General features: G+C 46.6%; 95 protein-coding genes, 3 tRNA genes and 3 rRNA genes (2 of these 101 only partly in view). 50 read left to right on the forward strand and 51 right to left on the reverse strand.

All coding sequences use genetic code 11. The features are described from left to right. The 4 genes in view from ACU37H_RS05115 to ACU37H_RS05130 are tightly spaced (at most 59 nt apart) and all read right to left on the reverse strand, a layout consistent with a single transcriptional unit that may run on beyond the window. A protein-coding gene (locus tag ACU37H_RS05115) for a toll/interleukin-1 receptor domain-containing protein (RefSeq protein WP_472703287.1) crosses the window boundary here: on the reverse strand, nucleotides 1–1,164 show its 5' portion. It extends 276 nt beyond the left edge of the window; only the first 1,164 of its 1,440 coding nucleotides appear in the window; its start codon is at nucleotides 1,162–1,164; the stop codon falls past the left edge of the window. A 59-nt stretch (nucleotides 1,165–1,223) separates the two neighbouring features. After that, nucleotides 1,224–1,820 carry an alpha-ketoglutarate-dependent dioxygenase AlkB family protein gene (locus ACU37H_RS05120; RefSeq protein WP_472703288.1) on the reverse strand — a complete coding sequence of 199 codons (597 nt, stop codon included), beginning with the start codon at nucleotides 1,818–1,820 and terminating at the stop codon, nucleotides 1,224–1,226. A gap of 6 nt (nucleotides 1,821–1,826) precedes the next feature. Beyond that, nucleotides 1,827–2,687: an OB-fold nucleic acid binding domain-containing protein gene (locus ACU37H_RS05125; protein WP_472703289.1), complete on the reverse strand. Its 861-nt coding sequence runs from the start codon at nucleotides 2,685–2,687 to the stop codon at nucleotides 1,827–1,829. Continuing rightward, nucleotides 2,672–3,079 carry a hypothetical protein gene (locus tag ACU37H_RS05130; protein ID WP_472703290.1) on the reverse strand — a complete coding sequence of 136 codons (408 nt, stop codon included), beginning with the start codon at nucleotides 3,077–3,079 and terminating at the stop codon, nucleotides 2,672–2,674. Before ACU37H_RS05130 ends, ACU37H_RS05125 begins: the two co-directional genes overlap by 16 nt. A 282-nt stretch (nucleotides 3,080–3,361) precedes the next feature. Here ACU37H_RS05130 and lexA point away from each other — a divergent pair, with 282 nt between their 5' ends. The 5 genes from lexA to ACU37H_RS05155 are packed head-to-tail and all read left to right on the forward strand — an operon-like array spanning nucleotide 3,362 to nucleotide 8,996. Next, nucleotides 3,362–3,994, forward strand: coding sequence for a transcriptional repressor LexA (gene lexA, locus ACU37H_RS05135; protein ID WP_472703291.1), 633 nt, complete (start codon nucleotides 3,362–3,364; stop codon nucleotides 3,992–3,994). A gap of 5 nt (nucleotides 3,995–3,999) precedes the next feature. Then, the gene (locus tag ACU37H_RS05140; protein WP_472703292.1) at nucleotides 4,000–5,571 is read left to right on the forward strand and encodes an SAVED domain-containing protein; all 1,572 of its coding nucleotides are present in this window, start codon (nucleotides 4,000–4,002) and stop codon (nucleotides 5,569–5,571) included. Beyond that, nucleotides 5,558–6,709: an SMODS domain-containing nucleotidyltransferase gene (locus ACU37H_RS05145; RefSeq protein WP_472703293.1), complete on the forward strand. Its 1,152-nt coding sequence runs from the start codon at nucleotides 5,558–5,560 to the stop codon at nucleotides 6,707–6,709. Before ACU37H_RS05140 ends, ACU37H_RS05145 begins: the two co-directional genes overlap by 14 nt. 8 nt (nucleotides 6,710–6,717) lie before the next feature. Further along, nucleotides 6,718–8,520, forward strand: coding sequence for a ThiF family adenylyltransferase (locus tag ACU37H_RS05150; RefSeq protein WP_472703294.1), 1,803 nt, complete (start codon nucleotides 6,718–6,720; stop codon nucleotides 8,518–8,520). Further along, nucleotides 8,517–8,996, forward strand: coding sequence for a Mov34/MPN/PAD-1 family protein (locus ACU37H_RS05155; RefSeq protein ID WP_472703295.1), 480 nt, complete (start codon nucleotides 8,517–8,519; stop codon nucleotides 8,994–8,996). Before ACU37H_RS05150 ends, ACU37H_RS05155 begins: the two co-directional genes overlap by 4 nt. Before the next feature lie 59 nt (nucleotides 8,997–9,055). Here the strand turns inward: ACU37H_RS05155 and ACU37H_RS05160 are convergent, their stop codons facing one another. Continuing rightward, complete coding sequence (locus ACU37H_RS05160; RefSeq protein WP_472703331.1) at nucleotides 9,056–9,724, reverse strand: site-specific integrase; 669 nt, start codon at nucleotides 9,722–9,724, stop codon at nucleotides 9,056–9,058. Here ACU37H_RS05160 and ACU37H_RS05165 point away from each other — a divergent pair. Further along, nucleotides 9,647–10,030 carry a hypothetical protein gene (locus tag ACU37H_RS05165; RefSeq protein ID WP_472703334.1) on the forward strand — a complete coding sequence of 128 codons (384 nt, stop codon included), beginning with the start codon at nucleotides 9,647–9,649 and terminating at the stop codon, nucleotides 10,028–10,030. The two genes, ACU37H_RS05160 and ACU37H_RS05165, sit on opposite strands and share 78 nt — an antisense overlap. A gap of 260 nt (nucleotides 10,031–10,290) precedes the next feature. On the opposite strand, the gene ACU37H_RS05170 is transcribed toward ACU37H_RS05165, so the two are convergent. From ACU37H_RS05170 to ACU37H_RS05180, 3 genes are all read right to left on the reverse strand, one after another. After that, nucleotides 10,291–10,572 (reverse strand): Arm DNA-binding domain-containing protein, encoded by a 282-nt coding sequence (locus ACU37H_RS05170; protein WP_472703296.1) that lies wholly within the window; start codon nucleotides 10,570–10,572, stop codon nucleotides 10,291–10,293. Between the two features lie 219 nt (nucleotides 10,573–10,791). Continuing rightward, nucleotides 10,792–10,864 (reverse strand) — tRNA-Lys (locus ACU37H_RS05175). Between the two features lie 83 nt (nucleotides 10,865–10,947). Next, the gene (locus tag ACU37H_RS05180; protein WP_472703297.1) at nucleotides 10,948–13,404 is read right to left on the reverse strand and encodes a bifunctional glycoside hydrolase family 9 protein/polysaccharide deacetylase; all 2,457 of its coding nucleotides are present in this window, start codon (nucleotides 13,402–13,404) and stop codon (nucleotides 10,948–10,950) included. A gap of 165 nt (nucleotides 13,405–13,569) precedes the next feature. On the opposite strand from ACU37H_RS05180, the gene ACU37H_RS05185 reads away from it, so the two are divergent. Together ACU37H_RS05185 and ACU37H_RS05190 are read left to right on the forward strand one after the other, a co-directional pair. After that, nucleotides 13,570–14,379 (forward strand): SDR family oxidoreductase, encoded by an 810-nt coding sequence (locus ACU37H_RS05185; protein WP_472703298.1) that lies wholly within the window; start codon nucleotides 13,570–13,572, stop codon nucleotides 14,377–14,379. A 77-nt stretch (nucleotides 14,380–14,456) separates the two neighbouring features. Next, nucleotides 14,457–15,284 carry an SAM hydrolase/SAM-dependent halogenase family protein gene (locus ACU37H_RS05190; protein WP_472703299.1) on the forward strand — a complete coding sequence of 276 codons (828 nt, stop codon included), beginning with the start codon at nucleotides 14,457–14,459 and terminating at the stop codon, nucleotides 15,282–15,284. Nucleotides 15,285–15,462: 178 nt separating this feature from the next. On the opposite strand, the gene argC is transcribed toward ACU37H_RS05190, so the two are convergent. From argC to ACU37H_RS05205, 3 genes are all read right to left on the reverse strand, one after another. Further along, entirely contained in the window at nucleotides 15,463–16,443 is a 981-nt protein-coding gene (argC, locus tag ACU37H_RS05195; protein WP_472703300.1) for an N-acetyl-gamma-glutamyl-phosphate reductase, read from the reverse strand. Nucleotides 16,444–16,590: 147 nt separating this feature from the next. After that, a complete protein-coding gene (gene argG / locus ACU37H_RS05200; RefSeq protein ID WP_472703301.1) occupies nucleotides 16,591–17,808 on the reverse strand; it encodes an argininosuccinate synthase in 1,218 nt (405 codons plus the stop codon). A 24-nt stretch (nucleotides 17,809–17,832) separates the two neighbouring features. Next, nucleotides 17,833–18,525: a GNAT family N-acetyltransferase gene (locus ACU37H_RS05205; RefSeq protein ID WP_472703302.1), complete on the reverse strand. Its 693-nt coding sequence runs from the start codon at nucleotides 18,523–18,525 to the stop codon at nucleotides 17,833–17,835. A gap of 315 nt (nucleotides 18,526–18,840) precedes the next feature. Between ACU37H_RS05205 and ACU37H_RS05210 the strand changes: the two genes are divergently transcribed. Then, nucleotides 18,841–19,287, forward strand: a complete 447-nt coding sequence (locus ACU37H_RS05210) for a hypothetical protein (protein ID WP_472703303.1) — start codon at nucleotides 18,841–18,843, stop codon at nucleotides 19,285–19,287. Nucleotides 19,288–19,341: 54 nt separating this feature from the next. Here ACU37H_RS05210 and ACU37H_RS05215 read toward each other — a convergent pair whose 3' ends face one another. Then, a complete protein-coding gene (locus ACU37H_RS05215) occupies nucleotides 19,342–20,043 on the reverse strand; it encodes an SAM-dependent methyltransferase (RefSeq protein WP_472703304.1) in 702 nt (233 codons plus the stop codon). A 357-nt stretch (nucleotides 20,044–20,400) separates the two neighbouring features. Here ACU37H_RS05215 and ACU37H_RS05220 point away from each other — a divergent pair, with 357 nt between their 5' ends. Next, nucleotides 20,401–22,176 (forward strand): DUF8202 domain-containing protein, encoded by a 1,776-nt coding sequence (locus ACU37H_RS05220; RefSeq protein WP_472703305.1) that lies wholly within the window; start codon nucleotides 20,401–20,403, stop codon nucleotides 22,174–22,176. 126 nt (nucleotides 22,177–22,302) lie between these two features. Here ACU37H_RS05220 and upp read toward each other — a convergent pair whose 3' ends face one another. After that, a complete protein-coding gene (gene upp, locus ACU37H_RS05225; RefSeq protein WP_472703306.1) occupies nucleotides 22,303–22,953 on the reverse strand; it encodes a uracil phosphoribosyltransferase in 651 nt (216 codons plus the stop codon). A 421-nt stretch (nucleotides 22,954–23,374) separates the two neighbouring features. On the opposite strand from upp, the gene ACU37H_RS05230 reads away from it, so the two are divergent. Next, on the forward strand, nucleotides 23,375–24,460 hold the full coding sequence (locus tag ACU37H_RS05230) for an anhydro-N-acetylmuramic acid kinase (RefSeq protein WP_472703307.1): 1,086 nt from the start codon (nucleotides 23,375–23,377) through the stop codon (nucleotides 24,458–24,460). Nucleotides 24,461–24,524: 64 nt separating this feature from the next. Here ACU37H_RS05230 and holA read toward each other — a convergent pair whose 3' ends face one another. Next, on the reverse strand, nucleotides 24,525–25,520 hold the full coding sequence (holA, locus tag ACU37H_RS05235; RefSeq protein WP_472703308.1) for a DNA polymerase III subunit delta: 996 nt from the start codon (nucleotides 25,518–25,520) through the stop codon (nucleotides 24,525–24,527). A 187-nt stretch (nucleotides 25,521–25,707) separates the two neighbouring features. Between holA and ACU37H_RS05240 the strand changes: the two genes are divergently transcribed. From ACU37H_RS05240 to ACU37H_RS05250, 3 genes are all read left to right on the forward strand, one after another. After that, nucleotides 25,708–26,703 (forward strand): DUF8428 domain-containing protein, encoded by a 996-nt coding sequence (locus ACU37H_RS05240; protein WP_472703309.1) that lies wholly within the window; start codon nucleotides 25,708–25,710, stop codon nucleotides 26,701–26,703. Nucleotides 26,704–27,054: 351 nt separating this feature from the next. Continuing rightward, nucleotides 27,055–27,786, forward strand: coding sequence for a heavy-metal-associated domain-containing protein (locus ACU37H_RS05245; protein WP_472703310.1), 732 nt, complete (start codon nucleotides 27,055–27,057; stop codon nucleotides 27,784–27,786). Between the two features lie 198 nt (nucleotides 27,787–27,984). Beyond that, nucleotides 27,985–29,361: a hypothetical protein gene (locus tag ACU37H_RS05250; RefSeq protein WP_472703311.1), complete on the forward strand. Its 1,377-nt coding sequence runs from the start codon at nucleotides 27,985–27,987 to the stop codon at nucleotides 29,359–29,361. Here ACU37H_RS05250 and ACU37H_RS05255 read toward each other — a convergent pair. Both ACU37H_RS05255 and ACU37H_RS05260 read right to left on the reverse strand, forming a co-directional pair. Beyond that, nucleotides 29,358–31,427 (reverse strand): putative porin, encoded by a 2,070-nt coding sequence (locus ACU37H_RS05255; RefSeq protein ID WP_472703312.1) that lies wholly within the window; start codon nucleotides 31,425–31,427, stop codon nucleotides 29,358–29,360. The two genes, ACU37H_RS05250 and ACU37H_RS05255, sit on opposite strands and share 4 nt — an antisense overlap. Before the next feature lie 9 nt (nucleotides 31,428–31,436). Continuing rightward, nucleotides 31,437–32,261, reverse strand: a complete 825-nt coding sequence (locus ACU37H_RS05260) for a purine-nucleoside phosphorylase (protein WP_472703313.1) — start codon at nucleotides 32,259–32,261, stop codon at nucleotides 31,437–31,439. A gap of 256 nt (nucleotides 32,262–32,517) precedes the next feature. Here ACU37H_RS05260 and sucC point away from each other — a divergent pair, with 256 nt between their 5' ends. The 7 genes from sucC to ACU37H_RS05295 all read left to right on the forward strand — a co-directional run bounded on the left by sucC (nucleotide 32,518) and on the right by ACU37H_RS05295 (nucleotide 45,814). Then, nucleotides 32,518–33,729, forward strand: coding sequence for an ADP-forming succinate--CoA ligase subunit beta (gene sucC, locus ACU37H_RS05265; RefSeq protein ID WP_472703314.1), 1,212 nt, complete (start codon nucleotides 32,518–32,520; stop codon nucleotides 33,727–33,729). A gap of 311 nt (nucleotides 33,730–34,040) precedes the next feature. Next, nucleotides 34,041–37,697: a SusC/RagA family TonB-linked outer membrane protein gene (locus ACU37H_RS05270; protein ID WP_472703315.1), complete on the forward strand. Its 3,657-nt coding sequence runs from the start codon at nucleotides 34,041–34,043 to the stop codon at nucleotides 37,695–37,697. Nucleotides 37,698–37,805: 108 nt separating this feature from the next. Continuing rightward, nucleotides 37,806–39,254 (forward strand): SusD/RagB family nutrient-binding outer membrane lipoprotein, encoded by a 1,449-nt coding sequence (locus ACU37H_RS05275; protein ID WP_472703316.1) that lies wholly within the window; start codon nucleotides 37,806–37,808, stop codon nucleotides 39,252–39,254. Nucleotides 39,255–39,522: 268 nt separating this feature from the next. Then, complete coding sequence (locus ACU37H_RS05280) at nucleotides 39,523–39,864, forward strand: hypothetical protein (RefSeq protein WP_472703317.1); 342 nt, start codon at nucleotides 39,523–39,525, stop codon at nucleotides 39,862–39,864. Nucleotides 39,865–40,008: 144 nt separating this feature from the next. Further along, complete coding sequence (locus ACU37H_RS05285; protein WP_472703318.1) at nucleotides 40,009–41,106, forward strand: efflux RND transporter periplasmic adaptor subunit; 1,098 nt, start codon at nucleotides 40,009–40,011, stop codon at nucleotides 41,104–41,106. Nucleotides 41,107–41,190: 84 nt separating this feature from the next. Then, the gene (locus ACU37H_RS05290; protein ID WP_472703319.1) at nucleotides 41,191–44,355 is read left to right on the forward strand and encodes an efflux RND transporter permease subunit; all 3,165 of its coding nucleotides are present in this window, start codon (nucleotides 41,191–41,193) and stop codon (nucleotides 44,353–44,355) included. After that, complete coding sequence (locus ACU37H_RS05295; RefSeq protein ID WP_472703320.1) at nucleotides 44,345–45,814, forward strand: TolC family protein; 1,470 nt, start codon at nucleotides 44,345–44,347, stop codon at nucleotides 45,812–45,814. Before ACU37H_RS05290 ends, ACU37H_RS05295 begins: the two co-directional genes overlap by 11 nt. Before the next feature lie 2 nt (nucleotides 45,815–45,816). Here the strand turns inward: ACU37H_RS05295 and ACU37H_RS05300 are convergent, their stop codons facing one another. The 6 genes from ACU37H_RS05300 to ACU37H_RS05325 form a co-directional block, all read right to left on the reverse strand. After that, the gene (locus tag ACU37H_RS05300) at nucleotides 45,817–48,699 is read right to left on the reverse strand and encodes a DUF5723 family protein (RefSeq protein ID WP_472703321.1); all 2,883 of its coding nucleotides are present in this window, start codon (nucleotides 48,697–48,699) and stop codon (nucleotides 45,817–45,819) included. Between the two features lie 375 nt (nucleotides 48,700–49,074). Further along, nucleotides 49,075–49,186 (reverse strand): 5S ribosomal RNA (gene rrf, locus ACU37H_RS05305). 142 nt (nucleotides 49,187–49,328) lie between these two features. Then, nucleotides 49,329–52,140, reverse strand: a 23S ribosomal RNA gene (locus ACU37H_RS05310). Between the two features lie 334 nt (nucleotides 52,141–52,474). After that, a tRNA-Ala gene (locus ACU37H_RS05315) sits at nucleotides 52,475–52,548 on the reverse strand. Between the two features lie 78 nt (nucleotides 52,549–52,626). Next, nucleotides 52,627–52,701: transfer RNA gene (locus ACU37H_RS05320), tRNA-Ile, on the reverse strand. 174 nt (nucleotides 52,702–52,875) lie between these two features. Next, nucleotides 52,876–54,401: ribosomal RNA gene (locus tag ACU37H_RS05325) — 16S ribosomal RNA — on the reverse strand. The 16S, 23S and 5S rRNA genes sit together here with 2 tRNA genes alongside, the layout of an rRNA operon. 896 nt (nucleotides 54,402–55,297) lie before the next feature. On the opposite strand from ACU37H_RS05325, the gene ACU37H_RS05330 reads away from it, so the two are divergent. Then, the gene (locus ACU37H_RS05330) at nucleotides 55,298–55,906 is read left to right on the forward strand and encodes a 5'-methylthioadenosine/S-adenosylhomocysteine nucleosidase family protein (protein WP_472705896.1); all 609 of its coding nucleotides are present in this window, start codon (nucleotides 55,298–55,300) and stop codon (nucleotides 55,904–55,906) included. 76 nt (nucleotides 55,907–55,982) lie between these two features. Here the strand turns inward: ACU37H_RS05330 and ACU37H_RS05335 are convergent, their stop codons facing one another. Further along, nucleotides 55,983–56,561 carry a 50S ribosomal protein L25 gene (locus ACU37H_RS05335; protein WP_472705894.1) on the reverse strand — a complete coding sequence of 193 codons (579 nt, stop codon included), beginning with the start codon at nucleotides 56,559–56,561 and terminating at the stop codon, nucleotides 55,983–55,985. 23 nt (nucleotides 56,562–56,584) lie between these two features. Next, nucleotides 56,585–57,553, reverse strand: coding sequence for a ribose-phosphate diphosphokinase (locus tag ACU37H_RS05340; protein WP_472705892.1), 969 nt, complete (start codon nucleotides 57,551–57,553; stop codon nucleotides 56,585–56,587). A gap of 133 nt (nucleotides 57,554–57,686) precedes the next feature. Here ACU37H_RS05340 and radC point away from each other — a divergent pair, with 133 nt between their 5' ends. Further along, a complete protein-coding gene (radC, locus tag ACU37H_RS05345) occupies nucleotides 57,687–58,376 on the forward strand; it encodes a RadC family protein (RefSeq protein ID WP_472705890.1) in 690 nt (229 codons plus the stop codon). Here radC and def read toward each other — a convergent pair whose 3' ends face one another. From def to ACU37H_RS05400, 11 genes are all read right to left on the reverse strand, one after another. Next, nucleotides 58,377–58,952, reverse strand: coding sequence for a peptide deformylase (def, locus tag ACU37H_RS05350; protein WP_472705889.1), 576 nt, complete (start codon nucleotides 58,950–58,952; stop codon nucleotides 58,377–58,379). It lies immediately after the preceding gene. Nucleotides 58,953–59,134: 182 nt separating this feature from the next. Then, the gene (gene ruvX / locus ACU37H_RS05355) at nucleotides 59,135–59,542 is read right to left on the reverse strand and encodes a Holliday junction resolvase RuvX (RefSeq protein WP_472705887.1); all 408 of its coding nucleotides are present in this window, start codon (nucleotides 59,540–59,542) and stop codon (nucleotides 59,135–59,137) included. A gap of 2 nt (nucleotides 59,543–59,544) precedes the next feature. Next, nucleotides 59,545–60,453: a UbiA-like polyprenyltransferase gene (locus ACU37H_RS05360; protein ID WP_472705885.1), complete on the reverse strand. Its 909-nt coding sequence runs from the start codon at nucleotides 60,451–60,453 to the stop codon at nucleotides 59,545–59,547. Nucleotides 60,454–60,773: 320 nt separating this feature from the next. Further along, entirely contained in the window at nucleotides 60,774–60,986 is a 213-nt protein-coding gene (locus ACU37H_RS05365) for a hypothetical protein (RefSeq protein WP_472705883.1), read from the reverse strand. A 9-nt stretch (nucleotides 60,987–60,995) separates the two neighbouring features. Beyond that, nucleotides 60,996–61,535, reverse strand: coding sequence for an RNA methyltransferase (locus ACU37H_RS05370; RefSeq protein WP_472705882.1), 540 nt, complete (start codon nucleotides 61,533–61,535; stop codon nucleotides 60,996–60,998). Between the two features lie 231 nt (nucleotides 61,536–61,766). Then, nucleotides 61,767–62,357 (reverse strand): hypothetical protein, encoded by a 591-nt coding sequence (locus ACU37H_RS05375; protein WP_472705880.1) that lies wholly within the window; start codon nucleotides 62,355–62,357, stop codon nucleotides 61,767–61,769. Between the two features lie 151 nt (nucleotides 62,358–62,508). Beyond that, nucleotides 62,509–63,765, reverse strand: a complete 1,257-nt coding sequence (locus ACU37H_RS05380; protein WP_472705878.1) for a DUF2851 family protein — start codon at nucleotides 63,763–63,765, stop codon at nucleotides 62,509–62,511. A gap of 250 nt (nucleotides 63,766–64,015) precedes the next feature. Continuing rightward, a complete protein-coding gene (locus ACU37H_RS05385; RefSeq protein WP_472705877.1) occupies nucleotides 64,016–64,576 on the reverse strand; it encodes a Maf family protein in 561 nt (186 codons plus the stop codon). Nucleotides 64,577–64,581: 5 nt separating this feature from the next. Then, nucleotides 64,582–65,514 carry a geranylgeranylglycerol-phosphate geranylgeranyltransferase gene (locus tag ACU37H_RS05390; protein WP_472705875.1) on the reverse strand — a complete coding sequence of 311 codons (933 nt, stop codon included), beginning with the start codon at nucleotides 65,512–65,514 and terminating at the stop codon, nucleotides 64,582–64,584. A gap of 27 nt (nucleotides 65,515–65,541) precedes the next feature. Continuing rightward, nucleotides 65,542–66,063 (reverse strand): KdsC family phosphatase, encoded by a 522-nt coding sequence (locus ACU37H_RS05395; RefSeq protein ID WP_472705873.1) that lies wholly within the window; start codon nucleotides 66,061–66,063, stop codon nucleotides 65,542–65,544. Nucleotides 66,064–66,169: 106 nt separating this feature from the next. Next, nucleotides 66,170–66,937 (reverse strand): Rossmann-like and DUF2520 domain-containing protein, encoded by a 768-nt coding sequence (locus ACU37H_RS05400; RefSeq protein WP_472705872.1) that lies wholly within the window; start codon nucleotides 66,935–66,937, stop codon nucleotides 66,170–66,172. Nucleotides 66,938–67,138: 201 nt separating this feature from the next. On the opposite strand from ACU37H_RS05400, the gene ACU37H_RS05405 reads away from it, so the two are divergent. From ACU37H_RS05405 to ACU37H_RS05430, 6 genes are all read left to right on the forward strand, one after another. Further along, the gene (locus tag ACU37H_RS05405) at nucleotides 67,139–67,636 is read left to right on the forward strand and encodes a hypothetical protein (RefSeq protein ID WP_472705871.1); all 498 of its coding nucleotides are present in this window, start codon (nucleotides 67,139–67,141) and stop codon (nucleotides 67,634–67,636) included. A gap of 107 nt (nucleotides 67,637–67,743) precedes the next feature. Then, nucleotides 67,744–69,132: a phosphatase PAP2 family protein gene (locus ACU37H_RS05410; protein ID WP_472705869.1), complete on the forward strand. Its 1,389-nt coding sequence runs from the start codon at nucleotides 67,744–67,746 to the stop codon at nucleotides 69,130–69,132. Nucleotides 69,133–69,824: 692 nt separating this feature from the next. Beyond that, the gene (locus ACU37H_RS05415; protein WP_472705867.1) at nucleotides 69,825–71,402 is read left to right on the forward strand and encodes a hypothetical protein; all 1,578 of its coding nucleotides are present in this window, start codon (nucleotides 69,825–69,827) and stop codon (nucleotides 71,400–71,402) included. 26 nt (nucleotides 71,403–71,428) lie between these two features. Beyond that, on the forward strand, nucleotides 71,429–71,893 hold the full coding sequence (locus ACU37H_RS05420) for a hypothetical protein (RefSeq protein WP_472705865.1): 465 nt from the start codon (nucleotides 71,429–71,431) through the stop codon (nucleotides 71,891–71,893). 2 nt (nucleotides 71,894–71,895) lie between these two features. Beyond that, the gene (locus tag ACU37H_RS05425) at nucleotides 71,896–72,354 is read left to right on the forward strand and encodes a hypothetical protein (RefSeq protein ID WP_472705863.1); all 459 of its coding nucleotides are present in this window, start codon (nucleotides 71,896–71,898) and stop codon (nucleotides 72,352–72,354) included. 2 nt (nucleotides 72,355–72,356) lie between these two features. Further along, on the forward strand, nucleotides 72,357–72,806 hold the full coding sequence (locus ACU37H_RS05430; protein WP_472705861.1) for a hypothetical protein: 450 nt from the start codon (nucleotides 72,357–72,359) through the stop codon (nucleotides 72,804–72,806). Nucleotides 72,807–72,963: 157 nt separating this feature from the next. Here ACU37H_RS05430 and ACU37H_RS05435 read toward each other — a convergent pair whose 3' ends face one another. Next, the gene (locus tag ACU37H_RS05435; protein WP_472705859.1) at nucleotides 72,964–73,560 is read right to left on the reverse strand and encodes a JAB domain-containing protein; all 597 of its coding nucleotides are present in this window, start codon (nucleotides 73,558–73,560) and stop codon (nucleotides 72,964–72,966) included. Nucleotides 73,561–73,769: 209 nt separating this feature from the next. Between ACU37H_RS05435 and ACU37H_RS05440 the strand changes: the two genes are divergently transcribed. From ACU37H_RS05440 to ACU37H_RS05450, 3 genes are all read left to right on the forward strand, one after another. Further along, nucleotides 73,770–74,609, forward strand: coding sequence for an alpha/beta hydrolase (locus ACU37H_RS05440; protein ID WP_472705857.1), 840 nt, complete (start codon nucleotides 73,770–73,772; stop codon nucleotides 74,607–74,609). A gap of 141 nt (nucleotides 74,610–74,750) precedes the next feature. After that, nucleotides 74,751–77,327, forward strand: a complete 2,577-nt coding sequence (gene topA / locus ACU37H_RS05445; RefSeq protein ID WP_472705855.1) for a type I DNA topoisomerase — start codon at nucleotides 74,751–74,753, stop codon at nucleotides 77,325–77,327. Between the two features lie 416 nt (nucleotides 77,328–77,743). Then, the gene (locus ACU37H_RS05450) at nucleotides 77,744–78,343 is read left to right on the forward strand and encodes a DinB family protein (protein ID WP_472705853.1); all 600 of its coding nucleotides are present in this window, start codon (nucleotides 77,744–77,746) and stop codon (nucleotides 78,341–78,343) included. Nucleotides 78,344–78,419: 76 nt separating this feature from the next. Here the strand turns inward: ACU37H_RS05450 and ACU37H_RS05455 are convergent, their stop codons facing one another. Both ACU37H_RS05455 and ACU37H_RS05460 read right to left on the reverse strand, forming a co-directional pair. Next, nucleotides 78,420–79,712: a fasciclin domain-containing protein gene (locus ACU37H_RS05455; protein WP_472705851.1), complete on the reverse strand. Its 1,293-nt coding sequence runs from the start codon at nucleotides 79,710–79,712 to the stop codon at nucleotides 78,420–78,422. Nucleotides 79,713–79,741: 29 nt separating this feature from the next. Continuing rightward, a complete protein-coding gene (locus ACU37H_RS05460; protein ID WP_472705849.1) occupies nucleotides 79,742–82,435 on the reverse strand; it encodes a TonB-dependent receptor in 2,694 nt (897 codons plus the stop codon). Between the two features lie 389 nt (nucleotides 82,436–82,824). Between ACU37H_RS05460 and ACU37H_RS05465 the strand changes: the two genes are divergently transcribed. Further along, nucleotides 82,825–83,763, forward strand: a complete 939-nt coding sequence (locus tag ACU37H_RS05465) for a phosphoribosylaminoimidazolesuccinocarboxamide synthase (protein ID WP_472705847.1) — start codon at nucleotides 82,825–82,827, stop codon at nucleotides 83,761–83,763. A gap of 96 nt (nucleotides 83,764–83,859) precedes the next feature. On the opposite strand, the gene ACU37H_RS05470 is transcribed toward ACU37H_RS05465, so the two are convergent. The 3 genes from ACU37H_RS05470 to ACU37H_RS05480 form a co-directional block, all read right to left on the reverse strand. Then, nucleotides 83,860–84,030 (reverse strand): type II toxin-antitoxin system YoeB family toxin, encoded by a 171-nt coding sequence (locus ACU37H_RS05470; RefSeq protein WP_472705845.1) that lies wholly within the window; start codon nucleotides 84,028–84,030, stop codon nucleotides 83,860–83,862. Further along, entirely contained in the window at nucleotides 84,021–84,284 is a 264-nt protein-coding gene (locus ACU37H_RS05475; RefSeq protein WP_472705843.1) for a type II toxin-antitoxin system prevent-host-death family antitoxin, read from the reverse strand. Before ACU37H_RS05475 ends, ACU37H_RS05470 begins: the two co-directional genes overlap by 10 nt. Before the next feature lie 130 nt (nucleotides 84,285–84,414). Beyond that, entirely contained in the window at nucleotides 84,415–84,879 is a 465-nt protein-coding gene (locus ACU37H_RS05480) for a hypothetical protein (protein ID WP_472705841.1), read from the reverse strand. Nucleotides 84,880–85,171: 292 nt separating this feature from the next. Between ACU37H_RS05480 and ACU37H_RS05485 the strand changes: the two genes are divergently transcribed. The 5 genes from ACU37H_RS05485 to ACU37H_RS05505 all read left to right on the forward strand — a co-directional run bounded on the left by ACU37H_RS05485 (nucleotide 85,172) and on the right by ACU37H_RS05505 (nucleotide 89,450). Then, nucleotides 85,172–86,275, forward strand: coding sequence for a lactonase family protein (locus tag ACU37H_RS05485; RefSeq protein ID WP_472705839.1), 1,104 nt, complete (start codon nucleotides 85,172–85,174; stop codon nucleotides 86,273–86,275). A 119-nt stretch (nucleotides 86,276–86,394) separates the two neighbouring features. Further along, the gene (queG, locus tag ACU37H_RS05490; protein ID WP_472705837.1) at nucleotides 86,395–87,324 is read left to right on the forward strand and encodes a tRNA epoxyqueuosine(34) reductase QueG; all 930 of its coding nucleotides are present in this window, start codon (nucleotides 86,395–86,397) and stop codon (nucleotides 87,322–87,324) included. Nucleotides 87,325–87,495: 171 nt separating this feature from the next. Continuing rightward, nucleotides 87,496–88,041: a dihydrofolate reductase family protein gene (locus tag ACU37H_RS05495; protein ID WP_472705835.1), complete on the forward strand. Its 546-nt coding sequence runs from the start codon at nucleotides 87,496–87,498 to the stop codon at nucleotides 88,039–88,041. 29 nt (nucleotides 88,042–88,070) lie between these two features. After that, nucleotides 88,071–88,568 carry an SRPBCC family protein gene (locus ACU37H_RS05500; protein WP_472705833.1) on the forward strand — a complete coding sequence of 166 codons (498 nt, stop codon included), beginning with the start codon at nucleotides 88,071–88,073 and terminating at the stop codon, nucleotides 88,566–88,568. 117 nt (nucleotides 88,569–88,685) lie between these two features. Next, nucleotides 88,686–89,450: an oxygenase MpaB family protein gene (locus ACU37H_RS05505; RefSeq protein ID WP_472705831.1), complete on the forward strand. Its 765-nt coding sequence runs from the start codon at nucleotides 88,686–88,688 to the stop codon at nucleotides 89,448–89,450. An 8-nt stretch (nucleotides 89,451–89,458) separates the two neighbouring features. On the opposite strand, the gene ACU37H_RS05510 is transcribed toward ACU37H_RS05505, so the two are convergent. The 4 genes from ACU37H_RS05510 to ACU37H_RS05525 form a co-directional block, all read right to left on the reverse strand. Continuing rightward, on the reverse strand, nucleotides 89,459–90,778 hold the full coding sequence (locus ACU37H_RS05510) for a gluconate:H+ symporter (protein WP_472705829.1): 1,320 nt from the start codon (nucleotides 90,776–90,778) through the stop codon (nucleotides 89,459–89,461). Between the two features lie 72 nt (nucleotides 90,779–90,850). Beyond that, nucleotides 90,851–91,351, reverse strand: coding sequence for a gluconokinase (locus tag ACU37H_RS05515; RefSeq protein ID WP_472705827.1), 501 nt, complete (start codon nucleotides 91,349–91,351; stop codon nucleotides 90,851–90,853). Between the two features lie 28 nt (nucleotides 91,352–91,379). Continuing rightward, nucleotides 91,380–92,084: a response regulator transcription factor gene (locus ACU37H_RS05520; RefSeq protein ID WP_472705825.1), complete on the reverse strand. Its 705-nt coding sequence runs from the start codon at nucleotides 92,082–92,084 to the stop codon at nucleotides 91,380–91,382. 126 nt (nucleotides 92,085–92,210) lie between these two features. Then, nucleotides 92,211–93,635: a sensor histidine kinase gene (locus tag ACU37H_RS05525; RefSeq protein ID WP_472705823.1), complete on the reverse strand. Its 1,425-nt coding sequence runs from the start codon at nucleotides 93,633–93,635 to the stop codon at nucleotides 92,211–92,213. Nucleotides 93,636–93,876: 241 nt separating this feature from the next. Here ACU37H_RS05525 and ACU37H_RS05530 point away from each other — a divergent pair, with 241 nt between their 5' ends. From ACU37H_RS05530 to ACU37H_RS05560, 7 genes are all read left to right on the forward strand, one after another. Continuing rightward, the gene (locus ACU37H_RS05530; RefSeq protein WP_472705821.1) at nucleotides 93,877–96,963 is read left to right on the forward strand and encodes a SusC/RagA family TonB-linked outer membrane protein; all 3,087 of its coding nucleotides are present in this window, start codon (nucleotides 93,877–93,879) and stop codon (nucleotides 96,961–96,963) included. A gap of 31 nt (nucleotides 96,964–96,994) precedes the next feature. Beyond that, a complete protein-coding gene (locus ACU37H_RS05535; RefSeq protein ID WP_472705819.1) occupies nucleotides 96,995–98,797 on the forward strand; it encodes a RagB/SusD family nutrient uptake outer membrane protein in 1,803 nt (600 codons plus the stop codon). Between the two features lie 29 nt (nucleotides 98,798–98,826). Continuing rightward, nucleotides 98,827–99,786 (forward strand): BT_3987 domain-containing protein, encoded by a 960-nt coding sequence (locus tag ACU37H_RS05540; protein ID WP_472705817.1) that lies wholly within the window; start codon nucleotides 98,827–98,829, stop codon nucleotides 99,784–99,786. A 149-nt stretch (nucleotides 99,787–99,935) separates the two neighbouring features. Next, on the forward strand, nucleotides 99,936–102,242 hold the full coding sequence (locus tag ACU37H_RS05545; protein ID WP_472705815.1) for a GH92 family glycosyl hydrolase: 2,307 nt from the start codon (nucleotides 99,936–99,938) through the stop codon (nucleotides 102,240–102,242). 265 nt (nucleotides 102,243–102,507) lie between these two features. Continuing rightward, nucleotides 102,508–103,224, forward strand: a complete 717-nt coding sequence (locus tag ACU37H_RS05550) for a basic secretory protein-like protein (protein WP_472705813.1) — start codon at nucleotides 102,508–102,510, stop codon at nucleotides 103,222–103,224. 50 nt (nucleotides 103,225–103,274) lie between these two features. Beyond that, the gene (locus tag ACU37H_RS05555; protein ID WP_472705811.1) at nucleotides 103,275–105,572 is read left to right on the forward strand and encodes a GH92 family glycosyl hydrolase; all 2,298 of its coding nucleotides are present in this window, start codon (nucleotides 103,275–103,277) and stop codon (nucleotides 105,570–105,572) included. 70 nt (nucleotides 105,573–105,642) lie between these two features. Further along, nucleotides 105,643–106,062 (forward strand): OsmC family protein, encoded by a 420-nt coding sequence (locus tag ACU37H_RS05560; RefSeq protein WP_472705809.1) that lies wholly within the window; start codon nucleotides 105,643–105,645, stop codon nucleotides 106,060–106,062. Nucleotides 106,063–106,284: 222 nt separating this feature from the next. On the opposite strand, the gene ACU37H_RS05565 is transcribed toward ACU37H_RS05560, so the two are convergent. The 4 genes from ACU37H_RS05565 to ACU37H_RS05580 all read right to left on the reverse strand — a co-directional run bounded on the left by ACU37H_RS05565 (nucleotide 106,285) and on the right by ACU37H_RS05580 (nucleotide 108,930). Next, complete coding sequence (locus ACU37H_RS05565) at nucleotides 106,285–106,830, reverse strand: DinB family protein (RefSeq protein ID WP_472705807.1); 546 nt, start codon at nucleotides 106,828–106,830, stop codon at nucleotides 106,285–106,287. 116 nt (nucleotides 106,831–106,946) lie between these two features. Continuing rightward, nucleotides 106,947–107,411 (reverse strand): SRPBCC family protein, encoded by a 465-nt coding sequence (locus tag ACU37H_RS05570; protein ID WP_472705805.1) that lies wholly within the window; start codon nucleotides 107,409–107,411, stop codon nucleotides 106,947–106,949. Between the two features lie 41 nt (nucleotides 107,412–107,452). Next, on the reverse strand, nucleotides 107,453–108,307 hold the full coding sequence (locus ACU37H_RS05575; RefSeq protein WP_472705803.1) for a VOC family protein: 855 nt from the start codon (nucleotides 108,305–108,307) through the stop codon (nucleotides 107,453–107,455). Between the two features lie 68 nt (nucleotides 108,308–108,375). After that, the gene (locus ACU37H_RS05580; protein WP_472705801.1) at nucleotides 108,376–108,930 is read right to left on the reverse strand and encodes a dihydrofolate reductase family protein; all 555 of its coding nucleotides are present in this window, start codon (nucleotides 108,928–108,930) and stop codon (nucleotides 108,376–108,378) included. A gap of 207 nt (nucleotides 108,931–109,137) precedes the next feature. Between ACU37H_RS05580 and ACU37H_RS05585 the strand changes: the two genes are divergently transcribed. Further along, on the forward strand, nucleotides 109,138–109,575 hold the full coding sequence (locus tag ACU37H_RS05585) for an acyl-CoA thioesterase (protein ID WP_472705799.1): 438 nt from the start codon (nucleotides 109,138–109,140) through the stop codon (nucleotides 109,573–109,575). 10 nt (nucleotides 109,576–109,585) lie between these two features. Here ACU37H_RS05585 and ACU37H_RS05590 read toward each other — a convergent pair whose 3' ends face one another. Both ACU37H_RS05590 and ACU37H_RS05595 read right to left on the reverse strand, forming a co-directional pair. Further along, nucleotides 109,586–111,841, reverse strand: a complete 2,256-nt coding sequence (locus ACU37H_RS05590) for a PAS domain S-box protein (protein WP_472705797.1) — start codon at nucleotides 111,839–111,841, stop codon at nucleotides 109,586–109,588. A 66-nt stretch (nucleotides 111,842–111,907) separates the two neighbouring features. Next, nucleotides 111,908–113,077, reverse strand: a complete 1,170-nt coding sequence (locus tag ACU37H_RS05595) for an AIR synthase related protein (protein WP_472705795.1) — start codon at nucleotides 113,075–113,077, stop codon at nucleotides 111,908–111,910. 210 nt (nucleotides 113,078–113,287) lie between these two features. Here ACU37H_RS05595 and ACU37H_RS05600 point away from each other — a divergent pair, with 210 nt between their 5' ends. From ACU37H_RS05600 to gatC, 4 genes are all read left to right on the forward strand, one after another. Continuing rightward, nucleotides 113,288–114,229: a bifunctional riboflavin kinase/FAD synthetase gene (locus ACU37H_RS05600; RefSeq protein ID WP_472705793.1), complete on the forward strand. Its 942-nt coding sequence runs from the start codon at nucleotides 113,288–113,290 to the stop codon at nucleotides 114,227–114,229. Nucleotides 114,230–114,300: 71 nt separating this feature from the next. Then, on the forward strand, nucleotides 114,301–114,546 hold the full coding sequence (locus tag ACU37H_RS05605; RefSeq protein WP_472705791.1) for a DUF6364 family protein: 246 nt from the start codon (nucleotides 114,301–114,303) through the stop codon (nucleotides 114,544–114,546). Nucleotides 114,547–114,578: 32 nt separating this feature from the next. Beyond that, nucleotides 114,579–114,956 carry a type II toxin-antitoxin system VapC family toxin gene (locus tag ACU37H_RS05610; RefSeq protein ID WP_494407588.1) on the forward strand — a complete coding sequence of 126 codons (378 nt, stop codon included), beginning with the start codon at nucleotides 114,579–114,581 and terminating at the stop codon, nucleotides 114,954–114,956. An 88-nt stretch (nucleotides 114,957–115,044) separates the two neighbouring features. Further along, a protein-coding gene (gene gatC / locus ACU37H_RS05615) for an Asp-tRNA(Asn)/Glu-tRNA(Gln) amidotransferase subunit GatC (protein ID WP_472705787.1) crosses the window boundary here: on the forward strand, nucleotides 115,045–115,343 show its 5' portion. It continues 1 nt past the right edge of the window; only the first 299 of its 300 coding nucleotides appear in the window; it begins with the start codon at nucleotides 115,045–115,047; its stop codon straddles the right edge of the window (only 2 of its three bases are visible, at nucleotides 115,342–115,343).

Here is a 115,343-nt window from a genome sequence, read left to right on the forward strand (position 1 = left end):
ATAGCAAAGAAGATCTGCTTCCAAAAAGAGCTGTATATCATAGAAGTCTGGACCCCTAGTAGCCATCAGGTCTGCATGTACGCTATAAAAATTCTTCCCCTTCTTTTCTTTGTAGAATCCGTCTATATCTTCATAATAAAAACTCAATGCATCAAAGGATTTGGGTTCATTGTCATAGCTATAGTAACGCTCTCTGACAATGTACTTACCATATAGCAAGGCTTCCAAGAAATCGTAACGATAATTCTTAAGTGCTACTGAAACAGTATATAGAAATAGCTCATGGGTTGTCAGACGGAAATGCTTGTAACGCCAGTGTTCTTGCATTTCCGACACCGTTTCCGACTTGGATGGACCGAATAATAGAGGCAATCTTTCAAAAAAGCGAAGAACTATGTCAAAATCAAAACGGGCATCACTTCTTAATAGTTTGTCCAAAAATTGAATATAGTCATTTCGTAGTGGCGCATATTGCGTTAATTTATCTAAAGCATTTTGCCCCATGGTGGACCTATCTGTGGTATCAAGCCGAAAGTCATGTAAGTTGTTGTAATATTCGTCCAAAAAGTCTCGTAAATAAGCGCTAGCCCTATTGGGATTTTTTTCAATTTGATTATCGAAAGCCCTGACAAGTGTGGTTGTTTTATACTGGAAAGGTGTATCCTCAAATAGATATTTCGGGGGAGTGCCAAGCTTTGGTTTCACTAAACTTGGTCTGTCGTATATTACTCTTAAAAGCTTTTCGTAGTTAGCTTCAAAATGTTCTGCGTTTGATAGATCTATGTATATCCTGCTACTTAAATACGCAGGAAGAAAAGGTTGTCCACTTTCGTCAAGCTCTGCTACTATAGGTATAAACTTCTCCTGTTGTACATTTTCATAGAGCTGTGGAGTTATAATTAATGTTTCCGTTCCTACTCCGCCTTTCCTTCCGTCAGCTTTAGAGCAATATTTTTTATCAAGTATGATAAGCACCTTATCTACCTCGGGAGAAGTAACCATTGACTCCATAAAAGCATACTTATCATGCCCCTCTTTTAAATCCCACTTGTCGTATTTCATATCGACGCCATCCTGTACAAGTCGGTTTACAAGATTTGTTACCCAGTCTTCGTGATCTGCCCCGCTCCAGCTATATGATATAAATCCTCTTTTTTGATTCATTGATTATAAAATTTTTACAGAAGCTTCTCAATTTCGGATTTTTTTAAAAATAAAAGCGATCAATTCATAATCCTCCTAAAAGTCATATTGATCCTTGCCTTCATGGGGATGGCCGATTTAGCAATACGATGCTCCCATGCTCGCTGCAAGTCCGCCTTCATCAGTAGCAGCGAACCATGCCCCAGCTTAATTGAATACTTCTTACGGTGATCATCCTTGCTGCGAAAATCAAAGTTTCGTTCCTGTCCTATGCTCAGTGAAGCAATATCCGTCTTCAGACCGGGTATAGTATCCTTATCTGCATGCCAGGCTACAGAGTTGTTGCCGTCGCGGTAGTAATTAAGTAATACGCCCTGAAAACTGACACCGGTATGGCGTTCTATGCGTTGTTTCAGGTCGTAGAGCTCCGGAAGCCAGGGAAGCGCCTGCCGCTTTCCCTCATCCCGTTTTCGAGCGTCGCCATACCAGGCAGATAGTCTTGGGGTAATTACTTCCTTATCATACATAATTTCCCGGTGCTGCTGCCAGGGCACTGTGGGCAACAGCAGATTCAGCAACTGGTTGCCCTCTTCAGGGCTGATAAAACCAGGCGTATAAGTCAGCAGGTCTTGCGGTAGGAGCAATTGCGCTGTATCATCAAATAGTTTCAATTCCATTTCTTTTTATTTAAAATTTCTTGCAGGGAACAATTCACCCTGTACTGGTTTTGCCAGCTTCCGGTTACCATCGGCCGGGAAGAGAGCACCATCCTTTTCGTCAGCCCGTGACCGGGGTTGCACAGCTGCCTCTTCTCGATTATGGGTCATTTCATTCAATAACCAAGACATATTGTAGCAAGTTTTTACTACAACGTGGATCACCTGACCTTCCTTCTGCAAATGCCCGGAAACCATTAATAGTTTGGACTGTAAAATTTCTTTGCGGTACTCCTCAAAAACTTTGGCAAACACCACCAGGTTTGCGGTTCCTGTCTCATCTTCCACGGTAATAAAGCAAATCCCACTGGCTGTCCCTGGGCGCTGCCTTACTAACACTATGCCTGCCACACATAAAAATGTACCGTCAGCCTGATCCGCCAGTGCAGCCGTAGAAAATATGTTGTTTCTAAATAGGTGATCGCGAACGAAGCTTACCGGGTGCGCCTTCAGCGAAAGTGAAGTACTGTTGTAGTCCTGTAGTACATGCTCAGCCTGGCTCATTAGGGGCAGCTGTACCGGCGTTTCCGAAGCACTTTCTGAGGGCTGACCTTTAAACATGCCATGGGGCTTATCCGCCAATGCTGATACTTCCCAAAGTGCCTGCCGCCGATCCAGGCCGATGGACCGGAACGCATCGGCATCAGCCAGCCGTTCCAATGTGGCCTGCGATACGCCAGCATCGTGCAAATGATGTAAGCTTATGTAACCTACCGAACGATTCTCCAGCAATACATTCATGTCGTCTTCCCTCAAGCCGCTTATTTGCCGGAATCCCAGGCGAATGGCACAGTACTTACCGGTCATTTCTTCTATGGTATTGTCCATTGGGATAAATTGATATCCGCCGGTCTTACCTCCACTCCATGCTTACGGGCATCGGAAACCAATTGTGCAGGCGCATAAAAACCCATCGGCTGGCTGTTCAGGATAGCAGTTGTAAATACATCAGGGTAATAATGCTTCAGCCAACAGGAGACATATACCAGCAATGCGAAGCTGGCGGCGTGGCTCTCCGGGAAACCGTAGCTTCCGAATCCCTCCAGCTGCTTAAAAACCCGTTCGGCAAATTCCTGCTTATAACCACGTGCGAGCATGCCATCGACCAGCTTTTTATGAAACTGGCTAACCAGGCCTTTGGCTTTAAAAGTAGCCATACTGCGGCCCAGCTCATCGGCTTCAGCCGGCGTAAAGCCGGCAGCAACAATCGCAATCTTCATCGCCTGCTCCTGGAATAGGGGTACCTTTGATAATAATGACGTGATCCCATGCCGATTTTGTTTCGGCTAAATTCACGTCAGTTAAGGGCGAAAACCCCCAACCAGGGGCACTGGTGGGGTTTAAGAAAATTATTCTTTAATAAAAAGCAACTACGCAAATAGATTGCGTAGGACCATATTTACTTTGCTATTAGACAACCTAGTAAAGAATGTAAACCACTAAAATAGTCTCACAAATGATACTTTTTCAGTAATTTTATACACGATTATACAGATAGTATTATGACCGAAGAGATATTAAGTAAGAAAGCAAGAGAAGCTATTAAACATATCAGAAACTGGTTGATGAAGTACAGCAAAGTGCCATCAGTGAGGGAATTGATGGCCGAGATGGATTACAAATCACCCCGTTCGGCGATGTTGCTCATGGAGGAATTAGAGATTGCAGGCTTTTTGAAGCGCAAAGCAGATGGAGGTTTCATAATGGTTAGGGACTTAGACTCGGAAGCTACGGCTAGGACAGTCGAAATCCCGTTAGTTGGAGCAGTGACATGTGGAACCCCGCTTCTTGCAAGCGAAAACGTAGATGCGTTGATACCTGTTTCGACTGCTTTGATAAAAAGTGGTTCAAAGTATTTTCTCTTAAAAGCCTCGGGTGACTCTATGAATTTGGTGGGCATTGAGTCGGGAGATCTGTTATTAATTAAGCAACAGTCCACAGCCGAAAATGGAGATAAAGTTGTCGCATTAATAGATGATGAAGCCACAGTTAAAGAATTTCAACAAAAGGCTGGGTTTGTTGCGCTCATACCGAGATCGTCCAACCCCAAATACCAGCCAATTATTTTAGAAAGCGATTTTCAAGTCCAGGGTGTGGTCGTAAATGTTATTCCTAGTATTAATTATAAATTTTAAGTGCAATGGCTGACGCAGTAGTAGCTAGACAAAAAGGCGACGATTACCAAGCAACATACTTTTGGTACAAGGCTTGCAATTTATATAGAATCGATAGTACGGCCGTAAAGGTAGCCTGGGAAGTGAGCGATGTGCCAGGATTTGACGACGTGGCTATTTTTTACGACCCTGCCAGAATTGATCGCGGAACCGGTGATCCTGTCCATAGTGACAAATACCAAGTCAAGTTTCATGTAGATCATAGTCGATCCTTTACTTGTGACGCACTGATGGACCCTAAATTTATTGGTAACAAAACCGAGTCAATACTTCAAAGATTATATAAGAATTTTTTGCTTGACCCTACGGCCTATGAGAGCACTCGGTTCCACATAATAAATACTTGGGGCTTAGATTATAAAGACGCGATAAAAGATCTGTTAGACAATAATGGGGCGGTTCATTTAAAAAGATTGTTTGATGGCAAGAAGAGATCTGACATGGCCATCATTCGGCAGAAGTGGAGTAAGCATCTTAACATCTCTGAAGAAGACCTAATGATTGTGCTAAAGTCGCTGAGAATTATTTACAACTCAGGTGGATCTGAGAAGCTAACAGAAGATCTAAGCTTCCGCTTGCAAAGCGCAGGTATACGACCGATATCAGATACCCGACGTGCATCGGTTTTCACAGATCTAATCCAAAAACTGCATGCGGAGAACAAGAAAGTGTTTACCAAAGATGAATTGCTTGAAATTCTTCGACAGGAACAACTTCTTATCGAAACCTCCAAAGTAGCAGACGAAAAGTTAACTGTTGGCGTTAGAAGCTTCAAAAGGGGAACGGATAGCATTGCATTTGAAACCGAACAATATCTTTGCCTGTTACACTGCTTTTCGGGGAGATTTGCCCTTGATGAGAGTTTGTGGCAATCTACTATTATGCCCATGTTGTCTGATTTTTCAGAAAAAGTTTCTGCGACGGGAAAGCCATTGTCTATTCATTTGGACACTCACCACTCAATCGCATTCGCTTTAGGATATTTATTGGATTCCAAGTGCGGTATCGAAACTCAGATAATCCAGAAAATAAAAACAGGCACACGCATTCCGTTTTCGTATAATCATGGATCGGAAACTTTTAAACAATACATAACTCAACCGAATTGGACATTTGAAGAACAAGCCGTACCCGCGTCTTCTGGGAATGATGTTGCGATAGCAATAAGCATTACTCATGATCTTTCTGATGACGTCCGTGACTTTGTTGTCGACAGTCCCGGCTTAATATCCAAGCTTATTTTTGCAAAAGTCACCCCAAACCCATCGCCAATCTCGATACAGAATGGCGATCATATCCTCGCCTTAGTAACCCAGCTTGTTGAAGAAATTAAGAAAAGGCGCAGTTCAGAAGAGCGTAAAGCTTGCTTGCACTTTTTTATAGCTGCTCCGAATGCCTTTGTATTTGCCATTGGACAGCATATTAGAGCTCTCGGAAAGATCAAACTATATGAGCATGATTTTGATTTTAGCCGCGATGTAAAGTATCATCAAACTTTTCAATTACCATTTAAACTCGATTCTAATGAAAACAATTGACTCCTATTTTAATGATTTCCTTTCCGAGATAAGACTAACACCATCACAAAAAGACGACTTAAAGAGAGGCCACACAACTTTGCGAGACCGGCTAAATTCTGACGAATCACTTAAATCTATTATAGTGACGACCTTTTTGCAGGGCAGCTACCGGCGGTCAACTGCAATACGACCACTTGGAAGTAAGAGGGCGGACGTAGATGTAATAGTCGTGACTAGCCTTGATAGAAGTAAAGTAACGCCGCAAGAAGCAATTGACAAATTTCTGCCCTTTGTAGAAAAACATTACAAAGGCAAGTATAAACTACAGGGCCGGTCAATTGGCATTGAGCTTTCCTACGTCGACCTCGATATTGTAATTACCTCAGCTCCGTCAGAGGTTGATAAAGAATTACTCAAATCAAGAAGCGTAACAACTGATCTGATGCTGGAAGACCTTACTGCGGGGAATAATGACTGGCGATTGATAAAAGGTTGGGGTGAGCCAGATTTATCCAAAGGTTATTTTACACAAAACCTCAGCGATGCTCAACGAAAAGAACCAGAATGGAAATTAAGTCCGCTACATATACCCGACAGAGAAGCCAACGTTTGGGAAGAAACCCATCCGCTGGAGCAGATTCGATGGACGCGTGACAAGAACAAAAACACTAACAAGCATTATGTGAATGTCGTTAAGGCTCTGAAATGGTGGCGAACATTGAGACTTGCTGATTTGAAATATCCTAAGGGATATCCCATAGAACATATGATTGGAGATTGCTGCCCCGATGGGATTACAAGCGTTGCCGAAGGAGTTTGCACCGCATTAGAAAATATTGTATCTAAGTATGAATACTATAGAACAACGAGACAAGTTCCAGTACTTCCAGATCGGGGCGTCCCAAGTCACAATGTTTGGAAAAGAATAACGCCAAGTGACTTTGCATCGTTTTATGACCATGCTAAAACATACGCCCAAATAGCCCGGGATGCGCTTAGCGCGACATCAATTAAGGTACAAGTGGAGAAGTGGCAACAGCTATTCGGCGATAAATTTCCAGATGCCCCTGAAGATGATGAGACTAAAAACAGCGTTGGTGGCGGATTTACAAAGAGAACCGAACCTTCAACGGTCAGCGGAGGAAGATTTGCGTAAACTGAGCTATGGAAATTAGTAATGAATTGAAGGTAGCTAGAAGAGAGCTGTTATCACTACCGGAGCTAGAAGTACTTGACGACTTTCACTGGGATTCGTCGACCGGTAAATGGTTCTTGAAAATTCGGCTGAAAGGTAAATACACACCGACTGAATTTGTTCCGTTGGTAACGGATTGGTATTGCCTTATTTCGCCATCATACCCTTACGGCGAACTAGATATTTATCCATCCGAAGACAACGGGATCTGCGTCACATTCCCGCATCAGAGTCACAACGCACAGATAGAAAATAGACCGTGGCGAACAGGAAAAATATGCGTAACAACCAGTGTTGGCATTTGGGGAGAAAAGTATTTTAACAAAGAACCTTTCACAGCAAAGGAGAGGCTGCACTGGCACTTTAAAAGATCCCTTGATTGGGTGGCCGCAGCAGCAACCCAAACTTTGATCCGCTTGGGTGATCCTTTTGAAATGCCTCCAGTACCTTCTGGGAATGACAATCTTATATCTTTTAATGAAAATGAACACACTTTTGAACGTTGGAGAAAAATATCAGATAGGTCTGGCTCTGTGGTTTTAAAAGAAATTTTTTCGTCAGTTGCAATAATGCCAATTATCTCTTTTAAAGCAAAAAGCACAACAATCACTTATGAATGGGGTAATCTTATTACAAGTTCAAAATCAGAGAGGGAAGTTTATGGGACATGGGTTATGTTTGAGAAGCTTCCAATAGTTGAGCCGTGGGACATCCCAACCACCTGGCAACAACTATTCGATGTTGCTAAAGATCAAGGTGTAGATCTCGAACAAACGCTTCTCGAAAATGTGATAAGGGCAAAAAGCAAATCACCCGAACTATTGTTAATAGGTTTCCCTGTACCAGAATTAGCCGGCGCTGCAGCCAAGAGAATTTATTGGCTGGCAATAAATCTTCCCCAAACCCCTCTTGTCAAAAATGGGGGCTTTCGAAGAGGATCTAAGGAACTGTATTCGTACCAGTTTAAGCTCTTGTTTCCTAAAGACAGGAAGATAAAGTGGACAAACTGCGAAAATTGGCATAAAGAAGAGATATCAACGCGAGGAAGACTTCCTTTAAAATTTACAGATTTAAAGTTTGCCATTATTGGAGTAGGAGCAGTCGGCTCTCACTTATCGGAGCTATTAGTACGAATGGGCTGCGATAACCTAATCCTTATAGACCAGGAACTCTTTTCCGTAGGTAATTTATCAAGGCATAACCTTACAATGGAGAATATTTACTCAGCCAAAGCCGAAAAATTAGCTGATAGATTCAATATTATAATGCCAAGCGCAAGAGTAGCTAGCCTCCGTGCTAATTTTGGTTATAGTTTGTCACCAAAGAATCTAAACTCGTTTCTAAAAGACGTAGATGTTTTTATTGACGCTACTGGCGACGACTCAACGCTATGCTTCGCTGATATTATTCTGAACGATGTCAATAAACGTTTTATCTCGATTTCGACAGGATTTGCGGCCAAAAGATTATTCCTTTTCATGAGGCAAACCGGTAATAGTGAATTCGAAAAAGAGTTTAGGCATTTGATCACACCTTGGCTGCAAAAAGAACAGTCTGAAAACCCCAATCCCGAATTTCCAAGGGAAGGAATTGGTTGTTGGCATCCAGTTTTTCCAGCAAGGCAAGACAATATCTCTTTGCTTGTGTCCGCAAGCTTAAGCCGAATTGAGAACTTCGTATGTAATGGAGTCGATTCAGAATTTCTTGTTATAGAAAGAGAAGTTGATAAGGATGGGGTATTTGAGGGACTAAAAATAATTGCCGATAGATGATATTCACGTCTTCTAATAAGAAATTTTCTATTGAATTAACTCAGTCAAATTTTGAGCAAATTATCGCCATAGTCGGCGAATCCGGATCTTATGAAACTGGCGGAATTCTAATAGGCAACTATACCCCTGATCTAACTACCGCGATAATTACGAAAATATCAGGCCCTCCTACAGATTCCCAAAGTGGCCGAACATGGTTTAACAGGGGAACAAAAGGGCTAAATAGCCTTATTAAAAGGTATTGGGAAAAATCGCAATACTACGTAGGAGAATGGCATTTTCATCCAAACTCAACCCCCGATCCAAGTAGACAAGATATCCAACAAATGAATGAGATCGCCCGGTCCAAAAAGTATAACTGCCCAGAGCCAATTTTAATAATTATAGGTGGATCGGTGGGAAAGTTCAGCATTGCAGCCTACATCGTTAAACCCGCCGGAAAATTGGTCGAGTTAGTGTACTCTCCGGTGATTTAAGGAATGACCGCAAATACGGTCATTCCTTTCACGAAAACTATTGGATCAAGACTCCGCCTTCAAATAACAAACCCTCTACTTTTTTGCATATTCTTGCTTATGTTTCTCTTTTTAACCTTCGCGTATCTTTCAGTAGTACGAATTGACTTGTGACCCAGCATCTTGCTCACGGTGTTAAGTGGCACATCATTCTCCAGGGTTATCGTCGTAGCGAACGTGTGCCGCGCATCGTGAGAGGAAAGCTCCGATGATATCCCGCAAATTCCAGCTATTATTTTTAGAGATTTGTTGTAGGCCTGATTAGTATATATAGGAAGCAGTCTCTGAGATACTGTGCGACAGGGATGATCGCTATACCGATCAATAATCTGCTCCGCTATCGGTAGCAAGGGAACGCGCTCCTGAAAACCTCCCGTGTTCACGGTTTTTGTACGATGCGTGCTAAGCCATCTTTTCCCATCCTGGCCGGCATATATATCTTGCTCAGTAAAACGTCGTAACTCATCATAACCATATCCCGTGAAACATGCGAACACAAAAGCATCACGCTTCTCATTTAGTGCAGGTCCAAAGTCTGTATTGACAAGCTTAAAAATATCTGCCATTTCAAGGGCTGCAGGCTCTGGCTCAATGTATGTGCATTGAAACCTATGAATTGGATTGACAAGCTGGTAGGCATTATCAACAGCGCGATCATACACCTGCTTTGTCAGCTTGATGTGCTTCATTGCAGCATTGTTGTCGCAGACATCAACGATGGTCAGGTATTCGTACATTTCTTTCGCGTACTTCAGCTTCACATCGGCCGCGGCCAAGTTGACATCAGCATACTGGTAATGATTGAAAGCCTGGATCTTTTCATGCGTGGCGCAATGCCTCCTGAACGTGGAAAAAGCGCATTTCTTGGAAACAGCGCGGCGCAGGTAATAAAGCAGGAGATCAAAAGAAAGGTCAAGGAGGGGAATCTTTGTGGTATCAGCCGCTTCAAAATAGGCCTTAGCTTCAAGAGCCGCAGCTTCAATATCCTTTTTTAGCTGTGATCGGTTCAGTTCATTTTGGCGTACCCGATGGGCAATAACATCTTCATGCTTTAGCTTCTCAATCCTGCGCTCTTCTAGGTCTATTTCCTTCGCCCGGTCTGATAGCTTCGGAAAGACGCTTCTAATATCAAATGCTGGTAAAGGAGTACTGTCTGGGGGGACAGGGTTAGTCTCGATATTATTGCTATTCGTTTTCTTCTTTTTTCTGCCGGGATTCCTGGCGTCTTGAAACGCAGTTTTGAGCGCTTCTGAAGTTACATTGGTGCTCTCTGTAGCTCCAGTACACTGTAAAGCCTGATAAGGTCGGCTTTGGCCTCCGCAAGGGCGTTGTTTATGTTGCGGACATCTGAAGACTTTCCTTCAACAATCTTTTGCTTGTAGTTCCATTGATCAGTACGGCATTTTTTTCCAGAGGGGAAATCCTTTCGATCTTCATTAATCGTAATCCGGATGTAGATGGGAGCAATGCCGGTTGTGGGATGAGCGCGCTTCGCGCTTAGGAAGAACAGGATTGAAAGCTTTTCATTGACTTTCATACGTGACAATTTTTAAGATTTAAAAAAATGTCCACTGAATCCAGTCTTCGGCCAAAAAGGGGACCTAAATTTAGGTGCAAAAAGGTCCCCTTTTTGGTCCCCTTTTTAGTCCCCCTTTTTCTAATGGGGATTAATGGGGGTTCACTCTTCTTTTTTTGTTAAAACGCAGTGCTGACGCGGGTTAAACGAAAAATGCACCCATATAATGAGTGCATTTTGTGATTCCGCTGGGACTCGAACCCAGGGCCCATACATTAAAAGTGTATTGCTCTACCAACTGAGCTACGAAATCAACCGTGTTCCCGTTTGGGAGTGCAAATATAGAAATATCAGATTATCGCACCAAACTTTTTATCGATAAAAATGGATTTTTTTTCATCCAGGTAATCTTTCGAATGAATACGACCACTGACGCAATCTTTCGATCATCGTGTCGAGGTGCTGATACAATTTATCTGTTCGTCTTGCATCAGTACCCAGATGGATAAGGATCAGATTGCCTTTCAACCGGTCTTTATTTTCAGGCTCGAACAGCCGCTCTATAATTTCCTTACTGCTTTTATAATTACCTAACCCCGGCCAGGTATAGTCTGCATTCGTTCCGGTTCCAGGAGTAAAGTTGATCGTCCTCAATCCCATTTCCTCGCACCAGCCCGTAACCTTCTTGTTGTACCACTCGTAAGGAGGCAGAAACCACCTGCCGGCGGGCGCGCGGACTGCTTTCAGTGCTTCTAAAGACTGAATCATGTCATGCTGAAAAGAATCTTTTGTTACCAATAAAGAATCCCGCCTGGACCAATCCGCGTAAAGCAAATGTTTGTCAGAATGCGATCCAAGATAATGCCCGTCATTTATAATATTCCTGACCATAGCCTGATTTGCGGGCTTTCGCAGACAATCACCGGTAAGGAAAAAGCTGGCTTTAACATCATGCTGCTTCAAAGTCTTGAGAATGGTCGCGGCGCCTTCCACCTGATCATGGCCGGAGAATAAAAGATAGATCCTACGTTGATCGCTGTTCAGTTGTACGGCGGCTCCTTCTGAATCGGCCCTGAGTGGCTCCCGCCGCCCCTGCCCTTGCATGGCCGATAAATAATAACTAAGGCTGGCCGTTCCGTCCATGGTCGGTTCATTAGTAGAATAATCTCCGAAATCATCATGATACACGGCGGTTTCGGACTGAAACTCACTGAACTCATCTTCCGCATACAGCCGGATACCAATAAGCTTGTTCCAGATGCTGCCATACACGGGTCCATCTACCAGGCCTCCGGAGATCTTATAATTAACCAAATAGGTGAAGGCTGAATGAGGGTCCTTTGGCGCCACGCCACGCTCAGGCAGGTCGCAGATCATACTCGTGCCCCAGGGATTGCAACCCAGCAGCCAGTCTCTTAACGCGGCTTCCAGTTCATCATACTGATCGTCTCCTGTCAGCTTTTGATACAGGTGCACCTGTGTCAGCATGGCCGTCACCAGGTTGTTGGAACACCAGATAAAGGGCACTCCCATCTGGAAGGGATTGTGGCGGCCCCGCACGTGCACGCGATCTATTCCTTGTTTGATAAATGACAGATATTCTGCGCGATGTGTCCGGTCCAGTTCAGCGCCGAGGCTATGGCCCAGGTTGACGAAGGGGTACCATTGGTAATGGCGCGCCGTGTCTGCACCCATCCAGGGCGTAACCGGCTCCATGCGGGCATACGCAAGTCCTTCATCAAGATACGCTTCTTTCTTCAACAGTTTATATAGCGTCAACGCGGCGAGCTCCATATCATCGGCGTCATTATCTTCGGCATAGATATATGGCGCTTTCACAGAAAGGGTCTGTGTGTTGCCCGGATATTTTTTACCGAACTCGTAAGCATCGACGGCGCGGGCGATGAGACTATCCGCAAAGGCTGGGTAGAATTCTTTCATCACGATTGCCCCCAGGGCAAAAGCGGAAGCAAATTTTCCCGCCGAAGAAGCCACACCTGTGGTTCTGTTTTTATATCGCTCCCCTTGCGGCTGGCCAGAAATAAAATAAACCGGCCGCGCGAAACCTTTGTCCTTACTGTAAACGACGCTATCCTTTGTGGGAAGCCGCAGCCCGGCATGATCCCGGTCATCTGCCAGTTGATTATAATATTCTTCTTTGCCTGGGTTCATCCTGATCAGCCAGTCGAGCCCCCATTTGGCCTCATCGATGATATCCGGTATCTGATTCGCACCGGCGTTGCCCCGCGCATCATAATGATCAACATATCGGTCGGGATAATGTAAATAAGCAAACATCATCTGGTAAGTAGCGTTGGCTGAAGTGGGCAGGTATTGAAGGTAATCGGATGCATCATGCCATCCGCCTGACACGTTGATATAAGTGGAGTCTTTGGTCTTATCCCGGTGATACACGATAAAACCGTCCTGGCGGTGACAACTATCCTTTAAGAAAGGATTGTACCCGCTGCGTTGCTGGCGCATATACCTGAGGATGAAATCGGCGCTGCCATTATAAATACCTTCTGATATCCGGAAGACAGGTGATCGCGTATCACCTGATTGCAGGTAATAGGAACCCGGTTGAATGAAAGCAGAAAAGTTCAATCGCCAGCTCCCGGTAAATGGTCCATAACGCCCGTAAGCCTTGCCCGCTCCTTTAAATACAACCTTATCTGTGCGTTCATCCACTAAAGCAAATGTGCCCTGTGTATCCTCTTCTTTTGAAACCAACACGGCCACCTTCTCCCCTTTGGGCAAGTAGCCGAGCTGGTTGATGCGGATCCAGGTCTTTTGCGCATCGGCCGTCAGGGTTAGCAACAGGAAACAAAGATGGTTGAGGACTCTTGCCATGACGTTTGAATTGTAGACCTTGAATGTACGAAAAATCCACAGGCCTGGCGGATGTGGCGGCAGCTGCGGCGCAGTACTGCAAATTTTGTCCGCAACCCATCCGCGCCCCTATTGAACTTTGCGGTTTTATAAGTAGGTTTGCTTAAATTAACTTATCCTGTTTAGATGAATGCCCATTTTAAAGATAAAATAGCTATTGTTACGGGCGGTACCGATGGCATCGGACGTGCGCTCGTGAACGCCCTGCTGGCCTATGGTGCGAAGGTGGCTACCTGTGGCCGGAGCCATGACAAGCTTTATGAGCTGCAGGCTCAACATGCTTCTTTGCCCTTACATACATTGGTAGCTGATGTCAGCAACGAATCGGATTGCAAGCGATTTATCGAGTCGACCATCGAAGTTTTTGGAGGTGTTGACCTGCTGATCAACAACGCAGGGATCAGTATGAGAGGCCTTTTTAAGGACCTCGAACTGGACGTGATCAAAAAAGTAATGGACATAAATTTCTTCGGAGCCGTTTATTGCACAAAATTTGCATTACCCGCATTGATCAAAAGTAAAGGGACCATCATGGGCATTTCTTCGATCGCGGGTTACCGGGGACTGCCGGGCAGAACGGGATACTCGGCCAGCAAGTTTGCGTTGCAGGGCTTTTTAGAGTCGTTGAAAACAGAGCTGAAAGATGACGGCGTACACGTCATGTGGGTAAGCCCTGGATTCACTTCATCCAAGATCAGGGATCATGCTTTGAACGACAAGGGCGAAACACAAAAAGAAAATCCGATGGATGAAGGAAAGATGATGAGCGCGGAAGATTGTGCGGAACACCTGCTGAATGCCGTTGTAAAGAAAAAAAGAACATTGGTACTTACGCTGACAGGGAAAGAAACGGTATTCCTCAACAAATTTTTCCCGTCGCTGGCAGATAAACTGGTGCATAAATTTTATTTTAAGGATAAGCAACTGATCAAATAATAAGCGGAATAACTACTTCATCACATTATAAAAACCGATAACTTGCACCGCCAAAAGAAAGCGGGGGCTTCAACTACATGAATTTTGTAACGCTTACATCAGATATTGGGCATAACGACTATCTTGTCGGGGCTATCAAAGCTCAGCTGCTGCAAGCGAATCCAGACCTGCAATTAATCGACATTTCTCACAATATTGCGCCGTTCAATTTCCCGCAGGCCTCTTATGTTTGTCGCGGCGCTTTCAAGAATTTCCCGGAGTTTACCTATCATATCATATTGGTAAATCTTTTTGACAGGAAGCCGAAAAACCTTCTGTTGGCTTTTCATAAGAATCAATATATCTTTTGTGCAGACAACGGATTGCTCAACATGATCCTGGAAGAGAAGCCGGACATGGTGATGGGGATCGAGCTGGAAAAGGATGCTAATAAAAATACCCTGTATTGCACAAAGGTGATTGCCGAAACGATCACACGGTTGGCAAATGGCGAATCTATCCAAAAAATCGGTACTCCTGATATCAACTTTGTTGAAAAGAACCCGCTGCTGCCGCTGGGAAGTAAGAATTTTATCGAAGGGCAGATCATCTTCATCGACAACTTTGAGAACGTCATTGTAAATATCACCAAAACACAATTTGAGGAGCAGCGCCAGGGACGGGCATTTAAGATCGTTTTCCTGCGGGATGAAGTGATCAATAAGATCAGCGAGTCGTATGCGGATGTTCCTGATGGAGAAAAGCTAGCGCTTTTTAACAGTGCCGACTATCTTGAAATTGCGATCAACAAAGGCAACGCTGCGGGATTGTTTGGCCTGAAAGGCTATTCAGATAAGGTAAGCCGCTCCTCTGCCATCATGCAAAACCAGTTACTTTACCAGACGGTTAAAGTGTACTTTGAATAGAAACTTCTGACTGTATGAAGTACCTAGTCGTCAACGCAATAATGCCCCTGATGTACAAATGATTCTGCAACCACATAAATGCATGGAGATAGTGTACCCTATGCAAGAAATATGCGGTTATATCCCCTTCGTCAGGATTAGGTAGACAGGCTCTAACCAATAAGTTAAAAACAGTTATTTAAAACGCAGCGGGCTTCAATCTCAGGCCCAGCGTCTCTTCTAATCCAAATACCAGGTTCATATTATGAACGGCCTGGCCACTTGCGCCCTTTAATAAATTATCAAGCGCGGAATGAACCACCAATTTGTTTCCGGCTTTTTCCAGGTGGATCACGGCCTTATTGGTATTCACGACCTGCTTTAAAAAGACGGGCGATTTGCTCACTTGCGTGAAGGGATGTTCGCTATAGAAATCAGTAAATAATGGATAGAGCTCTTCCAAAGCCAAATCCGTAGTAATGGTAGAGCTCACAAAAATGCCTCGTGTGAAGTCTCCGCGCCAGGGCACAAAGCTCAGATCAAAATCGGCTTCTCCCTGCAACTGGTGGAGCGACTCCCCTATTTCACCCAGGTGCTGATGCGTCAGTGTTTTATAGGCCTGTATATTATTAGCGCGCCAGCTAAAATGAGAAGTGGCGCTTAATGATTGACCGGCACCGGTACTGCCGGTAATCCCGGTGGTATAAATATCTTTTAAAAGTCCGGCCTTAGCCAGCGGCAGTAACCCTAACTGTATCGTAGTGGCGAAGCAACCGGGATTCGCAATATTAGCGGCTCCTTTTATCTCCTCCCGATTGAGTTCGGGCAGGCCATACACAAAGGTGCGCCCGATGGCGTCCTGCACTTTATCTTTCTGTAAACGGAAGTCATTGGCCAGATCGATGATCTTAATGCCTGCATCAACAGGCTGCTCCTTTAGAAACCTGGTAGACTCGCCATGTCCGAGGCATAGGAACAAGCAGTCAATATCTTGTCCGACCTCGTTGCTGAATTGCAAATCGGTGTCGCCGATCAGGTCCTGGTGCACTTCATACACATATTTGCCGGCATTGCTGCGGCTATGAATATAAGTTACCTGTACCTGCGGATGATTGATCAATAACCGGATCAATTCTCCGCCTGTATAACCTGCGCCTCCTATAATGCCTACTTTTATCATGCTCGATTCTTTTAGATGACAGATGATTGTTGACCGATGACAGGATTTGCATCATAAGTCGTTAACCTTGTTCTCTCAGCACTTAACTTCCATTAAAACTACATTTATTGTCCTGTCAACTACCGTCTTTCCGCTGTCAACTCGTTATTAAAATTCGCTGGCGTTCTTGTGATTCACACTTTCTTTTACAAGGTGATAGATCGCCGTCTGATTTCCAAATATGCGGGTGAAACCTTTTACATCCTCCCCGGTGAAGCCTGCATTCATTTCTCCATAGCTGCCAAATACACTGTTCATCAGGTCAAAGTCACTTTCGATACCGATAACCTGGTAGCGATACGGATAAAGCTGAATGAATACTTTCCCTGTAACATTTCTCTGGCTGCTTTCGAGATAGGCCTCCATATCGCGCATCACGGGATCCAGGATCTGTCCTTCATGCAACCAGGTACCATAAAACTGGGCGATCTGATCTTTCCATTGCAATTGCCATTTGCTCAATACATGCTTTTCTAAAGCATGATGTCCTTTCAGGATCAGGATAGGAGCAGCCGCCTCAAAACCGACTCTGCCTTTGATCCCGATGATGGTGTCGCCAACGTGAATATCACGACCGATGCCATAAGGACCGGCAATTGCCTGCAGGTGCTGAATTGCTTCTGTGGGATGATCAAACTTTTCACCATTTACCGCTGTCAGCTCTCCCTCCACAAATTGAAGCACCACTTCTTCACTTCCGGTTTTGGTCACTTGTGTAGGCCATGCCTCTTCCGGCAGCATGCCTTTTGAATGCAGCGTTTCTTTTCCGCCAACGCTGGTGCCCCAAAGTCCTTTATTGATGGAATATACCGCCTTTTCGAAGTTCATTTCCACTCCTTTGCTTTTCAGGTATTCGATCTCCGACTCGCGGCTAAGCTGCAGATCACGAATGGGTGTGATGATCTCGGTTCCGGGCGCAATGATATTCAGGATCATGTCGAAGCGCACCTGGTCGTTGCCCGCCCCGGTACTGCCGTGGGCTACGGCGTCTGCATTGATTTGCTTCGCATATTCGGCAATGTGTAATGCCTGGCTCAGCCTTTCAGCAGAAACGCTTAAGGGATAGGTATTGTTTTTTAGGATGTTACCATATACCAGATATTTGACAATCGAGTTATAATAGTTTTCTACGGCGTCTACTGTCTTATGCGATTTGACGCCGAGCTTTTTAGCATGGGCTTCAATATTTTCTAATTCCTCTTCGGAGAAGCCACCGGTATTGACGATGATGCTGTACACTTCATAGCCTTTATCTTCCGTCAGGTATTTCACACAAAAGGTAGTGTCTAAACCACCGCTAAATCCTAGAACAACTTTTTTTGCCATGTATCAATAATTTATTAGACCGTATTAAAAGAATATTTTTAAGGGAGCACCGGAACCACCGTTTTTTTCCTTCCTGCGAAATGGCTTAAGGAATTTCCACTGTTTGAGACGCAACAGGCGCTCTAAGCTGGATTGATTTTCCTCGAAAAAGGCTTTGGTCTCCTCTGGCTCATAATGATCTTTGGGATCGTAGAGCATAGCCGTGCACATACAATTCTTGCGTTCCTTTGCCATCAAAATATCATAATTGACGCAGCTCTTGCATCCTGCCCAGAACTGTTCGTCCTGCGTTAGCTCGGAGTAGGTTACCGGCTCGTATCCCAGTTCGCTGTTGATCTTCATCACTGCCAATCCTGTAGTCAGGCCAAATATTTTTGCCTGGGGATACAGCTTGCGGCTTAAATTGAAAATGGTTTGCTTGATCTTTTTAGCCACGCCGCTTTTGCGGAAATTAGGGGATACGATGAGGCCCGAATTCGCCACATACTCCCCGTGGCTCCAGGTTTCGATATAACAGAAACCTACCCACTCGCCTGCTTTGGTCAAAGCAATGACGGCTTTACCTTCGTCAATCTTCTTTTCAATGTATTCCGGACTACGACGTGCAATACCTGTGCCTCTTGCCGCAGCGGAGGACGCCATTTCGTCGGTAATGATTGTCGAAAATTTTTTATCTTCAGAGGTTGCTACTCTTACTATAATTGCCTGATTGTCCACTATTTGTATTTGTATTTTTTGCGGGGTGCCTGCCCTTAAAGTATTTTGATCCAGAGTATTTCCACTGACAGGCGCCTTTGGCGATAGGTATGTCCTGTCAGTAAATAGGGCAACAGCGTTGTGGACGCGGAGAAAATATGAACACATCAAAGCCTACCGCATAAACACCCGTCGTTATGCAGGGGTGAAATACAAAATATTTGGTATGACTAAGAATATTGCTCATACGAAAACAAATACTATTTTTAGAGCGGCAAATTTAATGCAATAAATTAATATTGTATTATTAAAATTAAATTAAAGACTACCTTTTTTATGCCTATAGAACCCGTACCGGAACAAAACTTACAACCGCGGAAGCGCAAGGGTTGTGCCAGATTCTTCCTGATCGCCTTATTGGTTGTGATACTGATCGCTGCAGGGTACATCTATTGGAAGTTTTATTATCCTTATACGTCTGACGGTGTAAAATCCGGTTACCTGAACTTTGCGGTGGAAAAAGGGCAGCTTTTTAAAACCTATGAGGGCAAATTGATCCAGGAAGGTATCCGCGGCGTTGTAGGCGGAGGCGTACAGTCCAACGAATTCGAATTCTCCATCAAAGACAAGAAGGTCTTCGATGTGTTGAAAATGAACTCCGGCAAGCGCTTCGACCTGCACTACAAAGAATACAACGGAGTGCTTCCCTGGCGCGGCAATACGCGCTATATTGTTGACAGCATCATTTCAATGAAGGATGCAGCACCGACTCCGGGATTTTAACACACTCATTCACGGTATCTTCGAGACTCAGGTCTGTTTCACCTCGGACACACGTCACGCTCCCATCAACAAAAATATCGCTGGCTTCTTATGGAGGTCTGCGCTTTGCTGGCGCCATTGCTGAACGGTCCTGGTTTTGATCCATTCATCAGGACCTGTAATATTTACCGCTACGCACAGGCGGGTAGCAGGTTCACAGGTTTTAAGCAACGCTTCTAACAGCTGGTTATTGCGATAAGGCGTTTCGATAAAGATCTGCGTACAAACGTTTTTTTTGGATTCCGCTTCCAGCTCCCGGATCATTTTGGACCGCTGAAGGGTATCGATCGGCAGATAGCCTCTGAATGCAAACTGCTGGCCATTCATCCCGCTGGCCATCAGCGCGAGCAAGATCGAGCTGGGACCCACTAATGGCACCACTTTCGCATTTAACTCTTGCGCTGCAGCAACGAGTTGCTGACCGGGATCAGCCACACCCGGACATCCGGCTTCACTGATGATACCGATAGTCTTTCCCTCCTTCACTTTCCTGCGAAAAGCCTGCAGTACTTCACTTTCCGCTTTACCAACTGTAAACCACTCATAGTCGTCGATGACGATTTCCCTTTTTAACTGCTTCAGATACCGGCGCGCCGAGCGTTCGTTTTCTGCAAAGATCACTTCACATTTTTCAATAGCCTCCAGAATATAAGCGGGTAAAGCTTCTAAAGAATTCTCGTGGAGAAAAGTAGGTATCAAATAGATTGTAGCGAGCATGAAGTTGTTTGGACAATGATACAATTTTTACTCAACAACGCCAGCGAGCTCACACATTTTTACGAATGGGAGCTTATCTCCTGCGCCCTGGGAATCAAGGAAGACGCATAAAGTTTTATGCCACGAACTTTGGGACGCTACAATCCGTGGCGTTGATTTCGCATGTGCGTTCGCACTGCCTGAAGCCGTGACTATGCACCATTTCATAAAAATAACGCTATCTTTGTATATGTTTTATGGCTAATATTTGTCCTTGGAAAGATAATTTTACTAAACCATCTCTTATTGAAACCAATCTTTTATTTCAACCAAATCAATTATTTAAACCAATCTATCATTTAAACCAATCTCTTATTTATGAAGTTATCATTTTTGCTAGCATTGTTGTTTCCTCTAAGTCTTTTCGCTCAGTTATCGCCCGGAGGCGTCTCATCCAATCTTACATTTTGGTTAAAAGCTGATGCGGGAATTACACAAACGGGAGGTTCTATTTCACAGTGGGATGATCAGGCTGTTAATAGTTTAAACGTAACGCCGCCCGGCACACAGCCTACGCTAACCGAGACAATCAACTATTATCCGGTCCCCACCTTTAATGCCAGCACTTTAACACGAAGCCCTAGTAGCCCTAACCAATTAGTAGCCGCCGAAACCGGCATCAACACTAATACTACCGGAAGTGTATTCACCGTGGCAAAATCCAATACATCTGGTGGCGATTTTTTTGTGCAATTCCCCGATCCCGGCTGTGGAAATTTCGTTATTACATCTGGTTTGCGTTCCGGCTCGCTCCGCGTGGGAGGCCGCTCCCAGGCGGTAGGCCTTATCCCTATTTCAGCCCCTGCTATTCCTTTTATCGCAACAGGACTGGAAACTCAGGGCACGAACAATACGCTGCATTATTATAATGGCGGAAGGCAGCAGACGACAACTAATCAGGCGTTAAACGTCTGCACCGCTAACCAGGTCATACAAATAGGCCCAAGCCTGAACGGAGCCGTAGCGGAAGTGATTACTTACAACAGGAAGCTGACTGACACCGAACGCAGACAAATAGAAAGCTATCTTGCTATCAAATACGGTATCACGATGGATGCCACTACCGGCGGTACTTCTGGCGACTATTTTGCCAGCAATGGCACTACTTTGTTATGGGACGCCAGCGCCGGTTATCATCAGCAAGTAGTGGGAATCGGGCGGGACGATAACACGGGCCTTTTACAAAAGCAATCACATACCATCGACGACACGACACGCATTTACCTGGCTTCGCTGGCTGCCACTAACGCCAACAATAGCGGAAGCTTTGCCGGCAATAGTGCTTACCTGTTGGCCGGCAACAACGGCGGCGCTATGTACAATGACGGCTCGGCTGAATTTCCGGCCGGACAAAGTATTTATAGCCGCATCGGAAGAGAATGGAAGGTCGTAAATACCGGCTTTTCCGGCGGCACCTTTTCTATGGATTTTATATTAAGAAACAATGTGGCAAACGCTGCCAGTCTAAGACTCCTGGTCGATAGTGACGATGGCAATTTTAGCAATGCTACCGTGCTGGCAAATGGCCAAAACGGCATTACTATCAGTGTTACCGGTTCCACCGTAACTGTTTCAGGCATCAGCAGCAGTGTGATACCCACAGATGCTATCCGCTACCTCACAATTGCCTCAACGTCATCCAACACGCCTCTTCCGGTAAATTTCCTAAGTATCGCCGCTTCCTGGTCGGAGAATCAGCTCTTAATAAATTGGCAGACCGCCTCTGAAGCCAATAATAGCTATTTTGACATCGAAGCATCGAAAGACGGCAAACAGTTTTTCAAAATAGGTACGGCAATATCCAAAGCCCAAGACGGCAATTCTTCGTCGCCGCTTAGCTATAGCTTTTCTGTTGCAACAGGCGCGATCACATTTATGGGCCTTACGTCGTTAGCGCTGACCGGGCTATTTTATAAAAGGCGCCGCAAATGGTATTTCTTATTGGCAGCGATAGGTATGGCAGCTGCATTTCATGCTTGTACGAAATCTGCAGGCGTTTCACAATTACAAAATGAAGACTTATACATACGGATTGTTCAGGTAGATAAAGACGGCAGTAAGGCTTACTCCAAGGCCGTTAAGGTTATAAAATAACCCGTCTCCAGGCGCTTTCGGACTTATAACCAACAATCGCCTGTCCCTGAAAAGTCAGATTATACAGGAATAAAAGTGAAGAGGATGGTTGAAGCTCAAATTTCAATCATCCTCTTTTGTATTCTACTAATTCTGCGCCTTACTTCCATAAGCCAGATCACCGGCATCGCCCAGGCCCGGAACGATATACCCCTTTGCCGTCAACTCTTCGTCGATATCCCCACACCATATTTTAGCTTCAGGCACTTCGCGGACCACATACTCAATGCCTTCGACACAGGCAATTGCCGCAGCGATATGAATTTCTTTCGGCGCGCCTTCATTTTTCAGGTACTGAATGGTCTTCACCAGTGAAGCTCCGGTGGCCAGCATGGGATCAGACAGGATCAGGATCCTGTTATCCAGATCAGGCGTACTGATATATTCCACCTCGATATCAAAAGTGCCATCTTTATGATGCTTGCGGTAAGCAGAGATAAAGGCGTTGTCAGCTTTGTCAAAATAATTTAATAGCCCCTGGTGCAGTGCGAGGCCTGCGCGCAGGATCGTTGCCAGCACGGGTTGCTCTTTGAGGACCTTACTTTCAGAAATGCCCAATGGTGTCTGTGTTTCTTTGATCAGGGAAGGCAACTCTTTACTTATTTCATAAGCCAGTACTTCCCCGATGCGCTCCAGGTTTCGCCTGAATCTCATGCGATCGTCCTGAACGTCGACATCGCGCAGTTCACTGACCCAATTGCTTAGCAGGCTGTGGTTGTCACTTAAGTTTTTAATCATGCTGTAGCGGCTTTTGTTAAAGGTTTATTCAAAACACATCAGCTGCGCAAAGCGCTCTCTTCACGCGGGTTCAATTTTCGCCACAGGGCGATCATGAAACGCAGTATGCGCGACCTTTTCAAGGCAGATTCATTCCAATCAAATTGATGCCATTGTCGGAGATCTTCAATGAAACTACTGAAGATACCACCGAAACCTTTTTCTACCAGGCGGTGCAATTACTCGCGGTTTCATTACTTTCGCAAACTTACAGTATTATATCTTTTTATGGGGGCAAACAGGAGATTATATAGCATCCGTGGCGAATTTCATGGGGCCCGGCACGGCACAATTCATCCGCCGGTTGTGATTACTTTCCATATATACCATCCCATTGCGATGCACACATTACCTCAACCTTTCAACTTGTAAATTTTTCATTATGATTTATCGCGCTATCGGACTCATGAGCGGCAGCTCGCTTGACGGATTGGATATTGTTTTTGCGGAAATACTCGAAAACGGCGGAAAATGGAGTTACGAGATCGTGCATGCCGATTGTCTGCCTTACAATTCCACCTGGACAGAAAAGCTAAAAAGTGCCACTACCCTTTCAGCCCTGGAGTACCAGCTGCTTCATACAAAATATGGTCACTATATCGGTCGGTGCGTCAACGAGTTTATCAATCAACATCAGCTTCAGTTTAAAGTCGCCGTGATTGCCTCGCATGGACATACGACTTTTCATATGCCCGCACAAAAAATGACGGCGCAGCTGGGCGACGGTGCTGCCATCGCTGCAACTACGCAACTGCCGGTGGTAAGTGATCTCAGGAGCATGGACGTGGCCTTTGGCGGTCAGGGCGCCCCGATAGTACCGATTGGCGAGCGGCTACTGTTTCCGCAATACAACTACTTCCTGAATATTGGTGGTATCGCCAATATCTCGATCAATAAAGGCGACGATTATACCGCCTTCGATATTTGCGCGGCCAACCGCGTGCTGAATATGCTCGCCCAGGATGCTGGCCGGGATTATGACAACAACGGCGCTTTGGCAAGTAGTGGTCAGGTTCATCAGGGGCTGCTGAACGAATTGAACGGGCTTTCTTATTACACATTACCTTCTCCGAAGTCGCTGGCCAACAGCTTCGGCACCGACACGGTTTACCCCCTCATTAAAAAATACGAACTATCCACGCCGGATGCACTCCGGACCTACGTGGCGCATATCGTACGACAAATAAAAAATTCACTGATGCCGCACGTTCAACCCGGACAGGGAGAACCATTGCTCGTTACGGGTGGCGGCGCCTTCAACACTTACCTGGTAGACCAATTACAGGGCGCTTTAGATAACGTCAAAGTGATCGTGCCCGATCAGCAGCTGGTCCAATACAAAGAAGCATTGATCATGGCACTGATGGGCGTTTTGCGCTGGCGTGAAGAATATAATGTGCTGAGTTCTGTTACAGGTGCGGCACGAAACAGCGTTGGAGGCGCCATGTGGATGGGACAGGAGGAATAGGCTATGGCGTGTGGACCACAGTCGATCGTCCATGGTCTATAGTCTATGGACCAAAGACTATAATTCACATCATCACTTTCACCACCATCTCTTTTAACAGCTCAGCATCTTCTACACGCGCGGCGTTGATACCGAGACTTTTCAGGTTATAGCTGTGGAGTAACAATAATATTTTTTCAACGTCTCTGAAGCTATACGTCTTGGTAGCCTGTAAGTAGCTTTTTACGAAATACGGTCCCACGCCGATCTGCTTCGCGATACCATCTTCACCACCCGAAGCGCCAAACACCATGTACACTTTGCTGAAAAATGAATACAGTGAAGGAAGCACCAGTTGGATAGGCGCGACTTTAGGATTGGCCTCAAAATATTGAATGATACGAATTGCTTTGGCCAGATTGCGCGTAGCTATTGCATTCTGCAACTCGAATACATTAAACTCCTTGCTGATGCCTACATAATTCTCCACGTCTTCTTCTGTGATCGACTTCCTCGTGCCGAGGTTGATCTGTATCTTATCGAGTTCGTTTCTGATCCGGCTGAGGTCGTTACCAATATGGTCCACGATCAGCGCGTTTGCTTTGGGAGATATAGTGTATCCCATAGAGGACACGACGCCATTGACCCATTCCGGCAAGGCGTTATCATACAATTTTTTGGTAAGGATGTATTCTGTTTTATCCTTTACCAGTTTGGCAAACTTGGTGCGCGAGTCCAGCTTTTTATCCTTAAAGGCCACCACAAGAACGGTGGATTGCAGCGGACTTTGTATGTAAGATTCCAGCTTGTCCACGTCCCTCATCTGTTGCGCCTCCTTGATGATCACCACCTGCCTGTCGGAGAACATGGGATATTTCCGGCAAGCGTTCACCACATCGGCCCACGCGGCATCTTTTCCGTAAAAAACAGTTAAATTGAAAGAAGCTTCGCTCTCTGAAAGGATGTGTTCTTCAGCATAACCGACGAGCTGATCAACGTAAAATTCCTCGCCTCCCTCGATCCAATACACTGGTTTATAAGCCTTTTTCTTCCAATCAGAAATTACCTTTTCGACAGACATGGTTGCAAGATAATTGTAAATCCTAAAATATTATCAAAATAACCCAGGCGCATCCAACAGGTCCCTATTTGGCATAATTTGTGTTCGATCTGAGAGGACATTTTTAGTATATATTAGAAAAAATTTTAACCTTCTGCACTTCGTTGCAGTTTTTTTATTTGTAGTATTTTAAATTAAACAATTTATTATGGCAAACACGAATTATCCGTCTGCGTCAGAGCAGCCCTCCAATAATACGCCATCAAAGCCGAACGGCAGCCGCAACCTGGTAATCGGTATCCTCATCGTTGCACTGCTGGGAACCTGGGGCTACCTGCTGTGGAGCAAAAATTCGGGTACAGAAAATGAAAATTTATTTGCAGGCAACGACGCACAGACAGAAACAGTGATGTCTGAGTCTGATTCACTAAGACAAATGTTCAATCTTGCAGAAATGCGCCTGGATTCTATTACCGGGGCGAACAACAGCCTGCAGGGAGAGAAAACGGCTTTGCAGAAAGAAATTGACTCAAGAAAATCGGAGATCAACCGTATCCTGAGCGATAAAAATGCCACTGCCGCAGATTTAAAAAGAGCCCGTCAACTGATCGGCGAACTGAATGGCCAGATCGGCCGACTGGAAGCCCAGGTTACCCAATTAAAAGGTGAAAACCAGGAGCTGACAGCCCGTAACGCGCATTTGACTTCAGAAAAAACAGTCCTGACACAAAACCTGGATATGCGTACCGCAGAAAACGATGAACTGGCTAACACTGTTGACGTTGCCAGCACCCTTTCTGCTTCAGGCATGTCCATCACCCCTTTAAAAGAAAAAAGAAACGGTAAAGAAAAAGAAACCAGCTTCGCCAGAAGGGTGGATAAACTCCAGGTAGCATTCAACATCGAAAACCGCATTACGACCTCAGGTCCTGCCGATCTTTATGTGATCGTTACTGATCCTAAAGGCACGATCGTTCAGAATGTTGAGCTGGGTTCAGGCGCTATGACGACACGCCAGGATGGCGACCGCAACTTCACTGCGAAAGTACCCGTAGAATATGAAACAGGCACTCGTAAAGGTGTAAGCTTCCCTATCAAAAACGCAGAAGGTTTTAAACCTGGTGATTACAAAATCGAAGTATATCACAATGGTTTCAAAATCGGGGAAGGCATCAGAAGCCTGAGAAAAGGAATCTTCGGATAAGTATCAAAAACCCATACATAATAAGCTGTCCCAAAAGGGCAGCTTTTTTTTGTCTTACATGCTCAATGGACCGCGCCTGGATGCGCCGTCTGACGCATGATATACCATTCCCGCGGAGATAAGTCATACCATTTTTGAACAGAAATTCGCTGATGAGCAGACTGATTATTCATTTTATAAACCACTTTCGGTTGCAGTAATATGATTCGAGAGGAACGGAGCTTGATATAAAAAGCATTCGTAATCATTGATCAACCGTAAATGTTACAAATCACACAAGGAATACTACAACACTTTCCCCTCCTGCCGTTTTTAACTTTGTGTTATTGAAATACTCTAAAAAAAGAACCAATGACACATACTTACCAAATCTCCGGCATGACCTGTAAAGGTTGTGTAGCAAAAGTCAAAAACGAATTGTTGAAGATCGGTGACATCACCGAAGCTGATGTGCAACTAGAGGACCCACAGGCTACGATCACGATGCAGCAACACATTCCCTTAACCACTTTGCAAACAGCCATTTCAAAAGCAGGCCCCTACTCCATCAGTGAGTCGGGCCATAGCCAGCACGAAGCCATGGAGGCGGAAGAGCAGAAGAGCTGGCTGGCCACCTACCAGCCGCTGTTATTGATAGCGGGATACATCACATTAATTGCTTTCCTCCTCAGCGCCTCATCAACCGGCGTAGACTGGATGTCGTGGATGAATGTTTTCATGAGCGGGTTTTTCCTGAGCTTTTCCTTTTTTAAACTGCTGAATCTAAAAGGCTTTGCTGACAGTTATAGCATGTATGACATAATAGCGCGCCGTTTACCTGCATGGGGATATATCTACGCCTTTATCGAGCTGCTTTTAGGTCTTGCCTACGCAGTCAACTTTGAACCGGTGGTTACCAACGCCGTCACTTTTATCATCATGTCAGTGAGCCTGATTGGCGTGTTACAAAGTGTGCTTAATAAAAGAAAGATCAAATGTGCTTGTCTCGGCGCCGTTTTCAACCTGCCTATGAGCACCGTTACTATCGTTGAAGATGCAGCCATGATCCTGATGAGCGGGATCATGTTAAGCCGGTATTTATAACGATCCGGACAACCCAGCACAAAAATTGCCGTACCGAATAAGACAACCGATGCTTACCGGAGAGCTGTTGTGTGATACAGCTATAAGAGCATAAAACGAAGCATGATACATTTCCTTGGCAAACGCAATGCACATGCGGGTTCCACCCTCTCCGGGACGGGCGAGAATCGAATCAATCAAAAAAGAAAAAATATCAGGATGAAAAATTACATATTACTACTGTTCGCATTGGTCTACGCCACTGCCTCCGGGGCACAACATGAGCATCATGCCATGCCGAAGGATACCACCCCATCAGCAGCTCATCAGGAGCATATGACCATGAGTGACACGGCTAAAGAGCACGATCATCAGGCTATGTCGATGTCGCATGCCTTTTCGCGCAACCTGCCAATGACAAGAAACGGATCGGGCACATCATGGCTGCCCGATAATTCACCGATGTATGCCTACATGTATCACTCAAAAAAGTGGATGTATATGATCCACGGTAGTGTTTTTGTCAGATATAACCGGCAGGATCTTTTTGAACGGGGAAGCCGCGGAGGCAGTAAGTTCGATGCACCGAATATGGCGATGCTGATGGGCCAGAGGCCAGTGGGAAAAAGAGGGTTATTCCATTTCAACACGATGTTCTCGCTCGATCCTTTAACGGTTGGGTCTGCCGGATACCCACTGTTGTTTCAAACGGGCGAGACGTATAAAGGCGCGCCGCTGATCGACCGGCAACACCCTCACGATCTGATTTCAGAACTTTCAGTTAGCTATGCTCATGCTTTTAACAAAAAGTCTGACCTCTTTTTATACCTCGGTTATCCCGGCGAACCCGCCCTGGGCCCGGCTGCTTTTGTGCACCGGCCATCCGGGTTCTTTAATCCAGACGCGCCACTGAGCCATCACTGGATCGATGCTACTCATATTACATTCGGAGTAGCCACACTCGGATATCGTTATGGCAACTGGAAGATCGAGGCCTCGTCTTTCACGGGGCGGGAACCCAATGAAAACCGCTACAATTTTGACCAGCCGCGCTTCGATAGCTGGAGCGGACGCCTCTCCTTCAACCCAACCGCCAAATGGGCATTGCAGGCTTCACATGGTTTCATCAAACAGCCAGAAGTACTTCATGTCAATGAAAATGTGCATCGCACCACAGCTTCTGTTATCTATAGTTCGAAAGACAACAATCAACATTTCACCAATATTTCCGCAGTGTGGGGACTCAATAAATCAAAAGGCCATACCGGCGAAAATGCGGTACTGGTAGAGGGCACGCATGCGATGAACAGGGTCTCTGTTTACGGGCGGTACGAATGGGTGCAAAAATCGGCAGAAGAGCTGGCGCTTGATGAGAACGATTTTGATCACGATGCGTTGTTTCCAGTGCACGCGCTTACAGCAGGCACTTCATACGATCTGTTGAAAGTCGGCAATACGAGAGTCGCTATAGGAGGACAACTAAGCGTCTACCTCCCGGATCAGGATCTGTCCTCGTTATATGGAAAGGCGCCAATGGCCGGCCAGGTATACCTGCGAATTTACCCGGGCATGTGGAACAGCAATGCAAGACGTTAATTAACAAACCCCCAATACACACCAAAGCGGATCACGAGGCCCGGATAAGGATAATCAGGTGCAGCAAAGTTGCTGTTTGTGAAGCCTAAGTCCGTGCCTCCGTTCCGGTTGGTCAAAGTCCTGAAGGTATTCAGGTTTTCAGCCCGCAGGAATGCGCGGAATGAGTTGATGCGAAAGTGGACAAACGCCGCAATGTCGGGCAGCTTGTACTGCACAGTGGTCGAATCCTGGTAAAAGAACTGTCCCAATAAAGGAGAGTAATTATTGCCTTTATAGTTCGTTCTGTAGCGGGTATCAAAACCCATTGCGATCTTCAGGTTGTTGAACTTGAGGTTGCCTTCATACATGAAGCGGTTTCTGGTAAAGATGGTCGGCACGTTTACCGGGCCATTCCCGATACGCTGCTGGAAGTAAGTATCAGAAATCCACTTCCACTGGTCGCTTTTACCCGCTGAAAATATTTTATGTGCACCTATTTGCAGTACATTAAATAACGCTGCCTGGTTGATCGTATAATAATCGGTATAATACACGTAGTTGTTCACCAGGTAATAATGACCGCTTAACCTCAATTTGATCACCGGCTGGTAAAGGTCTGCATACAAATGCGTGCTGTTTTCTTTTTTGAGGTCCACCGCCTGCGACATCAGGTAAAAAGAGCTGTTGGGATTCGTGATATAAGAAGGAGTGCGATTCACGTTTTCAAATCCCAGCTTCAACGAACCGATCTTGTCTCCAAAAGAACTTTGAATACTGGCGCCTGCTTCATAATCGGCTGCATTCATCCCCACAAAATACAAGCGTCCGCGGGCCATCAGGTCCCAGCGCTGGTTCTTGGTGCGGTTGCGGTATTCTGCATGACCAATAAGGTTATATCCTGTTGTGGTCCGGTCATCTGCGTAGTTGATGCTGTCTGTTGTCGAAGTCACGCCATCCCTGAACGTACCTTTTAAATTTTGAAAGGCCACCCCGAGTTTTAGAAATTGCTGTGTATTTTTTTCATCAGGAAATGTGTAGATCGAAAAATCATTCTCTAACTCGCTCCAATGATCCTCCCTGCGGAAAGGGTTTTGATTGACATCCAGGTCATAATACTGTTTATAATACGCGATAGCCGTATTGGCGCTCGAGTTCTCGTCAGAGAATAAATATTTATAAGCGCTGTACCGGATCGTATGCTCCAATCTCACACGAGGGAAAAACAGCTGCACCACCGAACTATCATTGACAATAGAATCTTTTCTGCCGAAATCAAACTGCTGACGCATCACGGCGTTGAAATCATCATACTTATTACCCGTCGGAACGTCTGTATTAAACAAGCCGGCGCCAATGCCCGCATCTCCGCCTAACCTGGTCGGTATCCGGATCCTTTCGGCATAGTCCGGATCATTGATAAACTTTTCGGATGAATCTACTCCGCCATTCTCTCCCCCTTTGATCTTATTGGCAACGATCGCTATATAATTGGTGTACCGTTTATCTTTTGAGTTGAACCAGTTCGTAAGCGTGTAATTATTATGGCTGGTTTTCTGGTTACGATAGATACCGGGCGCACTGATGAGTCGGTACTGCACATGCGCATTCCAGTTGGGCCGTATGTTCTGGGTGTGCATCAGTTCAATAAACTGCTCGCTTCGCGTACCCAGCATGTAGCTGATTTCCGAATAGGGCCTTGTGGCCGTAAAGAAACGGGCCCTTTCCAGCGTATATCTGTAAATATCATAAGCATGAAAACCCGCGTCCCATCCCGATTTCATGTTAGGTGCAAACAAAAAGGACTGCGCCGCACTACCCGTATTACCGAGGTAATAATAATCGGCGGGAATAGGGTATTTCACCGTGAAATCATTGATCGAAGAATCAAGTCGGTAAGTCCTTGCTGTATCCAGGTAGCGGTAGCTGATCGTGATGGAATCTTCGAACTTATTTCGTTTTCCCAGCGAGTCATTGCCACTGCCCGCATTGCTGATACCGCGGAACCGGTCTCCCACACTCCTGATCGGGTTCTGAGCAATAGCTCCGACGCTGAGGAAGACCAATAATATAACCAAGAAACCTCTCATGAAACGCTGTTATAATGCTTTGATTAATTCGGTAAATAAATGCGCCAGTTTGGGCTCTGCCGCGTTGGCAGCTTCCAACACTTCTTCATGGGTGATAATATTATCTTCTTCCCTGATGCCCAGATCGGTAATCACACTCACCGCGAAAACATCCATGCCCATGTGATTGGCCACGATACACTCCTGTACAGTGCTCATCCCCACTGCATCTGCACCCACGATCTTAATCAGCCGGTACTCTGCCCTCGTTTCAAAGGTAGGCCCTGTCACGACAAAGTATACACCTTCATGCAATGCTATGCCGGCTTCGGCGCCAATGGTTTTGGCTTTTGCGATAAGGTGCCTTTTATACGGCTCGCTCATATCCGGAAAGCGCGTGCCCCATTCCTCAATGTTCTTACCGATCAATGGATTGGGCGTACTGAAGCTGATATGGTCGTTGATGATCATAATATCACCTACCGAAAAAGCTTCATTCACGCCGCCCGCTGCATTGCTTAATAATAAGGTGTTCACCCCCAGCATCTTCAATACACGGATCGGGAAGACTACTTCCTGAGGCGTATAGCCTTCATAAAAATGAAACCGCCCGCTCATCGCCACCACTTTTTTACCCGAAAGTTCTCCGAAGATCATTTTTCCGGAATGTCCTTTCACCGTGGAGACGGGGAAATGCGGGATCTCGGCGTAGGGAACCTCTTTCTCCACGTTGATCTTTTGAACGAAGTTGCCCAGGCCGCTGCCCAGGATGATCGCCACCTCCGGCTGTGTTGCATATTGCGCTTTCAGGAACGCAGCCGTTTCATTTACTTTTTCTACGATAGGCTCACCCATAACGATTCATTTATAAGTGAGCAAATATAGCGAAAGGTTGATTGGTAGTGGTTGTTGAAAAACGAACCGGTTAAAAGTTAACAGGTTGATAAGGGTTTAGAAAGGAAAGCGCTGAGATACCGGAGGCCGGCAGCCGCATAAGACGGGCTTTTCATAAGATTTTATAAACTTAACTTATATATTCAGCGATTCTCAACGCCAACCGGCCTGCGCGAATAAAACTTTCCCTTAACTTCGTGGCAAAAGATTTTTTACTATGAACCTTCATGAATATCAGGCAAAAGAGTTACTGAAAAAATACAATGTACCCGTGCAGGAAGGCTACGCATGTAGCTCTGTTCAGGAAGCTGAAGAAGCTTACCGGAAGATCAAGACAGATTCGGGCAGCAAGTTTGCGGTAGTGAAAGCGCAGATCCACGCGGGTGGACGCGGAAAAGGAACCGTCAAAGAAACCGGCATCAACGGTGTGAAAGTTGCGAAATCATTAGAAGACATACAAGAATTTGCCAAAGGCATCCTGGGCGGCACCCTGGTGACCGTACAAACAGGTCCGTCCGGCAAAGTGGTCAACAAGATCTTTGTAGCACAGGATATGTATTATGATGGCCCCAGCGAAAGACAAGAGTTCTATCTTTCTATATTGCTCGATCGTTCCAATGGTAAGAACGTTATCATGTACAGCACTGAGGGTGGTATGAACATTGAAGACGTGGCGCACGATACGCCTGAAAAGATCTTTAAAGAGTGGGTACACCCCTCTGGCGGATTGCAGGGTTTCCAGGCGCGCAAGATCGCTTTCAACCTGGGTTTGAAAGGGGAAGCATTTAAAAACTGCGTAAAATTCGTTACGAACCTGTATAATGCTTATGTAGGGCTCGATTGCAGCATGCTGGAGATCAACCCGCTGTTTAAAGCTGCGGATGACAAGATCATTGCCGTAGACTGTAAAATGAACCTCGATGATAACGCCATGATCCGTCATGCAGACCTGGCTACATTGAGAGATATCACTGAAGAAGATCCTACTGAAGTAGAAGCCGGAAAATACAACCTCAACTTCGTTAAACTAGATGGTAATGTAGGTTGTATGGTAAATGGTGCCGGTTTGGCGATGGCAACAATGGATATGATCAAACTGAGCGGTGGCGAGCCGGCCAACTTCCTCGACGTAGGAGGTACCGCTAATGCGCAAACCGTCGAAGCCGGATTTAAGATCATCATGAAAGACCCGGCGGTAAAAGCCATCCTGATCAACATCTTCGGCGGCATCGTGCGTTGCGATCGTGTAGCAGCGGGCGTGATCGAAGCCTACAAAAATCTGGGCAATATAGAGATCCCTATCATCGTCAGACTGCAGGGCACCAACGCTGCTGAAGCTAAAAAACTGATCGATGAAAGTGGCCTGAAAGTGCAATCCGCTATTTTGCTGAGCGAAGCCGCTGATCTGGTTAAGAAAGCTGTAGCCTAACAGGATACATATACTGATATTTTTAAAGCCGCATCCGACGATGCGGCTTTTTCTTTTTTAATGCATAAATATAGTGGGGCGTTTGTACCCCATTCGCCACAACGATCAACAGATAAACTATTAAAGCGCTAACCTTTCAGGTTTATAAAAACCGGAATATTAAAACGTAACGATCGCCCAATAAAACCGTGCCGTTCGGACATTGGTCGCTGCTTTTTTAACGATTTACTAAAGCCTCTCCTGTGCTTTGGCTAAGTTATTGTTATGTTACCGGGAATATATAAAAATCTTTAACCCTACCTCAACAAATCATGACATGCAAGCTCAAAACGCTTGTACTCATTGCCATGGCATTTATTGCCATTTCAAACACTGTACAAGCCCAAACCATTAACGGAAAAGTTGTTGGCAAAACCGGTATTGGCCTCACCGATACCTACCTTCACAAACCGGGAGCTCCTGATTCCGCAAAAACCAACGCCGATGGTATTTTTGCTTTGAACGCCAACAAGGGAGACTCTATCCTCATCACCAACAAAGTACTGAACCTCAACCTCTCTTTCGTTGCACCTTCGGCCGATAGCATCCTGATCAATGTAAAAGACAACAGCGAAATTGAAGTAGGCGCCTGGAAAATGGGCAACAGCCTGAAAGACACGATCAGCGGCCAAGCCCAAACCGTTGTCGACACGGCAAAGAAACAATCTACCGGTACGGATAGCGCCACAGCAGCAGCCGTGGCTGCGGCCGGCACCGACAGTACCGCAACGGGGCCTGTACAAACAACGCCCGCCGGCGACACCGTCCTGGTAAAAGGCAAAGTGGTCAACAGTGCCGGCGAACCGGTTCCTTCTGCCAGCCTTGAATACCCCGATGGAAAACTCTATACCGCAGGGGCAGACGGTAGCTTCGCAATTCCATTCATAAAAAATGCACGGGTCCGGGTGTCGAGCGTCGGCACAGCCGCGAGGGAGATTATTCTCGCGGATTCCGCGCAGGTATTAACTGTCCAGCTTCAGCAAACCTCACCGGAACAACTGGAAGAAGTAACCGTAACGGCACTCGGTATATCTAAGAAAAGCCGGTCCGTTGGTTATGCAGTGGCTGAAGTAAAAGGGAGCGAGATACAGACGGCAAAAGAAGTCAACTTCGTCAACAATCTGGCCGGCCGCGTAGCGGGTGTGCAGATCTCCACCAACAGCGGTTCTATGGGCGGTTCCAGCAAGGTAACGATCCGCGGGCCTAAATCCATTTTGGGTAACAATAATGCGATGTTCGTAGTAGACGGTATTCCTTTTTCCAATCCTAATACCAACAGCTACACCCAGCAAATCGGTGGCGGTGGATTTGACTATGGAAGTCCCATCCAGGATATCAACCCTGACGACATTGACCAGATCTCTGTACTGAAAGGTGCGGCCGCTACTGCTCTCTACGGAAGCCGCGGCGCGAATGGTGTGGTGTTGATCACTACTAAGAAGACAAACGGTTCTAAAAAGAACCTGGGCGTCAACTACAGCCTGAATGTGCAGACCGATAAAGTATATATTCTTCCGGATTATCAGAATAAATATGGCGGTGGTTCCAGGCCGACCTTTGATACGTTGTTTTACAATCAAAACCCCGAGCAGTTCCTGAACAGCAGCTCCCCTACTTTCAGCGATCCAGCTTTAGGCGGTTACGATCTGATGCCGGAGTTTGGTGTTGACGAATCATGGGGCCCGAGAATGGACGGCACACCCGTACGACACTACTGGTCTTTCGATAAAGACAAAGACAACCCTTACTTCGGACAGACAGCGCCCTGGTCTCCTCAACCGAATAACATCCGGGACTTCTTTCAAACCGGCGTGACTGTTACGAATAGCTTAAGCATTGGAGGCAACAATGATAAAGGCGCCTTCCGGATTGGACTCGCTGATACCCGCCAGCGCTTTGTGTTGCCCAACTCCAAATTGTCGCGAACGAATATTGGCGTTAACGGGAATTATAAAATCACTGATAACCTGACGGCATCCGCCGCAGTTCGATACTCGTACACAAAAGCGATGGGACGGCCCGGCACCGGATTCACCGGTCAGAATATGATGAATCTGTTCAGCGAATATGGTCAACGCCAGTGGGACATGGAGCGCATGAAAGATTATCAATATGCAGATGGCAGCCAGATCAGCTGGAACAGAACATCTTTTGATAACCCCACACCCCTGTTTGCCAATAACCCTTACTGGACACGTTACATGGAATACCAGAATGATGACCGCAACAGGCTGTTTGGTAATGTGGGGTTAGAGTACAAACCTTTGGACTGGTTATCGTTTACCGCACAAGCGTTCATGGACAGCTATACAGCGCTACAGGAAGAGCGCTCTGCTAAAGATTATTTTGCAGGAAGCTACACAAAGAACACTATTGATTTCCGTGAGATCAACTACATGTTCACTACGAATGTCAGGAAAGATTTGGGAGAGAAATTCAATATCGGCGCCACTTTGGGAGGCAACATCATGAAGCAGCAGACCCGCCTTTTCACAGGTGCCACTCCTGCCGGTGCCGGCCTGATCACGCCGGGTGTTTATACTTTGAATAACATCTCTGCTCCGCCGCTGATCACCGAAGCGTTTCCGCGCAAGCAGATCAATTCATTGTTTGGAACAGCAACGTTCGGTTACAACAACAGCATCTTCCTGGAGTTATCCGGAAGGAACGACTGGTCTTCCGCGCTCTATTCTGCCAACAACTCTTACTTCTATCCTTCAGCCTCAACATCGATCATTTTTTCCGACTGGCTTAAAGATGCTAAATGGCTGAGCTTCGGTAAAGTGAGAGCAGGTATTGCACAAGTGGGTAACGACACAGATCCTTACAATATTTTCCAGACCTACAGTGCCCCACAATTGTTTAACGGCACCCCTTACCTGACCGTGGATGACCTGAAACGCAATCTGAATCTTTTGCCTGAAAAAACAACAGAAAAAGAAGTAGGTATCGAAGCCAGATTCATTGACAACCGCGTGGGTGTTGACTTCACTTACTACGACCGCGTCACTAAGAACCAGATCATCCCTGTGAACGTTTCCCCTACATCTGGCTATGGCCAATACCTCATCAACGCCGGAAGCGTTAGTAACAAAGGTATAGAGCTGCGCCTGGAGGGAACACCGGTAAGAAGCGAATCCTTTACCTGGAACATTGCAGTAAACTTCTCCAAGAACACCAACAAAGTGCTTGACCTGGCACAGAACGGAGAAAACGTGGTGGATCAGATCACGATCGGTACTGAGCGACGCCTTAACCAGGTGTCTGTTGTGGCGAGACCGGGTCAATCTCTGGGTACACTGGTCGGATACGATTATACTTATCTGAACGGACAGCGGGTAATCGATACGTTGGGCCACTATGTGAAAACGCCTAATGTGGTGTCGCTGGGTAATGTTTATCCCGATTACGTAGGCGGTATATCCAATACCTTCAACTACAAAGGTATTGCTTTGAGCGCCCTGGTAGATTTCAGCAAAGGAGGCAAGTTCTTCTCTTATACCAATATGTATGGGCTCTATTCCGGATTATTAGCGGAAACAGCAGAAGGCAATATTCGCGAAGATGGAGTAACTGTGTCGGGTGTATTAGCAGATGGAACGCCCTACAGCAAAACCATTCCCGCTATCGACCATTTCAAAAACAATTTTGGAAGAAATATTAATGCGGCCAATGTATATGACGCCAGCTATATTTATTTAAGAGAAGTAACGCTGGGTTATTCGCTTCCTCAAAAATGGGCAGAGCGGATCAGCGCCGATAATATCACCCTGTCTCTGTATGGTCGTAATTTGTGGTTGATCAAATCGAACGCACCCAACCTCGATCCTTCCAACATCACGAATGGTACAGGTAACATCCAGGGCCTTGAGGGAGGTGCTCTGCCTTCCATCCGATCGATGGGGATCAACCTCAGCATCGGCTTTTAATGCACATCTGAAAAGAGATTTAAAATGAAACAGAGCATGAAATTTTCTCACTCAAGGAAATAAAAATGCGATGTTTTTTCGACCACTGAAAACATAAAATATTTACGAATGAAATTATCATTGAATAAACTACTGATCCCGCTGGTATCATTAACTATATGCTCTTGCAATAAGTTTGATGAACTGAATACCAACCCGATCCTGCCCTCCACCGCTTCGCCCGATCAACTGATCTTGTCGGCAGAAAAAAGCGCGATGGATATTTTGTACAATTCTATTGTGAACAACAGAGTCGGCATGCATTGGGCTCAATATTGGTCCGCCACTGATAAAGAAGAGAACAGCCGTTTCTTTTTGGACGAAGGGAGTAATTCTACTTTATGGTCGCTTTACAACCGTTCTTTAAAAGATCTGAAAGAGATTGAAAGAATTAATGAGAATGCGGCATTGCCCGACCTGGTGCCGAATCAGAACGCTATCTCGGGGATTCTGCAGGTATGGTTGTTCCATACTTTGGCCGATGCTTATGGCAACATTCCTTACACACAAGCGTTGAATGATGAACAGCCGACTCCGACGTATGATGATGCCAGCACGATTTACACCGACCTCATCAAGCGACTCAATGAATACCAGAGCACACTGGATTCTGCGGGCGGCACTTACTCTTCCGGAGAGGCCATCTATAACGGCGATCCTCTTAAATGGAAAAAGCTGGCTAACTCGCTGATCGTTCGCATTGCGATGCGCATGAGCGACGAAAAGCCTGAAGAAGCCAAAGCGGCCATCCAGACTGCAGTAGCAAATGGTGTTATTACATCCTCTGCGGATCAGGCATTGTTTCCTTACACCAGCCAGGCACCCAATCAATATCCTTATAATGATGTAGCCCGCGCATTGACAGAATTTGTAGTGAGTGAAACATTGGTCAACTACCTCAGATCTGTTGACGATCCGCGCCTGGCCATATATGCCCGGCCCGCGCAGGCTTCGGACAGCATTGTAGGCAAACCTTACGGTGCGGGTACGCAAACAGCCAGCGATGCGCAGAAATATTCTATTCCCGGAACTCGAGTGTATGGAGCAGACTTCCCGGGTATCTTAATGACTGCATCCGAGATGAACTTTCTTTTAGCTGAAGCAACGGAAAGAGGCATGTCTGTGGGTGGTGATGCAGCAACCTTTTATGAACAAGGGATCAGGGAAAGTATGAGTTTTTGGAGAGTGCCCGATTCGACCGCTTCTGCTTATATAGCATCAGTACCTTACAACAGCGGTGACTGGAAGAATGTGATCGGCACACAGAAGTGGATTGCTATGTATATGCAAGGCCTTCAGGCCTGGTTTGAAAGAATCAGGTTGAGCTTTAAGAAACCTGACGGCAGTGAACTGTTTATAGCACCTGTTGCCGGCTCACTCGATCCTAATGTATCGTTCCTGCCTACGCGCCTAACTTATCCGGTAGCAGAAACGAATACCAATAGCAGCAACAAAGACGCGGCAGCACAAGCTATCGGAGGTGATAAAAAAAGCACGAAGCTTTGGTGGCAACCTTAGTCATGTTTCATTGTATAAATAAAAAAAATGCCCGGCCGATTCATTAAAGCCGGGCATTTTTATGACACGTCATTTATCGTTCTGAATAGAACATGTAAAAAAATTAACCGTCTGTTCAACATTTTTAAAAAATGTTTGTTCTATATTTACATTTTTCTAACGCATCCTGCAACAGCAACAAACGAGGGGCCTGGTCTGGTTTTCATTGATGTTACTGCGCAGATCAAAACATAGTATTCGCCGACTTACAAGTGTTGTAACAAACATTATGAATCGACTCGTACAAATTTTACTTCTTCTTACTTTACTCTTTGGTAGCTCGTTCGAAACGATTGATATCGTGAGCGACCATCGCGCGGTCAAGTCGACCGACAAAAATCACCAGTCACCTAATAAGAATGATCACCAGGAAGTCGCGTTTGATGACGTGATCCTGATCAAATACCGGAACTTATCTTCAAAAACGGCCGCAGGAAAAAAATGTACTGCGTTCTACAGCATAGCAGGCGTAGCTATTACCGATAAGCGCCATGTGCTGCCTTCTTATATTTCCGCAAGCCCCAAACAAACTCCCGGCTTTGGCCATCTGCATCTCTACTATATTTATTGAGCTGCTATCCACCCGCTATTCTGAATGAATCTCCTGAGGCATGCAACTATCTGTTACATAAAGGCCTCTCCCCTGTTTTCTTATTTTCAAATGACACCGGATTGCCCTAATCCGACCTGACTTTCCTTTTCTTAAACTTCAATCATGACTAAACAAAAGATGTTATTTTCTTTAGCTGCCGGTATTGTGCTATTGGCGGGCTGCAAGAGTATGTCACAGGAAAAACTAAGTGGTGACCAGGACAAAGCCTACCCGATCATCTCTGTGAAGAAACGCGATACAACATTAAGCATTCCCTATGTGGCGGACATACAGGCCGGCAGAAACGTTGAGATCCATTCACGCATTGACGGTATACTGAGCAAGATCTATATCCATGAAGGACAACAAGTGAAGAAAGGCCAACTGCTGTTTAAGATTAACGACAGCGAGTTAAGAATTGAACTGAATAAAACCAATGCCGCTTACAAGAGTGCGGTAGCTGATGCCCGCGTGGCTCAGGTAGAGGTAGAACGCGTGAAAACACTGGTAGAAAAAGGCATCATCTCTAAAACTGAGCTAGACCTGGTAAGCGCCAAATACAAAGCGCTGATGGCAAAGGCCGATGTGGCGCTGGCAGACAAGAAAGCAGTGGAACAACGCATTGCTTATACCCGCGTCACTGCGCCATTTGATGGCATTGTAGACCGTATTCCTTTGAAAGAAGGAAGCCTGATCACCACCAGTTCTTTCCTGACCACCCTCTCTGATATCAGCACGGTCTATGCCTATTTCAATATTTCCGAAAATGAATTTTTCCAGATACAGAACGGCCATGATAACCGTGAAAATATCCAGGCGATCAACCTGGTGCTGGCCGATGGCTCAAAGTATCCTTACTCCGGCCAACTGGAATCTGCGGAAAGCGAGATCGATAACAATACAGGAAGCATTGCATTTAAAGCACGCTTTATCAACCCGCAAAACCGGCTGCGACACGGCGCTTCAGGCAAACTCCTGATCACACGCCCGTTAAAAAATGCCATCTTACTGCCCCAAAAAACCGTTTTTGAGATCCAGGATAAGAACTATGTTTTTATAGTGGATAAAGACAACATTGTGCGGATGAAAAGTATCCGGATCTCCCAACGCCTTGCCGACTACTATGTAGTGATCGATGGGTTACAACCCAAAGACAAGATTATTTACGAAGGTATCCAAACGGTAAAGGAAGGTCAGAAGATCATACCCCGATCTGTTTAATCCATCCCTTTATAAATTGATTCCGGGCCGGCATCTACCTGGCCGGAGTGTAGCCTCTTTATTTTTATCTGAGAAAGAAAAACCATGGTTGAAACTTTTATAAGAAGACCCGTATTATCATTAGTCATCTCCATCATCATCACACTTATCGGCCTGCTGGCGCTCTTTACCCTCCCGATCACCCAGTTTCCTGATATTGTGCCGCCCTCGGTAGCAGTAACGGCGCGCTACACGGGTGCCAATGCCGAAGTATCTGTTAACGCCGTGGCGCTTCCGCTGGAGCGGGCGATCAACGGTGTACCCGGCATGACCTATATGTCGACAGTAACCGGTAATGATGGCGTTACCATGATCACGGTTTATTTTAAGGTGGGCACTGATCCCGACGTGGCTGCTGTAAACGTGCAAAACCGCGTCACTACTGTGTTAGACGAGTTACCTGAAGAAGTGATCAAGGCCGGTGTAACGACAGAGAAGGAAGTGAACAGCATGTTGATGTATCTCAACATCACCAGCGATGATAAAAATTCCGACGAAGACTTTATCTTCAATTTCACCGACATCAACGTACTGAAAGAACTGAAGCGGATTGATGGCGTAGGACGCGCTGAGATCATGGGCGCGAAAGACTATGCGATGCGCGTGTGGCTGAATCCTGAAAAGCTGCTGGCCTACAATGTTTCGACAGATGAAGTGATTGCCGCATTGCGGAGTCAGAACGTTTCTGCAGCACCGGGAAAAACGGGAGAAAGTTCAGGCAAGATCAAGAGTGACCTGCAATACGTTCTGCGTTATACGGGAAAATTTTCTGAGCCCAAAGAGTATGAAGATGTTGCCATCCGCTCTAATAGTGATGGGTCGATCCTGAAACTGAAAGATATTGCCGAAGTAGAATTCGGGGCGATGAGTTACAGCATGGTATCGAAGAGTGACGGGAAACCCGCCGCCTCGATCATGATCAAACAACGACCGGGATCCAATGCGAGTGAAGTGATCGACAATATCAAGGTTAAAATGGAAGAATTGAAAAGCTCGACCTTCCCTCCCGGCATGGACTACAGTTATGCATATGATGTGTCCCGCTTCCTGGATGCTTCGATCAGCGCGGTATTAAAAACGTTGGTGGAAGCCTTCCTGCTCGTGGGTATTGTGGTCTTCATCTTCCTCCAGGACTGGCGATCGACGCTGATTCCCGTGTTGGCAGTACCTGTCGCACTGGTGGGAACGCTGGCTTGCATGTCTATGCTCGACTTCTCCATCAACCTGCTCACTTTATTTGCATTGGTATTAGCGATCGGCATTGTGGTCGATAATGCGATCGTAGTCGTCGAAGCGGTCCATGTAAAAATGGTGGAAGAACACCTGCCCCCAATGGAAGCTACCATTGCGGCGATGAAAGAGATCACCGGTGCCATTATCGCCATCACGCTGGTTATGTCTGCCGTGTTTGTTCCTGTGGCCTTTTTAAGTGGTCCGGTGGGTGTGTTTTACCGCCAGTTCTCACTGACTCTGGCATTCTCCATTGTGATCTCCGGTATTAATGCACTCACCCTGACACCTGCCCTTTGTGCGATTATGCTCAAGCATACACCCGCAAAAAAGAAAGGTCTGTTGGGTAAATTCTTCAACTCCTTTAACAGGGGCTTTGACAAAACCACTGTTCGTTATCGTTCATTACTGAACCGCTTAGCGGGCAAGAGCGCCATCACGTTAACGATGCTGGCGGTATTCTTTGTGCTTACCTGGGGCGCAGGATCTGTATTGCCCGGCGGCTTTATTCCTACTGAAGACCAGGGTATGATCTACGTAAATGTCACCACACCGCAGGGCGCCACAGTTGAACGTACCGAGAAGATCCTTGACAATCTAACAGCATCAACTAAAGACATTCCCGAGATTGAAAGCGTCACAACCCTCGCGGGATACAGCCTGACGAACGAAATTGCGGGTGCCTCTTACGGCATGGGAATGATCAACCTGAAGTCATGGGACGACCGGGAAAGAAGTGCGGCTGCGGTCATCAAAGAAATTGAAAAGCGTACCGCAGGCCTGACCGATGCCAAGGTCGAAGTGTTTGACCCTCCTACTGTTCCGGGGTTTGGCAATACCAGTGGATTTGAATTGAGGTTGCTGAACAAAGGCGCGGGCAATATCACGGAGACATCAGACATCACTAAAGATTTCGTTGCAGCGATCAATAACACGCAGGAGGTGACGAATACCTTTACCAGCTTCGATGCTTCTTTCCCGCAATACCTCATCCATGTAGACTATGACATGGCCGCTAAGAAAAACGTGACGGTAGAGAATGCCATGAATACGTTGCAAACCTTGATGGGTAGTTATTATGCCACGAACTTTATTCGCTTCAATCAAATGTATAAAGTGATGGTACAGGCCAGTCCGCAGTACCGGGCCGAGCCGCGCGATGTGCTCAATCAGTATGTTAAAAACAGTAACGGAGAGATGGTACCTTTCTCTTCTTTTATAAGGCTGGAAAAGTTATATGGCCCCGAGCAACTGACACGTTACAACATGTTTACTTCCGCCATGATCAATGGCGAAGCGGCGCCAGGCTACAGCAGCAGCGACGCGATCAAAGCAGTGGAAAAGGTAGCGGCGGAACAGCTTCCGCGAGGATACGACTATGACTGGAGCGGAATGACGCGCGAAGAGATCCTTTCGGGCAACCAGGCCGTTTACATATTTGCCTTATGCCTGTTGTTTGTGTACCTGCTTCTGGCGGCTCAATATGAAAGCTTTTTACTTCCCTTACCGGTGATCCTGAGTTTGCCTGCGGGTATTTTCGGCTCCTTCATCTTCCTAAAGATAGCCGGGTTGGATAACAATATCTATGCGCAGGTGGCCTTGGTAATGCTGATCGGTTTGCTCGGGAAGAATGCCATCCTGATCGTTGAGTTTGCCATCCAACGCAGGAAAGAAGGACACCCTATCCTAGAGGCCGCAGTGGAAGGCGCCGCGCAAAGGTTGCGCCCCATCTTGATGACGTCCTTTGCCTTTATTGCCGGGCTGATTCCTTTGTGCCTCGCTTCAGGAGCGGGCGCTAATGGAAACCAGTCCATCGGTGTGGCAGCTGCAGGTGGCATGCTGATCGGAACCATCTTTGGTTTGCTGATCATCCCGGGCCTGTATGTATTATTTGCCCGGCTATCTGAAAGAAAAAAGAAGACGGTCGTGGCTATTGAACAATCCTTATCTGAATCTCAAAAAACAGAGCATGAGAAATAGACAACTAATTCTGCCAGGTATTGCCATTTCTTTACTAACAGTGGCATGTAACGCGCCGAAGGTGACGGCCGTGAAAACGGTAAAGCCATTACCTGAAGCGTATGAAGATAAACTTCCCATTGATTCCAATAATGTGGCCAGGCTCAATTTTAAGGATTTCTTCAGCGATCAGCAGCTCACCGATCTGATATCAAAGGTGCTGGCCAACAACCTGGATAATAAGATTGCAACGGAAAAAATAAAAATTGCCACCGCATATCTCGAAGCAAGACAAGCAGCATTACTCCCTTCTGTCACCGCAGGACTTCGCGCCTCTGGTACGCATTACGGCAAACATACGATGGAAGGAGTAGGCAATTTTGATACAAACCTTTCTGACAATATCGACAATAGCCAGCAGGTGCCCACGTTTATCACGCCAGATTATTGGCTCGGGCTGAGCGCTTCCTGGGAAATAGATCTCTGGGGTAAACTGAAGAATATGAAATCCGCTGCCATGGAGCGTTTCCTGGCTACCCAGCAAGGTAAAGACCTGCTCAACGCAGCGCTGGTGACTCATACGGCCACCTTATATTACGAGCTGATCATGCTTGACCGTGAGGTGGAGATACTGGAACGGAATATCGCCTTGCAGGAAAAAGCGCTGGAGGTAGTAAAGATTCAAAAGGAAGTAGGACGGGCGACAGAGCTGGCCGTGCTGCAGTTCAACGCCCAGTTGTCGAACACGAAAGCTTCGCTGTATAGCATCGAGCAGGAAATTGTTGCTACGGAAAATAAGCTGTTGGAACTAACCGGCGAATATGAAGGCACTATCAAACGCAGCAGCAGTATCAATACCAAATCCATCAACTACCTGGCGCGACATGGCAACCCTCGCCAGTTGCTGGAATTCAGGCCGGATATCCGTTCTGCTTTTCATGAATTGATCGCAAGTCATGCCGATGCGCAAGCGGCAAGGGCGGCCTTCTTTCCTTCCGTGTCTATCGGCGCGTACACAGGCTTAAGCACTTTCAATGCCGCCAAAATAGTGAGTCCTACTTCTATCGCCTACCAATTGCTGGGCAACCTGACGGCACCCGTTTTTCAGAAACGCCAGTTAAAAGCGAGCTTTAAAATAGCGACCGCCGAGCAGGAGATCGCTTTCTTAAATTATCAGAAGACCGTGAACGAAGCCTTCCAGGAGGTAAAAACATTATTGAGCTACATCGCTAATAACCAGAAGATCCTGAACGAAAAAAGGAAAGAAGTAACCGCCCTGGACAAAGGACTCCACGTATCGCAGGATCTGTATGTCACAGCCTACGCAAGCTACCTGGAGATCATCGCCGCACAGAAAAGCAAGATCAACGCTCAAATGGATCTCATCAAAACCGAGCGAAATCATGTGAATGTGCTGATCCAGTTGTACAAAGCTTTGGGAGGTGGCACTACCAATGCATTTCCTGACGCGAAAGGTTAGCTTTAGTTAGAAACGTTCTGAACAAATTTCAACTCCACACGTCTGTTGAGCATCTGGCCCTGAGAAGTGCTGTTGCTGGCCACAGGTTCTTTCTCCCCATAGTTATTTACATAGAGCTGGCCGGCGTTTACCTGCTGCCCCAGCAGGTAATTTTTTACAGCGTTAGCGCGCTGGAGAGACAGTCTTCTGTTAGTCGAAACACTGCCGGTGTTGTCTGTATATCCATCGATCTGCAAACCCAGTGAAGGGTAGCTATTCAGGTTTCTTGCTACAAATTGTAATGTATTATGATAGAAGGGTTGCACTTTCACTTCGCCCAACCTGAACATTACCTTTTCCAGTTGCATCGATAAAAGATTGTCGATCACTGCACGATCAGAGCCGGCCGTTTCCAGGTTTTTGGTCTGAACCACGGAAACCGACTCCTGGTCTTCTGCTAATGCCAGCTCAGCTTTTAACCGGGCAATCTCAGCCTCAAGACCATGAATGTCGTTTGCATCATAAACAAAAGAGGGATCCTGAGCAGCTAACTCTTTTTTCAAGCGTGCGATTTCCGCGTTCAGGAAACGGCTGCTATCCGGGCTCCCTGTTCCATTGTTATATTGAGCTAATTCCTCTCTGAGTGCGTCGATTTCCTTTTCCAGTTTTTTAGCTTGCCCTTTCGACACCAGCGCGTTGGTTCCGGCAACACCTACACTGGAAATGGCGCCATAAGTAATAAGCGATTTTTTAAGGTCGCTGATCTCTTCTTCAAGGTCACCGATCTGTTGTTGATACAATTCGCGGTTTTGTGATGAACGCGCAAGAGGCTGCGATGATGCAGCCTCTTTTCTTGTGTAAAAATTATTGGTTTCTGCCGCATCGGGATCATCCTCTCTTTTCTTAAACAATCCGAAAAAGGATCGCTTTTTCTCAGTTACCCGCGCTTCCGGAACAGCTTCTTGAGTTGCTGAAGAATCTTCTATTTCCATCTTTTTCTTCAGCTCTTGCAGCTGCAATTCTTTTTCTGCGAGTCTTTTCAACAGCGTATCTCTTTGCGCCTGTTTTTTCAACTGAGCCTCGCGTGGATCTACCACAACAGAATCAGTTTTTACCAAAGTGCGTGGAAGGGTAGAAATTCTGTTTACGGAACGGATCGTGTCGATCTTAACAGATGGGTTGCCCGATCCGGTGTAATTATTAATAGTGATGCTTACCGGAGCGATCTGTCCCTGGTGGTTTGCCAGCCTGATCGAATCTAATACTTTTTGTTTCTCCAGTTGCAGTAAGCGCGCTTCAAGTGCTTTTACTTCCAGCTCTTTTTTGATAATAGCAGAATCCATCCGCGCTTCATACCTTTCGTATCTCCTGTTATTTTCAGCAAGCAGCACATTGGTTCTTTCAGCAGCGGGGTTGTAGATATCCTGATCCTGCGAGCGGGTTGCACGACTAAATGTCTTAGCCAATCGCGAAGGACTTCCATAAGTAATAGGAATTCTAAGACCTGCATGGATATCAGCAGTTCTTGTCTTGTCATTGAATACCAACGATCCCAGATTGGACGAACCAAAATAGATGGGTCCTAAACGCATGGTAGCGCCGATATTCCATTTATCAAATTTATTGTAGGACACCGGGAAATATAAACCCAATACGCGGGACTCAAATCTTGGTGTAACAGCATAAGAAGCCTCTACATGCATCTTACGATCTGATTCCAATAATTTAAATGGCTGATAAGTCATCGCATGCAGGTAGAACCCTTTTACTAAATGAAGGTCGAACTGCGCGCTGTAGGCCGTCGGTAAAGACACTGTGTAAGAATTGTTACCGCTGGCCTCATACATCACTCTGCGTGATAGCATGGTATCAACGTCGTTAATATCTCTGATGCGGTATTGTTTCAGATTCCAGTCAGCAATATTCGCGGAGAAGTCGTTATTGTACTCACTTTTCTTGAAAGTAAGCTTACCGGCATCCATGATCGAGAAGCCGACTTTAAAGGTATATTTGTTTTTATCCCTGCGCAGTCTTTCTTCAGACTCGGGGTTCAGGTACTTGAAACGGTCTATTTTCCCGCGGTATTCGTATACGATACCTGCATTCCAACCAAACCCTTCGGCTTCCGGCCGCAGTGACCGCAAAGACGCGGATTTGAACATATCAAAACCGAGCTTTTCACCATGGCCATACCGTGCATAAGGAGTGCTTGCGTTGACAGTGTTTTTATCCGAGAAGCTTAGAGACAGTTCGTCCGCCTGAAAGTAGCCGGAAGCCACGCCACCAATATATTTGGCGGTGAAGGCTGCCTTAACGAAGTGTTCATCCTGATCTAATAAAACGCGTCCGTAGGTGAATCCGACATCTAACCAATTTAGCACATTCATATCGATCCCGCTCAGATCCATAGTCCGGCCATAAAAAGCCGCATCATCAAACCTTCTGTAAGCGAGACGTGCGAAGTCTTGGTTCAGGTTGTTAACGGTCACACCTGTTCTGTTGGCGATATTTAATGCGATGGCTGATTTTTTACCTGTCGTCAACATAAATGACAGTGGAGCCATCACGCGGTTATTCAAGCGTATATTTACCTTTTCATTGGCACTTAATTTAGTTTCGTGTAGTAAATCACGACGTACAAGTGACCAATCTTTATATTTATCTTTGAAGAACGAACCTTTGATCAAAGCATCTCTCTTAACTGCCAGGTAGTTGTTGGAGTAATAATTGCTCACACCGATAAGATTGAGATCGAACTTTAAACGGCTGTCCACGATACTTGCTGGATTAAGGGTCATTCCCGTAACTCCGGCATAATTACCTGTACCTAAGCCTAATAAGTCCTGGCTTTGCCCGATCAGGGAGCAGCTCATAAAGACAGTCGATAGTAATACATATTTCCTCATAAATTCACTTTTTTAATGATCTGGTTATTACCGATCGGAACATCTTCATTCCGGCTCTGGTAAAGAGGAATGACAAAATGCGCCGGTCGCATTAGTAGATGCACAGTAATACCAAGGTATCGCTGTTCATCAGATACATTAGCTAATACAATTGAGTCGTCAACTGTTCTAACTGTTCATTTAGAGGGGAATATTTGAAAACACCCGGGTGTTTAATCAGGTGTATGAATTTGTTAGCTATTTTGTTAATATACGAAAAAAAATTGATATAGCAAAATCTATGATCAATTTTCCTTTAAGTAGTTAGTTAGTAAGATAAAAAAACCCTCCAGTGCTTTCGAACGTATCGAAAAACTGAAGGGCATTTAAAAATAAGAATGGCAGCTACCTACTCTCCCGCATTGTGGTGCAGTACCATCGGCCTTAAGGGGCTTAACTTCTCTGTTCGGTATGGGAAGAGGTGAACACCCTTGGTATAACCACCATAAAATCTTGAGTTGATAAGTTTATATGTTTATAAGTTGATAAGCAATATTTCCTTGTTACCATTTCAACTTCTAAACCTGTCAACTAAAATAAGATTAACATATTGGAAAAACTAAAAAATTAGAAGAGTACCTAACATAATAAAATTAAAGCGTACGGGCAATTAGTACTACTCGGCTTTGATGTTACCACCTTTACACCTGTAGCCTATCAACGTAATAGTCTCTTACGGCCCTTAAAAGTAAACTCATCTTGAGATAGGTTTCACGCTTAGATGCTTTCAGCGTTTATCCTGTCCGTACTTAGCTACTCAGCATTGCACCTGGCGGCACAACTGATACACCAGCGGTACGTACGACCCGGTCCTCTCGTACTAAGGTCATGTTCTCTCAATTTACTAACGCCCACCACAGATAGGGACCGAACTGTCTTGCGACGTTCTGAACCCAGTTCACGTGCCACTTTAATCGGCGAACAGCCGAACCCTTGGGACCTTCTCCAGCCCCAGGATGTGACGAACCGACATCGAGGTGCCAAACCTCCCCGTCGATATGAGCTCTTGGGGGAGATCAGCCTGTTATCCCCGGAGTACCTTTTATCCTTTGAGCGACGGCCCTTCCATACAGAACCGCCGGATCACTTTAGCCGACTTTCGTCCCTGCTCGGCCTGTTTGCCTCACAGTCAAGCTCCCTTTTACTAATGCGCTCTTCGTACGATTACCAACCGTACTGAGGGAACCTTTGCAAGCCTCCGTTACTCTTTAGGAGGCGACCACCCCAGTCAAACTACCCACCATGCACTGTTTCCACTTTAAGTGGATTAGATTCTAAATCAAAGAAGGTTGGTATTTCAACGACCGCTCCACAATGGCTGGCGCCACCGCTTCATAGCGTCCCAACTATTCTACACATCCGTAATTCAAAATCAATGCAAAGTTGTAGTGAAGGTTCACGGGGTCTTTCCGTCCCGTGGCGGGTAACCGGCATCTTCACCGATACTACAATTTCACCGGGCTCGTGGAGGAGACAGCGTTCAACTCATTAGACCATTCGTGCAGGTCGGAACTTACCCGACAAGGAATTTCGCTACCTTAGGACCGTTATAGTTACGGCCGCCGTTTACTGGGGCTTCAGTCAGGAGCTTTGACTTGCGTCGAACACCCTTCCTTAACCTTCCAGCACCGGGCAGGTATCAGGCTCTATACGTCATCTTTCGATTTTGCAGGGCCCTATGTTTTTGTTAAACAGTTGGTTGAACCATTTTACTGAGACCATCCGAAGATGGTACGCTTTATCCCGAAGTTACAGCGTCAATTTGCCTAGTTCCTTCTCCACGGCTCACCCGAGCGCCTTAGAATACTCATCCCGTCTACCTGTGTCGGTTTGCGGTACCGGCCGCTATGCTCGCTTTTCTTGGAAGAACTTTCACACCTGCGCTTCACCCGAAGGATCCACTCAGCTAATCCGTCAGCTTATGGTGCTAGCATTCTCCGTCACTTTTAATGCATAGTGGGCGCAGGAATATTAACCTGCTTTCCATCGTCTACCCCCTTCGGGTTTGACTAAGGACCGGGCTAACCCTGATCCGATTAACGTTGATCAGGAACCCTTAGACTTTCGGCGATAAGGTTTTTCACCTTATTTATCGTTACTTATGCCTACATTTTCTTTTCTAACCGCTCCAGCATACGTCACCGTACACCTTCGACGCAGTCAGAATGCTCCCCTACCGATATACCACCTAGTGGCAATCATAGAGCTTCGGTTCATAGTTTAATACCCGATTATTTTCCGCGCAGAGCCTCTCGACCAGTGAGCTGTTACGCACTCTTTAAATGAATTGCTGCTTCCAAGCAAACATCCTGGCTGTTATAGAAGCTCTACATCGTTTGATTAACTTAACTATGCATTGGGGACCTTAGCTGCTATTCTGGGTTATTTCCCTCTCGGCCACGGACCTTAGCGCCCGCAGCCTCACTCCCGGTAAACATCTGTTAGCATTCGGAGTTTGTCAGGGTTTGGTAGGCGGTGAAGCCCCCTAGCCCAATCAGTAGCTCTACCTCTAACAGACTTTATAAACCGAGGCTGTTCCTAAAAACATTTCGGGGAGAACGAGCTATCTCTCAGTTTGATTGGCCTTTCACCCCTATCCACAGGTCATCCCAAGACTTTTCAACGTCAACGGGTTCGGTCCTCCAGTGTGTGTTACCACACCTTCAACCTGCCCATGGATAGATCACAAAGTTTCGCGTCTACCCCCACTGACTAAGCGCCCTGTTGGGACTCGCTTTCGCTACGGCTCCGTTAGTCTTAACTTAACCTCGCCAGTGAGGAGTAACTCGTAGGCTCATTATGCAAAAGGCACGCCGTCACAACATAAATGCTGCTCCGACCGCTTGTAGGCGTACGGTTTCAGGTACTATTTCACTCCCTTATTTAGGGTGCTTTTCACCTTTCCCTTACGGTACTGGTTCACTATCGGTGTCTGAGGAGTATTTAGCCTTACCAGATGGTGCTGGCAGATTCAAGCAGGATTCCTCCGGTCCCGCCCTACTCAGGATACCGCTCGTCCCTGTCAATTTACGCTTACGCGGCTTTCACGCTCTATGGCTTAATTTTCCAAAAAATTCAGCTTGATGACAGTTTCTAAATGCGGTCCTACAACCCCACAGCAGCACGCCGCTGTGGTTTAGGCTCTTCCCCGTTCGCTCGCCACTACTTAGGGAATCATTGACTTATTTTCTTTTCCTCCGCCTACTTAGATGTTTCAGTTCAGCGGGTTGGCTTCCCGGAACAAGTCCGGGATAATATACCTTCAGTATATTAGGTTGTCCCATTCGGAGATCCAGGGATGTAATACTCGTGTGCAGTTCCCCCTGGCTTTTCGCAGCTTACCACGTCCTTCATCGCCTCTCAGACCCAAGGCATCCACCATACGCCCTTAATTGCTTTAAAAAAGTTTATAAAACTTAATTAATATGAGGCCAGCATCGCTGCTGGACTTTATTTTTAGTTTGTTGTAGTTGTTACCCGACCACATTGCTTCAGACCAACCAAAAAAATGGTGATTTCTACAATTATGATCGATAAACTTGTTAGGTACTCTCCTAACAATATTTTTTTCCAATATGTCAAAGAACTTTTAATCCCCATCCCCTAAAGGGGAATGTTGATTTTAGTTGATAATTTGGTTACGAACCAGCAGGCCTTAATGCCATTATCATATTTAAAGAACTTTTCAACCCGTTAACCTGTCAACTCTTTACCGTCAACCGTCAACTTTGTAAAGTGGAGGATATCGGAGTCGAACCGATGACCCTCTGCGTGCAAGGCAGATGCTCTAGCCAACTGAGCTAACCCCCCATACGAGAGTTGGTAGTTGGTAGATGACAGATGACAGAATCTTACTGCCAACTATCCGCTGTCAACCGTCAACTTCAGTAGACCCGACCAGATTTGAACTGGTGACCCCTACATTATCAGTGTAGTGCTCTAACCAGGCTGAGCTACGGATCTGTTTACCCAAACCCCTAATGGGGCTTTGAGATCGCGCCTCCGTAAACCCTCGGGCTTGTTTTAATTATATAAAGAACTTCCTTGTCTTTGTCCATGGTCCATTGACCATCATCCATCGACAATAATAAGATTGAAAGAAAAGGAAACAATAGCACCGGTAAGTGCTTGCTCTAAAAAGGAGGTATTCCAGCCGCACCTTCCGATACGGCTACCTTGTTACGACTTAGCCCCAATTACCAGTTTTACCCTAGGCAGCTCCTTGCGGTTACCGACTTTAGGTACACCCGGCTTTCATGGCTTGACGGGCGGTGTGTGCAAGGTCCGGGAACGTATTCACCGTATCATTGCTGATATACGATTACTAGCGATTCCAGCTTCACGCAGTCGAGTTGCAGACTGCGATCTGAACTGAGAGAAGGTTTTTGAGATTAGCTTCATATCACTATGTTGCGACTCTTTGTCCTCCCCATTGTAGCACGTGTGTAGCCCTGGGCATAAAGGCCATGATGACTTGACATCATCCCCTCCTTCCTCACGTCTTACGACGGCAGTTTCACTAGAGTTCCCAGCGTTACCTGATGGCAACTAGTGATGGGGGTTGCGCTCGTTGCGGGACTTAACCCAACACCTCACGGCACGAGCTGACGACAGCCATGCAGCACCTTGCTTTGTGTCTATTGCTAGAAAAACCACTTTCATGGTTCGGCACTCGCATTCTAGCCCAGGTAAGGTTCCTCGCGTATCATCGAATTAAACCACATGCTCCACCGCTTGTGCGGACCCCCGCCAATTCCTTTGAGTTTCAACCTTGCGGTCGTACTTCCCAGGTGGGATACTTAATGCTTTCGCTCAGACACACACAGTGTATCGCGTATGTCGAGTATCCATAGTTTAGGGCGTGGACTACCAGGGTATCTAATCCTGTTTGATCCCCACGCTTTCGAGCCTCAGTGTCAATATATGTGTAGCCAGCTGCCTTCGCAATTGGTGTTCTATGTCATATCTAAGCATTTCACCGCTACATGACATATTCCGCTAACCTCCACAATATTCAAGACTACCAGTATCCACGGCAGTTTCCGAGTTAAGCTCGGAGATTTCACCACGGACTTGGCAACCCACCTACGCTCCCTTTAAACCCAGTGAATCCGGATAACGCTTGCACCCTCCGTATTACCGCGGCTGCTGGCACGGAGTTAGCCGGTGCTTATTCATATGGTACCGTCAGTCGAGAAAGAATTCCCTTTTTTCGTCCCATATAAAAGAAGTTTACAATCCAGAGGACCTTCATCCTCCACGCGGCATGGCTGGTTCAGAGTTTCCTCCATTGACCAATATTCCTTACTGCTGCCTCCCGTAGGAGTCGGGCCCGTGTCTCAGTGCCCGTGTGACTGGTCGTGCTCTCACACCAGTTAATGATCGTAGGCTTGGTGGGCCGTTACTCCGCCAACTACCTAATCATACGCACACCCGTCTTCTAGCGTGTTGCCACTATAATATTAATAAGATGCCTCATCAACATGTTACGGGGTATTAATCCAAGTTTCCCTGGGCTATCCCCCACTAAAAGGAAGGTTGTGTACGTGTTCCGCACCCGTTTGCCGGTCGTCATCAGTCCGAAGACCATGTTACCCCTCGACTTGCATGTATTAAGCCTGCCGCTAGCGTTCATCCTGAGCCAGGATCAAACTCTCCGTTGTAAATGAGTTTGATTTACTGACTTGTTGTATTTACTCTAAAGAGAAAATTAAACGTGTCAAAAAATCCAAATGTTATTTGCTTTTTGACTTACCTTTCGTGTCCTACTTTTTCAAGTAGAAATTGATTGTGCTATTGCTTCCAAACTTTCAAAGAACTTTACCTTACTCTAAACCCTCTACAAAAAAGGGGAAGAACAAAGTATTTGCTGATAACATGGTTACGAACCATCAGACCTTTATGTCATTATCAAAGTATCTAAAGAACTACGCCACTTTTAAGGCACACAGAAAACTATCACCACCCAGAATCTATTGATACCAGCGGCTCTCAACCACTTCAGCGCCTCTTCACGCTTCGATCACCTTATGTAACTTTTGAAGAACTTAAACGACCCTAAGTTGATGTCGTTTTTCGATTGGGATTGCAAAGGTAAACTTATTTTTGAATCTGCCAAATTTTTTCAAAACTTTTTTCGAAAAATTTTACCGCTTCAACACCTTTACAAGAACTGCCGATCTCTAAAATCGGACGGCAAAGATACAACGTTTTTTTCAAAACTAACCAAAACTTTTTTTCTTTTTTTTCAAAAAGAACAGCAACGCTGCAAGCCGGCAAATAAGCGGATGATCACCTGAAATAACCATCATTATTTATTGAACCTCACCTCTTTAATTACTTCTTTTTCAGAGAACTTACCGCCGCTTCGTCGCTAACGGGGTGCAAATATAGAACTATATTTCAAACCGCAAAACTTTTACCTGATTTATTTTTAAAAAAACTCATTTTCTTTTCAATTCCCTGTCCGAGTTCGATTGCTAAGGGCTCAAAGCCTTGTCAGGTCAAGGTTTTGTCGGGCACTTATACCATCTTTGCGCACTAAAAACGAATACGCTTCATGATAAGAATTAATAAGGAACACGCTTTCCCCGTTGAGGACACTTTATTTAGCCTGGCGCTTCAATCGGAAGCAGCCGAAGTTTTTGAAGGTTACCATACGGTGATCACCGGGATCGGTAAAGTGAATGCGGCTTATGAACTGACAAAAGCGATTCACCTAAAGCGTCCGCGGCTGATCGTCAACCTGGGCTCTGCCGGAAGCGATTGCTTTCAAAAAGGAGATGTGGTGTGCTGCACGCAGTTTGTACAAAGAGATATGGATGTGCGCGGGCTGGGATATGCGCTGTATGAAACACCGCTTTCTGGCCTCCCTCCCCTTCTTCATTATGGACTGGAAATGGAAGGATTGCCTACCGGCATTTGCGGCACAGGCGATAGTTTTGAAATGGGACATCGCGCTACGATCTATAATGTGGTAGATATGGAGGCCTATGCCCTGGCTATGATTGCGATGAAAGAGCAGATTCCTTTTTTATGCCTGAAGTATATCTCTGACGGAGCGGACGACAACGCAGCAGAAGACTGGACCATTCAAGTGCATCAGGCAGCGATGGCCTACGGCACGCTATTACAACTGAACAAGAATAAGATCTTTCAGGACCAGTAATTACTATTGGTTAATGAGCAAAAACAAACAAGCCATCTCTTTCGAAGATGGCTTGTTTAAAGTTTTATCCTGATGATTATTTTTTAGCTGCTGCAGCTTCTTCCTGCTTCAACTGTCTTGTCATCACTACAGACGCAACAGGAATACGCGGAGAGTTTAAGATCTCCATATCAGGAGCTTTAATATCTTCGATCCTGATGTTTCCGTTGATCTCGAGCTCATCGATCGGTACTTCGATCGTTTCAGCTAAATGCTTAGGTAATGTTTTTACTTTAACAGATTTGATCTTGGAAACAAACCTACCACCGGCTTTTACACCTTTTGCAGTACCGGTATATTTCAAAGGAATAGTAGCGATTACTTTCTTGTCTTCTACTAACTCCAATAAATCTACGTGAATCAACGCATCGGTTACTTTGTCAAACTGAAGGTCTTTCAGAATGCATTTGTAAGTAGCTCCGTCCACTTTAATTTCTGCGAACTGGAAATTAGGTGTGTACACCAGATGTCTGAATGCTGCTGCCGGCGCGCTGAAGCTAACCTCTTTGGCACCCCCGTAAATTACAGCAGGCACGTGTCCCTGAGAGCGAACCTGGCGGGTGGCTGACTTGCCAAATGCGGTCCTCAGTTGTCCTTCGATTGTAATTGTGTTCATTTTGTATGTTGTTTAAAAATTTACTAACTCGTCCTCAGGTTAGAGTGTACAAACAGGCTTGTGATACTCTTGTTCTCGAAAGCATGCTTGATTGCTATTGAAAAAAGCTCGGCTACCGAAATCACTTTTATCTTAGCACTTTCTCTCTTAAGCGGGATGGTGTTACACACCACCAGCTCTTCCATTACACTGTTCTCGATTGTTTCGTATGCCTTTCCGCTCATAAGGGGATGCGTAATCATGGCTCTTACACTATTTGCTCCTTTCTCCTTGATCAGCGATGCACATTTTGCCAAAGTGCCTCCTGTGTCGCATATATCATCTATAATCACTACGTCCCTGCCTTCCACATCACCGATCAACGTCATGCTCCCAATCTCGTTTGCACGCTTCCTGTGCTTGTCACAAATAACCATTTCTGCATTAAAATAGCTGGCTATTTCCCTGATCCTGTTGGTTGCTCCCACGTCGGGGGCCGCAAAGGTAAGGTTTTTTAATTGTAAGTTTTCGATGTAAGGGATAAATACGGCGTGGCTGTCCAGGTGATCCACCGGTATGTCAAAATATCCTTGTATCTGAGGCGCGTGTAAGTCCATGGTAATCACCCTGTCTGCACCCGCCGCCGTGATCATATTGGCTACCAGCTTGCTCCCGATAGCTACCCTTGGGCGGTCTTTACGATCCTGGCGCGCGTATCCGTAATAAGGCAATACGGCTATTACTTTATAGGCCGACGCTCTTTTGGCGGCGTCGATCATCAGCAGCAATTCCATCAGATTATCTGCCGGAGAATAAGTACTTTGAATCAAGAAGATATAGTCTCCCCGGACGCTTTCGAGATAATTCGGTGAAATTTCGCCATCAGCAAAACGTTGAATACTTACATTTCCCGGTTCACAACCGAAATGTGTGCAGATTTCTGTCGCTAATTCCCTTGATGCTGTTCCTGAGAATATTTTAGCAGCGTGTGGAATGGATTGAGCTTTGTGCATTGTTTTCTTGAATGAGCGGCGAAGATATTTTTTTATTTTATCTGAGCCATAGATTTTTATAATTTATTGATCCGCCGTAACAACTAGTTCGTCCTCGTTGCTGAAATGATCGTAAGATTTATTACATTGTGCTATGCAACCGACTAACACCATCAAACATTGGGCGAAAGACGACAGACCAAGAGAGCGTTTGTTATCCGTTGGCGCCGAACACCTTAGCGATTCAGAATTACTCGCAATCCTCGTACACAACGGCACCCCGCGGCGATCGGCGGTGGACCTGGCGAAAGAAATCCTGAAATTGGGCAACAACAATCTGAATGAACTGGGCAAGGTGAGTGTGAATGAATTCACGCAGATAAAAGGCATCGGATTGGCGAAGGCGATCACTATTGCCGCGGCCATGGAACTCGGCAGAAGGCGCCAACTGGGCTACCTCCCGGATAAAAACGCGTTGCTGACCTCGAAGGATATCGCAGCCTTTTTAAAGGAACGGCTTAAAGACTACCGGCATGAAGTGTTTGCAGTTATTTTCCTGAACCGGATCAACAAGGTCATCAGCTTCGATATTGTAAGTGAAGGCGGTATTACGGGAACGGTGGCAGACCCGCGGGTCATTCTCAGAAGAGCCTTAGAAAAAAATGCGGTAGGCCTTGTCCTGAGCCATAATCATCCCTCAGGCAGTGTCAAACCCAGCAACGCCGACACGATGCTTACCGAGAAGATCAAACAGGCGGCTGCTTTCCTGGACATTAAAGTGCTGGATCATGTGATCGTAAGCGATGCCGGCTATTACAGCTTTGCAGATGCCGGTGAGCTTTGATTAGCTAAAAGACATTTTGTAATCCACCTTGATCTTCCCGGAAGAAATGTCGGTGAGTTTGCGCTTGAGCAGTTTTCTTTTGAGCGTGGGCAGATGGTCTATAAACAATTTTCCCTCAATATGATCGTATTCATGCAGGATGACGCGGGCGGTGATACCGCTGTAAGTGTCGGTATGCACATTAAAATCTTCATCCTCATATTCGATGGTCACTGATTCAGGACGCATTACATCTTCCCTTACTTTGGGAATACTGAGACAGCCTTCATTGTAAGACCAGGGTTCTCCGTTCAATTCTTTGACGTAGGCATTGATAAAAACCTTTTTGACCCCTTTATCGCCGGGGTAAAGGTCCCGCTCATCGTCTTCGAGGTTTTCAATAATTTGTTCAGAATCCACCACGAAAATCCGGATGGGACGGTTGATCTGAGGCGCTGCAAGACCCACGCCATTACTGGCATACATCGTCTCCCACATATTGGAAATCAATTCTTTGAGGCCGGGATAATCGGGCTCTACATCTTCTGCTACTTTTCTTAAAACGGGGTTGCCGTATGCTACAATGGGGAGAATCATGCGTGCAAAGATAATTATTTGCGGCGGGATTAACGACGGAAGTCGGGAGGAAGTCAGAGGTCGGAAAGTCCGGGGTCGGGGGTCGGAGGTCCGGGGTTGGTCGGGATTGGGGACACCATACATCCTACCTCAGAAATCAAACATCAGCCATCCTACTTCTGACATCAGACATCATCCTCCTGCTATCGGTTCAGATACTCCTGCAACATGATGGTGGCGGCGATCTCGTCTACGAGCGCTTTGTTGCGGCGCTGCATCTTTTTAAGTCCCATTTCAAGCATGGCATCTTTCGCCATTTTGGAAGTATAGCGCTCGTCCACCGTTTCGAGGGGCATGGCCGGAAAATGTTTTTTCAGGTCTTTGATGGCTTTAAGCACCAGCGGTGTGGCGTGCGTGTCACTTTCATCCCAGTTTTTGGGTAAGCCGATGATGATTTTTTCTACGGGCTCTTTCAGGAAATAATCCTTCAAAAAAGCAACCAGGGTTTTCGAGTCGATGGTGGTAAGGCCCGTCGCTATGATCTGAAAAGGATCAGTCACGGCAATGCCTGTGCGCTTTAGACCGTAATCAATACAAAGAAGTCTCGCCATGCCTAGCCGTTTGAATAATGTAAATAATGAATCAGGAGATCAGCGATCACGAAGACCGCAAAAACCACCGACGCGATGCCATTGGCCGTCATGAAGGCAAGGTTAACACGCGCGAGATCGTTTGGCCTTACGATGCTGTGTTGATAAATCAACATACCGAAAAAGACCGCGATGCCGGCCCAATACAACCAGCCAAAATCTCCCTGCACTCCGGCTATTGTGACGCAGGCCGCGCTTAAAAAGTGTAATAGTTCTGACACGCGCAGCGCTTTCCGCTTTCCTAACGCAGCCGGTATAGAAAAGAGCTGATGGTCGCGATCAAACTCTTCGTCCTGCAAGGCGTAGATAATATCGAAGCCACTTACCCAAAAGATCACCGCGAAGGAAAAAAGAACAGGCAACAGATCGAAGTGCCCCGTTACAGCCAGGTAGGCCCCGATAGGTGCCAGGGATAAGCCCACGCCTAATACCAAATGACACAGGGGCGTGAAACGCTTGGTATAGCTATACCCCAGCACGACGGCGAGCGCCACAGGAGATAAGTAAAAACAAATAGGATTGATAAAATAGGTGCATACCACAAACAACGCGGCATTCAGTATGGTGAACCATAGTACGCTATCTGCCTTCAGCAAGCCGGCGGGAATTTCGCGAACGGCCGTGCGCGGATTCCGGGCGTCGAAACGCCGGTCCAGGTAGCGGTTGAAAGCCATGGCTGCGCTGCGCGCAAAGATCATGCATAAAATGACGAGGAGAAACAGGTACCATTTCTGCTGAAAGAATAAGGACACAGATCCATTATACTGATCTGCATTCATGATACCCAGGAAAAAACCAATCAGGGCAAAGGGCATCGCAAAAATGGTATGCGAAAATTTAACGAGACTCAGGTATTTTTTTATCGTTGACACTTTATCCTAAGTATTTTTTTAACCGTTCTTTCAACTCACCATCGGTGATGGATTGTTGTTCCGACTTGTCATAAATTTAAAATGAAATGATAGTTTCTTCCATAATCTGAACACAGGTAATCACTCTCGCGCCCCCGCTTTTACCGGAAGCTTTGCTGCGAATCGCCAACCTTATCTTGTAGCAATGATTTCCTAACGGCTTACCTTGACGAGGCTGGGTACAGAGATTTTCAAGCAATATCGAAAAAACCTGTTTAAGAGATGGATACTTTCGGGACAGACGCTTAATCTCCCTCTCAAACTCCTGTGTAAAAATGATGCTATAGTTCACCCAGCAAATCTTTTGCTTCCCGGAGCTTTTTCCGTCTTTTAAGATAAAGAGCTGCTTCCTGAGCACCTTTTTCGACACTTTTTAAAACATGCGCCTTTGAAGGTTCTTTATATATTTCCGTTTTCACCTTCATTCTTTTTAAAAAAGTGATGATTTCATCGTATTGCCGGCTGCTGGAAGGTTTTACAATAATCGTTTCCATAAAGCAAAATTAAACTTTTCCGGAGAGTTTCCTGCGTACCAGTTCCCAAAGCACAACGCCTGCCGCGGTCGCAATATTGAGAGAGTGTTTCATACCCGACTGAGGAATTTCCACACATCCATCGCACAGCGCGATGGTGTGCTGCTCTACCCCGGTCACTTCATTACCGAAAACCATGGCTATCTTTTCGTCGCTCTTCCATTCAAGATCATTCAACATGGTACTGTCTTGCACCTGCTCTACCGCATAAACCGTGTAATTCCGGGCACGCAGCTCTTTTATCGCCTCTTCCGCATTGGTAAAATGTTTCCAATCGACAGCATCTTCCGCTCCCAGCGCGGTCTTTTTTATTTCCTTATGGGGAGGTTTGGCCGAATAGCCGGTAATATAAATGGCCTCGATTAAAAAGGCGTCGCTGGTCCTGAACACACTCCCCACATTGTAAGCGCTCCTTATATTCTCAAGTACTACGATGACGGGATTCTTTTCAGACGCTTTCACTTCATCGATCGACTTGCGCCCTAATTCCTCCATGCTCAATTTTTGCATCGCGCAAAATTAGGCCGATAATTTCAGAAGGGAAAATGTTTGTAAGAACAGCATGACTACCGGATTTATGGATTAAACGAGAAAAATAACGGTGTAAGGCTATAACCATATCGTTCGGTTGAGAGAAAAACGATTTGTACACATTAGCCGCTGCCGGTTATATAAAATGAAAATCCGGCTGAGGTTAACAGCCGGACTAGGATAAGATATGGTTTGGTTTAGAGTAAAATATTATCTACCGGTACCAAGACCGATGTTGTAAGCTAAGCCAACACCGATAATGCCCGCGTTATACTTTTGTGTTGCGTTGCCAATATGAATGGCTCCGTTATCACCTGTAAATACTTTTGAGTAGTGAGCGAAGATGTTCCAGTGACGATTGTGATAACCCACTTCAGGTTTCAGATAAAAGCCGCCGTTAGGACGCGTAGTACCATTGTTAGCTGCTACGTTCTCATCGCCGGTGATCACACCGTAGCCAAGATCTGTTCCAATATAAATACCTTCTGCTTTCGGATAATATCTGAATAAAGCAGCCACAGGAACTACACCAAAATCATTATTGTTTAAAGTGATTCCTCCTACTTCATTTTCTTTTCCGAAGTTGTGCTGGTAACCAGTAGCAACACCCAAACCGAAATGCGGGGTCACCAAATTCTGGTAAGCAACGTCAATGCCTGCTCCAGCAGCCGCATTGTTATTAGGTACAGATGCACCGGCTAAAACGCCGATCTTAATCATATTCTTCATGCTTTGTGCCTGTGCGACACCTGCTGTAAATAACATTGCCGCTCCTATTAAAATCGCTTTTCCTGTTTTCATTGCTATTTATTTAATTAGTTTAAAGGCTTTGAGTGGGCCTGAGCATTGCCTGCTCAGATTTTGCTTCTTTAGACAAATGCCGTGCCAATATGGTTGCACTTATAAAATTAATTTTTGAAAAACCATTGAACAGGCTTCTTGATTCGTCATATCAACTTTTAATGACAGCGTTCCCTATCGCACAATGCAGGCATCTTTTCTGATCACAGTATTGCGTTTTCAGTTCGATCATCGATTGGGAATCGTAGGCAGAGTTAATGGCCAGGCCCAAGGCTTTGAAGCCGTTTGTTATCACATTGCGTTCGGGAGCCGTTTCTTCCAGCCATCGGAGCGCCTTATCTTTTATGTGCTGAAGCTGATGCGTAGCGCCATATATAAACAATATCGGTACGATAGTATTGATGACAATGTTATTGATCATATCCGCCCCCACTGCTTTTTCCTTGAAAGCCGGCTCATCCATAAGCGTATAATGATAGTTCCAAAAATCATTTGGTACAACTGCAAACCAGCTTTTCACTACCTGCAATTGGGGTTCTTCGATGATCTTCGAAAACAAGTGTGCCGCATTATGCACCAAAGCGGCCATTTGCGCCAGTCGAACAGTGGGAAAATTCAAGGGCCGCATTCTTAAGAAGTGCACCGGGAAAGCAATCGGTTTCAAATCATATTTCTTTCTCAGGAACTGATATTCCTGTTGAAGTAATAACACGTACTTGTCGCCAGCATTTGCCTGGTTGAGCAGGCCAGCCTGTCCCAGCAGCAAGGCTTCCAGCTGGATCACCTGCAACTTATGCTTCGCCAGGATATTCAGCGGGATGCTTTTTGCTATTGCTTCGAACGCATCGCCGTTGACCTTTGTTCCAAAATTTCTCGCGAGCAACCACCAAAAGCTCTCTTCCCAATGCGTACTGTTAAGCGCTAAATAGCCTGCGACCATACCGGCCTTTCTTTGCATGCGTTCAGCAATCAGGCGATCCTTCCAGATCGAAAGGATCAGTCGCTTTACATTTCCTATTACATGCTGACAAGCGATGAACTGGCGGGAAGCCATCAGATCAGCGTAGCGATTCAATAACGCTTTGGAGATGCGCCCACTTAATTCCAGCGTCGGCAAATTATTGATGATAGCATCGTGTTCGTATACGACATGTAGTATCACGTTTTTGTAATTGACATCTACGTCGTGTTGGTGCTTTAACCAATCTGAGGTTTTGAGATGGATCTCAACGGAGCCGGCCCAGATCGTGCTTCCGATCCTGATTTTAGCATTGGTAAAGTCTGGTCCCTGTGAGGTATTGAGGGTACCAGGCACAATAATTTCCACGGCATCGCCATGGGTTGTGATCAACCTGGATGGATTAAAATACTGGAATCTCCATATAAATTGCAGCAGGTTTTCATTCATAGGCGTTAGTTTTTCAGTAGTGAAAAGCACAAAGTCGGTTTGTCGCAAGACGCTCAAAGACGTGGATCGACGATGAAGCGCTCCGCATTCAGGTCAACAAGACAATGCGCAATGGATGTTTACGTGTTTCTCTAAGAAAAGTCCGCTATAAAAATATTAAATATTCAACGACTTTCCGCCTGCCGGAATTTAAGTTTCATGTAAGAAATGCTCTTTGACACCTTACAAGGTCGCAAATAGCAGATGATCATTAAATACTTTTCAAAGCCATCACCACTTTATTTACCGGAAGCCCCATCACGTTATAAAAATCCCCATTGATCCTTTTAATACCCACCACCCCGATCCATTCCTGGATGGCATAGGCACCGGCTTTATCATAGGGTTGATACTTATCGACGTAAAACGCCAGCTCGTCCCGGGTCAGTTCGTTAAATACCACCTCCGTTGTGTCGGCGAAGCAGATTTGTTCATCTCCTTTCAGGATAGCGACTCCGGTCACCACCTCATGGGTATTGCCTTGCAAGGCACTTAAAATAGCAACAGCGTCCTCCCGGTCGTCAGGCTTCCCGATGATGCGACCATTCAGTACGACCATTGTGTCAGCCGCGACAATGACACGGTCCTGCTTCAACTGCTGTTGGACAGCCACCGCTTTTTTCAGGGCAATATGCATGGCCGCATCGCGTGGATTCATCCCTTCAGGAAAGGTTTCCTCTACGGGCTGAACGATTACCTCGAACGGTACTTCCGCCCATTCAAGCAATTGTTTTCTTCGGGGAGATGATGAAGCTAATACAACAGGATCCATAAACATTATAAATAAATATAGAAGAACAGCATCGACAGAATACCGGTAAACATTACGCCCTTAGTGTAATTGCTTAACTGATGGTAAGCCGCCGTGGACTGTGCGTTCAGTAGCTTTTTAAAAATATAGAGCAAAGGCAATACGATGCAGACAAAGCAATAGATCACCGCCAGCCACCATTGAAATTGTAATACATAAAACTGGATGACCAACAGCATAATGATCAGTATCGTGAGCCAAACCATTACATACATTTTGGTTGCCTGGATACCCCAAACGATGGGCATGGTCCTGCATCCAAATTTTTCATCGCCGGGCATATCTTCTATGTCTTTGATGGCCTCTCTTATGAGGGAGATGACAAAAGCAAAGCCGCCATACAGCATCGCAAACCTGAATAGCCTGATCTGTCCGGCATCGCTGTGACCGAATGCATCCATAAACGAATACTTCGACAGGAAAATGATCAAGATCGTCCAGGCGGTGAGTAGCGAGACAATGATATTGCCGATCAACAGGTCCTTTTTAAACCGGGAAGAATAAAACCACAACAAGATCACGCAGACAACATTGGCAAAGACCAGGTACCACCTGGAAAAGAAATTGACAGCAATCGCCGTTAAGATGATTCCCGAGATACTCAGGATCAGGTGCCAGGCCAGCGCCCAGCGCCGGCTCAGGGTTTTATCGAGCACCATTTTTCCGGGTTTGTTTACGAGATCAATATTAATATCGAAATAATCATTGATAATATACCCAGCTGCTGCAATGAAAACAGATGCCATTACCAATAAAATAAACTGGAACGTATTATGATCCGGGATATCGTTGGAATAAACAGACCGATATATACAAAACTCGAACAGAACCTGGGTGATCACGATGAACACCAGGTTCGGCCAACGTATCAATCTGAAAAATGGCTTTATTAATGCCATGCTTAATGTTTAAAATGTCGAACTCAATTACCTGGAAGCCACAGAGGCGGTTTCATTCCAGTCTCCTCTTACTTTCAGCACTTTTTCGATCACGTCTCTCACGCAACCCGCACCGCCGTTTTTTACTGATATATATTGAGCCACGCTCTTTACGTCGGTGACCGCATCAGCAGGACAGCAGCTTAAACCTACTGTGTCGAAAACCGGCAGGTCGGGCATATCGTCGCCCATGAACAAGGCGGTGCCTAGGTTGAACCCATGCTGCGCAGACAATGCTTCAATAAAACCCTTTTTGTCTTTTACCCGGAAAAAAATGGACGTGATACCGAGATAATTCAGGCGTTTTTCTACGGCGCTGGGCGACGAGCCGCTGACGATAAAAATCTGGTATCCCTTTTTAATCGCCAATTGCAATGCATAACCGTCTTTAATATTCATATGGCGTGCCATTTCTCCGCTTTCGAGTACCAAAACACTCCCGTCTGTCAATACGCCGTCTACATCAAAGATAAATGTGTCGATCTTCTGAAAATCACTCAAAACATTCATTAGATAAATTTTCAGCTGCAAATGTAATTGAATGTCAGTTGGAATCGCGCTTTGTGTCTCACAGAACCGACGGATTAACACGGAATTTTCAAACAGCGGCCCATCTTTAAGACACAGGACGGCCCAATATGCTTTCCGTTAAAAATTCATACAGCTTCAATAATTGAGGATGCTTTTCCAGCAGGGCGATATGTTTATGGATGGTCTCTATATCTCCCCTTGCTGCAGGGCCGGTTTGCAGCGTGGAGGGCGGCGCCTCGCGTAACCGGTAAAAAGTATTATCAATGAGTGGGAGCAGCTCGGAGAAAGCGATACCTTCTCTTTTACAATAATTTTCAGCCAGGGTAAACAAGTGGTTGGAAAAGTTATTGACCAGGACTGCTGCGAGATGCAGTTTAGCCCTTTGATCATAATCGGCGGTAAAGGAGGCTTCTTTGTAAATAGATCTTGCCAGCCTGTTTAATGCATTCCGGGTCTCTTCATTGGCCCCTTCTATATAAATAGGTATCTCAGGGATCTGTTCCTGCTCCTTTCTCAAACTTTGTAACGGATAAAACACGCCGAAATGATCGGTCACCTCTTTCAGCACTTCCATTTTGACCGCCCCGGCCGTGTGAGCCACTACTTTTCCGGGAAGCTTGAGGTCCTTAGCCACGCCCGCGATCGCATCGTCGGCTACTGCAATAATGTATACGTCCGCGTCTTTATTGATCAGACTACTATAATTGGCAGATTCGGTGTTCCATTCATACGCCAGTTCCGACGCATCACCCGCATTGCGGCTCAACACCTGCAGAATGCTGTGGCCTGCTGCAACAAATTTTCTGCCTAAGACGGCAGCTACATTTCCTGATCCTATAATTACTATATCCATTGGTCAATGCGCTATTCCGTGTAAAGCCCTGCATCTGCCCTTGGCGTTACTCCGGTCCTATAAAGATACCATTACTCACCTATCTCTCAGCAATTTAACAGCAAAAACATTAATTTAAATTTTAATAATTAATATTTTTATCATATATTTGCCTCACAATCCTCTACTTAGAACACTCTAACCAATTTAAATCACTCTGATATGACAATTATGAAACCTCTTTACACTTCCATCTTTTTGATCGTTATCTCATTAGTCGTTTTCGCTTCCTGTTCCTCAGGCACCGCTCCCAAAACCAGGGCTGAAAGACTGCAGGACATGGCGAAGGATGTTGCGCGCGATGTACTCAAAGAAAGAGACGAAATCAGGAAAAAAGAAAATATCAAATGCGACTATACCGAGCGTCCGGGTACCATCACCATCACGAGCATGGCACCCAGGGAAAACAATCCGAATCAAATGGTGGTGCGTTACAACTTCAAAGCGACTGTGCCCGCGGCCAACGAAGCCGATTTCAGGCTTAGAAATACGGATCAGGTCTTGTTAATCAACGATAAATTTCCGACAAAACAATGGTGCAATCAAAACAGGGTGAGGGTAAATGCCCGCTTTTCCGCCAAGCGCCTTGAAATAATAGAGGGTCGCCTGACAGAATATTGCGATCCTTCCCGGGTGGTTGTTCCTCAGTTCCAGCGGTAATTGATTCAGTTGGTTAAGCGACGGACCTGCGGAGATGCTGCAAATGTCAGCTCTGTTGCTGAAGTTACAGCCCGGGTACAGCCGTATATACCAAACTAATATAAGCTATGAATGAAAAGAAGAATGTTATACGCTTTATAATCATTCCCATTCTGTTATTACTGGCAAACCACAGTTCCGAAGCGCAGGTGCGCGATACAGGTAGGACCGTGCCCCGCAGCTCGTTTTGGAATAGCAAGGCAGTGAATATTTCGGCAGCTCCGCTCGCATTTTTTGCGGGCGCTTCGCTCACCTGGGGATCCAGAGAAAGCATCCGGGAGTTCCGAAACCGATACCTGCCTTCTTTTCGTCATCACTATGATGATTACACACAATATATACCTGCATTGTCGGTGTTTGCGCTCAATGCCGCCGGCGTAAAGGGCAAGCACTCCCTTAAAAGAAGTGCAGTCTCTTATGCATTCTCCGTCGCTATTATGGCAGCTGCAGTGAACGCGATTAAGTATACTTCCAAAGTGCAGCGACCCGGCGGAGGCAATGAATTTAATTCCTTCCCATCGGGACACACGGCTACGTCATTCACCAATGCCACCTTTTTGCACAAGGAGTACGGCCAATACCGTCATCCGCTTTATAGTGTTGGCGGTTACTCATTGGCAACTGCCACCGCGGTGGGCCGCCAGCTCAACAACCGGCACTGGATATCCGACGTACTGGCCGGTGCAGGCATCGGCATTCTCAGTACGGAAGTAGCTTATATCCTGGCGGATAAGATCTTCAACGAGAAAGGTGAGCGGGAGCCTTTAGGATTTAATCCGCGGCCCATTCAACGCAAGCCCAGCTTTCTCGAGATCAAGGGTGGATTTGCCAACGCAACATCTTCCAACCTGACCGCGAAAACAGCCGACCTGTTTGCAAAACGGGGCGTCCATCTGGGCATTGAGGGCGCCTGGTTCTTTCATAAGCATTTTGGCATTGGTGGGTCCTTTGCGTTTTCCAGCTTTCCCGTCAGGGGTGATAATTATCGCCTGTTAGATTATCCTGATATTCAAATGATCAGTGAGGGGTATTATACCCAACCCATGGGAATCCGTTATTTGCATGCCGGTCCTTTCTTTAGTTACCCGCTATCTCATAACTGGTTTATCACCGGTAAACTAAACGCCGGATCATCCGAGGGCGCTGAAGGAAGTGTGCTCCTGAAATTGAAGGATCAATATGCTGAAGAATTTGAAGCGAGCGAACTGCCTCTGTTAAAATACAAGCCTAAACGTGCCTTTAGCTGGACGACAGAATTGGGCCTGCAAAAAAGAATCGGTCACAACCTGGCCATTAAATTGTATGCAGGCTATCTCAAATCGAAGAACAGATTTGTTGTAGATCAACTGGATGGACTGGATGAAGACGGGAATTATACCTATGAGACATTCAGGGAAAACAAAATAAAATATAACCACCTGACTTTTGGCCTGGGGCTCACCGCATTTTTATGGTAACGATACCGTTATAACAAGTGTGCGGGTCGTCGTTTTCATTGAAGACCGCTTTGGGCGCATAACATTTTTTAAGTTGATGATGTTTTTTAACCGCAGCGCACGCAAAGCATACACAAAGAACACTAAGTGAATAGCTGGATGACACTGACAGCAGGCAACTTTGATACTTCGATACGTTCCGGACGTATCCGGCGCGGTTCCCAACCTATCCGGCCGGGTTCCGCACTGATCCATACCATTGTTATAATCATTCGTAGCAGTTGGAAACCTGTCTAAAGCGGTTCAAGATCCCTATCGCGAGGTACTCAACCGCTCGATACCGGTTGTTTCACCCGGAAATATACGTTCCGGACGTATCCGGCGCTGCTCCCAACCTATCCGGCGGGGTTCCGCACTGATCCATACCATTGTTATAATCATTCGTAGCAGTTGGCGACCTCTCCGAAGCGGTTCTACACCTATATCGCGAGGTATTAAACCGCTCGATACCGGTTGTTCCACCCCGGAATACACGTTCCGAACCTATCCGGCGCGGTTCCCAACCTATCCGAACCAGTTCGAGACCTGTCCGGATGGTTCCGGAAGCCGGTGGAAGTATCTCGGCAACCCATTGAAGGGAGCCGTAGTATAAATATTTTTTTTAAAATATCATTTTATTTTAATATCTTACTATACACACCAAAGCAGAAAACATGAGAACACACCTAACCACCAGAGCTATATTTGCTTGCTTAGCTACTTTAATTATCATTTTATGCTGCACCTGTCAGCGGCAGGATGTATTGCCTGGCTCCGGTCCTATCGACCAGCAAAAGGCGCGAGCCTGGTTGCAGAAAAACGGCCTGGGCTATAAGAACGGGACGATCACGGTGCAGGGTGCCGATGGACAAATGCTTACCGGCCAGTTGGACTGGAGCAAAGCGAGCCAATATAACTGGCAGGGCAGAGATTATATGGATGTGCCTTACAAGTTTGACCGCTATGGCTACTGGATTCCGGGTAGTGATGTGATGGCCCCGGCTTCTTTTAATTTAGTGTTGCGAAAAGGGGATGCTACTGGTTTTGAGGGTGCGATGCGCACGACTGTTTACGAGCCTGAAGCGGAAAATATGGTGACAGGCGAAAAACAACCGGCATTGTTACAGACCTATCAATATTTGGACGGCGGCGATGGGAATGTGTGGCAAAGTGAAGGCAGTTATAATGACGTTCGGGCGGTGCAGCGCATTGAGTTGACGCAGGAGGAAATGCTTCTTATGAAAAGGAAAATGCAACCAGGGACATCAACAGTGCCGAGGGTTGCGCAACAATGCGAGGTAACGGCTATTACCACTTATGCTACTCATTGTTATTACGCAACGCCTGAACACGAGGCGGATCAGCATGCCACCTGCTATTCACTTCCGACGACCACGTATGTCACCACCTGCGACGAAGACCCTAATCGCTATTTCACAGGGGGTGGAGGAGGAATCCCGCCTCCGCCTCCGTTTCCGCCGGCGCCACCTCCAATAAATGTGCCACCGGAGATAACGCCGTTGGAAGATCCCTGTGCGGAAGCAAGAAGACAGGCTGAGGAGCTTAAAAAGGCGCTGAAAGATCCAAAAGTTAAAGAACGACTTGAAAAGTTGATCAATGATCATGCAGGTGCAGCTAACGAATATGGCTTTATGATTTACAAAAAGGCTGATGGAACTTATGATGTGACTCCGATAGTTACATCCGGTAGCTCCAAATCGCTCAATTTCGAGAACGATGCCTCCTTAAATTTTGTCGCTATCGTACATACCCATCCTCCAAATTCGTCGGGCGTGCATTCATCCACAGATATTTATGGTCTTGAGAAGAATCTTACCTATCCCAACTTTGTAGGTAACCTTGTGATTCACGGACAGGACATGTACCTTTTGAGTGTAACAGATCAAAATAAATACAGTAAATTCCTGGAGAAAAAAGACAAGTATTACGATAAGGATGCCGAATTTGGATGGAAAAAAAAGTCGAGAATTGATAATGCATTTAGATCGTTCGTTGCCGATTATCTACAATTAAATAAAAATGAGGATGCAGTATTACCTACTCAATTGTACTTAATGAACGAATTCAAAATGGGTGTAAGTTTCCAGAAATGGGATGGAACCAATTTTAAAGCGCAGGAAACAAAGGCAACTTATAATAATGCTACGGGGTCCAGCTCTAGTATTAATATGGGCGGCGGGACCAACTCCTCAAAATATTCAGAGATCGAAGTGGAAGATAAAGATTGTTAGATATTTAACCCTACAAACACTTAAACATGAAAAAACTATTTATTATTATAATATTTGTAGCTGCTTCCAATCACTTAACGGCGCAGGGTTTGCAATCGTATGCTGATACGGCCAATTACCTGATCCGGAACTTTGAACAGAAAAAATCGCAATTCATTGGCAAGCCCTTTTCAGTGCTGTTAGATAGCTTAAAAATAAAGCCCGTCCACGCCATTAATGGATCAGGATACACCAAGAAGGCAAATTTTGGGAAATCTATTAGCTGTTATTTCAATCACGAACGCGAGTTCTCAAAAACACATTTCGTGATCATAGATTTTGATACTGTTCCTCCGTACGAAGTTATGTATGAGCTGTTTTTCCCATCGACGGGTGGTCTTGGTCAAATACAAGCCATCTTAAATGTCTATAAACCGCTTATTGTTAAAGATGTGTTGGTGAAGGATTATGGCCAGGATGATAACCCGGATCCGACAATTGATGATAACTAAACATGAAAAAACTATTTATTACGGTATTTATTGCCGCATCCATTAACTCCGGGGCGCAGGGTTTACAATCGTATGCTGATACGGCCAATTATCTGATCAGGAACTTTGAACAAAGAAAATCGCTCTTTGTCAACAAGCCATTTTCTTTGTTGTTAGATAGCCTAAAAATAAAGCCAGTCGACGCGCATAGCAGCGGAGGAGGTAAAAAAACAGACGTGGGTAAATCAGTTTATTTCGAGTTCAACAATAATAGGGACTTTTCAAAGTCTCATTTTATGATTGTTCATTTTAAAAATGTCCCTCATTATCAGCAATTGTACAACTTATTTTTTCCCACAAGCGGTGGTTTTGGAAAAGTTCAAGATATCCTAAATGCGTACAAAACGCTAACGGTAGAGGACGTATTGGTGAAAGATTATGGCCAGGATGACAATCCCGATCCAGCTATAGATGATAATTGAACATGAAAAAACTATTTGTTATTACAATATTTGTAGCTGCTACCAATCACTTAACGGCGCAGGGTTTACAATCGTATGCTGATACGGCCAATTACCTGATCCGGAACTTTGAACAAAAAAAATCGCAATTCATTGGCAATCCCTTTTCAGTGCTGTTGGATAGCTTAAAAATAAAGCCGGTTTCCGCAATACAGGGCTATCGAAAAACAGAGGATTTTGGAAAAGATCCAACATTTGACTTCAACTATCAGCGTGAATTCTCAAAGAAGCATTTTATAATCGTTGATTTTGATACTGTTCCTCCGTACGAAGTTATGTATGAGCTGTTTTTCCCATCGACGGGTGGTCTTGGTCAAATACAAGCCATCTTAAATGTCTATAAACCGCTTATTGTTAAAGATGTGTTGGTGAAAGATTATGGCCAGGATGATAAACCCGGATCCGACAATTGATGATAACTAAACATGAAAAAACTATTTATTACGGTATTTATTGCCGCATCCATTAACTCCGGGGCGCAGGGTTTACAATCGTATGCTGATACGGCCAATTACCTGATCCGGAACTTTGAACCGAAAAAATCGCAATTCGTCGGCAAGCCCTTTTTGGTTATAACGTATCGACATCTTCTTTGGTCAACCCGGTAAGCTCTATAATTAGCTCCACATCAATACCCTTTTTCTTCATCAATTTCGCCACTTCTTGCCTCCCTTTTTCCTCAGCCGCCTTTTCATAGCGCTTTTTAATTTCGTAGGCCGGCATATATTTGAGGCTTTGCTCCAGCTCGGTGAGCAAACCCGTATCGGCAAAGCTGTAGTAGGCTGTTTCGGCGATGATAAGGTGGTCTAGCACAGGGACATTCATAATCCTGCCTGCCTGTATTAAACGATCGGTGAGATCTTCGTCTGCCCCGCTGGGTTCAAGCTCCCCGCTGGGATGATTGTGCACCAAAACAACCGAAACAGCCCGCTTCTGTAACGGTATACTAAAAACCTCCATGGGTTCTACCAATGTTTGTTTGATCGTTCCCAGGCTTACCAATTCAATATTGAGGATCCGCTTGGCACCGTCCAGGCTTATCGTCCAGAAATGCTCCCGGTTGCGGTCTATCCTGCTCTCCCGGATCAGTATGCGTTGCATAATATCATATAGATCCTGAGAACAACTGACTTTTATTTTGTCTTCTTGTTTTAAACGTACGTTCATGGGTGTTTTTATTTTTCTCCATAAATGTAAGGTTTTTCAACAGGCTCTGAGGCTGCCGCATGAGTTGAGTGCATAACATTTTTTCTTTTTATGTGATTTTTTACCGAAAAGTGCGCAAAGATTTGTTCGCAAAGCAGGCAGAGCAGGATAAAAATGTGATGGACCCACTGCTTTCGATGCTCATCGGTTTTGGTCTATCTTCGTAGCACATGAAAATGCAGGATTTCGCCATCAGTTATTTTCGCACGCGGATCAGGGCGCTGTCTTTTTATTCAAAGAAGAAAGCCGCCGATGCCGCATTTAAAATTTTCTGTACACCCTATTCCCGGATGGTATATGAAACCGGACAAATCAAAAACGCTGAACATCTTTCCCTGCCGTTTAATGGATTGAAGACCATCGGTTACCGGTGGAACAGAGGCGGCTCCAAAAAATTACTGATTGCACACGGATTCCGGTCAGCGTCTGCCAATTTTCAACATATTGCCGTTCCACTCGCTGACAAGGGTTATGAGGTGCTCGCATTCGATGCTCCCGCGCATGGACTGAGCGAGGGCAACACGCTGAACGCCGTAGAGTATACCCATTACATTGCGCTGATCAACCGCGAGTACGGACCATTTGATGCGTATCTGTGCCACTCTTTCGGCGGATTAGCCACCAGCATGAACCTGGCGGAAATGACTGACAACAGCTCTGTCAAAACCGTACTGATCGCGCCCGCGGCTAACTCAGAACAGCTGATTGAATCCTTTTTTAAAGAATTGCGTATTAAAGACCGAACAGTACAACAGCATTTTTATTCGATCATTGAACAGTTGAGCGGTAAGACGATCGACTGGTTTTCCATCAAACGCTGCGCGAAAGATATCCAGGGTGATACCTTGTGGATCCATGATGAGGATGACAAAATCACACCCATCAGAGACGCCAAAGAAATCAGGGCGATAGGCCTGCCCAATTTTCATTTTCACTTTACGCACAACCTGGGACACCGGCGTATTTACCGCGACGAAGCGGTCATTTCGGCCATCATTCATTTTTTATAAATACCCCGTAAAAAACGTCGGTCAGTTACAAATTATCGGGCATTTCTAAAAAATGTACTAATCTTGTCGGCGAAATTGTCTGCTGCCCGTTTTTTATCACACACATGCAGCGGGCTTATAATTATAATAGCGTATTAATACATGGCGAAGAATTTACTGATAGTGGAGAGCCCCGCGAAGGCCAAGACAATCGAAAAATTCCTGGGAAAAGATTTCCAGGTAAAAAGTTGTTTTGGGCATATCCGTGATTTGGAAAAAGCAGGGATGGGTATCGATATTGAGAAAAAATATGAACCGCGCTATGTGGTGAGTGACGGGAAAGAAAAGGTAGTAAAAGAACTGAAAACCCTTGCCGGCAAAAGTGAAGAAGTGTGGCTCGCAACGGATGAGGACCGCGAAGGAGAAGCGATCAGCTGGCATTTATGCGAAGTGTTGGGCCTGGACCCCCGCCAAACCAAACGTATTGTTTTTCACGAAATTACGAAGCCAGCGATAAAAGCAGCAGTGGAAATGCCACGTAAGCTGGACATGAACCTGGTGAATGCGCAGCAGGCCCGCCGCGTGCTGGACAGGATCGTAGGTTTTGAGCTGAGCCCGGTGTTGTGGCGTAAGATCAGCGTGAAAAATAACCTGAGCGCTGGAAGGGTGCAAAGTGTTGCGGTAAGACTGATTGCGGAGCGGGAGCGCGAAATAAACGCATTCGAACCGCAAAGCAGCTTCAAGCTGGAAGCCATTTTCACCGCTACCGATAACAGTGGCAAGCAGATTCAGTTCAAAGCAGAAGGCAAACGCTTTAACGACAGCGAAGGAGCCGAAAAATTTTTACAGTCCTGCCTTGGTGCCGCGTATACCGTTAGCGACATACAGGTGAAGCCGGGGAAACGCACGCCAGCAGCTCCTTTCACCACATCTACCCTTCAACAGGAAGCCAGCCGCAAACTCGGCTATGGCGTGAGCAAAACGATGCGGATCGCGCAACAGCTTTACGAGAACGGACATATTACCTATATGCGTACGGATAGTGTAAACCTGAGCGACACGGCCTTGGGAGATATTACCAACACGGTAAAAGGCATGTATGGTGACAATTATCACCAGTTCCGTCGTTATAAAAACAAGAATCAAAGCGCGCAGGAAGCGCACGAAGCGATACGCCCCACTTACATGAACCATACTACAGTAGAAAATGCGGAGTGGAAGCGACTGTATGAGCTGATCTGGAAACGGACGATGGCCAGCCAGATGGCTGACGCCCAATTGGAGAAGACAACCGCCACCATTGATATTTCGACGAATAAAGAACACCTGACCGCGTCGGGAGAAGTGATCAAATTTGAAGGTTTTTTAAAAGTATATCGCGAAGACCGCGACGAAGAAGATATTTCAGAAGATGAAAACGCAGAAGGCATGTTGCCGCCATTGAGCGTGAACCAGCAACTCCCGCTCGTTCAGATGACGGCGACTGAAAAGTTTACCCGTCCTTCGCCACGCTACACAGAGGCTTCCCTGGTGAAAAAGCTGGAGGAGCTGGGTATCGGCCGACCATCGACTTACGCTCCCACGATATCGACGATCATGAAAAGAGAATATGTGGAGAAAAGGGATAAGGACGGCGTGCCAAGGAATGTCCGGCTGCTTACTTTAAAAGATGAGCAGATCGGTAAAAAAACATTGACCGAAACAACCGGCGCCGAAAAGTCAAAGCTGTTTCCTACCGACCTTGGGCTGGTAGTAACGGATTTCCTGAAGCAGTACTTTGATGATATCATGGACTATGGCTTCACGGCGCGGATCGAGAACGAATTTGATGATGTGGCAGAAGGGAAGCTCGAATGGAATAAAATGATCGACGAATTCTATAACCCGTTTAAAGAAGACGTTGATAAGACCATCGAAACAGCGGAGCGTATTAAGGGCGAGCGCGAGCTGGGTAAAGATCCGCAAACCGGCAAACCGGTGATCGCCCGGATGGGCCGCTTCGGTCCGATGGTACAGATCGGAAGTGCCGATGAAGATGAGACGCCAAAATTCGCCTCGCTTCAGAAGGGCCAAAGCATCGAAACGATCACGTTTGAAGAAGCGATGGACCTGTTCAAGTTGCCCGCCGTTCTGGGAACATTTGAAGACAAGGAAGTATCTGTAAATATCGGGCGCTTTGGGCCTTATGTGAAGCTCGGAGACGATTTTATATCCATTCCCAAAGGAGAAGATCCATTCAGTGTAGACCTGGGCCGCGCCATCGAATTGATCCGCGAAAAACAAAAAGCAGATGCACCCATCGCGGAATATGAAGGGAAGCCGGTAACCAAAGGCAAAGGCCGGTTCGGTCCTTTTATTAAGTGGAATGAAATGTTCATCAACGTTCCCCGGCGTTATGATTTTGAAAACCTGACGCAGCACGACATTAACGAACTGATAGCCGCCAAAGTAGAAAAAGAAGCCAATCGTTTCATCCAGCAATGGCCGGAAGAAAACATCGCATTGGAAAATGGCCGTTGGGGTCCGTTTATCCGGTTTGGAAAAAAGATGATCAAGCTGGGCAGAAAAGCGGACGGCGAAAAATATACGGCGGATGACCTGGCCACTGTGTCACTGGACGATGTGAAAAAAATGATCGTGGCGGAAGAGCCCGGCGCATTTGATAAACCAGTAAAGAAAGCGGCCGCTAAGAAAAAGACGGCTGCAAAAAAGAAGGTTGCAGCCAAAAAGAAAAAGTAGTCGGCTTATTGATGTAAGGGATTTCAGCAGATATACTTCAAAACGGCGCTTACTACCATCTTAATCGTTTAGACCTGTTTCGGTGAACCGTCTTTTGATGCTTTAAGTCTGTGCCTTTACTTCGTGTGCGTTTAGCAGCATAGGCAGCCAACGTAAGGCTTATATTTTTACCGGAATAACCTGGGAAGTGTTTAAATATGCGTCAGACCGTCCCGGTCTGACGCTTTTTTTTGATCCTAAAATGCACTGCCCAATGCACGAAAAGAGCATTATACTTGAATTCGAGGCATTGATTTCCTAATTTCGGTTCGACCTTGATAACATTCCTGGTATCGATACAAACGGTCCGTTAATCCTGTACCTTTACAACTGTACTGTTGACAGCATTTTAATTTCTAAACCAAATATCCATCAAAATGAAAAGCCTTTTATTTTTTACAGCATTGATCACGCTTTGTAGCTTTACCTTCTTCGACCCTATTACTCCTGAAGAACGTTCCGACCTGTTATCTTACCGGACATCGGCCCAATCGCTGCTCATGAAAGAGGTCAAAGGACTTTCTGAAAAGCAACTCAACTGGAAAGCCAATGATTCTTCATGGAGCATAGCGAATTGTCTGGAACATATTACGCTTACAGAGAAATCGATTTTTGAATGGGCAATGGGCACATTAAAAGAGAATGCCGATCCGTCAAGAAGACAGGAGGTAAAAAACACTGACGAGCAGATCAAAAACATGATCGAGAGCAGGGACCATAAAGCAAAAGCACCTGAAACCTTACAGCCAGGTGGCCAACTGGGCGACTACAAAAAAACATTAGCCACGTTTAACCAGCAGGCTTCGGACCTCGAAAGATATGTAAAGACAACGAAGGATGACCTGCGCAACCACTTCGCTAAAACACCGGTAGGAACGGTAGACGCTTATCAATTACTGCTTTTTCTGACAGCCCATACTAAGCGGCATACCGCTCAGATCATAGAAATCAAAGCCATGCCGGGCTTTCCGAAGTAAGATGGTCAGATAAAAAGATGGTTCCATTCGACTCCGCATTGAACAATGGCGGCAGAGAAACCCTCACCCACTCTTCTTACTCCGGTAACAGCACCTGGTCTATCCGCTGGATGACACCGTTGATATGGTTAAGATCATGAGTCGTGCTGGGTGGCGCGCTCAGGATAATATTGGATGCGGTTGCATTACCCGAACCTTTAGCTGTGGCGGAGGTAACACCGGTAGCGCCGAAAGTGCCTTTTAGCGCCACACCTGCATGATCAGCCACAGAAGCGTTCAGTAAGGTAGGCACTGCCACCGCAGCTCCTGCAGGGAAATTTACCGTAAAGTTGCGATAACCCAATGTCACGGTACCCGGCTTCGCCAGGATATGATAGGCTACGATTGCCTGGGCCACCTGACGTGTCATCACCGCGGCAAGCTGGTCTCCATATACGGGTATGGACGCCGGATCGGCAATGATAGTAACTCCATACGTATTTACCAGTCCGGTCGCGGCCAGGCTGGCGACTGCCTGCGGCGTGCCCTGAGCTACCAATGCCTGAGTGATCCTGCCAATCAACAATTGCTCAAACGCAGCATTGGTAGGCGCCAGCACCGTGAAGTTTGCATTGGGCGTACTCAACGCGGACTGAAAGGTACCATTCGGGTTGGTTCCGCCATCAGCGCGTATCACAGCCGCCCGGAAATACGTATAACTCCCGCCGGCATTAGCTGCGATGGTTTGCCAGAGCACTTTATCCGGCGGCAATAAGGCTACATAGGTTTTGTGCATTACGCCATTCGAAGCCGGGATATCCGGTGTTGCGATCGGAACATTGTTGGCAAAAGCCGCCGTTCCCTGTTTGCCTAAAAAGACCGGCATCCTATAGCCGGGAGGTAAAGTAGCGGACGGAGGCGCCAACACCAGCATACTTTGCAGATACAGATTCAGCGCGGGTGCTACGGGATTGATACGGGCGGTAGTCAGTTGCTCTCCACCTATCAAATGATATTTTAACAAAGTATCCAGCTTACCGGCAGTAAAAAAATTGAGTGATGCCGGATCGGCAGGCAGTCCAAGCAAAGCAAAGGATCGCAGGAGCGCTGCATTATCCGGAGCGAAGAAGGTGACCTGCCCTGTAGGGTTGCCCAGGATATCGGAAAGCTGGCCTGTAGGACTGGCAAAGGTAGCCGCCTTGGCAACCGCCGCTTTAAGGATGGAATAATCGGGCGCATCCAGCTTCTGCAGGATCGTTTCTGTCTCCGGGGAAGGGTCCGGCGTGAGCGGTTCTGCCTCCGGCAATTCTTTATTACAAGCCAGCAACGTCACCACGACGATGAGCAGCACTGCGGGTAGTTTACTGATGGATGTAGGATGGATGGACATATGAATAAGTTTAGTATAAGCCAGGTTGATTATTGTAAGTTGTAGGTGAATGCCAGGTAATAAAGCCCGCCGATGCTGGGATTGCCGATGGCGTTGGTATAATACTGATTAAAGAGGTTATTAGCGCCGAGCTTCACCTGTGATTTTAAAGCCGGCAGTTTGTACAAAAGCGCCGCATCTACAACGTGGATCGGATTGAGCGTGCCCGAGGCAAAATCTCCCTCAAACACTACTTTGTCCTGCCAGCGCCAGTTCAGGTTGAACCCGAACAGATCGCGGGGACCAAAACCGGAATTGGTCAGACCCAGCAGGGTCCGGTATTTGGGCGCGTTGAATGAGGAACGGAAGTTATCAGGGACATCCTTGATCTCATCAGAAGAGATATTTCCGTTGACCGAGAAGTTGGACGGCAACCTCCAGTCGAAGCTCATTCCCCAACCAAAGGTTTTTACTTTTGCATCTGAATTTACCACCACCGATATGCCGCGATACACCTCGGGATTGCTCGCGTCGTAAAACTGGACCACATCTCTCCTGCCAATAAAATTTTCATAAGTGCCGGTATAGACATAGGCATCGACGAATATCTTTTTCGCAAGCAGTGCCTTATAGCCTAATTCATAACTCACCACACTTTCCGGTTTCACTTCCTTATAAGTTACCGGGATACGGTTATTCGGATCGGCGATAAATTCCGGTGCGGAATATCCCGGGTTATTGATCAGGTTGTACGCTTCCCAGATAGCCCGGTTGCCACCGATCAAGGTGCCGCTACCCACCGCCAGGTTGATCCATTGCTGCTGTGTGCTGGGAAAGCGATAAGCCGTCTGGTAAGATAAACGGATATTATGATCTTTTGCGGGCTGTATCACCGCGGTAAACCTGGGCGTGAACCGGCCTTTGAAATACTCATTCTTATCATACCTCCCGGAAGCCGTCACTTTTAAGCGGTCTTTGATCAACTCCTTACCCAACTGCACGTAAGCGCCTACTTCATTGATCCTGATCGGACCATTGGGCTCATAGAACAAGGTACTGTCGCTGTCCAGTACAAACTGGCGCCAGTTGCCACCGGCCAACAGCTCCACTGCATTATTTAATAAAGATGAAAAATTATACTGTCCTTCGGCCACGTACAAGTCTGATTTATCGAGGAACAGACCACCGTTCTGAAAGATTGGTTTCAGCCGCACTTCATCCCATAGCTTGTTGAAATCTGCCGAACCCGCGTCGGGCCTGCCTATATCCGCCACAGCGCGCGCCATGTTGTGCGCTTCCAGGTCACCCATGCCTCCCATCTTTGCATTCAAATAAGCAAAACCATATTCCTGGTACCATTGCGTGCTCGGCTTCCACCGTTCGTTGAACTGTCTTGCCGTGGCCGTGAGATTGTGAGATTCGCCGGCGTTCTCCTGCGTCGTATAAACTCGGGCAAACCAATCGTCTGACCGGAATTCTAACTTGTACTGAGCAATCTTCAGATCTTTTAATGAATAACGGTCACTACCCGTGTAGATCGTGTTACCTGTACCAAACTGCCCCATTAAAATCGTCTCGATTTTCGGCGTGATCTTATAATGCAAAGCGCCGGACAACTTGTAGTTAATCGTATTGGGATTGGCCAGTTCATTTTCGGTGTATCCTGTACGCGACACCGGAATATTTTCAGGAAGTTGATTGATATAGGATTGCCAGAAGGGCACCTGTGCACCAATAGCATTCAATACCAGCGAGCGCAGGTTGATCGTGGTCTCGTCGCCATATACATTGATGCCGTCATAGTTGGGATCCGTATCCCGTGTGCCATCTTTGATCATGCCGTTCGTCCCCACACGACCGTAATTACGATAGTCTCTGGCCAGCCAGTCCCGCGCATGGATGTATTCCGTCGTGATCTTGTAAGCAAATCTCTCTGATACTTTATGGGCCCAACGCACTGCATAGTTCTGATAAGGCGAAGCGTCTCTCCATTTATTGCCCAGGTTCATCACGCCTCCTTTCACCTGGAACGAAAGACCCGTATAGTCGAAAGGATTTTTACTGTTGACCAGCAGGGTTCCGTTCATGCCGCCCGATCCGTATAACGCCGAAGACGCGCCAGGCAGCAACTCCATGCTTTCCACATCCAGTTCGCTTAATCCCACCACACTGCCTACAGAAAAATTCAGCGCGGGTGCCTGGTTGTCGATCCCGTCTACCTGCTGATTGAAGCGTGTGTTACCGCTGCCCGCAAAGCCGCGCGTAGTGGGTGATGTAAATGTGAGCGAAGCATTCACCACATCTACGCCTTTCAGTTTGCCGATAATATCATAATAGCTGGCGGTAGGTGTGTTTTTTATGGTGGCCGCACTTACGCGTTCCACGGTGACGGGCGATTCGATGAGCCGCTCCGTAAACCTTGAGGCGGAGACAACCACTTCCTGTCCCAACACAGGTTTCAATAAAACGGTAATGAAATCGGTATTTACTACAACCACATCCTGTGTCTCGTAGTTGACCGAGCTGACGGTCAGGGTCGCAGGCAAAGCGGATACCGCTATCTCAAATTCGCCCTGGTCATTAGCGACGGTGCCGGTGGTGCTTCCTTTAACGGTGACGGAAGCTGCGGGAACGCCCACTCCTCCTTCAACGCTTTTAACAACCCCCTTTACTGTCTGGGCCCTGGCGGTGGACAGGACACACAGCAATGTCATGGTAGCGAGCAATCGTGCAAAGGTTTTCATCCTTATGTGTTTTTTAGTTTTCTATGGTCGGTCCGATCAGTTATCAGTGGACAACTCCCGGATAGAACGGCCTGATGGAACGTTTTGGGTACATTGTTTCATCAGGATCGTTTCATGTTTTTGTTTTTTCCTACTGCCAAATGCCCGCCGGATCTTCATCGGGCATCCGGCCAGGTAGCCTGGTTTAAAGAATCTCTTTTATTGATTCAAAAAAAAGAGATCATTCAATGACAATTACACTATTAAAATAACACTTGTTAGTTGATCAGCAAAAAATATTTCGTTGGTAACGAGTTCTTCCTCTATGATGACCGGGTCAGACGGTGACCGTCGGACCCGGTCATCATTCAACCTTTTCACTTATCAATGATCCTTACTATTTTCGCGCTATGTCTGAATTAAACTTTCCGCAGCAAACACATTTCTACCGGGGAAAGGTAAGAGATGTTTATACGATTGGTGACCGGTTGTTAGTGATGGTCGCCTCTGACCGTATCTCCGCATTTGATGTAATTTTGCCTAAACCTATACCTTATAAAGGCCAGGTACTGAACCAGATCGCTGCTTACATGCTCAATGCTACCAAGGATATTTGTAAGAACTGGTTGCTGGAAACCCCAACCGCCAACAGCTCCATCGGCTACAAATGCGAGCCGTTTAAAATTGAAATGGTGGTGCGCGGACACCTGACCGGGCATGCCTGGCGAACCTACAACAGCGGAAAGCGGAGCCTGTGCGGTGTGCCCCTTCCGGAAGGACTGAAAGAACATGATGCGTTTCCCACTCCGATCATTACGCCAAGCACCAAGGCCAGCGAGGGACATGATGAAGATATCAGCAAAGAAGAGATCATTGCGCAGGGGCTGGCCACCGAGGCGGAGTGGCAACAGCTGGAGCAGCTGGCGCTGGCGCTGTTCAGACGCGGGCAGGAACTGGCTTTGAAGCAGGGATTGATCTTGGTTGATACAAAATATGAGTTTGGCAAACTGGGCGACGAGATCGTATTGATGGATGAGATTCATACACCCGACAGTTCCAGGTATTTTTATGCAGACGGCCCGGGTGGTTATCACGATGAGGAGCGCAAAGCAACGGGCAAGCCGCCCAAACAGCTCAGTAAAGAGTTTGTCCGCGAGTGGCTGATTGAAAATAACTTTATGGGCAAAGAAGGCCAGCAGGTCCCTGAAATGACGGAAGACTGGATCAATACGATATCCGGCCGGTATATCGAGTTGTACGAAAAAGTGATTGGCGAGGCTTTCCAGCCGCAGGTAGTAAGTGATGAGGAACAGCGGGATAAAATTTCAAAGGCGCTGGAGACTTATTAGTTAATGATCCTCATAATGACCCAGTAGTGCGTAGACAATAACCCTGTTGCGCACTACCTGATAAATCAATCTGTCTTTTTTAGTAATCCGTCTCGACTAGAATCCCTGCCATTCGTATCTCAACTGTTCTGGTTGTCCGATTCCTGAATAGGGTGTTTGTTGAATTGATTTCAGCAGCTTTTGAATTTTGGACTGAACAGATTTATTGCCAGACTTTTTCCACACCATTAAATGGGAAAGCGCCGTGTCAGTAAAAACTATTTCCATAAGGTATCCAGTTCTATCTTCGTGAGCTTACCGGCCTTTGCTTCCCTCACACTTTTTTTCATGTTGGCGAGCCAGTCTTTATTATAAGATACGTCAATTCCTACATCTTCAAGAGGAACTATCACAAAAGACCCTTTCGAATTGTGCACAATCACTCTTTCCGTTTTTGATTTATCTAAAAACCCCTTCAGGTTATCTCTAAATTGAGTAACCGAAATTATGAATGTTTTCTTCTTGTGTTTTGTAGTAGGCATGATACACTTTTATCGAATTAATAAAACGTACGGAATATAGTACGAAATTACTTACCAATTCTTCGCTCTAACCCAATAAAAGGGCCGCAATAGTTGCGGCCCTTGTTTTTTATAGAGAACGGATACACTGCTATTTAATTGCGCGGAGACTATTAGGTCTTTGTCTGGTGCTCATCGATTTCGAAACGATACCACCACAATATTGGTTCTCCGCTTTCGAAATCGCTACTGTTCTGCTGGCCTCGAATTCCACCAGCGTAGCACGCATCACATAACCATCAAGGAAATTGTCCGAGCCTGCGTCATTGAAATAATCACGGGTTCCCAGGTTATTGTAATTCCCGTAAAGATAATCGTCAGGGAAAGGGTAATCATTGGCCGAAGTAAGACTGCGCATGATCGCGTAAGTATCCCCGAGATCCACTACAAAATAGGCACAAACATCGGAGCTCCATTCTACCGTACCTCTTTCCTGGGAATACCAGTATTCGCGGTCATCGTTAGGTTCATCATAATGGTAATCTCTTTTTCGGCAGCTTGCCAGTAAAACAACACCAGCTAATATCACCAGCGATATGGATATAAATCTTTTCATTTTTATACGTTTAGTAGCTTAAAAAAATATTATCGAGAGCTCTTTGATAGTAAGAGCATCCGGAAGGGAAAACGGTTTGTCAGGCGTTGTTAAAAAACTTATAATAAATGTTTTACCGGCGCGTTTGCTCAGCCTCCTGCCCTGCTTCTGCTCTCTGATGAATTATAGCTATTTTTATACCAAAGAAATGGAAATTGGAAATGTTCAACGTAAAGGTTGGCCATTTCGGGAACAGTTGACAAGCGCGTCCTTCCGGTTTCATCAACTGATCCTGTAATAAAAACATAAACGAATGAAAACAATTATCGTCATTGCCATAGTATGCTTCGCGTTCCTGCTCACGCAAAAGGTTCGGGCACAGCAACTCATCATTGGCACCTACACGAATGACAATGAAAGCGAAGGCATTTATGTTTTTGATTTTGACCTGACAACCGGCGAGGCAAAAAAGGCAGGTTCTGCCCGTACTGATAATCCTTCTTACCTGGCCATCAGCAAAAACAGCGACTTTATTTATTGTGTTAACGAAAATACCGAAGGAAGTCTGTCCTCCTTTTCCTATAATAAAAAACAAACGGCGTTCACTCCTTTAAACCGTCAGAGTGTTAATGGAAGCGCGCCTTGCTATATCAGCATAGACCCAACCGGCAAGTGGTTGTTTGCAGGCAATTACAGCAGCGGCAACTTAACGGTACATCCGTTGAACAGCGATGGATCCATCGGCGCAGTGCACCAGATGATCCGGCATCAGGGCAGCGGCCCCAACCGGGAACGGCAGGAAGGCCCTCATGTCCATTGCACTTATCTATCGCCAGACAACAAGTTTCTCTATGTTCCCGATCTGGGGATCGACAAAGTGATGATCTATCCGTTTGACGTAACTACCGGTCACTTGGATACTAATCAAACCGAAGCCATTACCATTCCTGCCGGCGGCGGTCCGCGGCATATCGTCTTCACCTGCAGTGGCCGGTATGGCTACATTATCGAGGAGCTGTCGGGCGCCATTACCGTCATCGAACGAAAAGGCAATCAACACCATACCGTTCAGCGAATCAATAATTTACCCGAGGCTTTTAACGGCGCGAGCGCAGACATACACCTCTCGCCTGATGAAAAGTTTCTTTACACCTCGCATCGGGGCAACAGCACCCTGCAGATCCATCGCGTGAACAGCAAAACCGGTCAACTCACTTACGTAGGAGAACAAGCCACGGGTGGCAACTTCCCCCGAAACTTCACCATTCATCCCTCAGGACGTTACCTGCTGGCAGCCAACCAGAAATCGAACAACATTACCATCTTTATAAGAGATCTGAAAACGGGCCTGCTCACCAATACCGGGAAAAGTATTAAAGTGCCTTCACCCGTTTGCCTGAAGTGGATTGAGAAATAGCTGACAGATCACGAATAGTATATCACCCGCTATTTTTGCTTTGGCGAAAAACCTGTGGTGTTGTCAACCCTCATCTGTCATCTGTCAACTGTCAACTTATTTAATACCTTTGCCGCCTGTTGTCTACGAGATCAGCACATACCTTATTGGTCAAGCAATTAAGCAAAGAGCTCGGCTTTGACTATTGTGGCATCGCGAAAGCCGTCCGCCTGGATGACGATGCGAAACGGCTGGAGCAATGGCTGCACAAGGGCATGCACGGCCAGATGAAGTACATGGAAAACCATTTTGATCTGCGCATAGACCCCACGCGGCTGGTGCCCGGCGCTAAGTCTGTCATCACGTTGCTACTCAACTATTTTCCTGCTCAACAACAAAACCCGGAAGCGCCCAGGATCTCCAAATATGCCTATGGCCGCGATTACCACGAAGTGATCCGGGAAAAGCTGAACGAATTCCTCTTCCGCCTGCGCGAAAAAACAGGCGAGGTCCAGGGACGAGGTTTTGTAGATTCTGCCCCGGTCCTGGAAAGAAGCTGGGCTAAAAGAAGCGGCATTGGCTGGCTGGGAAAAAACGGGAATCTTATCACCCGGAAGAACGGCTCTTTTTTCTTTATCGCCACGCTCATCACGGATCTTGAACTGGATTACGACGATCCGTTTGCCAAGGACTTTTGCGGCTCCTGCACCAGGTGTATCGACGCCTGCCCCACGGGCGCTATTTTGCCGGATAAAGTGGTAGACGGCAGCCGGTGCATCTCTTATTTCACTATCGAACTGAAAGACATGCTGTTGCCTTCAGAAATGAGCCATCATTTTGATAATTGGATGTTTGGGTGCGACACCTGCCAGGATGTTTGTCCCTGGAACCGTTTCAGCAAGCCCACAACGGAAGCCGCTTTCCATCCATTACCAGAGGTGCTGAACCTGTCTACTAAAGAATGGGAAGCCATGACAGAAGATGCTTTCAAAAAAATATTCAGGCATTCTCCGATGAAAAGAAGCAAGTTTAAAGGCATCCAGCGGAACCTCACCTTTTTACAAAGCTGATTGCCACACGCTGCTGAACGAGTGTGAACAACTTCTCTTGATTTCAAGTATCTCATCAAATATATTCGCAGACACGTTCAGTGCGCGTCGCGCGATGATAGAGCCCGAATGAAAACGAACCTAACGGTGTGCGCCCTTTTTAATCAATCAATTCAAAACCTATCTATAAAAATGCGAAACATAGTATTAGACCTCGCCGTCACCCTCGACGGATTTATCGAAGGACCCAACGGAGAAATTGACTGGTGCATCATGGATGATGACATGGATTTTGATGCTTTCCTGAATAGCGTGGATACGATCTTTTACGGAAGGGTCAGCTACGACAGCTGGGGCAATTTTCAGCCTGATACAAATGCCCCTGAAAGCGAGCAGTCCTTTTGGAAACATATTCATTCCAAAAAGAAATATGTGTTCTCCAGCCAACCGGCCACTGACGATCGGGCCACTTTTATATCGGATCAAATAGCGGAAGCTGTATCAAAAATACGCAGTGCGGACGGTAAGCACATTTGGTTATATGGCGGTGCACAACTGATCAAAACCTTCATAGCGCTCGACCTCATTGATATTTACAGGATATCTGTTCATCCGACCGTGTTGGGTCAAGGCAAGCCTTTGTTTGAGGGGCTTCGCGAACGGCTGAACCTGAAACTGCTGGAAGCTAAAACTTTCCGGTCGGGTGTCGTGCAACTGATCTATCAACATCAGCGATAATTGTATTCTCTGTTATAAAACGCTTTCTTATGCCTGCTATCTTTCACGAACTGATCATTGAAGCCCCTGCCTTAAAGGTTTACGAGGCGCTTACGCTACAGGAAGGACTGGCCGCCTGGTGGACACCGCAAACCACTGCCGTCCCTGAATTGAACAGCGTCGCCAGGTTTGGCTTCGGCGACAATTATTTCAAAGAAATGAAGATCACAGCACTGGAGCCGCCGGAAAGCGTGCGCTGGCTGTGCCTTGCCGGCGCTGACGAATGGATCGGAACCGATATTCAGTTCTCGCTTTGGCCGGGCAACGAACCGGCACTGCTGGACCGGCATCCGGAAGCTGCGGATCAGATCCGTCAAAAGGCCATGACAGGCGAGGGCACATTGTTAACACTGAAACACGATCACTGGAAAAGCTATTCACCCATGTTTGCAGAATGCAATTACACCTGGGGCCGGTTTTTAGGCAGCCTGCAAGCCCACTGCGAAACCGGTAAAGGATTTCCGTGGCCACAGCAACATAAAAGATAGCGGGGTTTATCTGGTCAGACCGAGACGCCCGCCTGTACCTTTCGGGCAGGGTCTGACCCGCTCTTATGCTACGTAACCCTGTTTCCGATTAACCGATACGCCGTAACTTTATGTACTATGAAACTTTTTGCGGACAAGGATTCTATCGTCAGGAAAATATGGGGCAAGAGTGATACGATCCTTTTTATTTTCGCCGGTGCAGCCGCGGAGTTTGCTTTAAACAAGGCCGTGGACTGGCTTTACTTTACAGGCAAGCTACCCTCCGATCCCATCGGGCGGCTGTTCTCCACGGTGAGCTACGCGAAAGACATTGTTTTTTCGCCCGAAGCCGACGCTCATAAAGCCATTGACCAGATCACCCATATTCACCAGGCAATCGAAAACAGCCGGGGCTTTGCCATTCCTGACTGGGCTTACCGCGATGTATTATTCATGCTTATTCATTATTCCATCGCGGCCTATGAATTACTGGAGCGGCCACTTTCCACAGCCGAGAAGAACGAGGTATACCACGTGTTTTATAAAGTAGGCGCCAGGATGGGCCTGAAGGAATTACCACTTACTTACGAGGAATGGTTGCCCGCACGTGCAGCGCACCTGGCCAATGACCTGCAAAAAAGCGCCTACACTTCAGACCTTTTCAAACAATACAAAAAGCATCTCGGCACCACCCGTTATAAGATCTTAGTGGAAGGACAAAAGCTTGTCGTGCCGCCAAGAGTGAAAGAATTATTGCGTTTTGGAAATGGCTCCTTTTTAAAGCCAGCGGTACCGCTTTATAAGATCAGCAAACGGCTCAAGATGGACCGACTGATCCGCGATATCCTGTTACCGGCTCAATACAAAGAACGCATTAACCGGCTGGATGTTGAACCGGATTAGATGATGCGCTACAATACCACGTCAAGCAACAATACCGCTACCAATCCCGCTACGCCTACAATGGACTCCATAAGGGTCCAGGTTTTGAAAGTATCCTTTAGGCTCAGGCCGAGGTATTCTTTAAACATCCAGAACCCCGTATCATTGACGTGTGAACACATCAGGCTTCCCGCACCGATGGACAATACCATCAGTTCGGGACTTACATTCATGGCAGCTACAAACGGCTGAACGATGCCCGCAGCGGTCAAACCCGCTACAGTGGCGGACCCTATGGCGATCCTCAACACGGTAGCGATCAGCCAACCCAGCAGAAGCGGGTTCATAGCGCTACCCCGGAAGAAAGCAGCGATGGCATCGCCTGTTCCGCTGGCGATCAAAATTTGCTTGAGGGCTCCGCCTGCTGCGGTGATCAGGATGATCGGCGCGATAGCACCGATAGCAGTCGCCGAACTATTCATCAGGTCACTCACCTTTTTCCCGCGCCGCACACCGAGCAACAACACCGCCAGCAACACGGCGATCAGCAATGATATGCCGGGATCACCGATAAATTTCAACCACTGGTAGCCATTGGATGATTCAGCGAACGAGGGCAGCAAAGCCGTAGCAACGATGAGCAATATCACCGGTATCAATGCAATAAAAAGACTGATACCAAATCCTGGCAGGTCTTTCATCTGCAGAGCATCGTCGTTAAAAATACCTTTAGGCGGATGCGCTACCACGTTTTTGATTCGCTCGGGAAAAACAATCGCTGCCAGCACAAGAATGGGTATCACGATGGCTAAGCCATATAACAAGGTCAGACCGATATCTGCTTTAAAAATATTGGCGATCACCACCGGCCCCGGATGTGGTGGCAGGAAACCATGGGTTACCGACAGCGGCGCCGCCATCGCAATGGTAAGATAAACAAGCGGCGCTTTGGTGGTATAAGCAATGGCAAATACCAGCGGTATCAAAACAATAAACCCTGCATTGTAAAACAAAGCCAGGCCTACGCAGAAGCTGGTAATGCAGACGGCGAGCTTCGCACGGCCTGCACCAAATACGCGGAGCAACCGCTCGCTAATGCGGGTCGTCGCTCCCGTTTCAGTCAGTATACTACCGAGCATCACACCGAATCCCAACACTGTAATCACAGGGCCCAATATATCCCCGATCCCTTTTGACACGGACGCAATGATCCCATCCGCCTTCATCCCATTGGCAAAACCAATAAGCAACGCGACCACGATCAGCGCTGTAAAGGCATTCAGCTTAGCGCCCCCGATCAATAACAATAACAACAGAATTCCGGCTATAAGTATGAACACGGCGGACATAGCATTCGTTTTTAAAAAGGTTAAGTGAACCCATGCTTTCAGGAAGTCGTTGACTGATCTTACATTAAAAATTTAACGGATCGCCTGCAGACCCGCCGACACGGTGTCTTCCAGGCTTCCGGTCACCTCAATGGTAATCACATCTTCCTCGGCTTCGGGTTCCTCTAATGTTTCAAACTGGTTCTTTAATAAAGCTACAGGCATAAAATGGCCGGTGCGCTGAAGCATTTGCTGATACACGCGATTATATCCGGCTTTCAGATATACGAACCTGGGTCCGCTGATGCCGGTTCTCAACCGCTGCCGGTATTGCTTTTTCAGCGCTGAACAAGCGAGCACCATGCTTTTCCCAGCGTGCTGAAGCGCCTTTGCCTCCGCGATAATAATGGCAAACCAACCAGCACGGTCTTCATCAGTCAAGGGAATGCCTGCCTCCATTTTGGCGATGTTCTCCGGCGGATGCAAATCGTCACCATCTTTAAATACCGCGCCGGTAGCCGCGGCCATCGCCCGGCCAACGGAAGTTTTACCGCTTCCTGAAACACCCATGATGATGATGACTCCCGGCTGCATAGGACTTTCTATCGTTTAGAATATTTGATTACTTAACACTGAATATAAAACCCACACCATATACGTTCTCGATCTTCACACGCCTGGAATCTGCAAGCAGCTTGCGCAGGCGGGAGATAAACACATCCAGGCTTCTGCCCAGGAAATAATCGTTCTCGCCCCAAAGCTGCACCAGTATCTCTTCCCGCCTGATCACTGTGTTCTTATGTTGATACATGTATTCCAGCAACGACGCTTCCCTGACCGTAAGCGATATACTTTTGGAAGCATTACCTACTGAAATTTTAAAGAGATCTTTCTTAAACACGACATCGCCGATATGAATGGTATTAGTTGCTTCATGCTGCACCGGCTTTACCTGGCTGTTGCGCCGTAAGATATTGGTCACGCGCAGCACCAGCTCGTCAATATCAAAAGGCTTGTTGATATAATCGTCGGCACCAAGCTTCAGACCCGTGATCCGGTCTTTCTTTTCATTCCTGGCCGTTAAAAAAAGGAAAGGGATATCCGGCGCTATTTTTTGGATCTCCTCTGCCAATTCAAAACCATTCATCCCGGGCAACTGCACATCAGTGACCAACATGTCATACATCCCCGTTTGCTCCCTGAAACTTTCTAACGCTTCTTCCGCCGTGGTCTTCAGTTCCACGTCGAAGTTCATCAACTGAAGATATTGCCGGACCACATTGCCCAGGTCTATTTCATCTTCAACAAATAGGATCTTACTTTTCATCCTTCATTTTTTACGTGCAGCTTTGCTGCGATTTTCTGGCCGTGTGCGGCTCAAGGGCATGGAGTGGTTCGGGCTTCATTCGTTATTGCAACGCTTATTGGGCTCCTGGCTATCGCTTGCCAATCGTCAAAGCGGAATGATAATAGTGAAATCCGTACCTTCCTTTTCAACCGTTTTTATATCAATGCTCCAATGGTGGGCTTCTATACATTGTTTCGTGTAATATAAACCAAGGCCAAGACCTTTGATCGCTTTGTTATCCACCAGTTTTGTACTCCTGTAAAATTTTTCAAAGATATTCTGAAAATCCTTTTGAGGAATACCTACGCCATTATCCGCAATATGCACCTCCAGTTGCCTATCCGTTTCAGTTGTGAATACATTAATTCGTTTCAGCGAGCTGGTATTATACTTGAGGCCATTCTCAATAACATTCAGGATCATGGTGGTCACCCAGAATTTATCCAGTAATATTTCATGGCGATTGCCGGAATCGTTGAAGCTGATCTCCACCTTTTGATTATCGGCCTGTATCATATAATCGTTTACGATCTGCTGTAAAAAATATTCGATAATGACCGGCTCCTTCTGCAAGGTAGCTTCGTTCATCACTGTGATGTCGATCACCTGCCGGAACAGATTATTCAACCGCTCCGACTGGCGGCCGATCACCGCGGTAAGGGAAGCAACCATTTCCGGATGATCTCTCACCTGGTCCTTCTCCAATGTTTTGTTAGCGACAATGATGGCTGAAAGAGGCGTCTGGAACTCATGATTGATGCTGTTTACAAAATCTGATTTCATATCCGCCAGCTTCTTTTGTCTGAGCCAGTTTCTGAATGTGACGTAAAAGATAATAGCCAGTGTTAATATAGATAGAATTGACAGCAGCAACGTGGGTAGCATCTGCCGGATGATTGCGCGGGTGCGGTGCGGCGTATCGGTGTACAATGAAAATGCGATCCTTGAAGAATAAGCGGTGGGCGTGCTGATCGTAATTGCAGAAACCAGGTTGGACGGATTCGGATTTTCGAGCGTCCCGCTGATCACCGCACCGTTTTTCTGGTAACGCGCGTCAACGTAAGGATATTTGCTCGATCGGTCATAAAGCGTCACATATTGCTTACCATTAAACGTGATGGCGATCTGCTCCACCCGCGACAACCACACCAGGTCATCTTCCAGCTCATTCGTTTTTATAATGGCCTGCATCAGGCTGTCTACATTGCTTTGGCGGCTTAGCGCGTGAAAGATACTGTCACACACTTTTTGAGTAAATATGGAAAAGCGATCCGCGTCAGTTTTAAACAACTGCTCCATCTCATCCATATTGCGGATCAGGAAACTGTCAATGATAGCTTGTCCGCCCGGAAAGATCTTGTCGTTTCGTATGGCGTAATTATAATCCTCCCTGATCTGACCCGCTTCAGCAATGAAAAACTGATCGTTCTTCAACTCGTAAGTATTATATACTAAAAAGTATTGCACCGCAGCCAACACGATAAAGCTGGCGATGGCAACAAACCGGAGCCTGAGGATTGCTGATTGCATAGCGTTCAATAAAAATTTAAAACTAATGATCCCGATGGATAAAAAGGCCTTATTAAAATTATGTTAACAATTTGTTGGGCTTTTGTTATTACAATGTTAGAGGAAGCAAAAATACCTTAGTCCCTGTACTTTAAAAAGGATTACTTCATAACCAAAATTTGCCCTCGCATCATGGCCCGGGAAGTATCCCCAATTCTAAGTGAGCATTTTGACTTTCTATAACCGATTAAACAATTTAACGATGACTAAACGAACACTGCTTAAGGCGTGTGCATTGCTGTTTTTGTTTCATCTCTTCGTATTGCCGGAAATCCGTGCCCAGCAGGAGATCACGATTACAGGAACAGTGAAAGACCCTCTCAATGCCGCAATGGTCGGCGTATCAATCGAAAACCTCCGGTCCGGTCAGGCCACATTGACTGACGACGAAGGAACTTTCTCCGTTACGGCTGTCAAAGGCGATAGCCTGGCTGCCACTTTCATCGGTTACAAAGATTACCGGTGGATCTTCACAGACAAAATTGACGTACAAATCGTCCTCGAAGCCAACGCGGGCAGCATGGAAGATGTTGTAGTCGTAGGATTTGGTCAGCAGAAAAAGATCAGCCTGGTGGGCGCACAGTCTACAGTAGACATGGAAGAAATTAAGGTGCCGGTCGCAAACCTCAGCGCCGCGTTGTCCGGCCGTATTGCCGGTCTGATAGGCGTGCAGCGGACGGGGCTTCCGGGTTCCAACGGTGCAGACCTGTGGATCCGCGGTATTTCTACGTTTGGCAACAACTCCAGCAGCCCGCTGGTGGTGGTAGACGGGGTGATCGGAAGGGACGTCAATGCATTCGATCCTGAGGATATCGCATCGTTTTCAATACTTAAAGATGCCTCTGCCACTGCAGTTTACGGTATCGCAGGTGCCAATGGCGTTATCCTGATCACCACTAAAAAAGGACGCACCGGCAAGCCAACGCTCATGTTTAACTACACACAGGGTTACAACTCTTTCACCAAATTGCCGGAACTGACGGATGGCGTGACTTACATGCAACTGCGTAACGAAGCGCAGACGGCGAGCGGTTTATTACCGGAATATTCGCAGGCCTATATCGACAGCACGGTCGCCGGCAACCAGCCCTATGTATACCCCAATGTAGACTGGATGAATACCTTGTTTGGCAAAACATCGCTGAACCGCAGGGCCAACTTCAGCGCGAGAGGCGGTGCGGACAACGCCAACTATTATGTGGGCCTTGCCTATTATGAAGAAAACAGTTTGCTAAAGCTCGATGAATTGCAAAGCTACAATGCTGACGCGCGTTTCAGAAGGATCAACTTCACATCTAACGTGAACATGAACTGGACGAAGACGACCAAATTCGACCTGGGCATTCAGGGCTATGTAACCAACACGAACATGCCTGGTACCAGCCCGCAGGACGCTTTTGCACGCGTGATGCAAACCAACCCGGTGCTGTATCCGGTCATGTATCCGGGTAATTTACTGCCTGCCGTGAACCAGTCAACAGACGCGCAGCCGAACCCCTGGGGACTGATCACTCAAAGAGGATACGTAAACACTGCCAGCAACCAATTGTACTCAAACGCCCGCCTGACGCAGGATCTGGGCTCGATCGTGAAAGGCTTGTCCGCTACTGTACTGTATTCATTTGACGTATGGAACTCCCACTCTATCGAGCGTACCCGCGACAGGAGCGCCTACCAGCTGGACAGGGGCAATCCTTATCTGCCTGATGGCAGCCTGAACCTGACCCTGGTGCAGAATGGTACGGATGATCTGAATTACGAAAGATCTAACGGCGCAAACAGAAGAAATTATCTCGAAGCCTCGTTCAATTACGACCGCGATATTATCAATTCCAAAAACCATATCACCGCGATGATCCTCTACAACCAAAGAGAGGAAATCGGAGCTTTCGCTGATGACCTTACGTCATCATTACCGATCCGGAGCCGTGGCCTGGTAGGTCGTGCTACTTACGCTTACGACAACAAGTATTTCGGCGAGTTCAACTTCGGTTACAACGGCTCTGAGAACTTCGCGCCGGAAAATAGGTTTGGTTTCTTCCCTTCCTTTGGTGCGGGTTATGTCATCTCCAATGAAAAATATTTCGAGCCTTTTAAAGATGTGATCACCTTTTTGAAGCTTCGTTATTCTAATGGGGTTATCGGATCGGGTTCAGGGGGCAGAAGGTTTGGCTTCCTAACCATTGTAAATGCAGGCGCCGCGGGATATACCTTTGGTAACGGCGTGGGCAATGTGAGCTACGGCGGTACCGCCATCTCGGAATATGGTTCTAACGTGAGATGGTCGGAAGTGCACAAACAAAACTTCGGCGTAGAGATCAAAACACTGAATAACAAAATATCTCTTACAGCAGACTTCTTCAACGACAAACGCACGGGGATCTTCCTGCAGCGCAGCGTGTTGATGGATTATATCGGTATCAACAGCAGCCCTTACGGCAACCTCGGATCGATGACTAACAAGGGTTTTGACTTTACTTTAGAGACCAATCCGTTGGCTGTCGGTCAGACCTACTGGGACTTCAGGGCGAATGTCACTTACAATCGCGACATGATCATTGAGAATGACCAGCCGGTTCAGCCCTATCCTTACATGGAGCGTCGCGGGTTCAACTCTTTATCGAGATATGGATATGTGGCCCTGGGCTTATTTGAGAGCGAGGAGGACATCAGGAACAGCCCCATTCAAAGGACCGGAGCCGTTCGCGTGGGTGATATTAAATATAAAGACCTGAATGGCGATGGTGTGGTAGACGCTAATGACGTAACGCGCATCGGCAACGGGGATGTGCCCAACTTCATATTTGGCGCCAGCTTCAACGTGACGTGGAAGCAGTTCTACCTGGGTGCCTTCTTCCAGGGAACTGAAGGTGCAGACAGGATGTTAAGCGGCGACGGCATACTTCCTTTCAACAACAGCACCGGCCCTGAACGCAGCAATCTTTTTGCATTGGCTACAGACAGATGGACGCCCGAAAACCCCAACCAGCAAGCGTTTTATCCAAGGTTAGGTTATGGCAACGTAGTGAATCAAAACAACGCAGTAGCCAGCACCTGGTGGGTGAAAGATGTTGATTTTATCCGTCTGAAAACATTAGACCTCGGTTACAACTTCCCCAAAGGCATGCTTTCTAACCTCGGTGTAAAAAGCGGAAGGCTTTACCTGCAGGGTGTGAATGTGTTCTACTGGAGCAAATTCAAACTCTGGGATCCTGAACTGAATACGAACAACGGCGCGAGCTATCCGAACATCAGGACCATCTCGTTGGGCATCCAGGCTAATTTTTAATCCCATTCCCTTTTCATTCAATTAGTAAAAAATGAAACAACTCATATACCTTCTGGCCGCAGGACTACTGTTCGCAACAGCCTCCTGCAGCAAGTATTTAGACCAGATACCGGATAATATCCTTACGGAAGAAGACATCTTCAAGTCCAAATCCCGCACGGATAATTTCCTGGCCAATATTTATAACGCGATACCGAACGAGCTAAACCAGCGGTACACCGCTACAGACAACTCGGGCGTGTGGACAACCGCCTCCGACGAAGCGAAATACAACTGGCCCTTCAACTACGGCAACAACCTTAATTCGAGCGTATGGGCCAACACGGATGGCACCGTAGCCCACTACTGGCGCCAGTATTACCGCGCTATCAGGAATGCGACCTTCTTTATTCACAACATCGATAAAGCCAGCGAAGCGGAGATCAACAGCTCTTTAAAAAGAAGCTATAAGGCGGAAGCCAGAGCGCTGCGCGCATTCTTCTACCTGCAGATCGTAAGGATCTATGGTCCTGCCGTTATGCTCGGCGATGAGCTGCTGGATTTTGAAGCGCCGCTTGAAGACCTCAAACTCACACGCTCCCCATTCGATGAATGTATCGGCTTTATCACTTCAGAATTAGACGCGGCATACAACGATCTGAGTGTGGACCCATTGAACGGTGAATGGGGACGTTGCACCAAAGGGATGGCCAAAGCCTATAAAGCAGAAGCGCTGTTACTCGCCGCCAGTCCTCTTTTCAATGGCAACGCGGCCTATGCCAGCTTAAGAAACCCTGATGGCACACAGCTGATCAGCCAGTCTTATGACGTCAACAAATGGAAGACCGCAGCCGATGCGCACAAAGCATTCTTCGATGAGTTTGTACCAGGTGTGTATGACCTGTATGTAGAAACCAACGCCGATCCTTTCCTGCAGGCTTACCTGTCCACCAAAAACGTGATGAGCGTGAACTGGAATAAAGAGTGGATCTTCGCCAGATCTAACTCCGGCAACTATTCTCAATACGACAAAACGCCTAAGCATGTAGGTTATCCTTCCGGTGCACAGGGCGGCGGCGCATTGGGGGTAACCCAGAAAATGGTGGACGCCTATTTCATGGCCAACGGTCTGCCCATTACTCATTCATCTTCCGGTTATGTAGCGACAGGTTTTTCCAACTACAAAGCTCCTTTTGATGTAACAGCAAGAAGCACGTTCAATCAATGGGTCAACCGGGAACCCCGCTTTTATGTGGGCGTTACTTACAACAAAAGCTACTGGCTGAACCAGTTCTCCAACCCTACGCCGATTATCACGAACATGGAATACAGCGGCAACTCAGGTCGCTCTCAAAGCACTTCAGATGTAACGCCTACCGGGTATATCGTTAGAAAGAATGTGATCCTGAACTCCAACAGCAGGGGCGCGTTATTATTAAGATTAGGGAATCTTTACCTGAATTATGCTGAGGCACTTAATGAGTATGATCCGCAAAACCCTGAGATCCTCAGGTATTTAAACCTGATAAGAACCAGAGCAGGAGTACCCGTGTACGGCTCGCAGAACCTGCCCGCTCCGGCCTCTCAGAGCGCCATGCGCGAAGCGATCCGTCATGAACGCATGGTGGAACTGGCTTTCGAAAACGTAAGGTACTTTGACACAAGACGCTGGCTGATCGCTGACGAAACGAACAACGGACCTTTTTACGGTATGGACCTTTCTAAGAACGGAGATGCCTTCTACGAGAAAGTGGTGCATGAAACAAGGATCTTCCGCGCCCGCGACTACCTGTGGCCCATTCCTAACAACGAGGTATTGAAAAATGAAAACCTGGTTCAGAACACCGGTTGGTAGACCTTCTGAAAATCAATAAAACTTAAAAGATGAACAATCAAAAATATACCACAAAAAAAATATCCTGGTGGTTGGCAGCCGGCTTGCTGATGGCGGCCTGCAACAAACCCGATACCATCTCGGTGCCATTCGAAGGTACCATCTACATGCCCCAGGCCCATCCGGAAAAGAGCACGCTGAACCTGGTGCTGGCCGATTCTGCAGAGAAAATTGTATTTGGAGCTGCATATGCGGGGTTGAATTACCCGGAGCAGGACATCCCGGTGAACTTCGAATTAAAACCCGAGCTGGTGAGCGCCTACAATGCGATGTATGGCACGAGCTATGCCTTGTTGCCCGACTCGGCTTACACATTGGAAGGATTGAGCTCCGTGATCCGAGCGGGGAAGACGACTTCCGTTCCGCTTTCCTTCGCCGTTGCATCTAAAAAGCTGTCCAGGGATCACCAGTATATGTTGCCTGTTCAGCTGATGTCGGCAGGCAATTCGCCTATCGATACGTCCCGGAAGATCGCCTATTTCCGGATTGAAGATATCGTACGGAAAGAAACAGATATCACACAGCTGGCCAAGCTCACCGTTTCCCAGGAACACAGGGACGGGTCAGGTAGTGGTGAAGGATCTCCCAAGCTTGTGGATAACAACACAGGCACCAAATTCCTGCTGCACTCCTTCCCATCAGGCTTCTGGGCACAGCTGACCTTTGAGGAAGGCAAAGTGATCGGCGCCTACACGCTCACCTCGGGCAACGACGCACCAGAGCGCGATCCGAGAGACTGGCGGATCATGGGCTCTAACGACGGTACCAACTGGACAGAGCTGGACAACAGGACCGGCGTTACTTTCGGATCAAGAACCCAAACCAGTTTCTTTGAATTCGAAAACGAAACAGCCTATCGTTACTACAGGCTCTACATTTCAGCGTTGAACGGCAACTCAATAGGCGGCCTGTTCCAACTAAGTGAATGGAGACTGATCACCTTTAAGTAAGTTCCAGTTTAATTGTATATTAGGGTCGGCAATGCGAATTGCCGGCCCTTTTTACTTGTAACTGCGTTAACAATTGGTTCAGGTTTTGTTTGCAAGCCACAAGAAAATTGCTGATTATTTTTATAGCATTACAAACATTTAATTCAACAATGACAAAAACGACTTCGCTGCTGGTCGCATGCTGCTTTTCTGCGTCTGTCCTGTCAGCACAATCCACTCTAAGCCCTCAAACAGAGTTGGTAGATTATGTAAACCCTTTGATGGGCACCGACTCAAAGGTGAGCCTGTCTAACGGCAACACCTACCCGGCCATCGGAAGACCATGGGGTATGAATTTATGGACACCCCAAACGGGTACCAATGGTAATGGCTGGCAATACACGTATGGTGCCGATAAGATCAGAGGGTTCAAACAAACCCATCAGCCTTCGCCATGGATGAACGACTATGGCATGTTCTCGCTGATGCCTGTAACCGGGAAAGCCGTTGCAGACCAGGATGGCCGTGCCAGCTGGTTTTCTCACAAAGCAGAAACAGCCAAGCCCTATTATTACAGCGTTTACCTGGCAGATCACGATGTAACAACAGAAATAACGCCTACCGAGCGGGCGGCCTTCTTTCGCTTCACTTTTCCAAAAACAGACAGTGCGTTCGTGGTGGTGGATGCATTCGATAAAGAGTCTTATGTAGAAATCATTCCTGCACAAAACAAGATCATCGGGTACACCACTAAATACAGCCGCGGTCGCCTGAAGAATTTCAGAAATTATTTCGTAATCCAGTTTGACCGGCCGTTTACCAGCACCGGCACCTGGACGGAAAAGGACATACACAGAAACACGCTGAAATTACTGGAAACAAAGAACAGCGGCGCCATTATCGGTTTCAGGATTGCCCGCAAAGGTGAAAAGGTAACGGCCAAAGTCGCATCCTCATTTATCAGCCAGGAACAGGCGGAGCGCAACCTGCAGGAAATCGGCAACAAGACCTTCGACCAGATTGCGGCAGAAGGCAGAGCGACCTGGAATCAAACGCTTAATACGATTAAGGTGGAAGGTAAAGACAAAGATCAGTTACGTACGTTCTATTCCTGCCTGTACAGAATGGTATTTTTCCCCAACAAATTATATGAGCTGGATGCCAAGGGCCAACCCATACATTACAGTCCTTACACCGGCGAAACGCTTCCCGGGTATATGTTTGCCGGCACCGGCTTCTGGGATACGTTCAGAGCGTTGTATCCTTTTCTGAATCTTGCATTCCCTTCCATCAATAAAGAAATGCAGGAAGGCCTGATCAACGATTACAAAGAGGGAGGGTTCCTTCCCGAATGGAGCAGCCCCGGCTACGCTGACATCATGATCGGCAACAACTCCGCTTCCGTGGTAGCCGATGCCTATATCAAAGGCATCAGAGGTTATGATATTGAAACCCTCTATAAGGCCCTGCTCCACGGCGCTAACAACGAAGGCCCTATAACAGCGGTAGGTCGTAAAGGTGTGCAGTATTACAACGACCTGGGGTATGTGCCTTATGATGTCGGGATCAACGAAAATGCCGCGCGCACACTGGAATATGCCTACGATGATTTTTCTATTTATCAATTAGCCCGGGCCCTGAACCGGCCTAAAGCGGAAACGGATCTTTATAAAAAAAGAAGCCTGAACTATAAAAATCTTTTTGATACAGAACACAAGCTCATGCGCGGGAAGAATAAGGACGGCCGGTTCCAGTCGCCTTTCAATCCTCAAAAATGGGGCGATGCTTTCACCGAAGGCAATAGCTGGCATTACTCATGGAGCGTGTTTCATGATATCAATGGCCTGATGCAGCTGATGGGCGGAAGAAAAGATTTCGTAACCATGCTGGATTCCGTATTTAAAATGCCGCCTACTTTCGATGATTCGTATTATGGAGGTGTTATCCACGAGATCCGGGAAATGCAGATCATGAATATGGGTCAGTATGCTCATGGCAACCAGCCTATCCAGCATATGATCTACCTGTACAACTATGCCGGTGAACCGTGGAAGAGCCAGTACTGGGCCAGAGAGGTGATGGATAAATTGTACTACGCAACACCCGATGGTTATTGCGGCGATGAGGACAATGGTCAAACCTCCGCCTGGTATGTATTTTCAGCCATGGGCTTCTATCCTGTGTGCCCGGCAACAGATCAATACGTCTTGGGAAGTCCGCTGTTTGACAAAGTAACCATCCGCCTCGCGAATGGTAAACAAATGGTGATCACGGCTGCTAACAACAGCGCTTCCAATCGCTATGTCAGCAACATGACCTTCAACGGCACTTCCTACGGTAAGAACTGGCTGAGCCATTCAGCGTTAATGAAAGGCGGAAAGATCCATTTCACGATGGCGGCAAGCCCCAACAAACAGAAGGGAACTAAAGAGACCGATGCTCCTTACTCCTTGTCTACAGACCCGCAATCTAAATAATCAATGCATCCATGCGCCCGCGGGCTCTTTCAGAAGGTCGTTGCGGGTGCATGGATATTGTTGTAAACACTTACGAACGTGACCAAACAGGATCATTCTTCCGTTCCCGTTAACAGGAATACGGGATGATCACAGACATACTTCAACCAAAATCAATAAAAAACAAGAATGAACCCGACATGATCAAAATTTTCATTGTTATGGAAATGAAAGTGTTTAATCATCCGGGGCTCCATTCTACCAAATCACATTAAAAGAAATAAGAATGAAAAAAATCGTTAAGGCTGCGGCCCTCATAGCCCTTTTAATTTCTACCAGCGTCGACTCCAATGCCCAAAGAAGAAAATGGGAAGATGTAGCCCTGGAGGGCGTGGTGAGCAACGACACCATCAAAAGAAAAAAGTTTACGATGGTCTTCATCAACAAATCAGATAAATTCGATCCGAAGACCGGCGATCGTATGATCGAAACCTTTTTCAAAGTGTATCCCCAGGAGGCAAAGCTCTACAATAAGAATACCAGGAAGCTGGTTACTTTTGTAATCGATCCGGAATACACGGCGGTCGCTGCTGCATCCGGCGGTGTGATTAAAGTAAACCCCGAATGGATGATCAAAAATCCGGAAGACCTCGACGTAGTGACGCATGAAGCCATGCATATCGTGCAGGCATATCCTGGCGGAGCAGGCCCGGGCTGGGTTACAGAAGGAGTGGCCGATTATGTGAGGTACCGCCTGGGTGTAAATAATCCGGCAGCCAACTGGAGCCTTCCAGCTTTATCGGAGAAACATCACTACACTAATGCATACAGGGTAACAGCCCGCTTCTTTGTGTGGATTGAAAAAAATTATGATAAAAAACTCGTGCGTAAATTAGACCACGCCATGAGAAGCAAAACGTACACCGAAGATTTCTGGAAAAAAGAAACAGGCAAAACGGTGGACGAGCTTTGGGATGTGTACAAAAAGAATCCCGCTATTTAATGAGCAGACGGGCTATCGATTAAAGCCCTTTTAAATAAAGTATGATGCAGATGAACAAAAAAATATATCCATTTCTCCTGGCCGCGTTATGGGCAGGTACGCCATCCCATGGGCAGACCAACGGATTGATACAGTATGTAAATCCGCTGATCGGAACGGCGAAGATGGGTCACACCTATCCCGGCGCCACTGTTCCTTTCGGTTCGGTGCAACTGAGCCCCGACACCGACACGATCCCCTACGCAGGTCCGGACGGAAAATATACCGGTACCGCTTATCGCTATTGCGCAGGCTACCAGTATGACGATCCGACGATCGTAGGCTTTAGCCATACACATTTTAGTGGCACCGGCCACTCGGACCTGGGCGACTTCCTGATCATGCCTACAACCGGTCCATTGCAGCTTAACCCCGGCACAGCCGATCGGCCGGAAACCGGCTACCGGAGCCGCTTCAGCCACCGGAACGAAGTGGCCGAGCCCAATTATTATAAAGTAAAGCTCGACGATCATGATATCCTGGCCGAGCTGACAACCACAACACGCGTAGGAGTTCATCAGTATACCTTTCCGAAGGCTGATGACGCGCATATCATCCTGGACCTCATGCATGGCATTTACAATTATGAGGATAAGAACGTATGGACCTTTGTAAGAGTGGAAAATGATACGCTGATCACGGGCTATCGCCAGACACATGGCTGGGCGAAAACACGGACGGTTTATTTTGCCATGACCTTCTCTAAGCCGATTGAAAGTTATGGATACAACTCTTATAAAAAGCAGGTGTATCAAGGGTTCTGGCGCCGTTTCAACATCCAACAGAATTTCCCTGAGATGATCGGTCAAAACCTGAGAGCCTATTTCAATTTTAAAACGGAAGCGAACGAGCAGATCAAGATCAAATTTGCACTCTCTCCGGTTAGCACCATCAATGCTTTGGAGAACCTGCGCACGGAAACGCCCGGCTGGGACTTTGCAGCTATCAAACAGCAAGGGCAGCAACAATGGAATGAAGAACTGGGCAAGATCAAAATCAACGCGTTGGATCGCGAAGGCATGATCAACTTCTACACGGCCATGTATCACACGTTCCTCGGACCTACCGTGTATATGGATCAAAACGGAGCCTACAAAGGCATCGACCAGAATATCCATGAGGCTAAAGATTTTGTAAACTACACCACTTTTTCTTTGTGGGATACTTACCGCACGCTGCACCCGTTTTTCAATCTTATACAACCGAAGCGCAATGTAGACATGATCAAAAGCATGGTTGCCCATCAGCAGCAAAGCGCGCATCATATGCTTCCCGTGTGGAGTCATTATGCCAATGAAAACTGGTGCATGAGCGGTTATCATGCGGTGCCCGTGATCGCCGATGCCATTGTGAAAGGTATCGGAGGATTTGATCATAACAAAGCGCTGGACGCCTGCATTGAAACAGCGAACGTGTTGTATTATGACGGATTGGATGAATATATCAAACGCGGCTATATTCCTGATGACAAGCGCGGCAACTCCGTGTCGACCACGCTGGAGTATGCCTTTGACGACTGGAGCATCGCAATGGCCGCAAAAAAGCTGGGCCGCCAGGATGTGTATGAAACCTTCCTGAAACGTTCTCAAAACTGGAAAAACGTATATGATGCATCGATCGGTTATATGAGGCCCCGTTTAAGCGACGGATCATTCCGATCCGATTTCGACGTATTATCTACGCACGGCCAGGGATTCATTGAAGGCAACGCCTGGAACTTCAGCCTTTTTGTTCCGCAGGATCCTAAAGGCCTGATCCAGGCGATGGGCGGCGATAAAAAGTTCCTGCCTCACCTGGACTCGCTGTTTTCCATGCATTTGCCGGACGAGTTCTTTGCACACACGGAAGATATCACGCGTGAAGGGATCATCGGCAACTATGTACATGGCAATGAGCCTTCGCATCACGTGGCCTATCTCTACAACTTTACAAGCCAGCCCTGGAAAACACAGGAACGTGTGCGAATGATCCTTAAAAAGCAATATAAAGCAACAATAGACGGGTTAGGCGGCAATGATGACTGCGGGCAAATGAGCGCCTGGTACATCTTTACGGCGCTGGGCTTTTATCCCTTTGCCCCCGGAAGCGAAACTTACCAGCTGGGGAGTCCTGCGGTGAAAAACGCAACGATTCAACTGGAAAATGGTAAGACGCTGACCGTTGAAGCGAAGAATCAGTCGGAGAAAAACGTGTATGTATCGAAAGTGACTTTCAATGGAAAGCCTGTTACGACACATTCGATCAACCACAGTGACCTGCTGAATGGCGGCGCCCTGGTTTTCCATATGTCGCCTAAACCGGCAAGGTAATACAAGGCGGTCCCAAAAGTGTATGTCACTTCGAGACCGCCTCTTCATTATCTTTATCAAAAATATCAATATGACTTCAGAAGTAATTTATAACGGCGATCTGAGAACGACGTGTACACACCTTAAAAGTAGCTCCTCTTTTGAAACAGATGCCCCTGTAGACAACAACGGTAAAGGTGAGCGGTTTTCCCCGACCGATCTGCTGGCGACCAGTCTCGCTGCCTGCATGATCACCGTGATGGGTATCAAAGCGAGGACCATGAATTTTGACCTGAACGATGTGCGTATTGAAGTATTGAAGAAAATGGCAGCCGATCCGAGAAGGGTCAGTGGCATCGACCTGAAAGTTCATATTCCGGAGGCGCTCGCTTCTTTGGAAGAAAAAACCATCTCCATATTGAAAAATACGGGCAACACCTGTCCTGTAGCTAAAAGCCTGCATCCGGATATTGAAGTGACGGTAGATTGGGGCGCGTGGAGCGGTGAGTAATTAAGAGCAATAGGCAGTAAGCAATCAGCGATGGGCAATGGGCAACAAGCAATGGACTATAGACTATGGACTATGGACTATAGACATGACCTACAGTCCCGGTGGTTTTACAGATCAGCGTTCTTGGCTTCATACAACTGTAACATAAAACTGCATCAGGCGGCCATTTACCGGCTTTTCTGATGCAGTTTTTTTTATGGAGTCTGGATGTTTATTGATACGCTAGTAATCTATGTCCTGGTCCATGTCATATTTCACGCCTTCGTATCCCAATGCCCGTCTCATGAGCCCCATCTGACCCAGCAGGTAGCTTTCCCGGTCGAGGCACATGCCGACCATATTCAGCTTGTTTTCTTCGACAAAGTCTACGCCCATACCAAAATTATAAGGAGCCGCCAATTCCTCGTCCGTCGCCTTCATCAACGCGTTGTATAATTGGGGAGAAATGCGATGCCACTGCTTTTTAAGATCCCCCAGCTCCGGATAGTTCACGCTCATATCCAGCGCCTTGGCATCTTTAAATAAGGCATCGTTAGGATCCGTGTCTTCGACCCCAAGAATATTGGCCAGCCAGTAACGCGTATTAACGATATTACCTGCCATCCATATAAAATGATTGGTGACATCATGGATCCGCTTTAAGGCATCTGCCCCGCTGATGTCTGCGATTACATTATCAAAGGTCTGCGTGTGCATACGGTATTGCGGAATAACGAGTTGCAGCGCTTTTGACTGAAGAACCGGTTTTTCCTCTTTAGTATCAAACATAACTTAAGTTTTTATAGGTGATGATATATCCCCTTTAGCTGCACTAAAAACATGCCAGCTAGCATTTGCTGCCGGGCTCAGCTAAGAAAGCCGGCAACGGAGACGGTTCCTTTGCGTTAAGGCTTGGTATCCACCGCGTTATCCGTTTGCTCCGCCAGCATCTTTAATTCCTTCAACCCTTTATTGAAGCCATTGTTCATCATCTCCTCATATTCTTCGGGCGACTGGACAGTGGCCTTCAGCAAAGTACCGCCATTGTTGGGTTCCAGCTCGTATTTCTCAATGGAACCTGCATTGGCCTTAACATGTTCGCTGGTAGTATCCTCCACGCCATTGCGCAGTTCACCATAGTGAGAAAATTCAACTAAACGAGGCGGGTCTAATTTTTTGATGGTAGACAACATGCCGTTTCTGTCCGGGTCCAGGAAAAGGGTTTTTCCACCTTCTTTCCAGTCGCTTTCCATGTAGGATCCGGGATTAAAGTGGCTGGTCCATTTGCGGTAAGTGTCGTCGTTCCAAAGTGTTTCCCAAACTTTCTCCAGGGGAGCGTTGATTACGATTGAGTAGGCGAGGTCTTTCATGTGATTGTATTTTGTGGTTTATTGTTGGCTGATTCACTGTCTTATTCAGCATTGGCTTTTTCGATCGTAGCGATGTCAATCTTCTTCATTTTCATCATGGCGTCCATCACTTTCTTAGCGCGCACACGGTCCTTCTGGCCTGTCAATTCCAGCAACACCCGCGGCACAATTTGCCAGCTCACGCCAAATGGATCTTTTAGCCAACCGCACACGCTTTCCTGTCCTCCATTTTGAGTCAGGCCATTCCAGTAATAATCGGTCTCTTCCTGGTCCTTTGTCACTACAGTAAAAGAAATACCTTCGTCAAACTGAAAGGAGTGAGCGATGGAGCTGTCCATGCAGGCAAGCGTAAAGCCATTGATCGTAAACTGTGCGTGCTGAACATTACCCTTGGTATCTTCCTTCCCGTCGTACTCCATGATACCTTCTGTTTTCGATCCGGGAAAGAGATCCGTGTAAAATGAGATGGCCTCTTTGGCTCTCCCGTTTTGTTCATTGACAAACATCAGCGTGGGCACAAAGTATTGATCGGTATTGCCTTTTTCACCGGTGTATAATTGCCAGGTGATGCCAAACCGGTCGCGCACCCAACCATATTTGGAGCTGAACGGATAACTGTCGAGCGCCATCAGCACAATGCCTCCTTCTGCCAACCGGTTGAATAACCGCTCTGTTTCCTGCTCGTCCGTATTCGCAATCAGGAAAGAGATGGAAGCGTTAGGTTTAAATTCCCGGCCCGCGCTGAGCAGCATAAATTTTTGACCATTGATGCTGAGCATTTGTACCAGGCCGGTATCTTCTGTTAGTTGCGTATCGGGAAAGACGTCTTTATAAAAATCAGCCACTTCTCTCCCGTTATTGTCCAGCCAGATGCAGGGATACATGTCGTTGTTCATACAAAAGTTTTATAATGATTAAAAGGTAATGAAGATCATTTCTTTGGATGCAAACTCAATGGGCTGCGCTATGTCGACACTTTGTATTGCAGATACTGAACGCCACAGGAAAAAGACTTTTGACCGGTTAGCGCCAGCGCCGCTTTTGTCCCGCCCTCAAAGAATCTCCTCCCTTCACCCATCAGCTGCGGATCTAAAAGAATATGGTATTCGTCAATCAATGCTAACTCGCGCAATCGCCGGCAGAGCATTCCGCTTCCCAGGATCACCACATTCTTTTGAGCTGCGGATTTGATCTCATCGATGGTCGCGGCGTCCACCGTATCATGAAAAATACAATCTTTCCAGGAAGAACTCTCAACCGTCTTAGAGAAAATGTGCTTCTGGCTGCCGTTCATAAAAGCATAAGCCCCCGGAAAGCCACGCGCAGCCGCGTCTGTCGGCCAATATGCTGCCATCAGCTCGTAGGTCACCCTTCCCATGATGATCGTATCCGCCGTGTTCAACCGGGCCAGGTTGTATTGCTCCAGCTCCGGATCTGATGTAAACCAACTGGTATCTCCTTCCGGGCCGGAAAAGAAACCATCTACAGATATCCAGTTTGATACAAATAGTGTGCTCATGATGCTCTGTTTTGAAACGTCTGACAAACTTATTTCTAATATCCGGGCATCCTGCTGTGAAAACACGACAAACTAAAGGCCAATTGCGACAGGCGGGCACCAAAGCCGGCATATTTAACCCGGCAGCTGTCAACTTTAAGATTTCAGTAAGAGCACCTGCGTGACAGGGTTTATGGCCAACCCGCCTATTTTTGTACAAAAACAGTCATGGCACGTATCAAAATTCCGTTACCCGATCATTTTTCATTCACCACCCTGATCCCGGTGCGGATCACAGATGTTAATTATGGAGGGCATGTTGGTAACGATTCGCTACTGAGCATTGTCCACGAAGCAAGACTACAGTTTTTACAACATCATGGTTATGATGAGATGCATCTTGAAGGTGCGGGCCTGATCATGGCGGATGTAGGAATTGAGTTTAAAGCAGAAGCTTTTTATGGAGATACCATTATTGCGGCAGTGAGCGCGACAGATTTCAGCCGGGTCGGGTTTGACCTCGTGTACCGCTTAGAAAAGAAAACGGGTGACGCCACACAGCTGATCGCTATTGCGAAAACGGGGATGGTATGCTTTGATTACAGTAAGAAAAAAGTGAGTCCGCTACCGCCGGAGGCAGTCGCCAGGCTTCAATCCGGCGCCTGATCGCGTCCGGTTAAAAGTACACCGTGAATATAGAGCCTTCGTTGACCTTACTGCTCACTTCGATCTTGCCGCCCAGCGATTCGACCTGTGTTTTGGTGAGGTACAACCCGACGCCTTTGCTGTCTGAATGCTTGTGAAATACCTGGCTGAGCTTGAATATTTTTTTGCCAAACTTTTCCATGTCCATGCCAAATCCGTTGTCTTTGACGGATAGCATCACACGGCTGTCCCGGCTTACCCCGGTTTCGATCCGGATCTTAGAAGGCACCAGCGGATTACTGTATTTGACAGCGTTGCTGATCAGGTTATATAAAATACTTTCAAGATAGGGCTTGGGATACCGGATCTCTGCAACGTCGAGGCGCTTTTCAATGTTAATTTTTTTGCGCACTACATCGCCCGCCAGCTGGTTCAGAATAGCGTCTATCGATGTATCAAAATCACAATCATCAAACGGCACTTCTTTATTAAGCCGTATCTCAGCAATATTCAGTAGGGTCTCCAGGCTGTTGGTCATCGAAATCCCTACCGTGTCAATCATCGAAGCCAGGTCCTCCAAACTGAAGGATTGGGCCAGCGTGTTGGCATCTTCGCTATCCGTTTCTTTGCCGCATTTGACGTTCAGTACTTTAGTCAGTAAATTAATATTCTTTGCAGGGCCGCGCAAATTGTGGCTGATGGCATGGCTCAGCTCTTCGAGCTCTTTTACTTTGCTGATCAGCTCGTCTTTAGCTGCATTCAGCTCACGGTTTTTAACCTGCAATTCGTTGGTCAGCTGCTTTCTTGCAGTAATGTCGGTGAACTGGGAAATAAAAAATTTGGGCTGTCCTTCAGCGGTGCGCACCAATGACGCTGTCAATGATACCCAGATAATGCCATTGTCCCTGGTGACGAACCGCTTCTCTATCTCATAATGATCCATCTCCCGATTGAGCATTTTATCTTTTGCTTCCAGGTCGCGGGCGAGGTCATCCGGGTGGGTGATGGAGTCGAAGGTCATTTGTGCGAGCTCGGCGGCTGAATAGCCCGTCATCCGGCACAGCGCCTCATTTACCTTTTCCCATTTACCGGAAGGGCTGACGATCGCCATGCCAATGCCTGATAAATTGAAATAGGTAGAAAATATTTTTTCACTGGCACGCAAGCCGCTTTCAGCCCTTAGCCTTTCGGTAATGTCCTGCGCAAATGCAATCACATATTTCTCACCTTCCGCATTGCTAAACAAATAATTTTTATACAACAGGTGCTTGATGTCTCCGTCGCGGGACAACATGCGCAGCATCCCTTCCGCAGTATTTCCATTGATGATCGCCGGGAGATAATGATCGGTCACCTCCTTCCGGAATTTTTCAGGCACCAGGTCGGCAATATTTTTTTGGGTCAGCTCATCGTGAGAATATTGCAACAATGCGGTTGTGTACGGGTTGACACTGAGAACGTTGCCCTGCAGATCGTGCGTACAGATCAGCACCACGCTGTAATCAAATAATATTTTATACTGACGCTGGTCCTCCTGGTTGGCAATATCCCTCAGCTTTCTTTCGTGGATGTCGTTGTGCGTACCGATGAACCGCAGCGGTTGCTGATCAGGGGTATGACTTACCAGCAAGCCACGACTCAGGATCCAGCGGTAAGTGCCGTCTTTGCACCGGTATCTTAATTCAGCCGTATAAATAGGCGTTTTACCTTCAATGTGGGCATTCATCGACTGCGTCGCAGCTTCGAGATCGTCCGGATGTATCTTGCTTCGCCACTCTGCTGTGGTCCGGATCTCATCTTCGGAATACCCAAACATTTCCTGCCACTTGGGCGAAAAGAAAATACGCCCGGATTGCAGGTTGGTATCCCAGATCCCATCGCCCACCGCATCCAAGGCCAGGTGCCATTTGTCTTCTCTAATCTCTTTGAGCGGCACCCTTTCCACCACAACCAGGACGAAATTATCATCGTAGGGAGCGCGGATAATTTTGATGAGAAATTTCACCGGACGGTTGCCGATGTGGACATAATATTCAAGGAATTTTGGCTCCGGATTGCGAAAGACTTTTCGTATGGAGTGAACACATTCTGTAATGATCGCGTCGTTGTTAATATCAGACGCTTTCAGCCCCGTGTAGCGCGCCCTGCCTTCTTCTTCATCTGCCTCGTTTCTTGCCCATACGTTACAGATGATCTCCTCCCTGGAAACTTCAAAAATGCGGAATGCAAAGCTTTTAAAGGTTTCAATAACGATCTGCCTGGTAGTGCTGGCCGGGGCTATATCCATACGCGACAGCTGATTTGAGTTCAACTTAGCAAAAAATTGCCAAACTATCGAATGAAAAAAAATATATTAAAAAGTGAACAAGCCGGACGCTGTTTTAATTTCCAGGGAAGAGCGGTCGGCTGCTTCCACGCGGCCAATAACCTGCGCCTGCACGCCAAAGCTTTCTGCAACGCTGATAATGTCATCCGCTGCCGCATCGGTCGTGTATATTTCCATGCGGGTGCCCATGTTGAACACCTGGTACATTTCTTTATCGTCCGCACCGCTGGCGTCTTTAATAATATCAAAAATAACCGGCGGCGTAAACAGGTTGTCTTTAAGCACTTTCACCTGGTCGGGCACATACTTCATGCATTTGGTCTGGCCGCCGCCGCTGCAATGGATCAATCCTTTAATATTGTCGAAATGCCTTTCCAGTAAGGCTTTCATCACCGGGGCAAAGGTCCTCGTGGGACTTAATACCAGTTTACCGATCGTCGTTTGGGCGCCATCTACTTCAATAGTGTCCGTCATCCGGTATTTCCCGATATAAACTACTTCGTCGCTCAGGCGCGGCTCAAAAGTTTCGGGAAAATGCTCGGCGTAATATTTCTGAAGCACGTCGTGACGGGCACTCGTCAGGCCATTGCTGGCAAGGCCGCTGTTGTATTCAGTTTCGTAGGCTGCCTTTCCGAAAGATGCCAATCCTACAATTACATTTCCGGGGGCTATTTTTTCGTTGGTGATGACCTTATCTTTTGGCCAACGTGCTACCATCGTTCCATTCACCGCAATGGTGCGCACCACATCTCCCACATCCGCCGTTTCGCCGCCCATGAAAGTGATATGGACCCCATATTGTTTCATGGTGTCAAAAAACTGCTGGCTGCCATTGATCACTTCGCTCAGCACTTCGGCGGGAATCAGCGTTTTATTACGGTCGATCGTCGAAGAGAAAGCCACCTGGTCGTAGATCCCTACACACAGAAGGTCGTCTAAGTTCATGACAATCGCATCCTGGGCTATTCCGCGCCACACGCTTGCATCGCCGGTCTCCTTCCAGTACAGGTAAGCAAGAATGCTTTTGGTACCTGCGCCATCGGCATGCATTACATTCACCCAACCGGGATCACCCACCAGCACATCCGGATACATCTTACAAAATGCCCGTTCGTACAAGCCTTTGTCGAGCTTTTTTACTGCTTCATGTACCTCTTCTTTCTGGGCGGATACTCCCCTTTTGGAATATAACGACATCTTAATATTTTTTATGAGCCGGGCTACAGTGCTGCTATCAGCGATTTTGCGTCGCACACTTCAGGGTCCCGTGCCAATCTCACCTTGTTTGAAGCCGCGAAGATAAAACAATCCGGAGAAGTTCGTGGCCCATAGTTCATAGTTACCGGTTGCAAATTCTATGGGCTATAGACGATGAACTATCCCCCCATCAACTTACTTTTGCGTTTTATGCAGATCCATTACGACATCAACCATCTGCCCGTTTTTAGAAATGCTGTGGTTACGATAGGTACTTTTGACGGTGTTCATGAAGGTCACAAGAAGATAATAGCCCAGCTGACGGAAACGGCGGCTGATGCAGGAGGCGAATCGGTCATTATCACCTTCCATCCCCATCCCCGGAAAGTGGTGGCATCGTCGATCCTGGGCATCCGGCTGATCAACACGCTCAGCGAAAAAACAGAACTGATGGAACAAATGGGCGTGGATCACGTGATCGTGACGCCTTTTACCGATGTATTTGCCAACCAGGAGCCGGAAGAATTTCTGAAAGACTTCCTTGTCGACAAGCTCCATCCGCATACGATCATCATCGGGTATGACCATCGTTTTGGAAAAAACCGGAAAGGCGATTATAAACTGCTCGAATCGTATCAGGAACAATATCAATACCGCTTAAAAGAAATCCCCAAACATATCCTGGACGACATCGGCATCAGCTCTACTAAAATAAGGGAAGCGATATTGAATGGCGACACAGCGACAACCAATCATCTGTTGGGCTACCCTTTCTTCTTTGAAGGAGAAGTGGTTCATGGCGACAAACTGGGCCGGGAATTGGGATATCCCACGGCCAATTTAAAAGTAGAGAGCCAGGAAAAGATCCTTCCGGCCGACGGTATCTACGCGGTATATGCATCCGTCAAAAATGCGGACAGCTCTTACGGCCCGATGTTGAAAGGTATGATGAGCATCGGGTTCCGCCCCACGGTGGACGGCACCAAACGGGTTATAGAGGTTAATTTATTTGATTTCCACAATGAGATCTACGGCCGCACGCTTCGTGTTTATGTGAAACAGTTTCTCAGGTCTGAAGAAAAATTTGACACGCTGGAAGCACTGATTAAAAAGATCGATAATGACAAAGTGGAAAGTTTGAAAGTGCTGTGATCTCCGGTCAGTGGAAAACCACCCGATACGTATTTTTTTATTTTTTTTGTACGTAAAAAACAAGCACAAAAATGAACACAAAGTTAACGCTGAGCCTGAACAAGCGGGTAATAGATGGTGCTAAGGAGTATGCAAAAACGCATAAAACCAGTCTTTCCCAGCTTGTTGAAGGGTATTTAACTGCCCTGAACGAACAAGGAAAAGAAACGCACGCGGTAACACAGTTGGTAGAAAGCCTGACGGGAATTATCCCAAACGAAGATGAGACCAGGCAGCAATTGGACTATCGTGATTATTTGACTCAGAAATATTCCTGATGGACGCGGTTTTTGTTGATACAAACATTGTTTTGGACCTGCTTCGAAAAAGAGAAGAATTCTACGTGGAAGCGCAACGGCTTTTCACGCTGGCTGATATGCAGAAAATAGAGCTACACATCTCCTCTTTAACTATAGCCAACACCCATTATTTATTATCCAAGTATTATTCCACGACTGAGGCCCGGAAGCTATTGGCAAAATTCAAGGTACTGGTCAAAGTCTTGCCATTAAATGATAAGATCATAGATCTTGCATTGACTTCTGATCTGAGAGATTTCGAAGATGCCATCCAATTGTACACGGCTACTGAGCATCACCTAAATGTTATCATCACCCGAAACAAAAAAGATTTCCGGAAACAACCCATCCTGGCGTTAACCGCCAAAGAGTATTTAAACCACAAATAAGCTCCCAAAGTGCTCGGTATGCCTTAGGAAGTGGAACTCATTAGAATATAAACGACACAGAATATAACATTTCAACTATTTTTGATACATGGAAGTGAATGAAGCTTTGATCGATAAACTGGCACATCTTTCTAAACTGACTTTTACCGAGCAGGAAAAGAAGGATATCTCTAAAGATCTACAGGACATGATCGGTTTTGTGGAGAAGTTGAATGAACTGGACCTGGGCGATGTGGAGCCGTTGATGCACATGAGCGATGAGATCAATGTGCTGCGAGAAGATGAGATCAAGGGTTCGGTGACCCGCGAAGAAGCGTTAAAGAATGCGCCTGCTACTGACGGCCAATTCTTTTTAGTGCCAAAAGTAATTAAGAAGCAAGAAGCGTA

The sequence above is a fragment of the Niabella sp. ZPM-14 genome, assembly GCF_055693045.2.

What these genes read in the sequence shown, in the direction of transcription:
- ACU37H_RS05190 (WP_472703299.1), top strand. Translation starts at nt 14,457, where the DNA reads ATGAATTTTGTAACGCTTACATCAGATATTGGGCATAACGACTATCTT.
- ACU37H_RS05580 (WP_472705801.1), bottom strand. Translation starts at nt 108,930, where the DNA reads ATGAGCACACTATTTGTATCAAACTGGATATCTGTAGATGGTTTCTTT.
- ACU37H_RS05130 (WP_472703290.1), bottom strand. Translation starts at nt 3,079, where the DNA reads ATGAAGATTGCGATTGTTGCTGCCGGCTTTACGCCGGCTGAAGCCGAT.
- ACU37H_RS05530 (WP_472705821.1), top strand. Translation starts at nt 93,877, where the DNA reads ATGACTAAACGAACACTGCTTAAGGCGTGTGCATTGCTGTTTTTGTTT.
- ACU37H_RS05430 (WP_472705861.1), top strand. Translation starts at nt 72,357, where the DNA reads ATGAAAAAACTATTTGTTATTACAATATTTGTAGCTGCTACCAATCAC.
- ACU37H_RS05515 (WP_472705827.1), bottom strand. Translation starts at nt 91,351, where the DNA reads ATGCAGCCGGGAGTCATCATCATCATGGGTGTTTCAGGAAGCGGTAAA.
- ACU37H_RS05600 (WP_472705793.1), top strand. Translation starts at nt 113,288, where the DNA reads ATGCAGATCCATTACGACATCAACCATCTGCCCGTTTTTAGAAATGCT.
- ACU37H_RS05540 (WP_472705817.1), top strand. Translation starts at nt 98,827, where the DNA reads ATGAACAATCAAAAATATACCACAAAAAAAATATCCTGGTGGTTGGCA.
- ACU37H_RS05585 (WP_472705799.1), top strand. Translation starts at nt 109,138, where the DNA reads ATGGCACGTATCAAAATTCCGTTACCCGATCATTTTTCATTCACCACC.
- ACU37H_RS05270 (WP_472703315.1), top strand. Translation starts at nt 34,041, where the DNA reads ATGACATGCAAGCTCAAAACGCTTGTACTCATTGCCATGGCATTTATT.
- ACU37H_RS05275 (WP_472703316.1), top strand. Translation starts at nt 37,806, where the DNA reads ATGAAATTATCATTGAATAAACTACTGATCCCGCTGGTATCATTAACT.
- ACU37H_RS05590 (WP_472705797.1), bottom strand. Translation starts at nt 111,841, where the DNA reads ATGGATATAGCCCCGGCCAGCACTACCAGGCAGATCGTTATTGAAACC.
- ACU37H_RS05520 (WP_472705825.1), bottom strand. Translation starts at nt 92,084, where the DNA reads ATGAAAAGTAAGATCCTATTTGTTGAAGATGAAATAGACCTGGGCAAT.
- ACU37H_RS05535 (WP_472705819.1), top strand. Translation starts at nt 96,995, where the DNA reads ATGAAACAACTCATATACCTTCTGGCCGCAGGACTACTGTTCGCAACA.
- ACU37H_RS05495 (WP_472705835.1), top strand. Translation starts at nt 87,496, where the DNA reads ATGCGAAACATAGTATTAGACCTCGCCGTCACCCTCGACGGATTTATC.
- ACU37H_RS05245 (WP_472703310.1), top strand. Translation starts at nt 27,055, where the DNA reads ATGACACATACTTACCAAATCTCCGGCATGACCTGTAAAGGTTGTGTA.
- ACU37H_RS05155 (WP_472703295.1), top strand. Translation starts at nt 8,517, where the DNA reads ATGATATTCACGTCTTCTAATAAGAAATTTTCTATTGAATTAACTCAG.
- radC (WP_472705890.1), top strand. Translation starts at nt 57,687, where the DNA reads ATGCAACCGACTAACACCATCAAACATTGGGCGAAAGACGACAGACCA.
- lexA (WP_472703291.1), top strand. Translation starts at nt 3,362, where the DNA reads ATGACCGAAGAGATATTAAGTAAGAAAGCAAGAGAAGCTATTAAACAT.
- ACU37H_RS05400 (WP_472705872.1), bottom strand. Translation starts at nt 66,937, where the DNA reads ATGGATATAGTAATTATAGGATCAGGAAATGTAGCTGCCGTCTTAGGC.
- ACU37H_RS05570 (WP_472705805.1), bottom strand. Translation starts at nt 107,411, where the DNA reads ATGAAAGACCTCGCCTACTCAATCGTAATCAACGCTCCCCTGGAGAAA.
- ACU37H_RS05330 (WP_472705896.1), top strand. Translation starts at nt 55,298, where the DNA reads ATGATAAGAATTAATAAGGAACACGCTTTCCCCGTTGAGGACACTTTA.
- ACU37H_RS05160 (WP_472703331.1), bottom strand. Translation starts at nt 9,724, where the DNA reads ATGAAGCACATCAAGCTGACAAAGCAGGTGTATGATCGCGCTGTTGAT.
- ACU37H_RS05555 (WP_472705811.1), top strand. Translation starts at nt 103,275, where the DNA reads ATGAACAAAAAAATATATCCATTTCTCCTGGCCGCGTTATGGGCAGGT.
- topA (WP_472705855.1), top strand. Translation starts at nt 74,751, where the DNA reads ATGGCGAAGAATTTACTGATAGTGGAGAGCCCCGCGAAGGCCAAGACA.
- ACU37H_RS05365 (WP_472705883.1), bottom strand. Translation starts at nt 60,986, where the DNA reads ATGGAAACGATTATTGTAAAACCTTCCAGCAGCCGGCAATACGATGAA.
- ACU37H_RS05450 (WP_472705853.1), top strand. Translation starts at nt 77,744, where the DNA reads ATGAAAAGCCTTTTATTTTTTACAGCATTGATCACGCTTTGTAGCTTT.
- ACU37H_RS05460 (WP_472705849.1), bottom strand. Translation starts at nt 82,435, where the DNA reads ATGAAAACCTTTGCACGATTGCTCGCTACCATGACATTGCTGTGTGTC.
- sucC (WP_472703314.1), top strand. Translation starts at nt 32,518, where the DNA reads ATGAACCTTCATGAATATCAGGCAAAAGAGTTACTGAAAAAATACAAT.
- ACU37H_RS05500 (WP_472705833.1), top strand. Translation starts at nt 88,071, where the DNA reads ATGCCTGCTATCTTTCACGAACTGATCATTGAAGCCCCTGCCTTAAAG.
- ACU37H_RS05505 (WP_472705831.1), top strand. Translation starts at nt 88,686, where the DNA reads ATGAAACTTTTTGCGGACAAGGATTCTATCGTCAGGAAAATATGGGGC.
- ACU37H_RS05405 (WP_472705871.1), top strand. Translation starts at nt 67,139, where the DNA reads ATGACAATTATGAAACCTCTTTACACTTCCATCTTTTTGATCGTTATC.
- ACU37H_RS05485 (WP_472705839.1), top strand. Translation starts at nt 85,172, where the DNA reads ATGAAAACAATTATCGTCATTGCCATAGTATGCTTCGCGTTCCTGCTC.
- ACU37H_RS05470 (WP_472705845.1), bottom strand. Translation starts at nt 84,030, where the DNA reads ATGGAAATAGTTTTTACTGACACGGCGCTTTCCCATTTAATGGTGTGG.
- ACU37H_RS05335 (WP_472705894.1), bottom strand. Translation starts at nt 56,561, where the DNA reads ATGAACACAATTACAATCGAAGGACAACTGAGGACCGCATTTGGCAAG.
- ACU37H_RS05240 (WP_472703309.1), top strand. Translation starts at nt 25,708, where the DNA reads ATGGCAAACACGAATTATCCGTCTGCGTCAGAGCAGCCCTCCAATAAT.
- argG (WP_472703301.1), bottom strand. Translation starts at nt 17,808, where the DNA reads ATGGCAAAAAAAGTTGTTCTAGGATTTAGCGGTGGTTTAGACACTACC.
- ACU37H_RS05435 (WP_472705859.1), bottom strand. Translation starts at nt 73,560, where the DNA reads ATGAACGTACGTTTAAAACAAGAAGACAAAATAAAAGTCAGTTGTTCT.
- ACU37H_RS05550 (WP_472705813.1), top strand. Translation starts at nt 102,508, where the DNA reads ATGAAAAAAATCGTTAAGGCTGCGGCCCTCATAGCCCTTTTAATTTCT.
- ACU37H_RS05300 (WP_472703321.1), bottom strand. Translation starts at nt 48,699, where the DNA reads ATGAGGAAATATGTATTACTATCGACTGTCTTTATGAGCTGCTCCCTG.
- ACU37H_RS05560 (WP_472705809.1), top strand. Translation starts at nt 105,643, where the DNA reads ATGACTTCAGAAGTAATTTATAACGGCGATCTGAGAACGACGTGTACA.
- ACU37H_RS05415 (WP_472705867.1), top strand. Translation starts at nt 69,825, where the DNA reads ATGAGAACACACCTAACCACCAGAGCTATATTTGCTTGCTTAGCTACT.
- upp (WP_472703306.1), bottom strand. Translation starts at nt 22,953, where the DNA reads ATGATTAAAAACTTAAGTGACAACCACAGCCTGCTAAGCAATTGGGTC.
- ACU37H_RS05250 (WP_472703311.1), top strand. Translation starts at nt 27,985, where the DNA reads ATGAAAAATTACATATTACTACTGTTCGCATTGGTCTACGCCACTGCC.
- ACU37H_RS05370 (WP_472705882.1), bottom strand. Translation starts at nt 61,535, where the DNA reads ATGCAAAAATTGAGCATGGAGGAATTAGGGCGCAAGTCGATCGATGAA.
- ACU37H_RS05510 (WP_472705829.1), bottom strand. Translation starts at nt 90,778, where the DNA reads ATGTCCGCCGTGTTCATACTTATAGCCGGAATTCTGTTGTTATTGTTA.
- ACU37H_RS05260 (WP_472703313.1), bottom strand. Translation starts at nt 32,261, where the DNA reads ATGGGTGAGCCTATCGTAGAAAAAGTAAATGAAACGGCTGCGTTCCTG.
- ACU37H_RS05230 (WP_472703307.1), top strand. Translation starts at nt 23,375, where the DNA reads ATGATTTATCGCGCTATCGGACTCATGAGCGGCAGCTCGCTTGACGGA.
- ACU37H_RS05525 (WP_472705823.1), bottom strand. Translation starts at nt 93,635, where the DNA reads ATGCAATCAGCAATCCTCAGGCTCCGGTTTGTTGCCATCGCCAGCTTT.
- ACU37H_RS05545 (WP_472705815.1), top strand. Translation starts at nt 99,936, where the DNA reads ATGACAAAAACGACTTCGCTGCTGGTCGCATGCTGCTTTTCTGCGTCT.
- ACU37H_RS05145 (WP_472703293.1), top strand. Translation starts at nt 5,558, where the DNA reads ATGAAAACAATTGACTCCTATTTTAATGATTTCCTTTCCGAGATAAGA.
- ACU37H_RS05410 (WP_472705869.1), top strand. Translation starts at nt 67,744, where the DNA reads ATGAATGAAAAGAAGAATGTTATACGCTTTATAATCATTCCCATTCTG.
- ACU37H_RS05565 (WP_472705807.1), bottom strand. Translation starts at nt 106,830, where the DNA reads ATGTTTGATACTAAAGAGGAAAAACCGGTTCTTCAGTCAAAAGCGCTG.
- ACU37H_RS05575 (WP_472705803.1), bottom strand. Translation starts at nt 108,307, where the DNA reads ATGAACAACGACATGTATCCCTGCATCTGGCTGGACAATAACGGGAGA.
- ACU37H_RS05390 (WP_472705875.1), bottom strand. Translation starts at nt 65,514, where the DNA reads ATGGCATTAATAAAGCCATTTTTCAGATTGATACGTTGGCCGAACCTG.
- ACU37H_RS05150 (WP_472703294.1), top strand. Translation starts at nt 6,718, where the DNA reads ATGGAAATTAGTAATGAATTGAAGGTAGCTAGAAGAGAGCTGTTATCA.
- ACU37H_RS05290 (WP_472703319.1), top strand. Translation starts at nt 41,191, where the DNA reads ATGGTTGAAACTTTTATAAGAAGACCCGTATTATCATTAGTCATCTCC.
- ACU37H_RS05285 (WP_472703318.1), top strand. Translation starts at nt 40,009, where the DNA reads ATGACTAAACAAAAGATGTTATTTTCTTTAGCTGCCGGTATTGTGCTA.
- ACU37H_RS05395 (WP_472705873.1), bottom strand. Translation starts at nt 66,063, where the DNA reads ATGAATGTTTTGAGTGATTTTCAGAAGATCGACACATTTATCTTTGAT.
- ACU37H_RS05140 (WP_472703292.1), top strand. Translation starts at nt 4,000, where the DNA reads ATGGCTGACGCAGTAGTAGCTAGACAAAAAGGCGACGATTACCAAGCA.
- ACU37H_RS05480 (WP_472705841.1), bottom strand. Translation starts at nt 84,879, where the DNA reads ATGAAAAGATTTATATCCATATCGCTGGTGATATTAGCTGGTGTTGTT.
- ACU37H_RS05605 (WP_472705791.1), top strand. Translation starts at nt 114,301, where the DNA reads ATGAACACAAAGTTAACGCTGAGCCTGAACAAGCGGGTAATAGATGGT.
- ACU37H_RS05125 (WP_472703289.1), bottom strand. Translation starts at nt 2,687, where the DNA reads ATGGACAATACCATAGAAGAAATGACCGGTAAGTACTGTGCCATTCGC.
- ACU37H_RS05375 (WP_472705880.1), bottom strand. Translation starts at nt 62,357, where the DNA reads ATGAAAACAGGAAAAGCGATTTTAATAGGAGCGGCAATGTTATTTACA.
- ACU37H_RS05455 (WP_472705851.1), bottom strand. Translation starts at nt 79,712, where the DNA reads ATGTCCATCCATCCTACATCCATCAGTAAACTACCCGCAGTGCTGCTC.
- ACU37H_RS05295 (WP_472703320.1), top strand. Translation starts at nt 44,345, where the DNA reads ATGAGAAATAGACAACTAATTCTGCCAGGTATTGCCATTTCTTTACTA.
- holA (WP_472703308.1), bottom strand. Translation starts at nt 25,520, where the DNA reads ATGTCTGTCGAAAAGGTAATTTCTGATTGGAAGAAAAAGGCTTATAAA.
- ACU37H_RS05425 (WP_472705863.1), top strand. Translation starts at nt 71,896, where the DNA reads ATGAAAAAACTATTTATTACGGTATTTATTGCCGCATCCATTAACTCC.
- ACU37H_RS05210 (WP_472703303.1), top strand. Translation starts at nt 18,841, where the DNA reads ATGCCTATAGAACCCGTACCGGAACAAAACTTACAACCGCGGAAGCGC.
- ACU37H_RS05340 (WP_472705892.1), bottom strand. Translation starts at nt 57,553, where the DNA reads ATGCACAAAGCTCAATCCATTCCACACGCTGCTAAAATATTCTCAGGA.
- ACU37H_RS05165 (WP_472703334.1), top strand. Translation starts at nt 9,647, where the DNA reads ATGAATTGGATTGACAAGCTGGTAGGCATTATCAACAGCGCGATCATA.
- ACU37H_RS05220 (WP_472703305.1), top strand. Translation starts at nt 20,401, where the DNA reads ATGAAGTTATCATTTTTGCTAGCATTGTTGTTTCCTCTAAGTCTTTTC.
- ACU37H_RS05280 (WP_472703317.1), top strand. Translation starts at nt 39,523, where the DNA reads ATGAATCGACTCGTACAAATTTTACTTCTTCTTACTTTACTCTTTGGT.
- ACU37H_RS05215 (WP_472703304.1), bottom strand. Translation starts at nt 20,043, where the DNA reads ATGCTCGCTACAATCTATTTGATACCTACTTTTCTCCACGAGAATTCT.
- ruvX (WP_472705887.1), bottom strand. Translation starts at nt 59,542, where the DNA reads ATGGCGAGACTTCTTTGTATTGATTACGGTCTAAAGCGCACAGGCATT.
- ACU37H_RS05255 (WP_472703312.1), bottom strand. Translation starts at nt 31,427, where the DNA reads ATGAGAGGTTTCTTGGTTATATTATTGGTCTTCCTCAGCGTCGGAGCT.
- ACU37H_RS05595 (WP_472705795.1), bottom strand. Translation starts at nt 113,077, where the DNA reads ATGTCGTTATATTCCAAAAGGGGAGTATCCGCCCAGAAAGAAGAGGTA.
- ACU37H_RS05465 (WP_472705847.1), top strand. Translation starts at nt 82,825, where the DNA reads ATGTCTGAATTAAACTTTCCGCAGCAAACACATTTCTACCGGGGAAAG.
- ACU37H_RS05440 (WP_472705857.1), top strand. Translation starts at nt 73,770, where the DNA reads ATGAAAATGCAGGATTTCGCCATCAGTTATTTTCGCACGCGGATCAGG.
- def (WP_472705889.1), bottom strand. Translation starts at nt 58,952, where the DNA reads ATGATTCTCCCCATTGTAGCATACGGCAACCCCGTTTTAAGAAAAGTA.
- ACU37H_RS05120 (WP_472703288.1), bottom strand. Translation starts at nt 1,820, where the DNA reads ATGGAATTGAAACTATTTGATGATACAGCGCAATTGCTCCTACCGCAA.
- ACU37H_RS05385 (WP_472705877.1), bottom strand. Translation starts at nt 64,576, where the DNA reads ATGGATCCTGTTGTATTAGCTTCATCATCTCCCCGAAGAAAACAATTG.
- ACU37H_RS05420 (WP_472705865.1), top strand. Translation starts at nt 71,429, where the DNA reads ATGAAAAAACTATTTATTATTATAATATTTGTAGCTGCTTCCAATCAC.
- ACU37H_RS05185 (WP_472703298.1), top strand. Translation starts at nt 13,570, where the DNA reads ATGAATGCCCATTTTAAAGATAAAATAGCTATTGTTACGGGCGGTACC.
- ACU37H_RS05170 (WP_472703296.1), bottom strand. Translation starts at nt 10,572, where the DNA reads ATGAAAGTCAATGAAAAGCTTTCAATCCTGTTCTTCCTAAGCGCGAAG.
- ACU37H_RS05180 (WP_472703297.1), bottom strand. Translation starts at nt 13,404, where the DNA reads ATGGCAAGAGTCCTCAACCATCTTTGTTTCCTGTTGCTAACCCTGACG.
- argC (WP_472703300.1), bottom strand. Translation starts at nt 16,443, where the DNA reads ATGATAAAAGTAGGCATTATAGGAGGCGCAGGTTATACAGGCGGAGAA.
- ACU37H_RS05475 (WP_472705843.1), bottom strand. Translation starts at nt 84,284, where the DNA reads ATGCCTACTACAAAACACAAGAAGAAAACATTCATAATTTCGGTTACT.
- ACU37H_RS05380 (WP_472705878.1), bottom strand. Translation starts at nt 63,765, where the DNA reads ATGAATGAAAACCTGCTGCAATTTATATGGAGATTCCAGTATTTTAAT.